This is a genomic window from Pseudomonas sp. NFACC08-1 (genome assembly GCF_900106735.1).
Classification (GTDB): Bacteria; Pseudomonadota; Gammaproteobacteria; order Pseudomonadales; family Pseudomonadaceae; genus Aquipseudomonas; species Aquipseudomonas fluorescens_Q.
In genome coordinates, this window is sequence record NZ_FNNL01000002.1 from 345,603 (window position 1) to 460,945 (window position 115,343).

The 115,343-nt window shown below is 60.9% G+C and carries 78 protein-coding genes and 2 pseudogenes (2 of these 80 cut by a window edge); 32 read left to right on the top strand and 48 right to left on the bottom strand.

Annotated features, from left to right (window positions below; all coding sequences use genetic code 11):
- The 4 genes from BLU76_RS05285 to BLU76_RS05300 form a co-directional block, all read right to left on the bottom strand.
- Positions 1–2,344, bottom strand: the 5' portion of a protein-coding gene (locus BLU76_RS05285; RefSeq protein ID WP_092221771.1) for a TonB-dependent receptor. It extends 68 nt beyond the left edge of the window; the window shows 2,344 of its 2,412 coding nt (coding positions 1–2,344); its start codon is at positions 2,342–2,344; its stop codon lies beyond the left edge, outside the window.
- A gap of 99 nt (positions 2,345–2,443) precedes the next feature.
- Positions 2,444–3,421 (bottom strand): FecR domain-containing protein, encoded by a 978-nt coding sequence (locus BLU76_RS05290; protein WP_092142131.1) that lies wholly within the window; start codon positions 3,419–3,421, stop codon positions 2,444–2,446.
- The gene (locus BLU76_RS05295) at positions 3,422–3,937 is read right to left on the bottom strand and encodes a sigma-70 family RNA polymerase sigma factor (RefSeq protein ID WP_092221772.1); all 516 of its coding nucleotides are present in this window, start codon (positions 3,935–3,937) and stop codon (positions 3,422–3,424) included.
- An 85-nt stretch (positions 3,938–4,022) separates the two neighbouring features.
- Positions 4,023–5,249 (bottom strand): MFS transporter, encoded by a 1,227-nt coding sequence (locus tag BLU76_RS05300; RefSeq protein ID WP_092221774.1) that lies wholly within the window; start codon positions 5,247–5,249, stop codon positions 4,023–4,025.
- A 245-nt stretch (positions 5,250–5,494) separates the two neighbouring features.
- Between BLU76_RS05300 and BLU76_RS05305 the strand changes: the two genes are divergently transcribed.
- Positions 5,495–7,717 carry a TonB-dependent receptor gene (locus BLU76_RS05305; protein ID WP_092221776.1) on the top strand — a complete coding sequence of 741 codons (2,223 nt, stop codon included), beginning with the start codon at positions 5,495–5,497 and terminating at the stop codon, positions 7,715–7,717.
- A 55-nt stretch (positions 7,718–7,772) separates the two neighbouring features.
- On the opposite strand, the gene BLU76_RS05310 is transcribed toward BLU76_RS05305, so the two are convergent.
- The 6 genes from BLU76_RS05310 to BLU76_RS05335 all read right to left on the bottom strand — a co-directional run bounded on the left by BLU76_RS05310 (position 7,773) and on the right by BLU76_RS05335 (position 14,061).
- Positions 7,773–8,696: a fumarylacetoacetate hydrolase gene (locus BLU76_RS05310; RefSeq protein ID WP_092142118.1), complete on the bottom strand. Its 924-nt coding sequence runs from the start codon at positions 8,694–8,696 to the stop codon at positions 7,773–7,775.
- Positions 8,696–9,961: an MFS transporter gene (locus BLU76_RS05315; protein WP_092142728.1), complete on the bottom strand. Its 1,266-nt coding sequence runs from the start codon at positions 9,959–9,961 to the stop codon at positions 8,696–8,698. The genes BLU76_RS05310 and BLU76_RS05315 overlap by 1 nt, the downstream gene beginning before the upstream one ends.
- Before the next feature lie 131 nt (positions 9,962–10,092).
- Positions 10,093–11,142, bottom strand: coding sequence for a type III polyketide synthase (locus BLU76_RS05320; RefSeq protein WP_092142115.1), 1,050 nt, complete (start codon positions 11,140–11,142; stop codon positions 10,093–10,095).
- Positions 11,143–11,300: 158 nt separating this feature from the next.
- A complete protein-coding gene (locus tag BLU76_RS05325) occupies positions 11,301–11,741 on the bottom strand; it encodes a Zn-ribbon domain-containing OB-fold protein (protein WP_013693033.1) in 441 nt (146 codons plus the stop codon).
- 10 nt (positions 11,742–11,751) lie between these two features.
- Positions 11,752–12,948 (bottom strand): thiolase family protein, encoded by a 1,197-nt coding sequence (locus tag BLU76_RS05330; RefSeq protein ID WP_057447984.1) that lies wholly within the window; start codon positions 12,946–12,948, stop codon positions 11,752–11,754.
- Positions 12,949–12,978: 30 nt separating this feature from the next.
- Positions 12,979–14,061, bottom strand: coding sequence for a hydroxymethylglutaryl-CoA synthase (locus tag BLU76_RS05335; protein WP_058542730.1), 1,083 nt, complete (start codon positions 14,059–14,061; stop codon positions 12,979–12,981).
- Between the two features lie 419 nt (positions 14,062–14,480).
- Here BLU76_RS05335 and BLU76_RS05340 point away from each other — a divergent pair, with 419 nt between their 5' ends.
- Positions 14,481–15,107, top strand: coding sequence for a TetR/AcrR family transcriptional regulator (locus tag BLU76_RS05340; RefSeq protein WP_063321691.1), 627 nt, complete (start codon positions 14,481–14,483; stop codon positions 15,105–15,107).
- 19 nt (positions 15,108–15,126) lie between these two features.
- Here the strand turns inward: BLU76_RS05340 and BLU76_RS05345 are convergent, their stop codons facing one another.
- Positions 15,127–16,008 (bottom strand): 2,4-diacetylphloroglucinol hydrolase, encoded by an 882-nt coding sequence (locus tag BLU76_RS05345; RefSeq protein ID WP_092142112.1) that lies wholly within the window; start codon positions 16,006–16,008, stop codon positions 15,127–15,129.
- Positions 16,009–16,156: 148 nt separating this feature from the next.
- On the opposite strand from BLU76_RS05345, the gene BLU76_RS05350 reads away from it, so the two are divergent.
- Positions 16,157–16,834: a TetR/AcrR family transcriptional regulator gene (locus BLU76_RS05350; RefSeq protein WP_063321689.1), complete on the top strand. Its 678-nt coding sequence runs from the start codon at positions 16,157–16,159 to the stop codon at positions 16,832–16,834.
- A 24-nt stretch (positions 16,835–16,858) separates the two neighbouring features.
- On the opposite strand, the gene BLU76_RS05355 is transcribed toward BLU76_RS05350, so the two are convergent.
- The 4 genes from BLU76_RS05355 to BLU76_RS05370 all read right to left on the bottom strand — a co-directional run bounded on the left by BLU76_RS05355 (position 16,859) and on the right by BLU76_RS05370 (position 20,799).
- On the bottom strand, positions 16,859–17,329 hold the full coding sequence (locus tag BLU76_RS05355; RefSeq protein ID WP_092142105.1) for a DoxX family protein: 471 nt from the start codon (positions 17,327–17,329) through the stop codon (positions 16,859–16,861).
- A 101-nt stretch (positions 17,330–17,430) separates the two neighbouring features.
- Positions 17,431–17,649 (bottom strand): tautomerase family protein, encoded by a 219-nt coding sequence (locus BLU76_RS05360; protein ID WP_092142102.1) that lies wholly within the window; start codon positions 17,647–17,649, stop codon positions 17,431–17,433.
- A gap of 134 nt (positions 17,650–17,783) precedes the next feature.
- Positions 17,784–19,568: an IlvD/Edd family dehydratase gene (locus BLU76_RS05365; RefSeq protein ID WP_092221778.1), complete on the bottom strand. Its 1,785-nt coding sequence runs from the start codon at positions 19,566–19,568 to the stop codon at positions 17,784–17,786.
- Between the two features lie 49 nt (positions 19,569–19,617).
- Positions 19,618–20,799, bottom strand: coding sequence for a fumarylacetoacetate hydrolase family protein (locus BLU76_RS05370; RefSeq protein WP_092221780.1), 1,182 nt, complete (start codon positions 20,797–20,799; stop codon positions 19,618–19,620).
- Between the two features lie 113 nt (positions 20,800–20,912).
- Here BLU76_RS05370 and BLU76_RS05375 point away from each other — a divergent pair, with 113 nt between their 5' ends.
- From BLU76_RS05375 to BLU76_RS05390, 4 genes are all read left to right on the top strand, one after another.
- Positions 20,913–21,851 carry a LysR family transcriptional regulator gene (locus tag BLU76_RS05375; RefSeq protein ID WP_063321685.1) on the top strand — a complete coding sequence of 313 codons (939 nt, stop codon included), beginning with the start codon at positions 20,913–20,915 and terminating at the stop codon, positions 21,849–21,851.
- Between the two features lie 354 nt (positions 21,852–22,205).
- On the top strand, positions 22,206–23,588 hold the full coding sequence (locus tag BLU76_RS05380) for an MFS transporter (RefSeq protein ID WP_092221783.1): 1,383 nt from the start codon (positions 22,206–22,208) through the stop codon (positions 23,586–23,588).
- The gene (locus BLU76_RS05385; RefSeq protein ID WP_092221785.1) at positions 23,585–24,325 is read left to right on the top strand and encodes an SDR family oxidoreductase; all 741 of its coding nucleotides are present in this window, start codon (positions 23,585–23,587) and stop codon (positions 24,323–24,325) included. Before BLU76_RS05380 ends, BLU76_RS05385 begins: the two co-directional genes overlap by 4 nt.
- A 31-nt stretch (positions 24,326–24,356) precedes the next feature.
- Entirely contained in the window at positions 24,357–25,205 is an 849-nt protein-coding gene (locus BLU76_RS05390; RefSeq protein ID WP_092221787.1) for an ureidoglycolate lyase, read from the top strand.
- Between the two features lie 132 nt (positions 25,206–25,337).
- Here BLU76_RS05390 and BLU76_RS05395 read toward each other — a convergent pair whose 3' ends face one another.
- From BLU76_RS05395 to BLU76_RS30455, 3 genes and pseudogenes are all read right to left on the bottom strand, one after another.
- The gene (locus tag BLU76_RS05395; protein ID WP_092221789.1) at positions 25,338–28,433 is read right to left on the bottom strand and encodes an efflux RND transporter permease subunit; all 3,096 of its coding nucleotides are present in this window, start codon (positions 28,431–28,433) and stop codon (positions 25,338–25,340) included.
- Between the two features lie 3 nt (positions 28,434–28,436).
- Positions 28,437–29,606, bottom strand: coding sequence for an efflux RND transporter periplasmic adaptor subunit (locus BLU76_RS05400; RefSeq protein WP_092221790.1), 1,170 nt, complete (start codon positions 29,604–29,606; stop codon positions 28,437–28,439).
- A gap of 116 nt (positions 29,607–29,722) precedes the next feature.
- Positions 29,723–29,833, bottom strand: a pseudogene (locus BLU76_RS30455) (rhizopine-binding protein); the annotation flags it as partial.
- An 18-nt stretch (positions 29,834–29,851) separates the two neighbouring features.
- Here BLU76_RS30455 and BLU76_RS05405 point away from each other — a divergent pair.
- On the top strand, positions 29,852–30,100 hold the full coding sequence (locus tag BLU76_RS05405) for a hypothetical protein (protein ID WP_063321679.1): 249 nt from the start codon (positions 29,852–29,854) through the stop codon (positions 30,098–30,100).
- A gap of 78 nt (positions 30,101–30,178) precedes the next feature.
- Here the strand turns inward: BLU76_RS05405 and BLU76_RS05410 are convergent, their stop codons facing one another.
- From BLU76_RS05410 to BLU76_RS05425, 5 genes are all read right to left on the bottom strand, one after another.
- Positions 30,179–31,414: a DUF2599 domain-containing protein gene (locus BLU76_RS05410; protein ID WP_092221791.1), complete on the bottom strand. Its 1,236-nt coding sequence runs from the start codon at positions 31,412–31,414 to the stop codon at positions 30,179–30,181.
- A gap of 141 nt (positions 31,415–31,555) precedes the next feature.
- The gene (locus BLU76_RS31450) at positions 31,556–31,726 is read right to left on the bottom strand and encodes a hypothetical protein (RefSeq protein ID WP_170867276.1); all 171 of its coding nucleotides are present in this window, start codon (positions 31,724–31,726) and stop codon (positions 31,556–31,558) included.
- Positions 31,727–31,881: 155 nt separating this feature from the next.
- Complete coding sequence (locus BLU76_RS05415; RefSeq protein WP_092221793.1) at positions 31,882–32,898, bottom strand: NADP-dependent oxidoreductase; 1,017 nt, start codon at positions 32,896–32,898, stop codon at positions 31,882–31,884.
- Positions 32,899–32,997: 99 nt separating this feature from the next.
- Positions 32,998–33,786: an SDR family NAD(P)-dependent oxidoreductase gene (locus tag BLU76_RS05420; protein ID WP_063321676.1), complete on the bottom strand. Its 789-nt coding sequence runs from the start codon at positions 33,784–33,786 to the stop codon at positions 32,998–33,000.
- Between the two features lie 76 nt (positions 33,787–33,862).
- The gene (locus BLU76_RS05425; RefSeq protein ID WP_092221795.1) at positions 33,863–34,957 is read right to left on the bottom strand and encodes an alkene reductase; all 1,095 of its coding nucleotides are present in this window, start codon (positions 34,955–34,957) and stop codon (positions 33,863–33,865) included.
- 170 nt (positions 34,958–35,127) lie between these two features.
- On the opposite strand from BLU76_RS05425, the gene BLU76_RS05430 reads away from it, so the two are divergent.
- Entirely contained in the window at positions 35,128–35,715 is a 588-nt protein-coding gene (locus BLU76_RS05430) for a TetR/AcrR family transcriptional regulator (protein WP_063321674.1), read from the top strand.
- Between the two features lie 144 nt (positions 35,716–35,859).
- Here BLU76_RS05430 and BLU76_RS05435 read toward each other — a convergent pair whose 3' ends face one another.
- From BLU76_RS05435 to BLU76_RS05460, 6 genes are all read right to left on the bottom strand, one after another.
- Positions 35,860–36,852: a LacI family DNA-binding transcriptional regulator gene (locus tag BLU76_RS05435; RefSeq protein ID WP_092221797.1), complete on the bottom strand. Its 993-nt coding sequence runs from the start codon at positions 36,850–36,852 to the stop codon at positions 35,860–35,862.
- Positions 36,853–36,927: 75 nt separating this feature from the next.
- Positions 36,928–38,430 (bottom strand): glycoside hydrolase family 32 protein, encoded by a 1,503-nt coding sequence (locus tag BLU76_RS05440; protein ID WP_092221798.1) that lies wholly within the window; start codon positions 38,428–38,430, stop codon positions 36,928–36,930.
- Positions 38,427–39,572 (bottom strand): ABC transporter ATP-binding protein, encoded by a 1,146-nt coding sequence (locus BLU76_RS05445; RefSeq protein ID WP_072339074.1) that lies wholly within the window; start codon positions 39,570–39,572, stop codon positions 38,427–38,429. Before BLU76_RS05445 ends, BLU76_RS05440 begins: the two co-directional genes overlap by 4 nt.
- A 31-nt stretch (positions 39,573–39,603) precedes the next feature.
- Positions 39,604–40,446, bottom strand: coding sequence for a carbohydrate ABC transporter permease (locus tag BLU76_RS05450; protein ID WP_063321670.1), 843 nt, complete (start codon positions 40,444–40,446; stop codon positions 39,604–39,606).
- Complete coding sequence (locus BLU76_RS05455; RefSeq protein ID WP_063321669.1) at positions 40,443–41,408, bottom strand: carbohydrate ABC transporter permease; 966 nt, start codon at positions 41,406–41,408, stop codon at positions 40,443–40,445. The genes BLU76_RS05450 and BLU76_RS05455 overlap by 4 nt, the downstream gene beginning before the upstream one ends.
- 21 nt (positions 41,409–41,429) lie before the next feature.
- Positions 41,430–42,704, bottom strand: coding sequence for an ABC transporter substrate-binding protein (locus BLU76_RS05460; protein ID WP_092221800.1), 1,275 nt, complete (start codon positions 42,702–42,704; stop codon positions 41,430–41,432).
- A gap of 170 nt (positions 42,705–42,874) precedes the next feature.
- On the opposite strand from BLU76_RS05460, the gene BLU76_RS05465 reads away from it, so the two are divergent.
- The 4 genes from BLU76_RS05465 (at position 42,875) to treA (ending at position 47,540) form a co-directional block, all read left to right on the top strand.
- Positions 42,875–44,431 (top strand): carbohydrate porin, encoded by a 1,557-nt coding sequence (locus tag BLU76_RS05465; RefSeq protein ID WP_063321667.1) that lies wholly within the window; start codon positions 42,875–42,877, stop codon positions 44,429–44,431.
- Between the two features lie 516 nt (positions 44,432–44,947).
- Positions 44,948–45,079, top strand: a complete 132-nt coding sequence (locus BLU76_RS31805) for a hypothetical protein (RefSeq protein WP_256572644.1) — start codon at positions 44,948–44,950, stop codon at positions 45,077–45,079.
- A 1-nt stretch (position 45,080) separates the two neighbouring features.
- Positions 45,081–45,827, top strand: coding sequence for a hypothetical protein (locus tag BLU76_RS05470; protein ID WP_092221802.1), 747 nt, complete (start codon positions 45,081–45,083; stop codon positions 45,825–45,827).
- Between the two features lie 84 nt (positions 45,828–45,911).
- Positions 45,912–47,540 (top strand): alpha,alpha-trehalase TreA, encoded by a 1,629-nt coding sequence (treA, locus tag BLU76_RS05475; RefSeq protein WP_092222153.1) that lies wholly within the window; start codon positions 45,912–45,914, stop codon positions 47,538–47,540.
- Between the two features lie 91 nt (positions 47,541–47,631).
- Here treA and BLU76_RS05480 read toward each other — a convergent pair whose 3' ends face one another.
- Together BLU76_RS05480 and BLU76_RS05485 are read right to left on the bottom strand one after the other, a co-directional pair.
- Complete coding sequence (locus tag BLU76_RS05480; protein WP_092221804.1) at positions 47,632–48,585, bottom strand: GGDEF domain-containing protein; 954 nt, start codon at positions 48,583–48,585, stop codon at positions 47,632–47,634.
- A 3-nt stretch (positions 48,586–48,588) separates the two neighbouring features.
- A complete protein-coding gene (locus BLU76_RS05485; protein WP_092142049.1) occupies positions 48,589–49,599 on the bottom strand; it encodes a response regulator in 1,011 nt (336 codons plus the stop codon).
- Between the two features lie 353 nt (positions 49,600–49,952).
- On the opposite strand from BLU76_RS05485, the gene BLU76_RS05490 reads away from it, so the two are divergent.
- Positions 49,953–52,325 (top strand): putative bifunctional diguanylate cyclase/phosphodiesterase, encoded by a 2,373-nt coding sequence (locus BLU76_RS05490; protein ID WP_092222155.1) that lies wholly within the window; start codon positions 49,953–49,955, stop codon positions 52,323–52,325.
- Between the two features lie 8 nt (positions 52,326–52,333).
- Here the strand turns inward: BLU76_RS05490 and BLU76_RS05495 are convergent, their stop codons facing one another.
- The 4 genes from BLU76_RS05495 to BLU76_RS05510 all read right to left on the bottom strand — a co-directional run bounded on the left by BLU76_RS05495 (position 52,334) and on the right by BLU76_RS05510 (position 58,563).
- The gene (locus BLU76_RS05495) at positions 52,334–52,771 is read right to left on the bottom strand and encodes a type 2 periplasmic-binding domain-containing protein (RefSeq protein WP_063321661.1); all 438 of its coding nucleotides are present in this window, start codon (positions 52,769–52,771) and stop codon (positions 52,334–52,336) included.
- A gap of 11 nt (positions 52,772–52,782) precedes the next feature.
- Positions 52,783–54,021, bottom strand: coding sequence for a porin (locus BLU76_RS05500; RefSeq protein ID WP_092221806.1), 1,239 nt, complete (start codon positions 54,019–54,021; stop codon positions 52,783–52,785).
- A gap of 88 nt (positions 54,022–54,109) precedes the next feature.
- A complete protein-coding gene (locus BLU76_RS05505) occupies positions 54,110–55,972 on the bottom strand; it encodes an ATP-binding protein (protein WP_092221808.1) in 1,863 nt (620 codons plus the stop codon).
- A 374-nt stretch (positions 55,973–56,346) separates the two neighbouring features.
- On the bottom strand, positions 56,347–58,563 hold the full coding sequence (locus BLU76_RS05510) for a TonB-dependent siderophore receptor (protein ID WP_092221810.1): 2,217 nt from the start codon (positions 58,561–58,563) through the stop codon (positions 56,347–56,349).
- 289 nt (positions 58,564–58,852) lie between these two features.
- On the opposite strand from BLU76_RS05510, the gene BLU76_RS05515 reads away from it, so the two are divergent.
- The 10 genes from BLU76_RS05515 to BLU76_RS05560 all read left to right on the top strand — a co-directional run bounded on the left by BLU76_RS05515 (position 58,853) and on the right by BLU76_RS05560 (position 92,637).
- Positions 58,853–59,656: an ABC transporter ATP-binding protein gene (locus BLU76_RS05515; protein ID WP_092221812.1), complete on the top strand. Its 804-nt coding sequence runs from the start codon at positions 58,853–58,855 to the stop codon at positions 59,654–59,656.
- Complete coding sequence (locus tag BLU76_RS05520; protein ID WP_063321657.1) at positions 59,653–60,636, top strand: FecCD family ABC transporter permease; 984 nt, start codon at positions 59,653–59,655, stop codon at positions 60,634–60,636. The genes BLU76_RS05515 and BLU76_RS05520 overlap by 4 nt, the downstream gene beginning before the upstream one ends.
- A complete protein-coding gene (locus BLU76_RS05525) occupies positions 60,633–61,682 on the top strand; it encodes a FecCD family ABC transporter permease (protein WP_063321656.1) in 1,050 nt (349 codons plus the stop codon). The genes BLU76_RS05520 and BLU76_RS05525 overlap by 4 nt, the downstream gene beginning before the upstream one ends.
- 83 nt (positions 61,683–61,765) lie before the next feature.
- Positions 61,766–62,674, top strand: a complete 909-nt coding sequence (locus BLU76_RS05530; protein ID WP_063321655.1) for an ABC transporter substrate-binding protein — start codon at positions 61,766–61,768, stop codon at positions 62,672–62,674.
- Between the two features lie 134 nt (positions 62,675–62,808).
- The gene (locus BLU76_RS05535) at positions 62,809–63,783 is read left to right on the top strand and encodes a TauD/TfdA family dioxygenase (RefSeq protein ID WP_256572645.1); all 975 of its coding nucleotides are present in this window, start codon (positions 62,809–62,811) and stop codon (positions 63,781–63,783) included.
- A gap of 70 nt (positions 63,784–63,853) precedes the next feature.
- Entirely contained in the window at positions 63,854–68,671 is a 4,818-nt protein-coding gene (locus BLU76_RS05540) for a non-ribosomal peptide synthetase (protein WP_092221816.1), read from the top strand.
- Between the two features lie 44 nt (positions 68,672–68,715).
- A complete protein-coding gene (locus BLU76_RS05545; protein WP_092221818.1) occupies positions 68,716–78,180 on the top strand; it encodes a non-ribosomal peptide synthetase in 9,465 nt (3,154 codons plus the stop codon).
- Between the two features lie 11 nt (positions 78,181–78,191).
- Complete coding sequence (locus BLU76_RS05550) at positions 78,192–87,212, top strand: non-ribosomal peptide synthetase (RefSeq protein WP_170867277.1); 9,021 nt, start codon at positions 78,192–78,194, stop codon at positions 87,210–87,212.
- On the top strand, positions 87,212–90,997 hold the full coding sequence (locus BLU76_RS05555; protein WP_256572646.1) for a non-ribosomal peptide synthetase: 3,786 nt from the start codon (positions 87,212–87,214) through the stop codon (positions 90,995–90,997). Before BLU76_RS05550 ends, BLU76_RS05555 begins: the two co-directional genes overlap by 1 nt.
- Positions 90,994–92,637: a cyclic peptide export ABC transporter gene (locus BLU76_RS05560; protein ID WP_092142017.1), complete on the top strand. Its 1,644-nt coding sequence runs from the start codon at positions 90,994–90,996 to the stop codon at positions 92,635–92,637. The genes BLU76_RS05555 and BLU76_RS05560 overlap by 4 nt, the downstream gene beginning before the upstream one ends.
- A gap of 7 nt (positions 92,638–92,644) precedes the next feature.
- Here BLU76_RS05560 and fhuF read toward each other — a convergent pair whose 3' ends face one another.
- On the bottom strand, positions 92,645–93,382 hold the full coding sequence (fhuF, locus tag BLU76_RS05565; RefSeq protein ID WP_092221822.1) for a siderophore-iron reductase FhuF: 738 nt from the start codon (positions 93,380–93,382) through the stop codon (positions 92,645–92,647).
- 203 nt (positions 93,383–93,585) lie between these two features.
- Between fhuF and BLU76_RS05570 the strand changes: the two genes are divergently transcribed.
- Together BLU76_RS05570 and BLU76_RS05575 are read left to right on the top strand one after the other, a co-directional pair.
- Positions 93,586–93,801 carry an MbtH family protein gene (locus BLU76_RS05570; RefSeq protein WP_063321649.1) on the top strand — a complete coding sequence of 72 codons (216 nt, stop codon included), beginning with the start codon at positions 93,586–93,588 and terminating at the stop codon, positions 93,799–93,801.
- A gap of 36 nt (positions 93,802–93,837) precedes the next feature.
- Positions 93,838–95,268, top strand: coding sequence for a diaminobutyrate--2-oxoglutarate transaminase (locus BLU76_RS05575; protein WP_092221825.1), 1,431 nt, complete (start codon positions 93,838–93,840; stop codon positions 95,266–95,268).
- Positions 95,269–95,425: 157 nt separating this feature from the next.
- On the opposite strand, the gene BLU76_RS32190 is transcribed toward BLU76_RS05575, so the two are convergent.
- Both BLU76_RS32190 and BLU76_RS32195 read right to left on the bottom strand, forming a co-directional pair.
- On the bottom strand, positions 95,426–96,103 hold the full coding sequence (locus BLU76_RS32190; RefSeq protein ID WP_371914685.1) for a methyl-accepting chemotaxis protein: 678 nt from the start codon (positions 96,101–96,103) through the stop codon (positions 95,426–95,428).
- A 195-nt stretch (positions 96,104–96,298) separates the two neighbouring features.
- Positions 96,299–97,771: pseudogene (locus BLU76_RS32195) on the bottom strand (FIST signal transduction protein); the annotation flags it as partial.
- A gap of 21 nt (positions 97,772–97,792) precedes the next feature.
- Here BLU76_RS32195 and BLU76_RS05585 point away from each other — a divergent pair.
- Both BLU76_RS05585 and BLU76_RS05590 read left to right on the top strand, forming a co-directional pair.
- Positions 97,793–98,899, top strand: coding sequence for a hypothetical protein (locus BLU76_RS05585; protein ID WP_092221830.1), 1,107 nt, complete (start codon positions 97,793–97,795; stop codon positions 98,897–98,899).
- Positions 98,900–99,114: 215 nt separating this feature from the next.
- Complete coding sequence (locus BLU76_RS05590) at positions 99,115–100,641, top strand: FAD-dependent monooxygenase (RefSeq protein WP_092221832.1); 1,527 nt, start codon at positions 99,115–99,117, stop codon at positions 100,639–100,641.
- A gap of 25 nt (positions 100,642–100,666) precedes the next feature.
- Here BLU76_RS05590 and yghU read toward each other — a convergent pair whose 3' ends face one another.
- From yghU to BLU76_RS05615, 5 genes are all read right to left on the bottom strand, one after another.
- Positions 100,667–101,506, bottom strand: coding sequence for a glutathione-dependent disulfide-bond oxidoreductase (gene yghU / locus BLU76_RS05595; RefSeq protein ID WP_072338961.1), 840 nt, complete (start codon positions 101,504–101,506; stop codon positions 100,667–100,669).
- 44 nt (positions 101,507–101,550) lie between these two features.
- Positions 101,551–102,285 carry a substrate-binding periplasmic protein gene (locus tag BLU76_RS05600; protein ID WP_092221833.1) on the bottom strand — a complete coding sequence of 245 codons (735 nt, stop codon included), beginning with the start codon at positions 102,283–102,285 and terminating at the stop codon, positions 101,551–101,553.
- Between the two features lie 26 nt (positions 102,286–102,311).
- Positions 102,312–103,652 (bottom strand): diguanylate cyclase, encoded by a 1,341-nt coding sequence (locus tag BLU76_RS05605; protein WP_063321642.1) that lies wholly within the window; start codon positions 103,650–103,652, stop codon positions 102,312–102,314.
- Between the two features lies 1 nt (position 103,653).
- A complete protein-coding gene (locus BLU76_RS05610) occupies positions 103,654–104,412 on the bottom strand; it encodes a substrate-binding periplasmic protein (protein ID WP_092141951.1) in 759 nt (252 codons plus the stop codon).
- Positions 104,413–104,534: 122 nt separating this feature from the next.
- The gene (locus tag BLU76_RS05615; RefSeq protein ID WP_092221835.1) at positions 104,535–105,530 is read right to left on the bottom strand and encodes an aldo/keto reductase; all 996 of its coding nucleotides are present in this window, start codon (positions 105,528–105,530) and stop codon (positions 104,535–104,537) included.
- A 113-nt stretch (positions 105,531–105,643) separates the two neighbouring features.
- Between BLU76_RS05615 and BLU76_RS05620 the strand changes: the two genes are divergently transcribed.
- Positions 105,644–106,567, top strand: a complete 924-nt coding sequence (locus tag BLU76_RS05620; protein ID WP_092221838.1) for a LysR family transcriptional regulator — start codon at positions 105,644–105,646, stop codon at positions 106,565–106,567.
- A gap of 114 nt (positions 106,568–106,681) precedes the next feature.
- Here the strand turns inward: BLU76_RS05620 and phnE (BLU76_RS05625) are convergent, their stop codons facing one another.
- From phnE (BLU76_RS05625) to BLU76_RS05645, 5 genes are all read right to left on the bottom strand, one after another.
- The gene (gene phnE, locus BLU76_RS05625; RefSeq protein ID WP_092221842.1) at positions 106,682–107,449 is read right to left on the bottom strand and encodes a phosphonate ABC transporter, permease protein PhnE; all 768 of its coding nucleotides are present in this window, start codon (positions 107,447–107,449) and stop codon (positions 106,682–106,684) included.
- Positions 107,446–108,273, bottom strand: a complete 828-nt coding sequence (phnE, locus tag BLU76_RS05630; RefSeq protein ID WP_092221844.1) for a phosphonate ABC transporter, permease protein PhnE — start codon at positions 108,271–108,273, stop codon at positions 107,446–107,448. Before phnE (BLU76_RS05630) ends, phnE (BLU76_RS05625) begins: the two co-directional genes overlap by 4 nt.
- Positions 108,267–109,067 (bottom strand): phosphonate ABC transporter ATP-binding protein, encoded by an 801-nt coding sequence (locus BLU76_RS05635; RefSeq protein WP_072338945.1) that lies wholly within the window; start codon positions 109,065–109,067, stop codon positions 108,267–108,269. The genes phnE (BLU76_RS05630) and BLU76_RS05635 overlap by 7 nt, the downstream gene beginning before the upstream one ends.
- Positions 109,064–109,915 (bottom strand): putative selenate ABC transporter substrate-binding protein, encoded by an 852-nt coding sequence (locus BLU76_RS05640; protein WP_014339226.1) that lies wholly within the window; start codon positions 109,913–109,915, stop codon positions 109,064–109,066. The genes BLU76_RS05635 and BLU76_RS05640 overlap by 4 nt, the downstream gene beginning before the upstream one ends.
- A gap of 364 nt (positions 109,916–110,279) precedes the next feature.
- Positions 110,280–111,899 carry an inorganic phosphate transporter gene (locus BLU76_RS05645; RefSeq protein ID WP_092221846.1) on the bottom strand — a complete coding sequence of 540 codons (1,620 nt, stop codon included), beginning with the start codon at positions 111,897–111,899 and terminating at the stop codon, positions 110,280–110,282.
- A 457-nt stretch (positions 111,900–112,356) separates the two neighbouring features.
- Here BLU76_RS05645 and BLU76_RS05650 point away from each other — a divergent pair, with 457 nt between their 5' ends.
- From BLU76_RS05650 to BLU76_RS05660, 3 genes are all read left to right on the top strand, one after another.
- Positions 112,357–113,292 carry a Ppx/GppA family phosphatase gene (locus tag BLU76_RS05650; RefSeq protein ID WP_092221848.1) on the top strand — a complete coding sequence of 312 codons (936 nt, stop codon included), beginning with the start codon at positions 112,357–112,359 and terminating at the stop codon, positions 113,290–113,292.
- A 254-nt stretch (positions 113,293–113,546) separates the two neighbouring features.
- Complete coding sequence (locus BLU76_RS05655; RefSeq protein WP_092221850.1) at positions 113,547–114,644, top strand: carboxynorspermidine decarboxylase; 1,098 nt, start codon at positions 113,547–113,549, stop codon at positions 114,642–114,644.
- Positions 114,645–114,669: 25 nt separating this feature from the next.
- On the top strand, positions 114,670–115,343 hold the 5' portion of the coding sequence (locus tag BLU76_RS05660) for a saccharopine dehydrogenase family protein (protein ID WP_092142723.1). Its footprint extends 571 nt past the window's final position; 674 of the gene's 1,245 nt are visible here — the first part of the coding sequence; it begins with the start codon at positions 114,670–114,672; the stop codon falls past the right edge of the window.

Consider the following 115,343-nt stretch of genomic DNA (forward strand, 5'->3'; position numbering starts at 1 on the left):
CGACCCCTGACCAGTAGGCACGGTCAAAGACGTTCTGCACCGTGGCGCGAAATGTCGTGGGCCGCTCGGCAATGCGTGTGGCATAGCGGGCACCGACATCGAAGCGGGTCCAGGCGTCCAGTTCCTGGGTGTTGGCCTGGTCGACGTACTGGCTGGCGGTGTAGATCGCGCCGCTGGTCAGGGTCAGCCCAGCGATGCCCGGGGTGTCCCACTCGGCCCAGAGGTTGGCCTGGACCTTGGGCACGCCCACCGGTGTATTGCCGCGGTTGGCGGCCACGCTGGTGCGGGTCAGTTCCCCGTCGAGTAGCGTCACGCCACCGAGCAGGCGCGTGCCCCGGGCAATCTCGCCGGACAGGTTCAGTTCCACGCCACGGTTGCGTTGCTGGGCCTGGACCGAAAACACCCTGGACGACAATTCGCCGCTGGGTTTCTTGATCTGGAACAGCGCCAGGGTGGCCATGAAGCGGTCGTAGTCGAGCTTGACCCCGATCTCCTGCTGGCGGGAGATGTAGGGAGAAAAAATTTCTTCGGCGTTCGTGGCGGCAGCCGGCGCGATGTCGCCCTTGCTCAGGCCTTCGATGTAGTTGTAGTACAGCGCGACATGGTCCCAGGGCTTGGCGACGATACCGAGCAGTGGGGTGGTCTTGCTTTTGTCGTAGGACGGGGTGGCAACGATGGTGTTGTAGTTGTCCGACTGGATGTTTTGTCGGCGCAACCCGAGGGTGACCTGGAGGCGCTCATTGAGTACCGACAAGGTGTCGGCCAGGGCGACGCCCGACAGCTCGCTTTCGGAGATTTTTGGCGTGTGAGGTTCGGCGATGTTGGGCCTGGGCCGGTCGACCGGGTGATAGATGTTCGAGAGGATGGTGGGGCCGGAAATAATGCCCCGGGACAACTCATCGCGATAACGGCTGACTTGCAGCACCGCGCGGTGGTTGACCGGCCCGGTGTCGAAGCCCAGGCGCGCGCCGGCGTCGACGGTGTAGCGCTGGACGTTGAATTTGTAATAACCGGGAACCGATGACGTGTCGCCGGCGGCGTTGATGATGGTCGGGGTCTGGTCGGACATGCGCTCGACCTCGGATTTTCCGCCGCCGGCGTGGGCAAACAGGGTCAGATGGTCGCTGAGGTCGTACGCGCCACTCAGTAACGCCGATTTGTCCCGGGCCCGGGAGCGCCCCCAGTCCTGGCTGACACTGGTGCGGCCGTTGGCGGCGGAGGGGATTTGCACGCCAGGGTCGATCAGGAAAGGGCGGGAGGCGGCGTCGAATTTTTCATCCTGGCTGATCAGGTCCAGGGTCATGCGCAGGCGATCCCCTTGGTAGTCCAGGGACATGGCGCCGGTACCGACGTCCCGGGACTGCTTGTCGATGGCCGTATCACCCTGCTGCAGGCTACCGTTGAGCCTCATCCCGAACCGGCGTTCTTCACCAAAGCGCCGACTGACGTCGAGGTGGCCGCCCAGTTGCGAGTCGGTGGCGTAGCGGCTGGTGAATCGGGTCAGGTCCTCGTCGAGGGCGCGCTTGGGGACCACGTTGATCACACCGCCCACGGCGCTGTTGGGCGACATGCCGTACAGCAGCGCGGCGGGGCCCTTGACCAGTTCGATGCGCTCGGCGTAATCGGTGAACACCCGGTAATTGGACGCCACGCCATACACGCCGTCGAAAGCCAACTCCCCGAGGTTGCCTTCCCCCAACGGAAAACCGCGGATGAAGAACGAATCGACGATGCCGCCCGCCTGGCCCGTGGAGCGCACCGAAGCATCGCGTTCCAGCAAGTCGCCCACCGTGGTCGCCTGTTGATCCCTGATCATCGTCGAGGTGTAGCTGCTGATGCTGAACGGCGCCTCCATCACATCGGTGTTGCCCAGCAGGCCGAGGCGTGCGCCGCGGGCGACCTGGCCGTTGGCGTCGGTAGGTGGCAGGTCGGTGCTGCTTCTGCCCGTGGCGTCGACGCTGATCTGCGGCAGGGACACCCGGCGCAGCACCAGTGTGTAGCTGCCATCGTCGCGGGCAACCATCTCCACGCCGCTGTCGGCCAGTAGCTGGGTGAGTGCTTGCGCTGCCGGATAAGTGCCGGAAAGTCCCGGGCTGACCAGGCCCTCAGTGATCGAAGGCTGGAACGACAAGGCAATGCCGGCGGTTATCGCAAAGCTCGACAGGGCAGGGCCGAGCGGCCCCGGGGCGATCTCATAGGCGCGGGGGGCGACGGCTTCCAGTTGCGCGGGCACGGTGGCGAAGGCGAACGACCCGGTGACCGTGCTCAACGCAAGGCCCAACAGCACACTGCGCATGACGGGTTTGGACGGACGATCCGGACGCAGGGGCCGTGCAACGAGCATGGATGGATGACCCTATGGACGAGATGAAATGGTTATTCCTTTCTTTGCCAGTTGAGATCAAAAAAAGTATCACCCGAGCAGCAAATATTTTTTGTGGGGTCAGGCCGGGGAGAGCGTCACCCAGTAACCGCTCAAATGACCGGTGACCAGGACCGGGTAGGTTTGCACCAGCATGTTGAGCGTGCGCTGGGTATCGCTGATGGGAAAAGCGCCGGACACCCGCAGCTCGGCAATGGCCGGGTCGCACCGCACGAAGCCCCGGCGATAGCGCGCCAGTTCGGCGACGAAATCCGCCAGGCGCATCCTGTCGGCCATCAGCATGCCTTGGGTCCAGGCGCTGGCGTTGCGATCGGTCGGGGTCAACGGGCCGAAGGCCTGGGACGAGAAGTCGGTGCGCTGTCCGGCGTTGACGATGAGCGGCGCGGCCTGGCGAGCCTCGGCCAATTCAATCCGCACCGCGCCTTCGAGTACCGCCAGATGGGTGCGCGATGGCAGTTGGCGCACGATGAACCGCGTACCCAGGGCCTGCATCCGGCCCTCGCGGGTGCTGACCAGGAACGGTCGGGCCTGTGGTGAGGCATCCGGCGCGGTCTGCACCAGGACTTCCCCTTCGCGCACATGGAGGAGCCGTTGGCGGGTGTCGAACAGCACGTCGATGGCCGTGCCGGTATTGAGGGTGAGGTGAGAGCCGTCGGCCAAGGTCAACTCGCGGCGCTCGCCGATGGCGGTGCGGTAATCGGCGGACCATTGCTGCGATTGCGCCAGTTTCCAACTGCCCCAACCGACAGGCACCGCTGCCAGCAGCAACGCCAGTTTGCCAAGGGCCGCGCGTCGTTCGGGGCTGCTTGGACGATCCAGCGCCGACATCGCTAACGCTCGTGGCAAGCCGCCGAGCTTGCTTTGCAGCAATTGCGCACGAGACCAGGCCCGACCGCGCTCGGGGCTGCTGGCCCTCCAGCATTCCCATTCGGCGCGCTCGGTGTCACTGAGGTCGCTTTCGCTCAAGCGCATCAGCCATTCGGCGGCTTCTTCGAGGACCTTGGGGTCGAGCGGCGGCTCACGGCGACGGGTGAGCATTCATTCCACCAGCATCAAGCACTGCACGAATGCCTGCTTCATGTAGCGCTTGACCGTGATCAGCGAGACGTTCAGCTGTTGGGCGATGTCGTCGTATTTCAGGCCGCCGATCTGCGACAGCAGGAATGCCCGTTTGACCGGCGCCGGGAGGGTGTCGAGCATGGCGTCGATTTCGTGCAGGGTTTCCAGCACCAGAAAGCGCAACTCAGGGGACGGCACTTCCTGGGCCGGCAGATGCGCGAGCGCCTCCAGGTAGGCACGTTCCAGGGCCTTGCGCTGATACCAGTTGATAAGAATGCCCTTGGCCACGCAGCTCAGGTACGCCCGGGGCTGGTCAATGGCCGTGACTTGGGAGGCGAGAATGCGCGTGAAGGTGTCTTGCGCCAGGTCCGCCGCATCCATGGCATTGCCCAGTTTCTTCTTCAGCGTGGCGTACAGCCAGCTGTGATGGCCGGCGTACAGATCTTCGATCACGCGCAGATGCTGGTCGTTGTTCGCGGGCAGGATTTCGCTCATGGCTGCGTTTTTTTGCAATTGAGAAGTATTCCCAATGCTAAAGGACAACTTGCCCGCGACGCAAGCGGCATTCAGCAACCCTGTTTCAGCCACGCGCAAGGCCCTCGGGCCTATAACGCAATGCAATGATGGGGATCAGCGCCAGCACATAGGCCAGGCAAACGAACAGGTAGGTGTATTGCAACCCGTAGACCTGGCTGAGCAATCCACCGATCGAAATGCCCGCGATCGAAGCGAATTGCGTGGTGCCCTGGGCAATGCCCAGCACGTGGCCTTGTCGTGAGCTTTCGGCGGATTTCGAGATGAGGGCCATCAGCACTGGCGTGGTGGCACCCAGCAGCACGCCCCAGATGAAGTAGGCAATGACAAATACGATGACGTTGCGCGTGATCCCCGCCAGGGCGGTCAAGGCGACACAACCGAGCACGATGTAGAGGATGCGCTGCAAGGTTTGCTGTTGGGTATGGTGCTCGAAATAGCGCGACCAGGCCGTGGCCGACAGAATGAAACCCAGCGCCAGCAAGCCGTAGCACAGGCCGACGAGCGAGTTGCTGACGACGAATACCGCGCTCACATACAAGGAGAATGATGTTTGCGGCAGCATCCGCGCCAACAGCAGAATGCCCATGACGCATAACAACGACAGCAACGACGATCCTTGCCAGATACTGTCGGTACGGCTCTTCGCTGCCGGGGCCTGGCTCGCCGAGGACCTCTTCACTGGCGGCACATCCGGCAAGGCCACGGCGGCCACCACCGTGCACACTGCGCACAACACCGAGGCGGTGAGGTTGATCCAGAAGAACGTGGCGTAGTCGAGGATCAGCCCCCCGACTATTGCGCCGAGCAATGAGCCGACATTGGTGGATATTTGCAGAATCGCGAACAGCCTCGCTCGCCGCGATGGGGCTTCGATACTGACGCCGTAGGCCTGCGCCGGGGCGATGTATCCGGCAAAGGCGCCCTGCAAGAAGCGCAGGACCAGAATGATCCAGATATCGCTGCACAGCGCCAGCCCGAGCTGGGTCAGCGACAAGCCTGCCAGGGCGCGGATCATCATCCACTTATGGCCGTAGCGATCACCGATACGGCCCCAAAAGGTGCTGGTCAGCATGATGCCCAGCATCGGCCCGACATACACGGCAATGCTGGCGAAGCTGAAAACCGACGCCGAGGACGTCAGCCCGCGCAGGTGAACCGGCCAAAATGGCCCGCTCATTTCCATCGCGCCCATCGAGATGAGCTGGATCGCGAACAGAAGATAAATCAGGACTCTGACGCTCGAACCCTGGACGACACCTGTGTGGGACATGATCAGCCTCGGTGCTTAAACGCCAGCAAGCGGGTAGGGTAGCGTGTGCTGCTGGCGATGACAGGGTCGGCAAGATGCCCGGCTGCACGAGAGGTTGCAAGGTGTCGATACCGCAGCAGCGTCGGTATGCGCGAGTGCTTTGGCGCAGTCTGAAAAAATAATCCCCGGGAGGTGATACTTTTCCGCAGGTCGACTGGCAATAGGAGTGATTACCATTTTCTCTCGTTGAAAAGGATCCTTAAGCCATGTCTGTTGCACGTCGACCTTGTGGTGAGTCTGCGTTATCCGTCGCGATTCGTAGCGCCACGCTGAGTTTCATTCTGGTCGCAGGAAGCGCCACCGCCTGGGCGGCAACCCCCGAACAGGCGCCTGCCGCCGATAAGACCCTGGACGCCTCCAAGGACAACGGCCAAGGCTTGACCCTTGACGCCACCACCATCAGCGGCACCCACAACGACCCAGGTGCACTGCCGCCCGTGTTGGCCGGTGGTCAAGTGGCGCGCGGCGCACGCTTGGGGATGATGGGCAACAAGGACGTGATGGACACGCCGTTCAGCGTGACCAGCTACACCGCCAAGACCCTGGCCGACCTGCAAACCGTGACCGTGGCCGACGCCCTGCAACGAGACCCTTCGGTGCGCTCGACGGGCCAGGTGGGCGGCATCGTCGATTCGTTTTTCATCCGTGGTTTTCCCATCGGCGAGGGTAACCTCGGCGAGTTGGCCTACGACGGCGTATACGGCGTGGCACCCAACTACCGGGTGTTCACCGACTACGCCGAACGGGTCGAAGTGCTCAAGGGGCCGGGGGCGCTGATGTACGGCATGTCTCCGAACAGCGGGGTGGGCGGGGTGATCAATATCGTTCCCAAGCGTCCGTTGGACGAAGACCTGACGCGCTTTACCGGCAGCTACGCGTCCGACTCCCAAGTGGGCGGGCACCTGGATGTCAGCCGTCGATTCGGCTCGGAAAACCAGTTTGGCGTGCGCTTCAACGGCACCCTCCAGGGTGGCGACACGGCCATCGACGACCAGGAACGCGAACTTGGTATCGGAGCTATCGCCCTGGATTATCGGGGCGAGCGTTTGCGCTTGAACCTCGACTTCATAAGCCAGAAAGAAAACTTTGACGGTGCCTCGCGGCCCTTCACCGTCGCGCGTGGCGTTGAAATTCCATCCGCCCCCAACGGTCGTACCAATGCATCACAGAAATGGGGTTGGTCCGACACCAAGGAGCAATCGGCGTTGCTGGGGGGCGAATACGACCTGACGGACGCGGTCACGGTGTTTGCCCACGCCGGTGGCGGTCGTTCGGACGTCAAGCGAATGTCCGACCAAGTGCCAGATATCATCAATAGTGCAGGCGATATCACCAACAGGCCGGGGTACTACAAATTCAATGTGGACCGTTCGACAGCCGACGTGGGGATCCGCGGGATATTCGATACCGGCCCTGTCAGCCACACGACCACGCTGATGGCGAGCACTTATCAGGATGAGCTGTCCCGGGGCATCAACCGGGGGGCCGATATCCCCTCGAACATTTATCACCCGGTGGACGTGCCCAAGCCAGCCATCAATGCACCCAAGGTGTCACGGGTTTCCGAGTCGCAATTGTCCGGTTTCGCCTTGACCGACACCTTGTCGGTACTGGATGACCGTCTGCAACTGTCCCTGGGGTTGCGCCGGCAGAAGGTCGAGTCACGCAATTACAGCGAGACGGGTTCGGTCAGTTCCCGTTATGACGACAGTGCCACGACCCCGATGGTCGGCGTGGTGGTCAAGCCCTGGGAGGACGTGTCGCTGTACTACAACTATGTCGAGGGGCTGAGTAAAGGTGACGTTGCGCCAGCCAACGCGAACAATCCTCTAGAAACATTCGCACCTTATGAATCCAAGCAGCACGAGATGGGCGTCAAGTACGAGCACGGCACGTTCATGACCACCTTGGCGCTGTTCCAGATCGAGAAGCCCAGTGGCGAACTCGGTGCGAACAATGTTTTCTCGGTGCAGGCCGAACAGCGCAACCGTGGCGTGGAACTGAGCGTGTTTGGCGAAGTGGCCCCCGGCACCCGTTTGATGGGTGGCGTGACATTGCTCGATGGTGAGCTGACGGATTCCGCCACAGCGGCCAACCGTGGCAATAAGCCGGTGGGCGTGCCAGACGTGCAAGCCAACCTGTGGGCCGAATGGGACACCCCGTGGGTGGAAGGCTTTACCCTCACCAGTGGCGCGATCTACACCAGCAGCCAATACGTGAACCAGGCCAACACCCAGGAGCTGGATGCCTGGACCCGTTTCGATGCGGGCGCTCGCTACGCCACCAAGATCGAAGGTCGACCGACGACTTTCCGAGCCACGGTCCAAAATGTCTTTGACCGCGAATACTGGTCGGGTGTCGCCTCGTATGGGGCGTTCTCTCCAGGCTCTCCGCGCACATTGCAACTCTCGGCCACGGTCGATTTCTAAGAAGCGGGCAAGGGTGGCTCAAACCAAGGGCCACCTCCTCGTTTATAGCGGTCGATCAGAACTTTTTCGGCACGGGCAGCGGTCGGTCGATACAGTCATGGTCAGGTGCGCGCCGCGCAGGCAAGGGCACCAGCGACACCAATTCCTCTTCGACGATTTGATTGCTCATGGCCAATTCCAGCTCGGGGCAGTCAATGCTGAGCCAGTCACCGTGCTGGAGCGGCACATTCGTGGTGCGATGGCTCAAGCTGTGAAACACGTAATGAACCAGCCCGGGCTCGAGAAACTGCTCGTGTTTCTCCAGGAACTCTTCCGAGTATCGGCGCAGACTCTGCCAGCGATGCAAACTCATCCGGTGGTGACTTGCCGTCAAGGGTTGGCCGTCGCGTTCTATCTGGACATTGATGGCCAAGTCAGCCTGCAATTCCCCCACGATCAATGCCGGGGCAATCGCACAGGTGCGCAAGTGCGCATGCGTTGAAGAAATGGCGTCGCGACTGTGCAATACATGATCGTGGATATCGTTACCCAGGGTAAAACCAATGAAGCGCAGCGCACCAAACGGGTCGACCCAATAGAGGCAGACAATGCACGGCTCGCTACTGATGCTTTGTGAATGATAGGGCACCTGCAAAGGGTCGCCGTCGGTCTTGAGCAGTCGGCCGTTACCTTTGTAATACCAGGCTTGTTCTGTCTTGGCGGTACAGAGCGTGATTTCGCTGATCTGGACCAACAAGTTGTTATCGGGCTTGAGCGGCGGTCGGTATTTCACCGCCGCAGGCGTAAGCGGGTAGGGCGTGGACGGCAGGTCCTTGAGATAGGACTCCCAGTCCATATTCCGATCCGCGCAATGGGCCAGGGCTTCATAAAGATTTCCCTGGGGTGGACGCACCTCCCGGCTTTGCCCGGACTTGAAGTCAAATACGCCAAGGCCTCCTCGCGGCACTGGAGAGTCCAGCAACATTACATAGTGGGTCATTACTTATCCTCCAGGGTCAAGCGTGCGGATAGGGGGGCGTAGTCCTTGAGTCCGTTGAACGCCGGGTTTGCCTCTTTGAGCCGTAAGGACAGCAAGCCCCCCGTGATACTTCCGGCCAGTGCCAGGAACAGAATCGCGGTAAGTCCCCACGTCATGGCGATGTAGCCGGCGACGACAGGGGCGACGCCCCCTCCAAGAATCTCTCCGCAGCCCACCACCAGGCCCGTCGCGGTGGCCAATAAACTGGGCGGCACTGATTCGCTGGTCAGTGGACCGACCGTCATGCAGATCAGGCTGAAGTTGATAAAGGACAAGAAAAATAATTGAAGGAACAGTAGCCAGGGCAACGGTGGGCTGACGATCAATAAACCCACCAACAGGGCGCTGATCATGAAGCAGATCGAGACCACGGGCTTGCGACCCAGTTGGTCGGACAAGCCGGGAATGACCAGTTGGCCAAAAAAACCACCCAGGCCAATTGCAGAAATGATCATGGCCATGGAGAAATTGCTCAGGTGCAGAATGTCTGTCAGGTAGCTAGGGAGCAGGGCGCACAGAACGAACTGGCACGTCAGTATGCAGAGCATCAAGGCAATATTGAGCCGCACATTCCCGCAGGACAGGGCCGCCCTCCACTGGCTTTTGGAGGTATGTGCAATCGACTCCGTGCTGGGCGCCTGGGTCGGTTGGTAGGTTCTATAGAGGTACCAGGCCACTAACAGGCCGGGTAACGAAATGATGGCGAATACGGCGCGCCAGGATCCGGACATTTCCAGCAATACGCCCGCCAGCAGCGGTCCGAGGCACAGGCCGATGATGGGGAACAAGGCCTGTTGAATCCCTAGATTGAGTCCGCGCCGGGAAGGCTGCGAGACTTCATCGGTGACAATGATACTGACCGGAGTGAAGGCCCCTTCGCAGACGCCCATCAAGGCGCGCAAGAGCACCAGGCCCACCAGGCCGGTGATCAATGCAGACGCACCGGCCAGAATCGATAGCAGGGTGATCGACAGCACCAGCAACTTCTTGGGGCCCAGTACCCTGATGGCGGCGCCCATGAACAGGGCAGAGCCTCCCCACGCAAATGCCAGGATGGCCGACAACATGCTCAAGTCCTGATAGTCCAGGGCCAAGTCACGCATGATCACCGGGAACAGCGGCATGATAATGAACCTGTCCAGTCCTACCAGCCCGAAGCTCAGCGACAGAAGCGTGATCATGCGTCTTTCATAGCCGCCCCAAGGTCGAGCGACCAGATACTTCATCTCCATGTTCTTTTCCTTCTTTCCCTAGCGCTTTCGAAGCCCTCTTGAGCGAGGTGAACGCCTGCGATTCATACTCCGGCAGCCAGGGGCAGGTGTGCCCCTGGCTGGGTGCCGGTGTTTTATCGGATCTGTCAGGCGACCCACTTGCCCACGGCCATTTCAGCGGTGAAACCGGGGCCGAAGGCCGCCAGCATGCCAGTCGCGCCATCGACAAGCCCGCTGTCAAACTGGCGCTTGAGCACATCGAAGACCACCACGCTGGCGATGTTCCCGGCTTCGCTCAAACTGTCGCGAGACTGCGCGACCCGGCCGGGTTCCAGGTCCAGTTGCAGGACCAGTTCATCAAGAATTTTCCGTCCGCCGGTATGGAAGATGAAAAAGTCGTTTTGTGCGCAATGTTGATTGAAGGTCTCGTAGTTCAATTCCTCCATCATTGGTGCGACATCTTTAATGGAGTTCATGACGGCCTTGTCCAGGGTAAAGTGAAAGCCACTGTCCTTAACGTCATATTTGATGTAGTGCTCGCTATCAGGCAGGAAGTAAGACCCGGTCTTGGCGATCTTGAAACCAGGCGCCTTGTCATCGGCGCGCATGACGCAGGCCGATACGGCATCGCCGAATAACGCCGCCGATATGAACGCGTGCAACTTGGTGTCCTGGGGTTGATAGCAGAGCGACGAGAACTCCAGGGAGACGATGAGGACATGGTTGTCCGGCGCCATGCTGGCAAAATCATTGGCTCGATTGATCGCCGCAGCGCCTGCCACGCAGCCCAATTGAGCGATGGGCAGTTGTACGGTCGACGTCCGCAGGCCCAGGTCATTGATCAAGTGGGCCGTGAGCGAGGGCATCATGAAACCGGTGCACGATGTCACCGCGACCATGCGAATGTCGTCGATGGTCAGTCCGGCATTTTCAATGGCTTGGCGCGCCGCGATGGATGACATGCGGCGGGCTTCGCGCTCATAAACGATGCTGCGGTGGGTGAAGCCAGTGTGCACCGCCAGTTCATCGATAGGCAGGACCAAGTGCCGTTCGTTCACCTGTGTGTTTTGAATCATTCGTTTGGCAAGTGCCATTCGTGGATGATCATCATGCAACTGCTCTAGATGCTCGATCATTTGTTGCTGGGTGATCTTGTATTGCGGAAACAACAGACTGGGTTTGCAAAGAGTAGACATGACAAGTCCTCGGCTAGAAGCCAATAAAGTTAGAAGCACATTTAAGGCAATGACTGCAAAGCAGGACTCTGAAAAACAGAATCAAAGCTGCGGGCTGGGGAGCCAAAAAACTTGACTGTTGTTATCGAAAAGAGCGGGTGTGGCGGACGCCTTGTTTGTTATTTCACCAATACAAACTTATAGGCATATTGCCAGGCCAAGTTGCTTTCCCGGACATGTTTGCGAATAACCATGCGCACGGGCGCACCGCTGACGACTTGCCGGGGATCGGTGACATCTACGATTTCCGAGGCAATCACCAAGCCATCATCCAGACGCACCATCGCCATGAAGCGGGGCACGGTTTCGCCATAGCCCATGGCTGCCAGTATCGGATTCTCGGCATGGGCGCTGACTTGGATCGTGCCGGTGCGTGCGCAGCGATACGGTTCCACATTCAACGAATTGCACGCGCCGCAAACGGTGCGCCGAGGGAAGAAAATTTCTTCGCAATCCTGGCAACGGCTGCCTTCGAGACGGTATTTGCCGCCATGCTCGCGCCATTCGCGCAACATGCTGGCGGTGGTCATGCGGTGAATCTGTTCAGGGTAAAGGGACATGGTCGGCTCCTTAATCGTTGGAAAGCACAATGACACTGTTGTGCGCGGCGTAACCGCCCAGGTTTTGCGAGACACCAATACGGGCGCCTTTGACTTGGTTGTTGGACTCGCCGCGAAGCTGTCGGAACAATTCAGTAATGTGCAAAATCCCATCGCAACCGGAGGCGTGGCCGCGTCCGATGTTGCCGCCGTCAGTGTTCAGGGGAAGTTGCCCGTCAAGAGCTATGCCGCCTTCCAATACGAAGTCGCCTGCCTGGCCTGGACCACATACGCCCATGGACTCCATTTGAATCAACCCGGCGCCCAGCAAGTCGTAGACTTGCGCCACATCGATATCCTTTGCAGTGATGCCGGCTTTTTTGTAGGCGATTTCTGCGCAGGCCATCGAGTTGGCGGAAACTGCCATGCCTACATCTTTTGGCAGCCCCGGAAATTGCAACGTCGGGTTGTGATAACGCGTGCCGAAATAGTGCGATACACCGGTGTAGGCACAGCCGCGGATAAATACCGGTTGGGTCGTGTAACGGTGCGCAAGGTGTTCGGCAACCAGGATGGCGCAACCACTGGCTTCGCCCCAGGCCAACATCGAGCCACACGCTTCGCTACTCTTGAGCGCTTCAAGGGACGGAATCGGCACGCCGTAGCGGGTGGCGGTGGGGGTGTTATGGGCATAGATACGCATCTGCCGCCCAAAGGTTGCCAATACATCCGCTTCACGTCCTGCATAGCCGAACTTTTCAAAATACTCGGCGGTCGCCAGGGCGAAGGCGTCAGTGTGTGAGATGCCTAGAAAATAATCGTATTCACATTCGGTGCTGGAGCCAATGTACTCGGCGTAGTTGATGTGGTCGGTCATTTTTTCGAAACCGCCACACAGGACGATGTCGTATTCACCTGAGGCGACCATTTGGTGAGCCATCTGGAAAGACACCGAACTACTCGTGCAGTTGGCAGTACTCATGAACGTGGGGGCAGGGCTGATACCCAAGGCATCGGAAATGGTCGGGCCCAGGCCTCCGTATTCAGAAATGCCTTCACCGTGGTAGCCATAGGCAACAGCCTGGAGTTCGCGGGGATGCATCTTGATGGCGTTGAGCGCTTGGTAAGCGGACTCGACGATCATCTCCTTGAACGTCTGGCGAACTCTGGAACTGCCGGGCTTAGGGGTATAGGCAGCCGAAACGATAGCAACGCGTCGTGCGCTCATAAAAAGTGCTCCTTGCTGGATGAATTGGAATCAGAGATAGGCCGTCAGGGCGTAGTCGGGCCGCAAGTATTTGAACTCGTACTTGATCGACGTCCCGTAATCCACGTAGTACTTATCCTCCAGCAGCGTGCGCAGCGGAACGTTGGTCTTTTGATAGGCTTCGATGGCATCGGTGACGGTCAAGGCAATGGCATCGCTGCCCGCACCAAACCCATAGGAAACCACCAGGATTCTTTCACCGGGACGCGCTTGATCGAGGACGTTGACCAAGCCCAGCAAAGGGCTTGCTGCCCCAGCATCGCCGACACTCTGGGCATAGATGCCAGGTTCGATTTGCGCCGTCGTGAATCCCAGGTGCTTGCCCAGAGAGTAGGGGGTTGAAACCAGGTTCTGTTGGAAGACGACATAATCGAAATCACCGGCCTGCGCATGGATCTTGGCCATCAATCCCGAGGCAGCACGGCGAGTCTGGTCTTCCAGGCCGATGCTGTTCTTGTCCGAGCCCAATCCCATTCCCGACCGGATATAGCGGTCCCCTTGAGGCCTGATGTTGTCAGCGACATCCGCCGCGCAAGAAAAACTTGCGTCAAAATGCGCGATCACATTTTCTGTACCCAGCAGCAGGGCAGCGGCGCCCGCTCCGGCGTAGGACTCTGTCAAATCACCGGGGGCGGTGTTGCGGTTGATCGTATCGGCGCCCACTGCCAACGCGTTGCCCACCATGCCCGATGCTACCAAGGCGTATGCAATCTGAAGGGCGCTGGTGCCGGATTTGCCGGCAAACTGCACGTCTGCGCAAAAGGCGTCATAGCCGCAGCCAAGCATTTCCAGGATGATCGCGGCCGAGGCCCGGGAGTCATATGGATTGGTGCAGGTGCCAAGATAAAGCGCTTCAAGGGGACAAGGCGGCGCTTTGTCCAGTGCGCGCTGGGCGGCGAGGACGCCCAAGGTAATGACGTCTTCATCAGGTTGCAGCACAGCCCTTTCAAGGACGCCCAATTGACCCTTTACCAAGCTCAAATCGGTGTTTTTCCACACCTGGATCACGTCGTCCACCTTGAGCCGGCAGACCGGGATGCCCGCGCCATAGCTCACAATTCCTACTTTATTCATGTGTACTTCCTCCAGATTCCGTTCTTTCACCTGCTGGCAGAAAGCCGTGACAGGCGCATGAAATATTTAGAAACTATCTATTGGTGCTCGCAAAGTGATAAATGGCGGTCCCATGCCCCATAAATCGGCGGGTCCAAGCAGCAGAACCTACCGGTCAACCTATGAACAATAGGTTTGTTTTCGTGCAATCATTATGTATGATACGAAACGTACCGTATCGTTAAGGTAGCGTTAAAAATTTATGACTTTCCTTCTCATGTCTCCCTATATAGAGGTAATAAGCGCTGAAGAGACCCCCTGCTAAACCGAAGCTGAGATCATATAAATATACAAAACGAAACGATCCGTTTCATTGCTTTTCGAGAGAATCCTATACCCTGAGTCTCTTTTGTCAAGCGCCATATTGGAGATTTTGATTTATGGCCCGTAAACCATCTCGGAGCTCCATTGGCTCATTGAGGAGCCCTCACACGCACAAAGCGATCATCATTTCTGCCATAGAAACACTTAAAGAGTGCGGTTACTCGGGGTTGAGCATCGAGGCGGTGGCCCGCCGCGCTGGCGCGAGCAAACCGACAATCTACCGGTGGTGGGGTAACAAGGCAGCCTTGATCGCCGAGGTCTACGAGAGTGAAAGCGAGCAGATTCGCAAAGAGCCTGATAAAGGCACTTTCAAGGAGAACCTCAATTTCTTGCTGCTCAATCTCTGGAAGGTCTGGCGAGAAACGATTTGCGGGGAGGCTTTTCGATGCGTCATTGCCGAGGCCCAGCTCGATCCCAGCACGCTGCCCAAGCTCAAAGACGAATTCATGGAGCGGCGTAGGGAGTTGCCTCGCAAGCTGGTGGAAAAAGCCATTCAGCAGGGCGAGTTGCCCAAGGATACATCGCGTGAATTGCTCTTGGACATGATCTTTGGGTTTTGCTGGTACCGGCTGTTGACCGAGCAGTTGGAGGTGGAGGCAGATATCAATGAGTTCACGACACTGTTGATGAACGGGGTACTGCGCCCGACTTCGGCGGCGGTTCAAGACGCCGCCGAAGCCTGATTATCGGGAGGGGTTGGGCTTATTTCGCGCCGCTGAATCGTGCATGAAGGCTCGGCAGGATGCTGGCCAGGTGGTTGAACTCACACAAGTCATGCACTGCAAATTCATAAGCCAGGGTTTCCAGCTCCACTTCTCCCAGGCCGTTTTCTTCCAGTAGCTGGGCGGCGCGCTCGGCGCCTGGAAAACGCTGCATGGCCGGGTGGCTGCCGACCCAGTAACGGCTCGTCAGGTACAAACCCTCCGGGCATTCCTTGAACAAGTGCGCCATCAGCGACACCGGTACTTGCGGTTCGTGGGCCAGGCTCATCAAGGCGCTGACACTGCCGTCTATTTTGGATTCGCGGTAAAGATCCGGACAGAAGCCCAGTTCGCAGGGGTCCCTGAAATCAATGTGCAGGTGCATGAGGCGGTCACCGACGTACTCTGAGGCGCAAAAGGTATTGCCATACAAGCGCTCCTCGAAGGTCAGGGTATCGTCCAGGAGGCGCTCGTGATGAACGCAGGGGTTTTCCACGTGGGCATAAGGAAACCACAGGGTGTAGCGTTCAGCCTCTAGTGGATGCCACATGAACCACCACTTGAGCATCTGCGCGGTGCAGTTGGGAAAAAACTTGCGACTTTGCACATAGGCCATCGGCCCTGGCAGCAGGGCGTATCCGGCCTCTTCGCTGATGAAATCAGCGGCGAGCATGCGGTTAAGGTCTTCAACGCTGGGCGTCAAGGCGTCAGCCAAGGGCATGGGGCCTTGCTGTATTTTTTCGACGGCACTGAGCGGCACGCTGATCTTCGAGCGGAAAAAGTCGGCGTAGGGTTTGCCTTGGATGGCCTGCTGATTGGCCAGGAACTGCTTCTGCATTGGCAATGAGAAGTAGGTGAAAGGTGTCATTACGCGCGCTTCCATGACGGTATTTCCTTGATAGTGCGCGAAAAGCCCGGAGCATCGGCTGCGAAGTCCTCGCGCGGTGTTGTAAAGGGACAATGACGGGACCAAAATAGGTAGTCTGAAATAAAAAGTCAAATTTGAATTAGAACTATAAAGAGATGAGCTCATGGACAATGCCATTGGCAAGCCTTCCCTGCCTCGTGCTTCGCGGCTCGATGGGCAGGCAACGCGGCTGCAGATTCTGGAAAAAGCGGGTGAATTGTTTGCCGAACAGGGATTGGCCAACACCACCAGCAAGCAGATTTGCGAACGTTCGCAAGCCAACAGTGCGGCGGTGAATTATCACTTCGTAAACAAAGAGGGCCTGTACCGCGCGGTATTGCTCGAAGCCCACGCTCGGTTGGTGCGGATGGAAACTCTGGTTTCGCTTAACGAGCGGCCCGGTTCGCCGCAAGACAAATTACGTGCCCTCATCACCGTGCTGGTCGAGCGCCTGCACGACCATCCGGATGGCTGGGCGCTGAAAGTGCTCACGCGCGAAGTGCTTTCGCCTTCTCCCGAGTTTGAGGTGGTACTCAAGGAGCAGTCGTTTCCCAAGGCGCACATTCTGCGTGGCTTGCTTGGGCAAATCATGAACTTGCCAGCGGATCACCCGACAACGTTGCGCAGCGCCATCAGTGTCTTCGCCCCCTGTCTTTTCTTGCTTATAGCCCATCAGCCGTTAAAGCAGCATGTGCTGCAAGGGTTGAGTCTCGAGCCGCAGGGTTTGATCGACCACATGATGAGCTATGCCCTTGGTGGGCTCCAGGCAGTGGCCGCGACTGCGCACGACGCTGCAAACTGACGCGGGGTCCATGGTTATGGGGGGCTACCGTTGGCGCGAGTCCAATGAGTAGGCACCGCCGCCGCGCGCGACGATGTAGAGGGCAAGAAACCCCATCAGCACAGGAAACTCGATGCCTCGATCTATCCAGGGCCATGTCGGCCCCAGTGCATAGCTGATCGCAACCATCTCAATGGCGATCAGCAAGGCGACGAGTCGTGTGCCGAGCCCTATCGCCAGCATGAGCGCACCTACCGTCTCCAGCAGCATGACCAGGAAGGCAAGCTGTGCAGCGAAAGGCAGCCCCATCACGTTCTGGATGAGGTTGATCGAGGCGGCCATTGGATCCGCCATCGAACCGTGGGAAATGCGCAGAACCTTTGGCAAACCGTGGGTCAGCAGGACCCCGGCGAAGATGATCCGCAGCAAGGCGTACAGGGGCGCTTCAACGCGGGCGACTCGTTCAGTCGCAGCGGCTAACACGCAGCGCAGCGACGATAAGACTTGAATGGTCATGGGGAATCCCTGGCAGGGTTGCTTGAAACGCTGACGCATGAATTCGATAACGACCCCTGCATTGTGCAAGGGGCGATACCTCTGCGAATACTCCCTGGGCGCTATTGCCCTTTGGCGGGCAGGCCCATCTTCGCCAGCGTCAGCGTTTCATCGGCGCGCCCCCATCCGCCGTCTGCAACCTCCTCGACAAGGACCATGGTGAACGGACGAACGCCCTCGCCGAAGTACTCGACGAACATCTCTGTGGTGCGATGGATGATCTCTTCTTTGCGGACGTGGTCCAGGATTCCTTCGGGGAATTTGTAGTTGGCAAATGGCATGGATCGACTCCGTGGTGTAGGAAAGATTCGGTAGGGTCAACAACCCAAGCGCATCTTTCCCCTTCAGGTCCATGGAATAAATCCCTCTGGATTGTCATCAGCATTCAACGTGCGTGAACAATCGGCCGCTCGGCTCAGTGCGAGTGACGCGGTTCACCACTGCGGGCAATCACGCGCAGATGCAACGTCGCCGGCTCCAGGCAGCCCCCTGTGGAAAGCTGTCCCACCAGTTGCCGGTACAGCTCCTGCCAAGGTGTTTGCGAGGGTGGGATATTCGGTATCCATTCGCGGCGGCGCTGGGCCATCTCGGCGTCGTCGATCAGCAGGTTCACGGTGCGTGTGTTCAGGTCCACTTTCAGCCGGTCGTTGGTTTTCAGCAACGCCAGGCCGCCGCCCACGGCCGCTTCCGGGGACATGTTGAGGATCGACGGGCTCGCCGAAGTGCCGCTCTGACGTCCATCGCCGAGGCAGGGCAGGGAGTCGATGCCTTGCTTGATCAGCGCCGCCGGCGGGGCCATGTTCACCACTTCGGCGCTGCCGGGGTAGCCTACGGTGCCAACGCCACGGACCACCAGGATGCAGCGCTCGTCGATGTCCAGCGCCGGGTCGTCGATCCGCGCGTGATAGTCCTCCGGTCCTTCGAATACGATGGCCCGGGCTTCAAAGCTATTCTCGGCGCCGGGCTCGGACAGGTAGGTCTTGCGAAACGCCTCGCCCACCACCGACATCTTCATGATCGCGCTGTCGAAGAAGTTGCCGCTGAGCACGATGAAGCCGGCCCGGTGCTTGAGCGGGGTGTCGAAGGGATGGATCACATCGGTGTTGCTGGTCAGGCTGTTGCTGACGATTTCGCCGATGGTCTTGCCGCTGACCGTGGCGCAGTCTTCATGCAGGCGCCCGGCTTTTTGCAGTTCATGCATGACCGAGGGCACGCCTCCGGCCCGATGGAAACCCTCGCCCAGGTACTTGCCCGCCGGCATGCAATTGACCAGCAGCGGCACGTCCTCGCCAATCCGTTGCCAGTCCTCCAGGCTCAGCTCGACGCCCATGTGCCGGGCGATGGCGATCAAGTGCGGCGGGCAGTTGCTCGAAGCGCCGAGTGCCGAGGCGACGGCGATGGCGTTCTCGAAGGCCTGGCGGGTCATGATCTGTGAGGGGCGTATGTCTTGCCGCACCAGGTCGCAGATGCGCTTGCCGGTGGCATAAGCCATTTGCCCGCGCTCGCGATAGGGCGCCGGAATGCTCGCGCAACCGGGCAGCGACATGCCCAGGGCTTCGGCCAGGGCGTTCATCGACAAGGCGGTGCCCATGGTATTGCAGTGACCCACCGACGGCGATGCCGCAGTGGTCATTTCCATGAAGCCTTCGTAGTCGATCTCGCCGGCGGCCATCAGGTTGCGTGCATGCCAGAGTACGGTGCCGGAGCCGATCAGTTCGCCCTTGTGGTGGCCGTCGAGCATCGGCCCGCCGGACAGGACAATGGCCGGCAGATCGGTGGTCGCCGCGGCCATCAGGCAGGCCGGGGTGGTCTTGTCGCAGCCGGTGGTGAGCACCACGCCGTCCAATGGGTAACCGTGAAGAATCTCAACCAGCCCCAGGTACGCCAGGTTGCGGTCCAGTGCGGCGGTGGGGCGACGCGACTGTTCGGCGATCGGGTGCACCGGGAATTCCATGGGAATGCCGCCGGCATCACGGATACCGGCCTTGACCCGTTGGGCCAGTTCCAAGTGATGACGGTTGCAAGGGGTCAGGTCGCTGCCGGTCTGGGCGATGCCGATGATCGGGCGTCCCGACTGCAGTTCTTCGCGGGTCATCCCGTAGTTCATATAGCGTTCGACATACAGGGCGGTCATGTCCGCGTGAGCCGGGTCATTGAACCATTGCTCGCTGCGCAGGCGGTGTTTTGACGTGTCACTCATGATTCATTTCTCTCTTGTAATTGGATGAATCGGTCACGGTCCTGGCGTTTTAGCGGTCCAGCAGTCCTCGGGCGGCAAGGTTACGCAGCAAGGCGCTGACACCAAAGGTCCAGGGGGCGGCATCGCAGCTGTAGGTCACCTGGTTATGCAGGCTTCCGAGCAACGGACTGCTGATGCTGACCACATCACCGCGTTTGTGGGTGAAACCGCTGCCGGCATGATCGCGGTCTTCGGTGGGGGCGAACAGGGTACCGAGAAACAGCACAAAACCATCCGGGTATTGGTGATTGGCGTTGAGTGTCTGGCCTGCCAGGTCCTGCGGGTCGCGGCTGATCTGGTTCATGGAGCTGGAGCCGTGCAGGCGGTAGCCATCCTCGCCGTGTACCTGAAGATCGACCACGCACTCCCTGACATCATCCAGGCTGAAGTGTTCGTCAAACAGGCGAATGAACGGCCCGATGGCGCAGGAGGCGTTGTTGTCCTTGGCCTTACTCAGCAACAGTGCGCTGCGGCCTTCGAAATCCCGCAGGTTGACGTCGTTGCCCAGGCTGGCGCCGAGGATCTGGCCCCGGCTGTTCACGGCCAGCACCACTTCGGGCTCCGGGTTGTTCCATTGCGAGCCGGGGTGAATGCCGATGCGGCTGCCGCTGCCCACGGCGGCCAGGACCGGTGCCTTGGTGAAGATCTCTGCATCCGGGCCGATGCCGACCTCCAGGTACTGCGACCACATGCCCTGTTCGATAAGCAAGGCTTTGAGGCGCATGGCTTGCTCGGAGCCCGGCACGATCGTGCGCAGGTTATCGCCGATCACGCTGTGGACGGTGGCGCGTACGGCTTCGGCCTTCGCGGCATCGCCGCCGGCCTGTTCCTCGATCACACGCTCGATCATGCTGGCGGCGAAGGTCACGCCGGCGGCCTTGATCACTTGCAAGTCCAGGGGCGGCAACAGCGACGGTTTGCTCGGGTCGGCATTTGGGCCGGTGTTGGCCAGCAGGGCTTCGACACTGGCGATGAAGGTGCCGGGCGTCTGTCGCACGGCGGCCAGCGGCGATTCTGTTTCCAGCAGATCACTCAATGTCGCAAAACGATCCGAGAGATCGAATACACCGTCGCTGCGCAACGCAATGGGCGAAGGCCCGGCGATTCGGCCTGGCACCCAGGCACGACCAATCAGGGTTCCGGCCACACCATCGACCGGCAGGGTATTCTCGGGAGTAAGCAGTAGCGACATGGCAAGTCTTCCTGTTCGTAAAGCCTTCACGCTAGGGTGGCCGCTCGATAAACTCCAATGAGATATATTCAGTATTTGATAACGTCGGGTTATCGCCGGCCTGAGGAATAGCCATGTCAGATCTGTCCTTCTCCAGCTTCTGTGGCTGGCTCAAATTCCGCCACTTGCTGCTGATCGACACCTTGGGGCGCACCCGCAACATGCACCTGGCGGCGCAGCAGATGAACCTCAGCCAGCCGGCCATCAGCAAGATGCTCAAGGAAATCGAAAGCCTGCTCGGCTTTGCGCTGTTCGAACGGCTGCCACGGAGCATGCCGCCTACAGCTTTGGGCGAACACGTACTGCGGTATGCGCAGATTGCCTTGAATGATGCGCGCTCGTTCGTCGAGCAAATCAGCAGCTTGCGCGAGGGTGGTCACGGCTTTCTCAAGGTCGGCGGAATCTTTGCCGCCACTGCGGTGGCTTTGCCCGAGGCGATCTTGCAGATCAAGCAGCGCTGGCCGTTGCTGTCGATTGAAGTGGTGGAGCAGACCAGTAACCACCTGATGGAGATGCTTGAAGAGAAGACGCTCGACCTGGCGGTGGCCCGTTTTACCGATCAAAGCCAGCAGCAGCGCTATGACTTCCAGCCGTTGGCCCCGGAGCCGTTCTGCATCGTGGTCAACTATCGCCATCCGTTGGCCGGCGCGGGCCCGGTCTCCTTGCAGCAGTTGGTGGACTTGCCATGGATTCTCTACCCCGTCGGCACGCCGATTCGCGCACGCATGGAGCTGGCGTTCGCCGAGGCCGGGGTGGGAATGCCACGCAACACCATCGACACCATTTCCATGCAGACCTTCCTCCAGGTGCTGCAACGCGGGCCCATGATCGGCATGCTGCCCCATGCGATGGTCGATCCGCTGCTCGAAAGCGGCCAGCTCAAGACCCTCGACACCCCGCTGCACCTGGTGCCGCAGGACTACGGCATTCTCACGCGCAAGGATGAGCCGTTGGTAGGCGCAGCGCTGGAGTTCGCCGAGATTCTCAAGGACAACGCCCGCCAGATGATTTGAAGACGCAATCGAAACTGTTTGGTCCGGGGACATGGTTAGCCTGTGGCGAGGGGATTTATCCCCGTTGGACTGCGCAGCAGTCCTAAACTCGGCCCCGCCTTCTGTCAGGTTGATTTCACGTTGAGCTTTTTGGGGCTGCTGCGCAGCCCAGCGGGGATAAATCCCCTCGCCACAAGTCATGCGCCTTGACTTAAATCCTCGTCCGGATTTCTAGAACCTTGATAACGGGCGGTTATCGACTAATCCAAAAATGCCATTGGGAAAGAATCGATCCCCGACAGTAGAGTCCTCGTTCAATCGCCGGATGATTCGCTCATTCGACGTGACCCAATAAAAACAATCAGGGGTTACCTCATGCAAACCATCTCCGAGCAGTTGCCCGCGCAGGCTCCCGCCTGCGAATTGGATTTCGAAGACCGGACCTACCGCAAGGTGGTCTGGCGGATCCTGCCCGTGTTGCTGTTGTGCTACATGGCGGCGTACCTCGATCGGGTGAACATCGGGTTCGCCAAGCTCGACATGCTCAACGAGCTGCAGTTCAGCAACACGGTGTATGCCTTGGGCGCCAGTATGTTTTTCTGGGGCTATTTCCTCTTCGAAGTCCCCAGCAACCTGTTGCTGCATCGCTTTGGCGCGCGGTTCTGGATTGCCCGGATCATGCTGTCCTGGGCGGTGATCTCCATGGCCGTGGCCTACACCGTGCCGCTGGCAGGTTTGTTCCACATCGAATCGAGCAGCATGTTCTATGTGTTGCGCTTCTTGTTGGGCATCTGTGAAGCGGGCTTTTTCCCCGGCGTGATCCTGTACCTCAACTACTGGTTCCCGACCCACCGGCAGAGCCGGGTGATGTCCGGGTTCCTGCTGGCATTGCCGGTCAGCCTGACCCTGGGCGGCATACTCTCCGGCTGGCTGATGAACAGCATGCAAGGGGTGCATGGCTTGTCTGGCTGGCAATGGATGTTGCTGATCGAAGGCATTCCTTCGATCATCATGGCGTTCGTGGTGATCGTCTGCCTGGCCGACAACATCGACAAAGCCAAATGGCTGTCTGTCGCGGAAAAAGCCCTGCTCAAGGCCAACCTGCAAACCGACAACCAGGGCAAGGCCACGCGCTTGAGTGAAGTGTTCTTCAACCCTCGGGTGTGGTTGCTGGTGTTGATCCTGCTGACCTTCAACACCGGCTTCTATGGCCTGGCGTTCTGGATGCCGTCGATCATCAAGAGCACCGGTATCACCAACAGCTTGTACATCGGTTTGCTGACCGCCATTCCTTACTCGGTGGCAGTGGTGGCGATGCTGCTCAACGCCCGGCACTCCAACCGCACCGGTGAGCGGCGCCTGCACGCGGCAATCCCGGCGTTCATTGGCGGAGCCGGCCTGATCCTCAGTGCGTTCTTCGCCGACAACCTGGTGTTGTCCGTGCTCTTTCTCAGTGTTTCCGCTTCCGGGATCCTCAGCCTGATGCCGATTTTCTGGACCCTGCCGGGCACCGTGCTGTCGGGGGTCGCCGCCGCAGCCGGCATCGGCATGATCAACGCCATCGGCAACCTGTCGGGCTTCACCGGTTCGATGATCACCGCTGTGGCGGAAACCCTCACGGGCAACATCAACAACGGCACCTATGTACTGGCCTTGTGTCTTTTGGTCAGTGGTGGACTGATCCTGGCCATTCCCGCCTCGATGCTCGGCAGGACACCCAAGCACGCCACCACGGCAGCGCAACTGGAGACCGCATGAACCTACAAAACAAGCGCGCACTGGTCACGGCAGCGGGGCAGGGCATTGGCTTGGCCAGCGCCGTTGCCTTCGCCCGGGCCGGTGCCGAGGTGTTCGCCACTGACATCGATATCCAGGCGCTGGCGGGGATCGAAGGGATCACCGCCATGCCCCTGGACGTCACGTCGCCCTCTGCCATCAGCGCCGCCTGTGAACGCATCGGTGGGCTCGACGTGTTGTTCAACTGCGCAGGCTACGTGCACAGCGGCAACATACTGCAATGCGATGAAGCGGCCTGGGCACGTTCGATGGACCTCAATGTCACGGCCATGTACCGGATGATCCATGCGTTCCTGCCGGGCATGCTGGCCCGTGGCGGCGGTTCGATCATCAACATGTCGTCGGTGGCCTCCAGCGTCAAGGGCGTGCCCAATCGCTTCGCCTATGCCACCAGCAAGGCCGCAGTCGTGGGCCTGACCAAGGCTGTCGCCATCGACTTCGTCAACCAGGGCATCCGCTGCAACGCGATCTGCCCAGGCACCGTGGATTCACCCTCGTTGCGTCAGCGCATCGCTGACCAGGCCGCGCAGCAGGGCGTGGATGAGGCGCAGGTCTACCGGCAATTTCTCGACCGCCAGCCCATGGGCCGCATCGGCCACACTGAAGAGATCGCGCAGTTGGCGTTGTACCTGGGCAGCGATGCGTCCGCCTACACCACGGGTGCCATCCACATCATCGACGGTGGCATGAGCATCTGAACCCCGGTCTTCACTTGAGCAGGAGCACGACATGAAACTATTGCGCTACGGCGAAAAAGGTTCGGAAAAACCCGGGCTGTTGGATGCCGACAATCAGATCCGTGACCTCTCGGCCCATGTGCCGGATATCGCCGGGCAGGCCCTCGGCCCGGACAGCCTGGCAGCGCTCGCCACCCTCGACCCGCGCAGCCTGCCGCTCGTGGCCGGCCAGCCGCGCATCGGTGCCTGTGTCGGGCAGGTCGGCAAATTCATCTGCGTCGGCCTGAACTACGCCGACCATGCGGCCGAGTCGAACATGGAGGTGCCGAAAGAGCCGATCATCTTCAACAAATGGACCAGTGCCATCTGCGGGCCGAACGACGACATCCAGATCCCGCGCGGCTCGCTCAAGACCGATTGGGAAGTCGAGCTGGGCGTGGTCATCGGTAAAGGCGGACGCTACATCGACGAAGCCAATGCCATGGAGCATGTCGCCGGCTACTGTGTCATCAACGATGTGTCCGAGCGCGAGTGGCAACTGGAGCGTGGCGGCACCTGGGACAAGGGCAAAGGCTTTGACACCTTCGGCCCCCTTGGGCCGTGGCTGGTGACGCGGGACGAAATCGCCGACCCGCATACGCTGGACCTGTGGCTGGAGGTCGACGGACACCGCTATCAGAACGGCAATACCCGTACGCTGATCTTCAGCGTGCCGCAACTGATTGCCTACCTGAGCCGGTGCATGAGCCTGCAACCCGGGGATGTGATCTCCACCGGCACGCCGCCCGGCGTCGGCTTGGGCATCAAGCCCAACCCGGTGTTCCTGCGGCCGGGCCAGACCATGCGCCTGGGGATCCAGGGCTTGGGCGAACAGCGTCAGGTCACGGTGCAGGCGGACTGAGGGCTGGGCCCGCTGTCATCTTCGCGAGCAGGGTCGCTCCCACAGTGGATCTTCGACAGGCACACAACTCATGTGCCCCACAGGCTCCTGTGGGGGCGGGCTTGCTCGCGATAGCGGTGCTCCGGCCTGGCCTCACTTGGGTTCAACACGCCTGACACGCTTCATCACCACCACAAAAAACACCGGCACGAACACCACCGCCAGCGTGGCGGTGATCATCCCGCCGATCACTCCGGTACCGATGGCCTGCTGGCTCGCCGAGCTGGCGCCCGTGGCAATCGCCAGCGGGACCACCCCAAGGATGAAGGCCAGCGAGGTCATGATGATCGGCCGCAGGCGCAGGCGTGCAGCCTGTAGCGTGGCGTCGATCAGGTCGTGACCTTCGTCGTACAGGCTCTTGGCGAACTCGATGATCAGGATCGCGTTTTTCGCCGACAGGCCGATGATGGTGATCAGCCCGATCTTGAAAAACACATCGTTAGGCATGCCGCGCAACGACACGGCCAATACCGCGCCGAGCACACCCAGCGGCACCACCAGCAACACCGAGGTCGGGATCGACCAGCTCTCGTACAGCGCCGCCAGGCACAGGAACACTACCAGCAGCGACAGGCCCAACAGAATGGGTGCCTGGCTGCCGGACAGGCGTTCCTGCAAGGACAACCCGGTCCATTCCTGGCCCAGGCCCGTCGGCCCCAGGGCCACCAGCCGTTCGATTTCGGCCATGGCTTGTCCGGTGCTGTAGCCCGGTGCCGGTTCGCCGGAAATGCTCACCGCCGGATAACCGTTATAGCGGGTCAATTGCGCCGGCCCCTGGGTCCAGCGGGCCTGGACGAATGCCGACAACGGGACCATTTTTCCGCTGTTGTTGCGCACGTGGATTTTCAGCAGATCCTCGACCTGGCTGCGTTGGTCGCCCTCGGCCTGGACCACCACCCGCTGCATTCGCCCCTGGTTGGGAAAGTCGTTGATGTAGGCCGAACCCACTGCCGTGGACAACACGCTGCCGACGTCGGCAAAGGAAATGCCCAGGGCATTGGCCTGCTTGCGGTCGACTTCCAATTGCACCTGCGGCGCCTCCGCCAGGGCGCTTTCACGCACATTCATCAGCATCGGGCTTTTGTCGGCGGCGGCGAGCAATTCGCTGCGGGACTGCATCAAGGTGGCATGGCCGAGGCCACCACGGTCCTGTAAACGGAACTCGAAACCGCTGGAAGTGCCCAGGCCGTCCACCGGCGGCGGCAGCACCGAGAACGCCATGGCATCCTTGATTTGACCCAGGGCCAGGTTGGCGCGGTCGGCGATGGACGCCGCCGAATCCTCGGCGCCGCGTTGCGACCAGTCCTTGAGGGTGGTGAAGGCCAGGGCCGCATTCTGGCCGCTGCCGGAAAAGCTGAAACCGAGAATGATCGTGCTGTCACCGACCCCCGGTTCGCCGGCATTGTGGGCTTCGATCTGCTCCACCACCTGCACCGTACGATTCTTGCTGGCACCCGGTGGCAGCTGGATGTCGGTGATGGTGTAGCCCTGGTCTTCCACCGGCAGGAACGAGGAGGGCAGGCGGCTGAACAGCACGCCCATGCCCACCAGCAACACGCCGTAGATCAGCAGATAACGGCCGCTGCGTTTTACCGCATAGGCCACCCAACCTTGATAGCGCTCGCCGAATCGGTCGAAACCACGGTTGAACATGCCGAAGAATCCAGTCTTGGCGTGGTGATCACCTTTGGCGACCGGTTTGAGCAAGGTTGCACAAAGCGCCGGGGTCAAGGTCAGGGCGAGAAAGGCCGAGAACAGGATCGATGTCGCCATCGACAACGAGAACTGCTGGTAGATCACCCCCACCGAGCCCTGCATGAACGCCATCGGAATGAACACCGCCACCAGCACCAGGGTGATGCCGATGATCGCCCCGGTGATTTGCCCCATGGCCTTGCGTGTGGCCTCCTTGGGCGACAAGCCTTCCCGGGCCATGATCCGCTCGACGTTCTCCACCACCACGATGGCATCGTCCACCAGGATGCCGATGGCCAGCACCATGCCGAACATCGTCAGCACGTTGATCGAGAACCCCAGCGCGAGCATCGTCGCGAAGGTGCCCATCAGCGCCACCGGCACCACCAATGTCGGGATCAGGGTGTAGCGGATGTTCTGCAGGAACAGGAACATCACCGCGAACACCAGCAACATCGCCTCGCCGAGGGTGTAGATCACCTTGGTGATCGAGACCTTGACGAACGGCGACGTGTCGTAGGGAATCTTGTATTCCACGCCGGCCGGGAAGTAGCGCGACAGCTCGTCCATCTTGTTGCGCACCAGGGTCGCGGTGTTCAAGGCGTTGGCGCCCGGAGACAGTTGCACGGCCACGGCAGTGGACGGCTTGCCGTTCAGGCGCGTGGAAAACTGGTATTCCTGGCTGCCGATTTCTACCCGTGCCACGTCGGCGATGCGCACCGTCGAGCCATCGGGGTTGGCCTTGAGCACTATGTCGGCGAACTCTTGCGGTGTGTTGAGCTGGCCTTTGACGACGATGGTCGCGGTGATTTCCTGGGTGTTGCGGCTCGGCAAATCGCCCAGGCTACCGGCCGATACCTGGGCGTTCTGCGCCACGATGGCTGCGTTTACGTCGGCCGGAGTCAGGTTGAAGCCCACCAGTTTCTGCGGGTCGATCCAGATCCGCATGGCCCGTTCGGCCCCGTACAACTGGGCCTTGCCGACACCGTCCAGGCGCTTGATCTCGTTCATCACGTTGCGCGCCAGGTAGTCGCTCAGAGCCACGTCGTCGAGCTTGCCATCGCTGGAGGTGAGGGTGATCAGCAGCAGGAAGCCAGCGGAGACTTTGTCCACTTGCAAGCCTTGCTGGGTCACCGCTTGCGGCAGGCGCGACTCCACGGCCTTGAGGCGGTTCTGCACATCGACCTGGGCCAGTTCCGGGTTGGTGCCGGGTTGGAAGGTCGCGGTGATGGTGGCGCTACCCAGGCTGCTCTGGGACTCGAAATACAGCAGGTTGTCGGCGCCGTTGAGTTCTTCCTCGATCAGGCTGACCACGCTTTCGTCCACGGTTTGCGCCGAAGCACCCGGGTAGACGGTGTAGATCTCGATTTGGGGCGGGGCCACGACCGGGTATTGCGCCACCGGCAGTTGCGGGATGGCCAGGATACCGGCCAACAGGATGAACAGCGCGACCACCCAGGCGAACACCGGACGGTCGATGAAGAACTGCGGCATGGCTTAGTGTCCTGCCTGTGGCCCGGGAACCTGGGCGAGGGGAAGTGGGGTGTCATCGACCTGGACCTGCTCACCGGGACGGGCGTGTTGCAGGCCTTCGATGACGATGCGGTCGCCGGGTTTCAAACCTTGCGTGACGACCCAGCGATCGTTTTGCGCGGCGCCCAGTTGCACAGGTTGCTGGCTGACCTTCTGTTCGGCGTCCAGCATCAGCACCTGGGCAACCCCGGCGCTGTCTCGCAGGACGGCCCGTTGCGGCACAGTGATGCCCTGGCTGTTGACCGCCTGTTCCAGGCGCACGCGAATGAAGCTGCCGGGCAGCAGGTCCAGGTCGGGGTTGGGAAATTCGCTGCGCAGGGTGATCTGGCCGGTGCTCGGGTCGACGCTGAGGTCGGTGAACAGCAATTTGCCGGGCAGCGGATAGGGGCTGCCATCGTCCTGAATCAACGTGGCCTTGGCCTGGTCCTGGCCGACCGCTTGCAAGAGCCCTGCGCGAAAGGCGCGGCGCAGGTCGTTGAGTTCGCGGGTCGATTGCGTGAGGTCGGCGTGGATCGGGTCCAGTTGCTGGATCAGCGCCAACGGCGTGCTTTCGTTCTGCCCGACCAAGGCACCTTCCGTCACCAGGGCGCGACCGATACGTCCGGAAATCGGCGCGGTCACCGTGGCGTACCCCAGGTTCAGTTTCGCCCGTTCCACCGCGGCCTTGCTGGCAGCGACATCGGCGGCGGTCTGGCGCACGCTGGCCCGGGCGTTGTCGTAATCCTGGCCACTGATCGCTTTGTCATCGATCAACTGGGCGTAACGTTGTGCCTGCAAACGGGCCTGGAACGCATTGGCTTCGGCCTTGCGCAACGCCGCCTCGGCACTGTCCAGGTCGGCCTTGAATGGCGCTGGATCGATGCGAAACAGCAGCTCGCCCTGTTTGACGTCGCGGCCTTCACGAAACACCTGTTGCAAGACTACCCCGGCCACCCGCGCCCGCACTTCGGCTACCCGCGGCGCGGCGATCCGGCCACTCAGCTCGTTGCTGATCGACAGTGGCCGGGCCTGAACGGTTTCGATACGCACGCTTGCCAGCGGGGAGGAGGCGTCTGGGGTCGAGGCGCTATCACAGCCACTGAGCAGCAGCGCGCCGACCAGCAGGCCCAGTGTGATGAAAGGATTCTTGGACATGGTGCTTCCCCAATAATGAACCCGTCAATGCTACGGACCGGGGTCAATGGCAGGGGTGAAGCTTTGTAGGGGGTGTGTGAAATTGTGTAAGGGGGACTGTCGAGGCGCGCGGCTCACCCGTCCAAACCCACCACCGGAATTTCGCCCTTGGCCTTGCCTGATTGCAGCAGGGCCATGGCAGCACCGATGGCCATTTCGTCATTATTGGCGACGATGGCATCCATCAATGGCGCCTGGCGTTCGTCTTGCTGCAGGTATCAACGTTCTATCAAGAAATGGCCAAGGCCATCCGTCTCGCGGCGACGGATTCAAGCTGTTTGAAAGGCGAGCCGGAGATTCTGTTCCTGGAGCACGAATCTCCTCATCAAGTCGCCCAATTGCTGCTTGAACTGGCCATGATCGAGGCGATGGTCGAACATCTTCAGGGCGGGTCGGGCGGTGGCACTCAGGTGCACTTGTTGCCCTTTGAAATAGTGACGGTCGAAAGTCTCTAAGCGAGACCTGGCCAACGCCCTGGCACGATGATCCGCCGCTACCTGGGGTATCGGCAGATCTCGTTTGCCGCCTAAGCCTCAGTAAGGATTGCAGTACTGTGCGACAGCCCTGGCCTGGTCGACGTAAGGACGTGCCGGCTCAAGGTTCCACTCGGGCTTGTTCCTGACGGGTTTGCCATCGAAGGTGGCCGCCAGATGACACACTAGTTGCCGGCGGATGGATCCGCCATAGACGCTGTACTGCCGCCATTGCCCGTCGTCTTTGTGCTTGTTGTACAGCTCGGCAAACATCCTGTCGGTCTGGTCATCCTTGATCGCACGGCCGCAGGCCGTGGGCACGACCTGGAGCGACCAGGTATCGGGCCCAAGCTTGGGATCAGGGCGGCGGACCCAAGTGCTGGATTCGATGTAGCGTTCACAGAATTGTTGCGTGGGCGGCGTGGTTCGGGTGCAGGAGAACGTGGCCTTGCTGCCCGGTGTCCTGGGGAAGTCGATCTTGATGATGTTGCGATCCTTGCCGGTCTTGTCTTTGTAGTCCCGTTGGTTGGCCAGGGCATCGTTCAAGCCCCGTTGATCGCTGTAGAAAAACGCCAGGATCGGCAATGCATCGTCTTTCGGGTTCCCCAGGCGCAGTTCGGTCTGGGTTTGAAATTCGCGGGTATTGATGACTTTCCGGGCACCCATGAAGTTTCGAAACGCGTCGACCCGTTCCCGGCTGCTCATGGGGTTGCGCATATTGAATCCACATTGCAACTGGTCTTGCTTCCTGTCGTTGTTGAACCGGGTGAAATGCGCGACCCAGGCATTGGCGTTTAGGATAGGCGGCGCCATGGCCTGGCAGACAGCCTCTGTCTGGGCGGTGTTTTTGTTGTTGCCGCAGCCTCGGTCATCGCGAAAGTCGGTCCAGGCATCGTTCGGAAATGCGCAGTAGATGTGCACCGGGGTTTCCGGTTCGCGTACCTGGTCGATCGGTGTGATGATGTAGCCGTTCTGGGTGCTCATGCCAGGATCTTCATAGCTGATGCCATCGACCCGCATCCAGGAGGCGGCAAAGGTACCCAGTTCTTTCGCTTTCGGGCTCGGGTTCCAGACATCCCATTTCTCGCCCTTCGCCGGGTTGGCGCGGTGGGTGCCCCTGATCAGCAACCCCGAACAATCCGAGGCCGGGTCCTGCCGGCAACTGTCGACGGTGTTGTTATACAAACCTTCCACCCGTTTCAGCGTCTCTTCGCACGACTCGGCACTGGCCGCTGTCGTTTGCCAGAACAACGGGAGGACGAGCAATGGCGTGATCCTTTTCAAACGTGTCTTCATGACATGACTTCCTTGTGTTGGAGCCGGTAGCCGGCGCGGCATTCCATGCCGGGAAAGAGAAAACAGCAGGGTTCGTGATGCCGGCCGGCGGCTTTCATTGAGCCTGTCGCGGGCATTGGCAGTGTTATGGGCGAGGGCGACTCAACGCGAGAGCGAATGGCAACCAGCCGCCGCATCGAGTCCCTGGTGCGCGTCCTTGAGGATGTTGTAGTTGGGGTTGATGCGGGGCTTCAGCGGATCATGCGGCGACTGGGCAGCTACCGTATGGAATGCCAGGGGCAGGTTAAAAAACGCACGAGCAGTTGCGCGCATGTCGACACTCCTTGTCGAACGAGATGGGTGAGTTTCAAGGTAGTCAACCGATTCCCACAGGTCAAATCAGCGCTTTTTCTTCAGGTGGTACCGGCCTGACGCTCCTCATTGCTCAAGCATCAATGTGCGCCAGACTCTGCGGCGCCGATACGCTTTCACTCATCGGCCATTCCCGAGTGGATCTTGATGACGACCTTACCCTTCGATCGTCCTTGTTCGACATAGCTCAGGGCATCGGCTGTCGCGTCGAAGGGGAAGGATCGGTCAAGCACCGGCTTGATGCTGCCGGACTCGACGAGGGTGGTGATCTCCCGCAGCTGAGGACCATTGGCACGCATGTACACGAAGGCGTAGCTCACTCCCTTTCGGTGGGCCTTGCGGCGTATACCGCTGCTCAACAGGCCCATGATCAGTCTCAGCACCCAGGAAAGTCCCTGGGCCTGGGCGAACTGTGGGGTGGGGGGGCCGGAGATGGAAATGAGTTGGCCGCCTGGTTTCAGGATCTTCAGCGATTTCTCCAGCTCATCGGCGCCCAGGCTGTTCAACACGATGTCATAGTCCTGCAGGACGCTGGCGAAATCCTGCTGCTTGTAATCGATGACAACGTCTGCGCCCAGGGCTTTGACCCACGGCACATTGGGGGTGCTGGTGCTGGTCGCAACGAAGGCGCCGAGGTGCTTGGCAAGCTGGATGGCGACGGTGCCGACGCCACCTGAACCGGCCTGGATGAAGACCTTTTGGCCTTTCTTCAGCCGGGCGGTTTCAACCAGTACCTGCCAGGCGGTCAGGGCGACCAAGGGCAGGGCGGCGGCTTCTTCCATGCTGATGTTTGCCGGTTTCACGGCCAGGGCATTTTCGTTCACTGAAATCTGCTCGGCGAAGGTGCCGATGTGCCCGTCCGGGGCGCGGGCATAGACTTCATCGCCCGGCTTGAATTGCTCGACACGGGATCCCACGCGGACCACGACCCCGGCCAAGTCATGACCCAATGCCAAGGGAAAGGAGTAGGGCAGGATCAGCTTGAATTCGCCTTTGCTGATCTTTGAATCCAGCAAGTTGACGCTGGCAGCCTGCACGCGGACCAGAACGTCGTGGTCACCCACGTCAGGGGCCGGTAGCTCGCCGATACGACCACTGTGCTTGCCGTAGCGGTCGATTAAAAATGCTTTCATGGTGCTTTGCTCTTATAAGGGATGCAGTGCAGTGATCACTTGGCCCGGCATCCGGAAATACCGGCGCTGTCCTTTGCGCCGGCACCTGCTAAACGATGATCACGCCGGGTCTTGATAGCGTTCGGCGACATGGGACTGCCGGATTTGCCCGAGCAGGCCTTGACGTGCGGCCTGCAAGGCATCCCAGCGTGCTTCTTCATGCAAGGGCGGGATGGTCACCGGCTCGCGACGATCAAAACCAACCAGTGCGGCATCGACCAGGTCACCGACTTCCATGATTTCATTCAGGGTGTTGATATCGATACCCGCGCGTTCCCAGATCTCAGTGCGGGTGGCCGCTGGCAGGACGGCTTGTACGTAGACGCCTTTCGGAGAGAGTTCCAGGCTGAGTCCCTGGGAGAGAAACAGCACGAACGCCTTGGTCGCGCCGTAGACCGACATACCGAACTCCGGTGCCAGGCCAACGACGGAGCCGATGTTGATGATCGCGCCGTCACCCGCTTCCACCAGGCGTGGGGCGATGGCGCTGGCCAGCCGGACCAGCGCGGTGGTATTGAGCGACACGAGGTGCGCGACACTGTCGGTCGACTGTTCGATGAAGGTCCCGGATTGGGCGGCGCCGGCGTTATTGACCAGGATGCCGATGTTGGCGTCGTCGCGCAGCCGGGCTTCGACGGTTGTCAGGTCGCCGAGCTGGGTCAGGTCGGCCTGGAGAATATCGACGGCAACGTTGTGTTCGCTGCGCAGCTTGGCGGCCAGCGCTTCCAGGCGCGCGCTGTCGCGGGCCACCAGGACGAGATCGTGTCCACGTTGCGCAAAGCGTTGGGCATAGACAGCGCCAATACCGGTGGAGGCGCCTGTGATGAGAACAGTTGTGCGAGTGTCCATGGAGATTCTCTTCTTCAAGGTATCAATGAGCGAGTTGCGCGCTGTTGTTCAGGCGCGCAGTCGGGTCTGGCCAGTGTTACTGCGCGCTGGATTCAGCGAGCGTTGGATAGTCGATGTAGCCCTTCGCACCACCACCGTAGAGGGTAGCGGGATTGAACGCCGACAAAGGCGAACCGGTCCTGAGCCGCTCCACCAGGTCCGGATTGCCGATGAACGGCCGGCCGAAGGCGATCAGGTCAGCCTTGTCTTCGATGAGTCCTGAGGTCGCCAGGTCCAGGTCGTAGCCGTTGTTGGCGATGTAGGTGTTTTTGAAGCGCTGGCGCAAGGCACCGAAGTCGAAGGGCGCAACGTCGCGCGGCCCACCGGTCGCGCCTTCGACCACATGCAGGTACACGATGTCGAGGGTGTTGAGCTGGTCGATCAGGTAGTCGAACTGGGCCTGTGGCGCGCTGCTGGACACACCATTGGCCGGCGAGACCGGCGAGATGCGCAGGCCGGTGCGGCTGGCGCCGACTTCGCCCACCACTGCCGCCGTCACTTCCAGCAGCAGGCGAGCACGATTTTCAATCGAGCTGCCGTAGGCATCGGTGCGCATGTTGGCGCCGTCCTTGATGAACTGGTCCAACAGGTAGCCGTTCGCACCGTGGATCTCTACGCCGTCAAATCCCGCGGCGATGGCGTTCGCCGCCGCCTGGCGAAAATCGTTGACGATCCCGGGCAACTCGCTGATGTCCAGCGCTCGCGGTTCGGAAACGTCTTCGAAACGATTGTTGACGAATACCTTCGTCGCCGGACGCAGAGCAGAGGGGGCCACTGGCGCTGCACCATTCGCTTGCAGGTCGACGTGGGAAACGCGGCCGACATGCCACAGTTGCAGGAAAATCCGCCCGCCTTTGGCATGCACGGCATCGGTGACCGTGCGCCAGCCGTCGATCTGGGCCTGGGTGTAGATCCCGGGGGTGTCCTGATAGCCCTGGCCTTGCTGGGAGATCTGCGACGCCTCGGAGATCAACAGGCCTGCCGACGCTCTCTGGCTGTAGTAAGTGGCAGCGAACTCGCTGGGCACAAAACCTTGCCCCGCACGGTTACGTGTCAGCGGCGCCAGGACCACTCGGTTGGAAAGCGTGAGATCACCCAACGTGTAGGGTGTGAACAGGATCTGGTCGGTCATGACGTCTTGTTTCCGTAGGTTTGGATAAAGGGGAGCGCGTGCAACCTGGCGAGGTGAGCGCGCTTTTCATTAGGATGATGATCGAAATCTAAGCTGTCAACGAATTTGATTATGCTCGACATCTATGTATGATGTGGGCATGAATTTCGAGCTGCACGAGGGAGTGAAAAATGAGGGTGACCAAGGCCCAGGCCCAGGCAAATCGGGAGCACATCGTCGAGACGGCCTCTGTCTTGTTTCGCGAGCGAGGCTTTGACGGCGTGGGTGTGGCGGACCTGATGGCGGCCGCCGGCTTCACCCATGGCGGGTTCTACAAGCATTTCGGCTCCAAGGCCGACCTGATGGCCGAAGCGGCGGCGAATAGCCTTGCGCAGTCGCTGACCGACAATGCAGGCATCGACGTAGCTGGTTTCGTCGATCTTTACGTGTCCAGGGACCACCGTGACGGCCGGGGTAGCGGTTGCACCATGGCGGCACTGTGTGGCGACGCTGCCCGTCAATCGCCCGAGCTGAAGGCTACCTTTGCCAACGGCATCGAAGACATGCTGGCCGCGCTCGAAAGCCGGTACGAGGCCGGGCAAGACGCGCCGCAGGAAGCGATCAGGGCAAAAATGCTCGACATGTTGGCGCATGCCGTCGGTGCGATCGTGTTGTCACGGGCCTGCCCGGACGATTCCGCGCTGGCCGATGAAATCCTCGAGGTGTGCCGCGCCCGGATCATCGCGGCGCTGCCGTCGTCGCCCGCGAAGCAGCCTTAGTGATCAAAATGCTGTTCACTTAAGAAAAACGGTGCGCCCGTGGTGAGGGAGCTTGCTCCCGCTGGGCTGCGAAGCGGCCCTTTTTTGTGAGTGCTTTGCACTCAAGCGGGAGCGAGCTCCCTCGCCACGGGTTTGTCGGCGGTCTTATAGCGACGCCCTGACCACCAGGGGGCAATCCACCGGCTGGGCGCCTGATACCTCGAGGTTCTCGATCAGGTGCCGGGCCGCCTGGCGCCCGATCTCGTAGTACGGCAGTTGTACCGTGGTCAGTGGCGGCATGAACAGTTCGGCGATGCCGATCATGTTGTCATAGCCGAGCACTGCGACATCGTCGGGAATTTTCAGGCCGCGCCCCAGCAACAACTGATAGGCGCAAAAGGCAATGCGGTCGTTGCCGCAGACCAGGATGTCGAATTGCGGACGGCCGTCAACGATATGCCGGTCGAGAATGGCGGCGGTTTCATCATAGGCGTCGTGATCGGAAAGGTCGTACTGCAGGAGTGCTTCAGGTGCCAGCCCGACGGCCTGACAGGCGCGTTTCAGGCCTTGTTGACGCAGGCCCCAGGCAAGACTCTTCCTCGGCAAATTGATACACAGCGGGCGCCGATAGCCTTGGCTCAACGCATGCTGCATGGCTCGATGCTGCCCGGCTTCATCATCCGGCACATAACTGACCAAGTGGCTGTCATCGGCCAGGCAATTGGCGAGCACCAGCGGTTTGCTCTTGAGCCGTTCGGGAATGCTCACCTGGCGCAATCCCATGGCACTGAAGATCAACCCGTCAGGGCGGTGCGACAGCATCAGGTCGATGTTCTGATCGGTGGGCGGGTTGCTCAACAGGTTAAGGATGAAGACGTTCCAGCCTGCCTGCTGCGCGGTCTGTTCGATGGACAGCAGCAACTCAACGGCAAACGGCGTGGTCGCGGTGTCCAGTGCGAACACACCGATGGTGCGCGCCTGCAGGTTGTCGCCGCGCATCCTGCGCGCCGACAGGCTCGGTACGAATTGCAGTTCATCAATGGCGCGACGTACCCGCTGAAGGGTTTCGGGGCTCAGTTTTTCCGGCGTGTTGAGCGCGCGCGAAACCGTCATCAGGGATACGCCGGCCAGCTGTGCAACGTCTTTCACGGAAGTCATGCGAAGTGCGGCCAGTCAGGTTGACGCAGAATCATGACACAGGCCCTGGGCTTCTCGCGACTCGAATGACGGTACTCACAGCCAACCCGAGTCCAGCGGCCACGCCTTGGGAATGGCGACGCGCCCGCCAGTCCCGTTCGCCAATAGTTTCACTCCGAGGCTGTCGGGTCGCGGATAGAGGCGGCTGCTGAAGCTGAAGCGGCCGTTTTCCTCGAACACCTCGATGGACGAGCGATCGAGAAATACCCGCAGGTGCAGTTGTGTTTGCGAAGGCTCGATCGACACGCTGCGCTGACCGCTCACTTGCGCACCCGAGCGGCTGCGATCTAGCACCAGGCGTTGCAGTGACGCGTCGTAATAAAGCAGGGTTTGTTCCTGCTCATTGGCGCTGCAGCGCAAGGCGATGCCCAGGTGGCCTTCGGTGCAGTCGAGCAGATCCAGATGCACATGGATTTCGAGCCTGTCGCCCTTCACTTGCGGCACCCAGCGGCTGCCCGACTCGCCCCACGGCGCGACGCTCGGCAGCGGCGCCTGGCGCAGCGCGGTCAGTTCCCGTGCCGGAAACACGCCAAGGCGATCGCCCTGCAGTTCAAGCTCGCGAGGCAAACCGAGCATGCCGCACCAGTGATGGGCCTGGCTCGGCATCGGGCTTTCCCACATGTCCAGCCAAGCCCACACCAGGCGCCGACCATCGGCGGTCTCCAAGGTTTGCGCAGCATAGAAATCGTGACCGTTATCCAGTTCGATGAACGGCCCGCCGGTGAAGTGCCATTCGCTGTCGAGCCGGCCAATGCGATAACCGGTCTGGTACTTGTTGAGGCGTTCGTAACCTTCGGGTTTCATCCCCTGGGGGGAGTAAAGCAGCACGTCACAGCCGTTGAGGCGAAACAGGTCCGGGCATTCCCACATGTAGCCATCGCCCTCATTGCCACTGGACACGTAGTCGAGGAAGTCCCAGGTGTGCAGGTCGGTGGAGCGGTACAGCGGCAGCAGCGGCTTGTCGCCCAGGCGCGCGCCGGCAATCAGGTACCAATAGCCATCCTCCCGCCAGACCTTGGGGTCGCGAAAGTGCATGATCGTTTCTTGCGGCGCGTTCTCGATGACGGCGCCATGCTTGACGAACCGGATGCCGTCGTCACTGGTGGCCAGGCACTGGACCTGGCGGATAAAGCGTTCGTCGCCCACTTCTCCCAGCCAGGTGTGTCCGGTGTAGATCAGCGCCAAGGTGTCGCCACACACCACCGCGCTACCGGAAAAACAGCCGTGGCGGTCGAAGTCATCGCCTGGCGCCAGGGCGAGGGGCAGATGCTGCCAATGGACCAGGTCGGTGCTCTTGGCGTGCCCCCAATACATCGGACCCCATTTGGCATCGAAAGGGTGGTGTTGGTAGAACACGTGATACTCGCCACGGAAAAACACCACCCCGTTAGGGTCGTTCATCCAGCCTGCGACAGGCGCCAGATGATAGGCCGGTCGATAATCGCCGATGAGACGAGACTGACCTTCACTCAGCGCCTGCTGCGCATGTTCAAGGGGGGAGGGCATGGGGGCGTTCATGGCATTCACAGACACAGTCATAGGGCGCCTGCTTTTGGCGAGCGCTGCGGGACGTCCTCCGGGAGGACTTCAATAACAGCAGGATGGCGTCTCAAGGCCGTGCCATCCGCGTCGAACAGATGCACGCTGCCGAACGCCAGTTGCAGTTCAACCCGATCGCCCACTCGCCATCCGGCGTTGACTTCGCAGCGACAGATCAACGGTTCATCCTCGCCTGACTCCAGGTGCACGTAGGTTTCGCTGCCCAGGTATTCGACCCCGACCACGCCGACCCCGGCGCTGCCTTGCGCCGCTTTGAGCGACATGTGTTCCGGGCGAATCCCCAGGGTCAGCGGACTGCCCGCCGCCAGGTGGGCGCTGTCGAAGGGAAGGGGCGTCATGCCCAATAAAGGGCTGTCGATCTGGCTGGTTTCACCTGGGGAGTGCAGGCGCGCCGGCAGAAAGTTCATCTTGGGCGAACCGAGGAAACCGGCGACAAAGCGGCTGGCCGGGTGCTCATAGAGTTCGCGTGGCGAGCCGACCTGCTCGATGCGGCCGCCATTGAGCACGACAATCTTGTCGGCCAGGGTCATCGCTTCAACCTGGTCGTGGGTCACGTAGATCATGGTCGAGCCCAGTCGCCCATGCAGCCGAGCGATTTCGTTGCGCATCTGCACGCGCAGGGAGGCGTCGAGGTTGGACAGTGGCTCGTCGAACAACAGGATGTCCGGTTCCCGCGCCATGGCCCGGCCCATGGCCACTCGCTGGCGCTGTCCACCCGACAGTTCCCGTGGCTTGCGCTGCAGCAGTTTATCCAACTGCAGGATTTGCGCGGTTTTCAGCACTCGCTCGCGCAGGCTGGCCTTTTCGGTCTTGGCCAGTTTGAGGCCAAAGCTGATGTTGTCGTAGACGCTCATGTGCGGGTACAGCGCATAGGACTGGAACACCATGCCGACGCCACGCTCGCGCGGTTCCAGGTCATTGACCCGGCGTCCGTCGATCAGCAGGTCGCCGTCACAGATCGAATCCAGCCCGGCGATCAGCCGCAGCAAGGTCGACTTTCCGCAGCCCGAAGGGCCGACGAAAACCACGAATTCACCCGCCGAGATTTCCAGGCTGACGTCGCGAAGAATGCGTGCGCCGCCCAATTGTTTGTTCACGTTGTCCAGCTTCAACTTGATCACGATGCTGTTCCTTTCTTGTCTGTGTTGGGCCTCAACCCTTTAACGCACCGGCAGTGAGGCCGGAAACGATGCGGCGCTGGAAGATCAGCACCAGAATCACCAATGGGACCGTGACCAGCACCGACGCCGCCATCAACAAGCCCCAAGGCAATTCATGAGGGCTGCCGCCGGAAATCAGCGCGATGGCGACCGGGACCGTGCGTTGCGAGTCGGTCAGGGTGAAGGTCAGGGCAAACAGGAACTCGTTCCAGGCGGCGATGAAGGCCAGAAGCCCCGTAGTGACCAGTGCCGGCCAGAGCAGCGGCAACAGCACGCGGGTCAGCGTGACCCAGGGTGACGCACCGTCCATGATCGCGGCCTCTTCCAGCTCATGAGGCAGTTGTCCCATAAAGGTGGTCAGCACCCAGACGGTGAAGGGCAAAGTGAAGATCGTGTAGCTCAGGATCAACGCCCAGGACGTGTTGTACAGGCCCAGGGCACGTATCACTTCGAACAATCCCGACAGCACCGCGACTTGTGGAAACATCGAGACGCCCAGGACCATCATCAACACCACGCCGCGTCCGCGAAACTTCACCCGGCCCAGGGCATAGGCGGCGGTCAGGCTGAGGAGCAACGCCAGCGCGACCACGCACAGCGCAACCACCAGCGAGTTGCCGATGGCCCGCAGGAACGAGGCCTGGCCCAGCACGGCGGCATAGTTGGAAAAGTCGGGGTTATCGATCCAGTAGCTCACCTGGAACAAGGCGCTGGACGGCTTCAGCGACGTCACGATGGCGTAGTAGAACGGAAAGACCGCGTACAGCAGCAAGATCCCGATCAGGCACCAGAACCCGGCGCGCAGCAGGGCTTTTTTCAGCAGGCGCGGGCTCATGAACGAACCTCCAGCTGACGGCGTCCGAGGTACAGGTACGCCATGGCGATTACCGCCACGACCAGAAACAGCAAGGTCGAAGCGGCGCTGCCGTAACCGACGTCCTGGAATTCCACCAGGTGCTGACGGGCATAGACCGACATGCTCATGGTGCTCGATGAGTTCGAGGTCAGCACATAGATGACATCGAACACCCGCAAGGAATCGAGGATGCGAAAGATCGCCGCCACCAGCAATGCCGGCATCAGCAGTGGCAGGGTGACCCACCAGAACACTTTCACCGGGTGAATGCCATCGACCCTGGCGGCTTCGTAGCAGTCGCTGGGCAACATCTGCAAGGCTGCCAACATCAGCAGCGTGACGAAAGGCACGGTCTTCCAGACGTCGACGATGATCACTGCCCACATCGACAGGTCCGCGTCGGCTGTCCAGGCCAGTGGCGCATCGATCAGGCCGAGGCCGAGCATCAGGTGATTGATGATGCCGAACTGGTCGTTGAGCATCCATGACCAGATTTTCGCCGAGACGATGGTCGGGATTGCCCAGGGGATCAGGATCAACGCCCGCACCAGCGCGCGTCCAGTGAACTTGACGTTCAGCAGCAACGCCACCATCAGCCCCAGTACGATTTCCAATCCCACTGACACCACGGTGAAATGCAGGGTGTTGCGCACCGCGTTCCACCACTGCGGATCGACCAGGATGCCGGACCAGCCCGCGCTGCTGTGAAACAGATAATTGCTCAAGCCGACAAAGGTTGCATCGCCCGTGTCGGCCAGGCTGGCGTCGGTCAGGCTGAACCAGAATGTGCGCAGCAGCGGCCAGGCCGCCACCAGGGCCAGGCATAGCAACATCGGGCTCAGGAACAGCCAGGCGGCGCGAACGCGACGGCGTTGTACCGGCGTTTCCCGATTGAGCAGGTACTCGTCGTCGCCGGGGGCGAGTGTAGTGGAGACAGACATGGTGATTTCCTTCCTTGTGGCTTACCAGTTCCGGCGTTTGATGCGCGTGAGTTCGCTTTCCAGTTCGGCCAACGCCTGATCGACCGGCCGTTCGTCTGCCAGCACGCCGTGCACTTGATCGAAGAAAGCATTGGAGACCCGTGGATAGCGGTCGGCGGTGATTGAAGCAGGGCGCATGACCCCATCATTGAGGATGCTGCGCAGTTGGCTGTAGTACGGCATGGCCGCGAGCAAATCGGGATCCTGGTATAGCGACTCGATCACCGGGTTGTAGGCACCCACCAGGGCGCGGTGTTTCTGTTGTTGGGCGCTGCTCAGGTAGCTCACCAGTTCTGCGGCGAGCTTGGGGTTGGCGCTGTAGCGCGACACCGCCAGGCCCCAGCCGCCGAGGGTGGACGCATGGGTGCCCGTCTCGCCGCCGCGGGGCAGGGGAGCGACGCCGACCTTGTCCTTCACGACGCTGTCCTGGCTTTGCACCAGGGCCCAGACATAAGGCCAGTTACGCATGAACAACGCATTGCCCGACTGGAAGACGCCGCGTCCTTCTTCCTCGGTGTAATTGAGTACGCCACGCGGGGAGATGTCTCCCACCCAGCTTTTGGCCAGGGTCAATGCGACCCTTGAGGCCTGGCTGTTGACCACGATGTCGCCTTGCTGATTGACCAGCCCGCCTTGCGGCTGGCTGCTGATCCATTCCAGTGCGTTACACGTCAGGCCTTCGTAGGCGCGCCCTTGGAATACATAACCCCAGGCATTGGCGTTCCCGGCATCGCGTTCGGCCTGCTGGACAGCCCTGGCAGTCGTGGTCATTTCTTCCCAGGTCTGGGGCACGGGCTTGTTGTACTTCTCGAGCAGGTCCTTGCGGTAATACAGCAGCCCCGAGTCCGTGAACCACGGCATGGTCACCAGGCGCCCGTTCACCGTAGCGTTGTCCACCTGGGCCTGGAAGTAACCCTGGGTCGCGTTGGCAGGAAGCACTTCGCGCAGGTCCATCAAGTGCTTGGCCAACATTCCCGGCCATACCATGTCGATCTGGATGATGTCGATGTCGCTGGATTGCGCACTGAGGATCTGTTGGTAGAACGACAACCGCTCGGTCGCCGAGTTAGGCGTGGAAACCACTTCGACGCTGTTGCCGGTCTGCTTCGACCACGCCTCGACGGCCTCCTTGCACAGTTGCAATTCAGCACCCACGGCACCGCAGGAAATCGTCAGGCTGGCGGCTGTGGAGAGGGATGGAAATCCGACGCACAGGCCGAGCAGCGCCGCTGGAAGGATCGATTTGAGCTGTTTCATAAAGCCCTCTTTATTTTTGTTTTTAGAAAAGTTAACGTTAACATCGCCAAATGTAGCAGTGTATTTGCGATGAGGCATCCTTTTTTTCCTTTGGTTTGACAATTCAGAACCTGGGTGAAAAAGGCCGGTCGCGGCAACAGAACAATAAAAACAAAACAGGGAAAATCCACATGCAGAAAGCATCAAGCTGGCTACTCGCAGGCGTGCTCGGCGCCGCGGCGACCACGTCTCAGGCCGCGACTCTGGAAGAGCGCATGGCCGCTTTCGAGGCCCGTGCCAGCGCAGCGGAAAAACGCGCAGCCGCCGCCGAACAGCAAACCCAGGCACTCGCCAGGGAGTTGCAGCAACTCAAACTCGCCACGCCCGCTGTGCAACCGGTGGCGTCCGCCGCTACGGTCCCCACGCTCGACGCTCGCCTGGCAAAGCTCGAAGCCAGCCAGCAAAGCACGCAGAAACAGGGCAGTGGCGCACACCTTACCGACGGCTTCAGCTTCAAGGGCTACGCCCGCTCCGGGCTGCTGATCAATGATGGATTGGGCGGTGGTCGTGGCGGTCCTTACACCACTCCGGCCGGTTCTGTGGGTGGCGCGGTCGGGCGACTCGGCAACGAAGACGACACCTACATGCGCATCGACCTGTCGAAAGAGCAGTACGCGCAGAACGGCACCCACTCCAAGTTCACGGTTTCCATCGCCGATGGTGTGGAGAGCTCCAACGACTGGACCGCCGACGAAAGCAACCTGAACGTGCGCCAGGTGTTTACCGAACTCGATCACCTCGCGGCATTCAAGGGCAACTCGATGTTCGAAAACTCCACCCTGTGGGCCGGCAAGCGCTTCGACAGGGACAATTTCGACATCCACTGGCTGGACTCCGACGTTATCTATCTGGCCGGCACCGGTGGCGGTATCTACGATATACAGATGAACAAGAACTGGCGCTCGAACTACTCATTGATCGGTCGCAACTACGGCGATTTCAGCGAGGGCGGCGTCAATGCCGATGTGGAAAGCTACATCCTGACGTCCAACCAGTTTTTCGACGGCGGGCAATGGCAGTGGATGTTCAACGCCATCGGCTCGAAGAAAAACGACTTTGCTACCCGCACCAACGAAGCGGGGCTGACGCCGGCCGATTCCGGCTTGCACAGCATGATCGCCAATCACCAGAAAAACTTTTTCGGCCGCGAAGGCTTCTTCAAGACGGCGCTGCTCTATGGGCAGGGGTTGGGGGCCGAGGTCAAGAACGTTGGCTCGGACGGCGAACTGATCGACGACGCCCGCGCGGTGCGCCTGGCGCTGTACGGCGAAACGCCCTTGGCGTCCGACTGGCGCATTGGCCCGAGCCTGCTGGCTGAGCAAAGCAAGGACCGCTACGTCAAGGGCGACGATTACCGTTGGATGACCCTGAACGTGCGGTTGGCCAATGAAATCAACAGCAATTTCGAGATGGCCTACGAGATGAGCTGGCAAACCATGAAGCTGGACCCCAAGGGCTACCTGCAACGCAATGCGGTTGACGGCAACTTCTGGAAATTCACGGTCGCCCCGACCTTCAAGCCCGACCTGGGCGATCTGCTCACGCGTCCTGAGCTGCGCCTGTTCGCCAGCGTCATGAACTGGTCGTCGGACCTGGACAGGTACAGCACCACGGACTCCTTCGGCAAGACTGACTTCAACGCCGGCGGTGTCTGGCAGTACGGCATCCAGATGGAAACCTGGTTCTGATGCCAGTCAGTTGAAACGTGTGGAGCAAGCCCGCTCCCACAGGTCATGCGGTTCACTCAGGAAAAACGATGGACCTGTGGCGAGGGAGCTTGCTCCCGCTCGGCTGCGAAGCAGTCGTGAACCGGCGGGTGCGGTGTGTCTGATGCTCCGCATTCGGCAGGTTCTGGGGCCGCTTCGCGACCCAGCGGGAGCAAGCTCCCTCGCCACACAAGCCAAACCGCTGGTTTTGATCATTCCCACCACTGCGTGGGAATGACCGATTTCCCACAGATGCACTGAGTGCATTTCAGTGACCGACAGGGTGGACGGCTGCTTGGGCCTGTCATGACCGAATGCGGGTCGCCTTTGCTGGATCTACAACCGACGGGTTGCTTTTGGAAGGACTGGGGCTACTGTACTTAGGATCAACCTGCCGGACCCGGGGCCGGTTGATTCGCCCAGCCAGCGCTCGGGTGCTGGGCCTGGTTCGTAGAGGCAACGTGATTTTCGTGTCCACCGCACCGCCAAGGAGGCGCCATGTCATTTCTTTACCATGTGACGAACAAGGCTAACCTGGCGAATATCAGCGCTGCCGGCCTGGCCCCCGCCGCCAAACGAAAGGCTTCCACGGCCCAGGCATTTGGTGCCAACTCAAAAGAACCGGATTGAGATGCGCGAACACAATCGCCTTGCACGCTTCAAGATGCTCCTCAAGGACCTGGCGGTGGCAGGTTATTCACCGCGCACGATCCTTTTCAATGAGCGAGCGGCAACGGCGAGGGTGCAGATCGCTTTTTCCAACAAGGATTTTGCCGTCGTAGACGATATTCCCTATGTCGAGCAGGTCGGTGTCTATCCGCCCATTCCCGCAAAAAAAGGCGTTGTTGCGGCCGACGCGGACCTCAAAGAGATTCTGGCAAGGTACGTCGAGAAGCTGCGCAGCGCCTCGGCACCGTTGGACGAGGACTTGTTCGACGAGCGACAGGCCAAGGCCCATAGGGCGAAGAATTCCTTTTACGGCAAAGCAGTCCAAGAGATCGATAGGCTGGATCTGTCGTTGCACCACCAGCATTTTCTCAGCGAACTGGCCTATGCCTATGAAGAGCTGGTGGCCGACGACGAACAGGAAGTCACCCGTCACCGCGTATACCTGTTCCCTGAGAAGCATCTCAAGAGTCAGTACAGCACTTACGCCAAGCATATCGTCAGTGGTCAGTACGAGAACCTGGCGATATTGCGGGTGGATTCGGCGAATGTTTCCAATCCGATGTTCGATGCGGCGCAGGGCAACGGCGCGACAACGAAAGAAATCATCCAGGCCATCCACATCAACTATGTGGTCGGTGTTCCCTTGGCCTCGGTGCAGGATGGCAGTGTCTTCAACGGACAATGGAATGAGTTGAGTCAATACGAGTGAGGCTATCGAAGATTTTTTACTGAACCCGGGTCTATCCGGTCATGTCACTCGTTTGTCAGGAACGACAACATGATGGAGCAGCCGATGCGACCTCTGTACTTCACCAGCCTTTCCTTTGCCGCGCTGCTGTGCGTAGCGTGTTCAAGCCAGCCGCCCGCGACATGGAGCTATGCAGACGCTCAAGGACGGGCCAATCTCCCTCCCGACCAAACCTACCCCGAACTCTTTGAAGCGGTGCAACGCGAGCAGGTGTTCACCGACCAGAAGCATTTCGTGGACGCACTGCCCAACCGTGACCCGGCGCAGATCCGCGCCGATTACCTGGACCGACGCAACCGGGATGGTTTCGATATCAAGGCTTTTGTGAAAGACAACTTCATCGAATCCGGCGAAGTCGAAAGCCCGGCTCCCAAGCCCGGCGCTCCGATCAAGGAACATATCGACAGCCTTTGGCCGGTACTGAGTCGATCCTACCGCCAGGTGCCGGCCTACAGCAGTTTGTTGCCCCTGCCGCAGCCCTATGTGGTGCCCGGCGGACGCTTTCGCGAGATGTATTACTGGGATTCGTATTTCACTATGTTGGGACTTGAGCAGAGCGGTGATGAGGCCCAGGTCCGGCAGATGACCGACAACTTTGCCTACATGATCGACACCTACGGCCACATTCCCAACGGCAATCGCAGCTACTACTTGAGCCGTTCGCAGCCTCCATTCTTCGCTTACATGGTGGAGTTGCAGGCGCGTATCGAAGGTGACCAGGCCTATGGACGATACCTGCCGCAGTTGCAGAAGGAGTATGCCTATTGGATGGAGGGCGCCCAGTCACTCAAGCCCGGTTCGGCCGCGCGACACGTGGTCAAACTCGCCGATGGCAGTGTGCTCAACCGCTATTGGGATGCCAGCCCGACGCCTCGACAGGAGTCCTGGTTACAAGATGTCAGCACCGCCGAGCGAGCGCCGGACCGGCCCAAGGAAGAGGTCTGGCGTGACCTGCGCGCCGGCGCTGAAAGCGGTTGGGACTTCAGCTCGCGCTGGTTGGACGACGGCCAGAACCTGGCGAGCATACGCACCACGGCCATCGTGCCCGTGGACCTCAATAGCCTGATTTATCATCTCGAAAACACCATCGCCAAAGCTTGCGAGACGGTGCAGAACATCCCCTGTGTCCAGGCTTACGGCCGGCGCGCCGAGCTGCGCCAGCGTGCCATCGAGAAGCATTTGTGGAATGCCGACAAAGGTTTCTACGTGGACTACGACTGGCAACGCAACCAGCCACGCCAGCAGCTCACGGCCGCGACGCTTTTCCCGCTGTATACGGGGCTGGCGTCTGTCGAGCATGCCAATCGCACCGCCGATGCGGTACGTGACGGCCTGTTGCGCCCCGGCGGCATCGCCACCACCCAGGTCCGTAATGGCCAGCAGTGGGACGAACCCAATGGCTGGGCACCGTTGCAATGGGTCGCGGTGGAGGGGCTGGACCGATACCAGCAAACCGCCCTGGCGCAGCAAATTGGCAGCCGCTTCTTGCAGCAGGTCGAGAACCTTTACCGCAAGGAAAACAAGCTGGTGGAGAAATACGATCTGTCCGGGCGCGGTGACGGCGGGGGAGGCGGTGAATATGAACTGCAGGACGGCTTCGGCTGGACAAATGGGGTGACGCTCAAACTGCTGGGTAAATATGGCGCGACTTCCCCAACCCTAGTGGGTAAGTGAACGCCGTACACCTCCCTGTGGGAGCGAGCTCCCACAGGGGATGTGTGGTTGGCATCAAGTGTCACGATCACTCGGAAAAAATGTGGGATGTCTATTCATGCACCGTCACCCGATTGCGTCCGGTCTTCTTCGACGTATACAGCGCCTGGTCCGCCCTGGCGATCAGGTCGGCGTGGTCGTTCGAGGGCTGGCTCAGGTCGGCCACGCCCAGGCTGATGGTGAAACGGATGGTCTGGTCGTTGTACACCACCTCCAGCGCCTCCACTGAGTGCCGCATGCGTTCGGCGAACGCGTGTGCGCCGCTGCTGTCGGTATCCGAAAGCACCACGCCAAACTCTTCACCGCCATATCGCCCGACCACATCGGAGTCGCGCGCATGTTCGCGCAACAGCCTGGCGACTTGCTCGATGACCTTGTCGCCGGCCTGGTGACCATAGGTGTCGTTGACCCGCTTGAAGTGATCGATATCGAGCATCACCAGGCTCAACGCATGGCCGTAGCGCTGGTGCCGGGCGTAGGCGGCTTTCAGGTTGCTTTCCCAATGACCGCGGTTGTAGAGCCCCGTCAGCCGATCGGTGCTGGAGAGTAGCTGCAGCTGCGCGTTGGCGGCCTGGAGCTGATGCCGGTTGGTGGCGACGTCGGTGACGTCATAGATCACCAGGCAGATGTGCTTGATGGTGTTGTCAGGCGAGCGCAGCGGCAGCAGCGTGGTGTTCTGGTACATGAACGCTTCCTGGCCGGTGATCGGCTGGTAGCTCTTGAACCGAATCAGGTACGGGCGCTGCTCCCAGACCGTGAACGCTGGCGTGCCCAGGGTCGCGACACTTTCCACCTTGCGGCTGAACCATTGGCGATCGATTTCAGGGAACAGGCTGAAAAAATGCTGATTGTGGGCATCCTTGGGCTGCACCCCCGAGCGGTTCTCCATGAAGGTGTTCCAGACCTGCACACGGTACTCTCGGTCGAGCACCACGACACCGACGTCGATGCTCTGAACGATGGCCAGCAACCAGTGAAACTCGTTCAGATCGATGGAATCGTTCATGGCTCAGCTCATCAGATAGGCGAGTTTGTGGGTCAACCGTTCGATGGAGTCTTCCGTGAACAGCAGCAACAGATCGAAGCGAATATCGTGCCCTTCCAGGCTGTAGCTGATTTCCACTGCCAGGGTCTTTTTCCAGTGCATGCGGTTGCCCTGGATCAGTTCCTCGATGGCCGCGTGCTGGCCGAGAATCTGCGGATGGCCCTGGGAAAACACCACATCGATCTGCTCGGCAATGCTGCTGAGACACGCGCCGATCAAGACGCTGGAAAGGTCCAGCAACATTTCCAGGTCCGAATAATCGGCGCTCTCGCGCTGCATCAATTGCGCGATGTCGGCGATTTCCGAGTCATGGAATATCAGCAGGGCCTCGCCGGCGATGCCGCTGCCGATGAAACCTTGGCAGATGGCCGTGAGTTGCTGGGAGCTGCCGACGTCGTTGAGCGCCATATGCAGTTCCCCGACCTCGAGGATGTTCACGTTCGGCACCGGCAACTGCACAAAGACCCCCAATACCTTGGCGATCAGGGCCGCCGCCCGGCCTATGGCCACGTTGACCGTCTCGCGGAACACATCGTGAAAACCGATGGCCGTGTTCGTGGCCGAACGATTCTGCAACGGCACCTGGTCGGATCGGGTCAGTAGCCCCACCCGGGTGAGGGTCTGGCGCAGTTCGTTTTCGTCGAAAGGTTTTTTCAGGAACGCCAGCGCGCCCAGCTCAAGCACGCGGCGCACCGCCTCGTCCTGGACGTCACCGGAAATCACGATGACTTGCGCCTTCAAGCCCTCTGCGCGCAATGCGCTCAACACCTGGTAGCCATCCATCTCCGGCATGGTCAGGTCGAGCAGCACCACTTGCCCCAGGCCTTGGCGTATGGCGTCCATCGCCTGGCACCCGTTGACCGCCTCGGTGACCGAAACCGGCCAGTCTGCAGGCAGCGCGCGCAACACCTGTTTGCGCGCCATGTTGGAGTCGTCACACACAACCAGGGGAATCAACGGCACAGGGGCATCCATTGGCGTTCAATGACAGGGTAGGTCCTACGTACATCATTCATAGGCTGGCAGGGGCCCTTGATTAACGAACAGGATTTATCGGGCATTGCGTCCTGCATGAAAGACTTGCAGGGCACTGTTGCATTAAAAACTGGACCAATAAGTCAGGGGAGTCAACTGCACTTCGTCATTACAACCAGTGCAAAGCCACGGTCGGCGTGCCGATTGGCATTGGCAGGCACAGTTTGTGGTCTATAGTTTTGTGCAGGTCCGGAATCCTTCAGTGCCGGCGGCCAGGAACCATGGACGCCTCGCAGCATTGCCGCGTCGGATATCCGCAGGCCGTCAGCAGTGAACAATGCAGGGAGCACACCATGGCGATCCAACGGGCGAGTGTACTGACGTCGGCCCAGGATGTTGCCCCTCGTGAAAACCCCTTGTCCGATGCGACGGGCGATCTGTTTCGGCGCCGCTTCGATCAGGTCAAGGAAGCCTACATTCTGTTCCCGCTGTTGGCGGCTCTCCTGCTGTCGGTCATCTGGGCGGGCACCCTGTACCTGATCAAGGTCGAACAGACCCGCGCGCAGCGGGGCATCGCCGAGGCGAGCCTGGAAATCGGCGCCACCTACGAAGCGCAGATCCTACGGGCGGTGCGTGAAATCGACCAGACCCTCAAACTCGTCAAGTACACCTACGAGTCCGAGCGCGAGACAAACCCGCTGCCCAAGCTCAAGGCACGCGCCTTGCTGCCTTCACCTTATTTGTTTGATGTCAGCGTGGTGGATGCCAGGGGGCTGGTCGTGGCCAGTACCCAATCGAGTGAGGTCGGAAACCAGATTGCCAAGGATGAGCTGCAAACGGTGGGGCGTGACACTGCACTGTCGATCAGCCGCCCGTGGAAAAGCCCGGCGACGGGGGAGTGGAAGCTACGTTTCAGCCGGCGGCTCGACACGGGGGATGGCGCATTCGCCGGGATTGCCATGGTTGAAGTCGATGCGGCCTATTTCGTCAGCAGTTATGACACCTCGAAGCTTGGCAATCAGGGCTTGCTCGGCCTGCTGGGCATCGACGGCGTCTTTCGGGCACGGCGTAGCGGGGAAGCGATATCGGCCGGCAATGAGGTCGATTACGCCGCCGTGGTACCGGACACCGAAAACACTGACGCCGTACGCTTGATCAACGGGACGGACGGCGTGCGGCGCTACACCAGCGCCCGTCAGCTCTACGATTTTCCGCTGGCGGTGATCGTCGGGTTGTCCGAAGAAGAACAACTGGCCACAGTGACGCGGCAAGCGCACACCTACCTCTGGCGCACGGCCGGCGGCAGCCTGTTGCTGGTGTTGTTGGCGGGGCTGCTCGCCCGGATGAGCTGGCAGCTGGTGCAAAGCCGTCTGCGCGCAGGCGAGGCGAAAATTGCCTACGCCGAAAATGTCGAGTATCTGGCTTATCACGACGGGCTTACGGCGTTGCCCAATCGCAGTTTGTTCAGCAAGCTGTTGAGCCAGAGCATCGGTGAGGCAAGTCGTTATCATCGGCAACTGGCAGTGCTGTTCCTTGACCTCGATCGCTTCAAACAAGTCAACGATACGCTTGGGCACGATGCCGGCGATCAATTGCTCAAGGAGGTGGCGCTGCGACTCAAGGCGTGTCTGCGCACCAGCGATACGGTGGCTCGATTGGGCGGCGACGAATTCGTGATCCTGCTGCCAGAGCTGTCCGATGACAAGGACGTGGCAACCACTGCCCAGAAAATCCTTGGGGCCATTGCCCGGCCTTTCAACCTCCAGGGCCAGGAGTTCCGGGTGACCGCCAGCGTCGGCATCAGCGTTTTCCCACAGGATGGCCTGGACGAGCAGACCCTCAAGAAAAACGCCGATATCGCGATGTACCAGGCCAAGCAGTGCGGCAAGAACAATTTCCAGTTCTACTCCGCGAAGCTGAACGCGGACTCACTGGAGCGGATGACGCTGGAGCTGAGCTTGCGCCACGCCCTGGAGCGCCACGAGTTCCAGCTTCACTACCAGGCCAAGCGAGATATTGGCAGTGGCCGCATTACCGGCATGGAAGCGCTGCTGCGCTGGAATCACCCGGACCTGGGTATCGTGGCACCGATGCAATTCATCCCGGTAGCGGAAGAGACCGGTTTGATCGTGCCGATCGGCAAGTGGGTGCTCAAGACCGCCTGCCAGCAAAACGTGGCCTGGCAGCAACAGGGATTACCATGCCTGGGGGTCGCCGTGAATCTCACGGCACGGCAGTTTGCCGATGAGAACCTGCTCACGGACCTGGCTGGGATATTGGCCGAAACCGGTATGGATGCACGTCTGCTGGAGCTGGAGATCGCCGAGAGCCTGCTCATGCAGGACGTCAAGAGAGCGTTGAACGTGTTGACCGGGCTCAAGCGCCTGCAGGTCCGCATCGCCATCGATGATTTCGGCATTGGCTATTCTTCGCTCTCTGCCCTCGAACAGTTTCCGCTGGATGTCATCAAGATTGACCGCTCGTGTATCTGCGATACCAGCAGCGTGTCGGAAGACAAAGCCCTGACCGAGGCCATTATTGCCATGGGCCGGACCCTCAGCCTGACCGTGGTGGCCCAGGGCGTGGAAACCAAGGAGCAGGCCGATTTCCTGCGCGACAATGCCTGCGACGAATTCCAGGGGTTCTACTTCAACAAACCGGTGCCCGCCGATCAGTTCAAGGTGTTGCTGCAAGCCCAGGCGGCTGGCACGGATCTCGATACCTGAGGCCGCGCTTATTGCGGGTCAAGCGGCAGTGCCCTGACGCTGCCGTCTACCTCCTGAGCATCGATATAGCCAATGGTGCCGGGGTTCTCTGCAACACGCTTCTTGACCTCCGCACTGCTTGAAACAGCCTGGGGCGGTTGGCCTCTGCCGGTAAAGATGATTTTCGACCAGTGCGCCTTGAGCTGGGAGGCGGATTTGCTCGTGAACGTTGTGTAGAACTCGTCGCGGGTCGGCGAATCTTCCGTCAGGTCAATGGGCGTTGCCTGTCCTCCGTCGGGGAAACGACTGGTCTTGCCCAGGAATATATCCGCCACCTGATTGCGCGCGAGCGTCTTCACCGGGCTGGACGCGGCGACCACCACCACCACCTCGGCCTTGACGGCAGCGCTGGCGGCGCACAGGGCGAGCCCCGCCATGGCGAATCCGATGAGTCTCACAACCCACATGGCCTGCTCCATCAGAAGACAAAATCAACAGCCAGGCTGATGACGTTGAGCGAACCCCCCGACGTGAAGTCCGGTTGGGGGTTGATCAACGGACCGACCGAGTTGCCCTTGAAACGTGTGTGATCGAATTGCACTTTGGCGTCCATGTTCTTGGTGAAGTCCCAGCGCACGCCCAAGGAAAGGGTCTGCTGGCCTTCGTTTGAGCCCAGGATGCTGTTGAGCGCACCGTTGAGTTCGGCGGCCGTGCCCGCCAGGGCCGGCGGCAAGGCCGATAGCGTCAGGCCCGGGCTGGAGACTTCTGTTTCGGTTCTGGAGCGCGCGTAGGTGACATAGGGGGTGAACGCTGCGATGCGGTACCCGCCGCTGATGTACCAGGCGCTGGTCCTGCCCAGGCCGGAACGGCTGTCCAGACGCCCCCATTCACTCATGACGAACCAGTCGCCCGGATCATAGCTGGCACCCAAGCCGATAAAGTCGACGGGGGTGTCATCGGAATCGTAGCGATCGGCGATGGCGACGCCTTCCGGACCGAACGCCCTGAAGGTATCGAAGAGTGAATTGAACGGCTCCAGGGTCAGGTCGGCCTTCATGTAGGTGATGCGTGTGGTGAGGACGCCAAGCTCGGTGGTGTTGGTGACCCCCCAGAGATTTCTCGTCAGCGCCTTGCCGGTCCCGTCGGAGTCGCGGCTGTCGGTCTGGCCGTAGTGGGCGTGCACCGTGTTGGTGATTTCATCGACTCGAAACCGGTAGCTGCCATCGATGCCGTCGCTGCTGGAAATCGGCATCAGGCTGTAGACCTCCATGGGCGCTCGCACCCAATGCAGGGTATAGCCCACTTTTCGAGTGTCGGAGACCAGGAGCGACGGCAACACGGTACGGCCAATGCGTGCGTTGAAGTCCGGCGTGAACTGGTACTTGATGTTGGCCCACTCGACAAAGGGTCGGTAACTGTTGTCGTAGCGCTGCTCGGAAATGACCTGCACCACAGCTGACAGCTGCGGGGTGAACGTGGCGGTCAGCTGGGCACCGATCAGGCTGTCGACGTCGGCGCTCCAGTTGCGCGAATGCCCCGCGCCGTTGGGCTTGAAGATACTGGACGTGAAGTCGGCTTTTTTCTCGCTGGAGTGAACGATCCCCACCGTGCCGAAGCTGCTCAACGAGAACATCGACGTATCGGCTGTATCGGCGCTGGAGCCGCCGGCATACAGCGTCATGACGGCCAGGGCCAGTGTATTGGGTCTTGTCGCCATAGGGTCAACGTGACCTCGTTGCATGGAGCGCCATTCGTCTGTTCCTTGTAACGTTGGCTGAAACTGCGTGAAACCACCGAAGCGTAGCCTAGATCGCCAATTTGAGCGTAAAGGTCGCCCCTGTTCCCGGGCCATCGCTGTGGGCTTCCAGTGAACCGCCCATCTCCATGGCCGCCAGGACGCAGCTGTGCAGACCAAAACCATGACCGTCCTTGCGCGTGGTAAAGCCATGGGCAAATATTCGCGTCAGGTTCTCGGGCGCGATGCCTTCGCCATTGTCGATGACCTTGATCACCAGGGTGTCTCCTTGGTGCATCTCACTCTGAAGGATGATTTGATGAGCAAGCTCAGGCTTGTCATCCATCGCCCTGCTGGCGTTTTTTATCAAGTTGACCAGGATCAGCAGCACCCGGTGCTTGTCCAACAGCAACAAGGGCGTTTCGGCAAATTTTCGTACCACGGTTATCTGGCGCGCCGCGATGATGCCGGCGTTCATGCGCAAGGCATCCTCGATCAGTTCCTTTATCTGCACGGTTTCGGCAATGGTAGAGGTGCCCGCATACGATTGCTGGGCGGAAACGATTTCCTTGATGTGGTCAACGCTTTTAGTCAGCTGGCCAAGTTCCTCGGCCATGCTCTGTTGCTCGATCGCAAGCGCGTCTACCAGTTGGTTCAGGTAGCCGGGCAGCAGCTTGCCTTTTTCGTCGTGGGAGATGAAGTCGCCGAGGTCCTCGGCATGCTCGTTCATCATTTGCACCGCTTTGCCGAGCCCCAAGGCCTTGCTGGTACGCAGCTTGCGGGTGACCAGGTCGGCGGAGATATTCACGCTGTTGAGCACATTGCCCACGTTGTGCAAGACGTTGGTGGCGATTTCGGCCATGCCGGCTTGACGGGCGGCCGCGGCCAGTTGCGTCTGGGCTTCGGCGGCGCGCAAACGGCTCTGCGCCAGTTGCCAGCTCATCCGGGCGAGCAGGCTCACCAACAACACCAGCACCAGGCTGCCGCCTGCGGCGCGCCAGAGATAGGTGCGCGCTTGCTGGTTCACTGCGGCCAGTTGCTCTTGCTCGGACAAGCCCACAATCACCGCCAACGGAAAGTCGTAGAGCTGGCGGGCACTGGTGTAGCGCCGCACCCCGTCCCATCCGTTGACCGAGAGCACGGTCTCGGTGTTTTCGGCGTCCGGCACCACGGCGCTGTAATTGACCGTATCGCCGGCCAGTACCGTTTCCCCGGTGCGCCGTACGCGGAAGATGCCGTCGGTGCCAAGCAGCCCGAGCGCACCCTGGTCGCCGAGTTTCGAGGCGTCGTAGCTGCTGACAAAATAGGCCGCATCGACCTCGACCCTGGCGATCCCGGAAAGCCCGCCATCCTTCGCGTCGAGTCGCCGGCTGAAACGCAGGCGCCATTCTCCGGTGACAGGGCTTTTCCACGGGTGGCTGATGGACAGTGAGTCGCTATGGCGCAGCGTTTGCTGCTCATCAGGGTCGGCGATATTTTCCCGCTCGTTGACCCGCGTGCTTGCCACGAGCCTGCCGTCCGGGCTGACCACACTGACGTCGAACACCAAGGCCGGCGGCAACAAGGCCCGCTCCTGGAGACGGCGCAAGGGATTAGGCTCACCTTCAGCTTCGTAGGTGTATTTGACCAGTTTGAGGGTTTGATCGATTTCGTGAATGGCGCGCAACATTTGCGCTTCGTAGGTGGCGCCCATCTCCAGGCTTGCCGTCGCGGCGCTCTGCTGCGCGCGGGCATGTTCAACCTTGATCAGGTACAGGGTCGCGGTCCAGATGGCCAGCAACAGCAACGCGGCCAGCATCGGAAACAGAATGTAGGCTTCCTTGGCCTGGTCGATGCCAAACCGAAATACGCCGGCCTCGGTATCGCCATCAATCTCTGCATGATGGGCAGGGCCAGGGGCCAACCTCAGTGTCTCGGGCCGCTGGTTCGGCATAGTGTGCTCCCTGCATTTCACTATTGAAGGCGGGTGGTTATCCGACGCGGTTTATGGCTCGAGAGGATGTTGCTCCAGGTTGCACGAGCGAAAATATTTCGGATTTGCTAGGAACTATAGACCACAAACCGTACCTGCCAGTGCGCGGTGATACGGTCCGATAGCCTTGATTCCCCAGGCCTATGCCGAAATCCTGGTTAGCAATACCTGATTGGTCGATTGTCCTTGGGACGTGATCGGTTTTTTGTATGAACAGGCGCTTGATCGCCCTTGAGGGAGGTAGAAGCCAGTGTCACCCAGCTTCTATCTGGTGCTTGAATTTCTGCTGCGTTACATGGCTCGGTCCACCCCTGCCAGCGCCGACCGAGCCGATCTTACCACCTGAAATTAACGGAGGTTACCAACTCGCGCTCGTCGCCGTAGCGGCAGATGGCAAATTCACAGTAAGTGTATTTCTTGTTCGTCACGTTGTTTGCGTTGAGGGCGATGTCCCAGTTCTTGTCGATCTGGTAGCTGGCCATGGCATCGAACAGGGTATAGGCCGGCATCTGCGAGTCGATACCCGAGGCCTGGGTGGTTCCCTTGTAGCGAGCACCGCCACCGACCTTCAACTGCGGCAAGCCGAACAAGGCGAAGTTGTAGTCTGCCCATATGGCGGCCTGATGGTAGGGCGTGTCTTCGCTGCGCTGGCCTACTTCGCTCTGAGTCAGGCTTTCGGTAATGCGGGCATCGGTGTAGGCGTAGGTCGCGATGACACTCAGTTGAGGCGTCACGTCGGCCTTGGCTTCCAACTCTAGGCCGCGGGAGCGCTGTTCGCCAATTTGAGAGGCATTACCACCGAGGTCAAACTTCAGCACGTTTTCTTGGGTCAGTTCATAAACCGCTGCACTCAGCAGAATGTTGCTGCCAGGGGGCTGGTAGCGAATGCCGATTTCGTACTGCTTGCCTTCGGTAGGGTCAAAAGTTTGCCCATCGGTCACTTCGGACACCGCGACCGGGAAGAACGATTCGCTGTAGCTGATGTACGGGGCCAGGCCGTTATCCGCCTGATACACAAGGCCGGCACGCCAAGTGGTGGCTTCGTTGCTTTGATGAACCGGAGACCGACCAGGGGCAAAGGCTTTTTGATCCTGGCTGGCCCAGTCGTGTCGGCCACCGAGCAACAGCAACCAGTGGTCGTCGAACTTGATCTGGTCTTGCAGGTAGATGCCTGTCTGCAGGGTATCGATCTGTGAGCCACGATCACGGCTCGGATCCTTGTCCACCACTACCGGTTGCCCGTAGTTGTAGTCACCGATATTGATAGAAGGTGCGTTGCCCCGGAAGTTATGCGAATCGTACGACGCATCGTAGGTATCAGCGCCCACCAGGAAGGTGTTTTCCACGCCGCCGATGTTCCAGCGTGTCTCGACGTTAGTGTCGCTGGCCAGGGCTCTGGAGCGCTCATGGCGATCACTGTACTGACGAGCCAGGAGGCCCGTGGTGGCTGCGGTATTGACTGGGGCCCCTGTCCGAACCTGCAGGTATTTCCATTTCACATCCGCTTCGTAGTAACGCAATTTGTTGCTGATGCGGGTGTGCTCGTCGAAACGGTGTTCAAACTCGTAGCCGATGGCGGACATTTCGCCATTCATATCGTCGTAGTCAGGCTCACCGATGAAATCGTGGCGGCCGATGGTGAAGGGGCCGTTGCCGACACCTTTGACGAGTTGATAGGGCAGGGGGGCGGAGAAGCGTGTGTCACTTTTTTGATAGAAGGACAGCAATGTCAGCGACGTGTCTTCGTTGGGACGCCAGGTCAGGGCCGGGGCGATGTAGGTCTTGTCGTCGTTGATGTAGTCCTGCTGGGTGTCACTGTCGCGCTTGAGCATGGTCAAGCGATAGCTAAGCGTCTCGCTGTCGCCCAGGGGGCCGCTGAAGTCCGCTGTCAGTTGCTTGCGATCGTGATTGCCATATTGCAGGCCCAACTCGTGCAGCGGCGCCTCCGTCGGGCGCTTGCTGACGCCGTTGACGAATCCACCCGGTGACAGCTGCCCGTACAAGACCGAGGCCGCGCCGCGGATCACTTCCACGCGCTCCAGGCCGAAGGGTTCTTGGACGCCGTCGTAGGAGTTGTTTTGCAGGCGCAGGCCGTCGCGCAGCGAGCCGCCGGTGGCGGACTCTACGTCGAAACCACGAATGCGGAACCGATCGGAGGTCCGGTTGAAGCTGCTGGGCTGGCTGGTGAAGCCCGGGGTGTAGCTCAGGGCGTCGGCCAGGGTGTCTGATTTGCGATCGCGCATTTCATCGGCGGTCACCACGGACAACGACTGCGGCGTCTCAGTGATGGCCGCGTTGGTTTTGGTGGCGCTGGTGTTGCGCAAGGCGACTTTGCCGTTGACCGGGCCTGTCGGGTTCTCCGGGGCGGCGGCGTTGATGTTGATTTCACCGAGTTGAACGGTTGTACCCTTATCGGATGTTTCATCCTGCGCGGCGATCGCCTGCGCTGAAAAAATGCTCCCCAAAGCCAGTGCAAGGGTGCTCAGGTGAAATGCTGGATGACGCATGACGTAACGTTTTTCGGTGCCAACTGTTGTTTTTTTTCCGAGCATCGAGGGAGTCCTTGAGTTTACATTTTGGCTTTGGGGGCCTTATGCCCTGATTCAGTTCGATCAATAGACCATCAGGGTTGGTGTCTACTGGCCATATGTTAGCTGTAAATGATAAGGGTTTGCATTAGTGTTGTCAGTCTTGTAGGCAATTATTTTATTTTCGACATATCCTGTCGCCCACTTATGCCCCCCGGCTGACTCCCTACGGTGTTACCGGACGAAAGAAATATCGCGGGGGCGTTGCTCGACGAATAATTCGATCAGGCCTTTTGGGCGTGGAGGGACGGTCATGCTGAAAGCCACCGATGTGCGGCTGAGCTATGGCGAACAGCAGATTCTCAACGGTGTCAGCCTGGATATTCCTGAAGGGCGTTTCACGGCGTTGATCGGGGCGAACGGGTGCGGCAAGACCACGTTGTTAAATGTGCTTGCGCATATGCTGCGGCCGAGCGCGGGCGACGTGCAGCTGTCGGGGAAGCGGCTGGGGCAGTATTCGCGTCGAACGCTGGCACAACACCTGGCGTTATTGCCGCAGCGCACGACATCGCCAGCGGGTATGAGTGTGCGCGAGCTGGTGATGCAGGGGCGTTTTCCCTGGCAGACCTGGTGGCGCCAATGGTCCGAACAGGATCAACAGGCAATTGACCGCGCCATTGACTTGGCGGGCATCAGTCCTTTGCTTGATCGTTCCTTGGCCACCCTGTCGGGTGGACAACTGCAACGCTGCTGGATTGCAATGACCCTGGCCCAGGATACGCCGGTGATCCTTCTGGATGAGCCCACGACATTTCTGGATATTGCGCATCAGATCACGCTGCTTGAGTTGCTGGTGGATCTTCGTGAGCAAGGCAAAACCATCGTGGCGGTCCTTCACGACCTGAACCAGGCCGCGCGTTATGCCGACCATTTGGTGATGATGCGCGAAGGGCGTGTGCTCGCCCAGGGCGTCCCTGCCAAGGTGTTCACTCGGGACAATCTCAAAGCGGTGTTTGATCTGGATGCGCACATCATCACCGACCCTTATTCCGGTGATCCGTTATGCGTGCCGCAGACGAGCCGAAGCCAGCCATTGGCTGTGCGGGAGGCGATGTGAGTCAGGGTTTACGGTTGCCGGTCTGGTTGGGCTTGTTGATGGCAATTGCCTTGACCTCGCTGCTTCATCTGGCCGTCGGCGCAAAGGACATACCTTGGCAGGAAGCTTGGCAGGCCTTGGTCGCCTATGCGCCGGGCAACCCCGACCAGAGCGTCATCCGTGGCAGCCGCTTACCGCGTCTGCTGGTCGCGATGCTGGTGGGGGCCAGCCTCGGGCTTGCCGGTGCAATCATGCAGGCGGTGGGTGATAACCCGTTGGCCGATCCGGGCATTCTCGGCATCAACAGCGGTGCTGCGTTATTCGTCGTGTTCGGTTTGCTGGTGCTGCCGGGCAACGATATGTCGATGATTCCATTGTTTGCATTTGCGGGGGCATTGGTGGCCTCTGTCGGCGTCCTGCTGTTGGCGGGCCGGGGGCACAATCCGATTCGACTGACACTGTCTGGAGCGATGATCGCGGCACTGTTCAGCGCCATTACCTCGATTTTGCTGCTGCTCGATCAACAGGGGCTCGACAGTCTGCGGCGCTGGCTTACCGGCTCCATCGGAGTGACCGGGGGCTCGATGCAGGCTTGGGTCTGGCCTTATGTCTTGCTCGGCATGTGCCTGTGCCTGGTGAACGTCCGTGCATTGAATGCCCATCGTCTTGGCCCGCAGGCTGCGGCCGGCATGGGTGTCAATCTGTTGAAAATGCGCGTGCTGGGCTTGGCGTCGGTGGTGCTGTTGTCTGGGGGGGCAGTGGCCTTGGCGGGGCCCATTGGCTTTGTCGGTCTGGTGGTGCCTCATGCGGCGCGACTGTTGTTCGGCGATGATTATCGTCGACTGTTGCTGGCCGCCCCGTTGCTGGGAGCGTTGCTGCTGATTCTGGCGGATATCGCGGCAAGAACCGTGGTGCGTCCGTTCGAACTCAATACCGGTATCGTGACGGCGCTTATCGGCGGCCCTATTTTTGTCGTGCTGGTATTGAGGAAGGTCAGATGATGCGAGCGGGATTGACCTTGCCCCGGGCGTATCCGTTGTTGCCTTGGATTGCGCGACCGATCGACTTGATTTCAGTGTTGTTGCTGATGGTTGCCGTTGTTGCATTGGCGCTGTACGCATTGACCGTCGGCAGCTACTCACTGAGTGTCGCCCAGGTCTGGCAAGCCTTGCTGGCACCTGAGCAAGTCAATTCGACAATGCGCAACCTGCTCTGGGAGCTGCGGCTGCCGCGTGTCTTGCTGGCGGTCCTGGCCGGTGCGGCCATGTCCCTTGCGGGTCTGTTGATGCAGTCGTTGACGCGTAACCCGCTGGCGGCGCCGGGCCTGGTGGGCGTGGAATCAGGCGCCAGCGTCACCATGTTGTTGATTATCGTGCTCTGGCCGGCGCTTTTACCTCTGGAGTTCTATCCATTGGCGGCACTGGCCGGCGGGTTGGCGGTGGCTTTCTTCGTTGCGCTGCTGTCCTGGCGCCAAGGCATCTCGCCGTTGCGCTTGATCCTCGTCGGCGTCGGTCTCACCGCGATGCTTAGCGCGGTGGCCGACCTGCTCATCACTTACGGCAATATCGATCAGGTGGAGTCGGCCCTGATGTGGCTTGGCGGCAGTTTGCACCGAGCCAGTTGGCCGCAGGTTCATAGCCTCGGCCTCTGGCTATTGGTGGCTGGGGTGCCGTTGCTGTTCTGTCATCGCCAGTTGAATCTGTTGCAGTTGGGTGAAAAAGTCGCACTCAGTCGAGGGCTGAATGTCACGTGGATCATGGTTTCGTTGTTGCTGTGCAGCGTCATGTTAACGGCGGCTGCAGTGGCGAACGTGGGCACCATGACGTTTGTCGGGCTGGTGGCGCCTCATCTGGCGCGACAAATGGCGGGTGACCGTCATGGCGCCTTGATCCCCTTGTCGGCCTTGGTCGGTGCGTTGTTGGTGCTGGCCGGTGACACGCTGGGCAGGGGGCTTTTGCCGCCCCTGCAGTTGCCCGCAGGGCTGGTTGTCGCAATCATCGGCGCGCCGTATCTGATTGTTTTGCTGGCGCGTCAACGCAGTCGCTGAAAACACAGCGACGCTCATTGGAAATGTGTGGAGGTAAACGCGTGCGGGACCGGGTTAAAGGTTTTTTCCGAGGTGTGCTTGGCATGCTATGTGTGCCGTTGGCATTGGTAGCTGTACAGGCTGGCGCCGCTGAAACCAAAGTGTTCGAGAACAGTTTTGGCCGAGTCGAGGTTCCCGTGGCGCCGCATTGCATTGTGTCTTTGCATGACTTCAGCCTGACGGCCCAGTTGCTGGAGTTGGGGGTCAAACCCTGTGGTTCGACGGGGCGCAAAAAGCTGTTCTCGGACGTGTTGTTCCGCGGGACGCAGGAGCGGTTCGATGTGACGGGCATTCAGTATATCGGCTCGCACCAGGCGCCCGATCTGGAAGCCATTGCAGCCTTGAAGCCTGACTTGATCGTGGGTTTGTCCTATCACGCCGACCTCAAGGACAAGCTCAGCAAAATCGCCCCGGTCGTGCTGCTCCCCGCTCGGGAAAGCGATATCAAGACTTACGCTAAACAACTCGCCGACCTGGTCGGCAAGCAGCAGCGCTATGCGGAAATGCTCAACGAATATCAATGGGTCGTCAGCGAGTTCAAGAAGCGCGTGAAAGATCCTTCGCGCATTACCGTCACGACGCTGGAAGTCTACAGCGACGGCTTTCAACTGATCGGTCGCGGCGGCATGGACGACGTCATTGCCGACTTTGGCCTGGGGCGTGTCGCCGCGTACCGCGAGGCGCGGCAGAACGTGCCTTACAGCCTGGAACGCATCGGCGACTTCGACAGCGATTTCATTATTGACACGTATGAAGAGTTGCTCGACTCAGAAGCCAGCACAGCGGCGTTTCGTCAGTCCCCACAGTGGCAGAATCTGTTTGCAGTGAAGAATCGCCAATTCCTGTACCTCAATCGCAGCCGCTATGCCGATACGATGCAGGGCCTGGTGGGTTCTGCCTATCTGCTGATGTCGCATATCGCCGAGCGCGAGAGCGTGCTGCAGACCAAGTAAAACGTATCATCTGCAATACAATCGTCATTAATGACAATGATTCTCTATTGCAGGTGTTACTCGTTTGTATTAGTTTATGCTCTCGAAAAATACGCTGATCGCGATGGCGGGGGGCTTAGATGGAAAGCGGTTTGATGCGTGCACAGGTTCAATTCAAGGATGTTGTACCGGGTAACGAGCAGACCCTGCCGTTCATATTCCAGGCTCCGCTTGCCGGCGATGCCTGGCAAGCCAGTCGAGCGCAGATCCAGCAGGTCGTAGAAACTGAGTTGCCGCGTGCGGGTGGCATTTTGTTTCGCGGTTTTGCGTTCAAGGGAGAGGCCGACTTCGAGGAATTTGCTCGTAGCTTTGGCCATGAACTGCTGACCTACGACTACGCTTCCACCCCGCGCACCAAGCTCAACAACCGGGTATACACCTCCACCGAGTACCCGGCCCATCAGGTTATCCCGCTGCACAATGAACAGTCCTATTCGCTGAATTGGCCGATGAAAATCTGGTTTCATTGTATGCAGGCCTCGCCGGTCGGCGGTGAAACCCCCATAGCCGACAGCCGCCTCGTTTACCAGCAACTCGATCCTGCTATCCGTCAGCGTTTTGCCGAGAAACGCCTGATGTACGTGCGCAATTACGGCAATGGCCTGGACTTGCCCTGGCAACAGGCTTTCAGCACCGAAGACCGTGCCCAGGTCGAGCGTTTCTGTCGCGCCAGCAACATCGAGTTCCAGTGGACGGACGATGGCGAGCTTTCCACTCGCCAGGTCTGCCAGGCCGTTGCCCAGCATCCGGTGACCCGGGAGTGGGTGTGGTTCAACCAGGCTCATCTGTTCCATATCTCCAACCTGGCAGCGTCGGTGCGCGAGACATTGATCTCCATCGTCGGGGAGCAGGGCGTGCCGCGTAACGTGTTTTATGGCGACGGCTCGCCAATTGAATTGGAAGCGTTGGAGCACATCCGCGAAGTGCTGCAGCGCTGTCAGGTGAGTTTTCCCTGGCAGGCGGGTGACGTCTTGATGCTCGACAACATGCTGGTCGCTCACGGTCGTTCGACCTTCCAGGGATCGCGCAAGGTCGTGGTCGCCATGGCAGAACCAGCCTCGGCAAGCTGATCGCCTCCCACTTTCAGAAAGCCGTCGTAATGGGCGGCCTATTTCGAACAAGTACAATCAAGGACATCAAATGCTCGATCGCCTGATGCATCGCTGCTGGCTGCGTGGAATTCGCCTATCGATAGCCCAAGGTCAATTGATCGTTACGCACGGATCGCCAGGTGCGCTGGATGATGAGCTCAATGCCGAGCTCCATGCACGCGACGCCGAAATTCTGCAGTGGCTGCAACAGCACCCCGATTATTTTGCTGCCCGGCCCCTGACGGATAACGAGCAGGCGCTCTGGTTCCTTCAGCGCCTGGAGCCTGACAGCTGCGCCTATAACATTGCCTATGCCGGACGGATCAAGCCGCAGTTCGTTACCCAAGACTTGCCTCAACGCCTGCAGGACGCCTGGGTGACGGTCCAGCGGCGCTATCCGATGTTGTGCACGGCCTATGCCGAGCGCAACGGCGAGTTGTTGCAGTGGAGCCACCGCGAGCGGGTCCAGCCGTTGCAGTGTGTGGCCCTGCAAGACGCGGGCGCAGAGACGTTGCAGCAACGTATCACTGAGTCGGCCGATCTTCCCTTCAAGCTGGAAGAGGGGGACGTCAGTCGGGTCGTCCTTTTGAGCAATGCACGCGACGGCCATGTCGAGCACACCGTGCTATTGGTGATTCATCACATCGCGGCGGATCTGGCCACGTTCTACATTGTGCTCAATGAGCTGTTCGCATTGATCAACGATCAGCCGCTGCCCGCCGTGAATCCCGACGCCTATCGCAACTACTGCAGTGATCTGCACATCCGCAGCGAAGCGGCCGAGCCCGTGGAACTGGCCTGGTGGCAGGCACAACTGGCCGAAGCGCCGACGCTGGAGTTGCCGACGGATTTTCCCTACGGCAGCAATCAGGCATTCAAAGGTGGGGAGTTGTCGGTCCGCTTCGATCCGGCCACCACGGCACGGTTTCGCGCCGTAGCCCGAGAGGTGGGAGTGACGCCGTATGTGCTGTGGTTCTCACTGTTCCAGCAATTTCTCGGCGTGCTGTCAGGCCAAGACGATTTCGTCCTGGGGACGCCCAGCGGTTGGCGCTTGCGACGCGAGCACGTCAATCTGCCGGGCTACCTGGTCAATCCGCTGCCGATTCGCTGCCGTCTGCGTCGGGATCTGTCCAGCGGCGACTGGGCCAGGCAGGTAGATGCCACCGTCAAGCAAGCCCTGCAGCACCGCCACTACCCATTCTCGCGCCTGGTCAAGCAACTGGATTTACCGCGCCAGGTGGGCAGGGCGCCGCTGTTCCAACATATGTTCACGCTGAACAAGGAACGCATCGCGCCTTTCGAGCAGTACGTCGACCGCTTGCTGTCGGAGCAGCGCGGCGCGGCCCACGAACTGAACATGGTGATCATCGACGAGGAAGAGGGGTTCCTCTGCCGCTGGCGTTACAGCAAGGCGTTGTACCGCCATGAAACGATTGAGCGCTATCGGGATCAGTTCGTCGCCTTGGCACTCGCGGCGATCGAACAGCCCAAAAGGCCGTTTGCCGAGCTCGAGTGGTTGGTGCCCGAGCAGCAGTCATTCCTGCGCGGGGAGGATGCGTCGGTCGCCGTCAGCAACGCCTGGCAGGCGTTCACTGAGCAGTGTGAGCGCAAGCCGCAGTCGATTGCTCTTCAGGATGAGCAGGGTACGCTCAGCTATGCCGAGCTGGGACGTGCTGTGGTCGCCCGCGGCGAACGCTTGCAGGAGGCTTCGAGCCTGGCCGGTGAGCGCATTGCCTTGTGCCTGCCGCGCAGTCGTGAGTTGGTGATGCATATGCTCGCAACCTGGCAGTGTGGCGCGACCTACCTGGCCCTCGATCCGCAGTGGCCGTCGTCGCGTTTGCAGGCTATCTGTCAGGATGCAATGCCCAAGGTGTGGATCAGTGAGGGCGCGCGCCCCGAGTGGTTGCCTGGGCAGGTTCGGTGGTTGGCGTTGCCGTCTGTGCAATTGTCCAGTGAGTCACCTTTGCGAGCGGCCCTGGCGGCCGATCTTGCGGCTTACGTGGTGTACACCTCGGGTTCCAGCGGCCGGCCAAAGGGCGTAAAGGTCAGCCAGGGCAATCTGATTCATTACGTCACCGGCTGCCTTGAACGCCTGAAGCTGCCGGCCGGTGCGAGTCTGGCGAGTCTGGCCAGCTGTGCGACCGACCTGGGCCACACGGCCTTGTTCGGCGCACTGCTGAGCGGCCGCTGTCTGCGCCTGCTGGCCGAGGAACTGGCCTTCGACGCCGAGGAACTGGCTGCCGTGCTTGAACACCAGCCCGTCGACCTGTTGAAAATCGTGCCGTCGCACCTCAACGCCTTGTTGATCGCCAAAGACCCGCAGCGGCTGTTGCCGCGTCGATGCCTGGTGGTGGGCGGCGAGGCCCTGAGTCACGAGTTGGTGACACGCTTGCGTGCCTTGAGCGCGGATTTGCGCATCGTCAACCACTATGGACCCAGCGAAACCACCGTCGGGGTGCTGACCCATGAGGTCGATGCCAGCGGTGCCGCACCGTTGGGGCGGCCACTGGCCAATGTCCAGGTCAGCGTGCGCTCGTTTGATGGCGCTCTGTTGCCGATCGGCGTCAGCGGTGAACTGTACGTTCAAGGGGCGACCGTCGCTCAGGGGTATCTCAGTGCCACCGATGCCGATCACGCACGCTTTGGTGAGCACGGTTATCGCACTGGGGACCGCGTGCGACTCAATCACCAGGGGCAGGTGGAGTTTCTCGGTCGCCTCGATGAGCAGGTCAAGATCAGGGGCTACCGGGTGGAGCCGGCGGAGGTCGCGGCACAGTTACGCGCCATGCCTCATGTCAGCGATGTCAGGGTGCTCAACAGCCCCACGCCGTTGTCGGGCAATCGACTGGTAGCCTTCCTGGTCGCGCCGTCGGCCGCACTGGCCGAAATCCAGACGGCGCTGCAACGGCAATTGCCGGACTACATGCAACCGACTCAGTGGCATTGTCTCGACGGCTTCGCCTTGCTGCCCAACGGCAAGGTCGATCGTCAGGCATTGTTGCGCCTGGCTGAGCAAGCGACGGCGCCGCTGCAGGGGGCAGGGCCGTTGGGCGATCAGCCCTTGAGCACCGTGGAAGCCGCGTTGCTGGACATCTGGCGGGCGATGCTCGGCAATCCCGAGGTGGGGCCTGATGACAACTTCTTTGCCTTGGGGGGCGACTCCATTCTTGGCCTGCAAATCATTGCCTTGGCACGCCAGCAACAGATTCTGATGACACCCAAGCAGTTGTTTGCCGAACAAAGCGTGCGAGCCTTGGCCCGGGTGGTGCAGACACCACGGCGGACCCTCGAGCAGCGCCTTCTCGAAATCGCCCGGGAGATTCTCAATAACCCGGATCTGCGGGTAGACGACAATTTTTTCTCGGTCGGCGGCGACTCGATTCTGAGTTTGCAGATCATCGCCCGGGCCAAGCAACAGGGTCTGCAGCTCAAACCCAAGCAGATTTTCGAATACCCCACCGTGCGCGGCTGGGCCGAGCAGGTGGTGGACCTTGGCGCGATGAATGCGCAGCCTGCCAGCGACGGGCCTGAGCCCACCACGGCTTTCGCCTTGACGCCGATCCAGGATTGGTTCTTTGCCCAGCAGCAAAACCTGGCCGAACACTGGAACCAGTCGCTGTTGCTGGCTTTGGACGAGCCACTGGATCAGGAGCGGTTTACCCAGGCCCTGGGCTCGTTGCTTGAGCGCCACGCCAGCTTGCGCCTGACCTTTGAAACATCGGCGCAGGGCTGGCAACAACGCTATCAGCGCTTTTCCCAGGAACAGGTCAAAGCGCTGTTCCAGGTTGTGGAAGAACCCTTGACCGAAGCGCTGCTGCAACGCTCGCAGCAGGGCTGGAACCTGGCCCAGGCACCGCTGATCCGCTGGGTGTATTTCCCCCACAGCCGGGAATTGCTTTGCACGGCCCATCACCTGTTGGTCGATGCGGTGTCGTGGCAGGTTCTGCTGCAAGAGTTGGAAGGCCTGTACCTGCAACCGGACATGGTTTTGCCCGCCGTCACGGCAGGTTTCCATGTGTGGAGCCAAGCGTTGCAGCGCCACCGCGGTGAGCCTGATGTGGTGGCGCAGGTGGATTTCTGGCACGAGCAGTTGGCCGCCGAGGGCGTCGTACCTGAACAGGTCAGCTTGTACGGTGAGAGCCGGACGCTGGACACGCAATTGTCGGTTGAGCAGACGCAGTTGTTACTGGGCGATTGTCATGGGGCGTACGGCACCCAGGTCCAGGATCTGTTGGTGGCCGCGCTGGCCGGAACCATCGGCCAGTGGCAGGGGCGGGAGCGCGTCACCCTCGAATTGGAAAGCCACGGTCGCAGCGGTTGGGAGCAGAGCCCCGATCTGTCCCGCTCGATTGGTTGGCATACCAGCCGCTATCCGCTGGCCGTCGACACCTCATGGGATTGCGAACACTCGATCATCGCCGCCAAGGAAGCCCTGCGCCGCGTACCTGAGCAAGGCATGGGTTACGGATTGCTGCGCCTCGACCCGGCCCATGGCCTGGGGGCGGCCTCGCTGCTGACCTTCAACTACCTGGGGCGGGTCGACCAATGGCTCGATGCGTCCAGCCTTTGGCGATTGGCTCGGCCGATCTGTCCGGGCATGCGCGCCGACAGCACCCGCCGTACGCACTTGCTGGATGTCACCGCGCTGGTGAACGAAGGTCGGCTGCATATCGAATGGCGTTATGCCCCGCAGGTCCACGAGCCAGCGTTGGTCCGCGAGTTGGCGCAGCAGTTCCAGCAGCGTATTGCGGCCTTGCTGGAGCACTGCCTGGCCCCCACGGCCGGTCGCGCCACGGCTTCGGACTTCGCCGACTCCGGCTTGTCCGACGATGAGTTCCTGGGGCTGCTCGAACAACTCGAGCAGTGACATCTATTGCGCCCCCCTACATTACAGGTTCGGATACCGTCAGCATGAACGACAAGGTCAAAGCACTTTCGCGCAATATCGAAGCGATTTACCCGCTGGCTCCCATGCAGCAGGGGCTGCTGTTTCATAGCCTGCTGCACCCTGGCAAGGGTATGTACCTGCTGCAATACCGTCATGTCATGGTCATGCCCAATCTCGATCTGGCCGCTTTTCGTCAGGCCTGGGCGCAGGTGGTGGAGCGCCATGAGTTGCTGCGCACCTCTTTTGTCTGGAAGCAGCAGAAGCGACCGATGCAGGTCGTGCACAAGCAGGTCGAATTGCCGATCACCTATGAGGACTGGTCGCATCTAAGCGAAGGTGAGCAGCAGGATCGCCTGGAGCAATTGCTCAGCGAAGAACGCGCCCAGGGACTGGATTTTACCAAGGCCCCCCTGATGCGAGTCAGGCTGTACAAGCTGGCGCCCGACACCTACCAGTTCGTGCGCAGCTATCACCACATTCTGATGGATGCCTGGTGCTTCTCGATCATCATGATGGACTTCCTCAACGGCTACCGCGCCGCCCAGGAAGGTCGCCGCCTGAATTTGCCGGCGCCGCGTCCATACCGTGATTTCATTCGCTGGCTGGAAACCCAGAAGCCGGAAGATCATCAGGCGTTCTGGCAACAGCGCCTGGCGGGTTTCGACACGCCCAATGAATTTGGCTTCGGTCATGTCGGGCGCATTCAGGGCGCCGCCGAGCCCGTTGAGGACTGTGTCGAACATCTGGAGCTTGAGCAAACCCAGGCACTGCAAAGCGCGGCGGCCCAGCACGGCATTACCCTGAACACCCTGGTGCAGGGGGCCTGGGCTTTGCTGTTGGCGCGTTACAGCGGTGATCGCGACCTGGTGTTCGGTATCACGGTCGCCGGTCGCCCGGTGCACCTGCAAGGCATGGAAAGCATCGTCGGTCTGTTCATCAACAGCTTGCCGCTGCGCTGGCGTTGGCGCCCGGATGACGCGCTGGGTCCATGGCTGAAGGCCTTGCAGACCGAGAACCTGAGCCTGCGCGAACACGAGAGTGTGTCCCTGGCCGAGATCCAGCGCTGGAGCGAAGTACAGCGTCAGGATTTGTTCCAGAGCCTGTTCGTCTTTGAGAACGCCCCCATTGCCGCCGACTTGCGCCAGGGGCAACTGGACTACCTGATCAGCGACATGGCCAACCGCACCCATACGAACTATCCCATCACGGTGGTGATCGTCCCGGGTGAGCGCCTGCATTTGCAACTGACCTACCAGGCCGATTGGTTCCTGCGCGAAGAAGTCGAGCAGATGCTGCGCCACTTCCGCACCTTGTTGCTGAACATCGGTGATGCCCTGCACACGAACGCCGAGACCCCTTTGCACCACTTGGCGATGCTCGATGAGCGTGAGATTGCCCACCAGCATCAAGTTTGGGCCGGGGGTGGTCTGGCGGCCAATGAACAACTGCTGCAACCGCTGTACATCGAGCGGTTTGAGCAACAGGTTCGCCAGACACCCGAGCGCATTGCCATGGTTCACGGCGAGCAAAGCCTGACCTTCGACCAGTTGAACCGCGCCGCCAACCGTCTGGCCCGGCACTTGCGGGCGCAGGGGGTCAAGTCCGACGATTTGGTCGCGGTGTTCGACGAGCGAGGCCTGGACCTGGTGGTGATGATTGTCGCCACCCTCAAGGCCGGTGCCGGTTGGCTGCCGCTCGACCCACGCAACCCGCCTCAGCGGCTGGCGCAGGTCCTGCGCCAGAGTCGAACGCCACTGCTGATTCACAGTGCAGGGCAGGGCGAGCTGGCGATGGAGGCTTTGGACTACCTTGAGCAGCGTCCCCAACCGGTGCTCTACGATCCGGCGGTGTTGAGCAGCTACAGCGATGACGCGTTGAACATCCCGGTTCACGACCGCTCGTTGGCCTATTGCATCTTCACTTCCGGTTCCACCGGCACGCCCAAAGGAGCCATGGTGGCGCATGCGGGCATGCTCAATAACATTCTCGGCAAACTGCCGGGGCTGGGGCTCGATGCGACCGACGTGATTGCCCAGACCGCGCCGCAGTGCTTCGACATTTCCGTCTGGCAAACCCTCGCTGGCCTAGTGCTGGGGGCGCGCACGGTGATCCTCGGCGATTGCGTCGTGCAGGATCCTGAGGCGCTGGCTTCAGCCATTGAACGACACGGCATCAGTATTCTTGAGGCCGTGCCGTCGTTGATGCAGAGCCTGCTCGACGCGGGGCTCGAGCGTTCGTCCCTGCGCTGGGTGCTGGCCACCGGCGAGGCGTTGCCGCCGGCGTTGGCGCGTCGCTGGTTCGAGCGTTATCCCGCCATCCCGTTGATGAACGCCTATGGGCCGGCCGAATGCTCCGATGACGTGGCTTTTCATCCGTTGCTCGAGCGTTTGCCTGAGCAGCGCACCAATGTGCCGATCGGTCGCGCCACATTGAACAATCGCTTGTACCTGCTCAATGCCGACCTGCAGCCGATACCGGCCGGCGCGGTCGGGGAAATCTTCGTGGCCGGGGTGGGCGTCGGGCGCGGTTATATGGCCGACCCGGCGCGCACGGCGGCGGTGTTCCTGCCGGACCCGATTGCCAACGACGGTTCCCGTCTCTATCGCACTGGCGACCTGGCGCGCTTCCTGCCCAATGGTGATCTTGAATACGTCGGCCGTACCGACCACCAAGTCAAGATCCGCGGGCACCGTATTGAACTGGACGAAATCGAAGCCTGCCTGACCCGTTACCCCGGCGTACGGGAAGCCGTGGTGGTGGCTCGTGATGACCAGCAACGTTCCAAGGTCCTGGTGGCTTATGTGGTGGCGGATGCACAGGCAAGCATCGAGGCCCTGCGCGAGCATGTTCTGGGTAACCTGCCGCCGTACATGACCCCGGGCGCTTTTGTGTTTCTGGAGCGCTTTCCACTCAATGGCAATGGCAAGATCGACCGCAAGTCCTTGCCCGCGCCGGATTTCGCCGCGCAAAGTCAGGCCCGCTACGTTGCGCCCAGCAGCGAGTTGCAGGGGCAGATGGTCGAGGCTTGGCAAAGCGTGCTGGGGCTCGGTCAGGTCGGGGTCGAGGACAATTTCTTCGAGCTAGGCGGTCACTCGCTGCTGGCCACTCAACTGATTGGCCTGATCGGCAAACTCAGTGGCAAGGATTTGCCTCTGCGCGTGGTGTTCGAGCGCCCGACCATCGCCGCCATGGCCGATTGGCTGGAAAGTCGAGCCAGCACGGTCAAGTTGTCGCCAACGCTGTTGCCGCGCCCTGAAAAGTTGCCACTTTCGTTTGCCCAGCAGCGCCTGTGGTTTCTGCAGCAACTGGATCCGCAAAGTCCCGCCTACAACCTGGCCGGTGCCGTGCGCTTGACCGGCGAGTTGCATATCGCCGACCTGCAGGCTGCCCTGCAGGCCGTGGTCGATCAGCACGAAGTGTTGCGCACCGGGTTCATCGGCGAAGCTCAAGGGCCGAGCCAGGTGATCCTGGCCCGCACCGAGCTTGAGATGCCTTTGATCGAGGTGCAGAGCGAAGAGGCGCTGCACGACTTGCTGCGTCAGGATGCAATGACGCCTTTCTCTCTGGAAACGGCTCCATTACTGCGTGCAAGACTCTATCGCCTGGCGCCGGATGCATTTGTCCTGTCGTTGAACTGCCATCACATCGTTGCCGATGGCTGGTCCCTGCAATTGATCATCGACGGTGTGTGCAAGCAGTACCGCAACTTGCGGCAAGGCCTGGTGACGGAGCAGTCAGCCTCGTCGATGCAATACGCCGACTATGCACTCTGGCAACGCCAATGGATGACCAGCAAGGCCTGTGAGCAGGAACTGGCCTATTGGCGCGAGCAGTTGGCCGGCGAGTTGCCGGTGCTGGAGCTGGCGGCCGATTTTCCTCGTCCTGCCCAGGCCACCCAGGCTGGCGGTCGTGTTGAACGGCGCTTGCCCGAGGCCCTGGCGGCACGCTTGCGCGCGTTCAGTGCTCACCATGGCTGGAGCAATTTCATCCCGATGCTGACCGCGTTTCAGCTGCTGTTGCGCAGCCGCAGCGGCGCGGACGACATTCTGGTCGGGGTTCCCGTTGCCAATCGGCACCATGGGGTCCTGCAGCCCCTGGTCGGTTGCTTCGTCAATACGCTGGTGTATCGCAAAAAACTGTCGGGCGAGCGCAGTCTGCTGCAACTGATGATCGAGTTGCAGGCGTTGTCGGTGTCGGCTCAGTCCCATCAGGACTTGCCCTTCGATTACCTGATCGAACAGCTTGGTGTGGTCCGGCAGGTAAGTTACAACCCCCTGTTCCAGGCCATGTTCAACTACTTTCCGGGCAACGCCCTGGAGCGTTTTGAGCTGACCGATGTGATCGCCGAGCCGTTGGACAATCGTCCGGACAGCGTAATGTGTGACCTGCACCTGGACGTGCGGGACAGCGAGCATGGCATCAGCCTGAGCCTTCAATACAGCAGCGATCTGTTCCGCGAACAGACCGTGCAAGCGATGGCCGAACAATATCTGGCATTGCTTGATGCGTTGCTAGAGCAGCCAGGGCAGGCCTTGGGTGAGCTGGCATGGCAACCCGCCGAACGGGGTCTTGCCCGAATCGAGGGGCACCGCGTGGCCGGTCATCAGGACATCCTCCAGGCCTTTGCTCATCAGGTTGCCCGCCAACCCGACGCGGTCGCCGTACTGGCCGGCAATGAGCGCCTGAGCTATGGCGAACTGGATCAGGCCGCCGAACGACTGGCGACGGCTTTGCAGGCCCATGGCGTTGGCATCGAAGATCGAGTGGCCTTGAGCCTGCCTCGTGATGCCCGCCTGCCCATGGCGATGCTGGCGATCCTCAAGGCCGGCGCTGCCTACGTGCCGTTGGCCGAGGACACGCCACCGGAGCGTGGCCGTTACATTCTTGAGGCGGCGCAACCCAAACTGTGTCTGGGCACTGCCGCGAGCCTGGCGGTGTTGGCGCAGTGGAACAGTGGCGTGCCGTTGCTTGACATCGATGCCATGAGCGCAACCGACAGCTACAAGGCGCCGGCATCGACTGCGCAACAGCTCGCTTACGTGTTGTACACCTCCGGCTCCACTGGCCAGCCCAAAGGCGTGGCTATCAGCCGCGGCAACCTGATGAACCTGATGCTGGCCGTGGACCAGGTCTTGCCAATGACGGCCCGGGATCGGGTGCTGGCATTGACCACCGCGACCTTTGATATTGCCATTGTCGAATTGCTGCTGCCTCTGGCGCATGGCGCCAGCATCCTGTTGGCTGATCGCGAGCAGGCGCGTGATCCCCAAGCGATCGATCAGCTATTGATGACAGGACAACCAACGGTCATGCAGGCCACTCCGGCGACCTGGCGGATGCTGGTGGCGCACACCTCGCGCAGTTGGCAAGGCGTGCGTGCCGTTTCCGGTGGGGAGGCCTTGCCCTGTGCATTGGCCGAAGCCATCGAGGGCAGGGGCGCCAGGGTCATCAACGGTTACGGGCCGACAGAAGCGACGGTCTACAGCACTTTTGAAGTACGCAGCGGTGGTGAGGCGGGTGTGGAAGTGCCTATCGGGCAACCGGTGGCCAATACCGCGGCGTATGTCCTCGATGCTGATCTGCAGCCAGTGGCCGCAGGTGTACCGGGTGAACTGTATCTGGCCGGGGCCAACCTCGGTCGTGGTTACTTCGCGGCGGCGCGACTGACCGCGGCGGCTTTCCTGCCCGATCCTTTCGTGCCTGGCGCCCGTATGTACCGCACCGGTGACCGGGTTCGTCGTAACAGCCAGGGCGGCCTGGATTACCTGGGGCGTCTGGATTTCCAGGTCAAACTGCGCGGCTTCCGAATCGAGTTGGGTGAAATCGAAGCGCTGCTGGCGCGTATTCCCGGGGTTCGCGAAGCGGCTGTCGTGCTGCTGGGTGGCGGCGAAACAGCGAGTCTGGTGGCTTACTACGCAGGCGACCCGCTGGATGAAGCGCTCTTGCGTGAGACGCTCGGCGCGCAATTACCGGACTACATGTTGCCGAGCCAGTTCGTTCGCCTGGACACCCTGCCTTTGAGCCCCAGCGGCAAGGTTGACCGCAAGGCATTGCCGGCGCCGGTACAGCGTAACCGCCACAGTGGCGCGCTTTCGGGCGAATGGGAGCAGGCGTTGGCCACGCTCTGGGAGGAGCTGTTGGGCTGCACCGATGTGGGTGCCGACGATAACTTCTTCGCCTTGGGCGGCCATTCTCTGCTGGCAGCGCGTCTGGTGGCGCGAATGGCCGAACAGCATGGCCGGCGCCTGCCTTTGCGCACGGTGTTCGAGCGGCCGGTCCTGCGGGATCTGGCGGCGCAGTTGGCGGCGACGGGCATTGAGGCAGAGGGCGTCTTGCGTCATTTTGCAGAACCCTTGGCACCGCTGCATTTCACCCAGCAGCGGCTGTGGTTCCTCGATCGTTTGCAGGGCGATACCCAGGCCTACCATTTGTCCCTCGCCTTGCGTCTGGAGGGGGCGCTGCAACCGTCGTTGCTGGAGCAGGCACTGACGCAACTGATCAGTCGCCAGCACAGTTTGCGCACGGTATTCAGCGAAACGTCCGAGGGCGCACGTCAGCAGGTCGAGGCGCTCACGGCGGTGCCGTTGAGCTTCGAGCCTCTGGAGATTGACGCGCATTCGCCAGTTTTTGCGCAGAAACTGAGTCAAGAGGCACAGCGTCCCTTCGACCTTTCGGCGCCCCCGCTGTGGCGAGTGCGTGTGTACCAGGGCCAAAGCCTGAGTGTGCTGCAGGTTACCTTGCACCACATCATCGCCGATGCCCGTTCGCTGGAAATCTTCTTCAATGAACTGCAACTGATCTACCAGGCGTTGCTGGAAGGGCGCGGCGCTTGCTTGCCGCCACTACCGCTGCAGTTTTCTGACATCGCCGCCAGTTGGCAGAGTCCTGCGGGGCAAGCGTGTATCGAATCGCAGCTTGAGTACTGGCGTCGGAGCCTGGCAGGGGAGCCGCCGGTGCTGAACCTGCCGACCGACATGCCACGCCCCGCGGAGCAAGGTTACAAAGGCCAGCGCCTGCGCTTCAGCCTGCCGGCAACCCTGGTCAAGGCGCTGCGCGAGACCGCGCAACGCCATGGGTTGACCGCGTTCGCGCCGTTGCTTGCAGCCTGGAAAGTTCTCCTGGCCCGACACTCGGGCCAGCGTGAAATCTGGATTGGCCTGCCGGTCGCCCATCGCCATCAGGCCCACACCGACAACCTGATTGGCTACTTCGCGACCACCCAGGTGCTGCGCAGTCACATTGATGCCCAGCAACCGGTCGAACAGTTCTGGCAGCAACTGCAAGCCACTCACCTGGCTGCACAGCAGCATGGGGACGTCCCTTTCGAGCGACTGGTGGAGGCGTTGCAAGTGCGCCGCGACCTTAGCCACACACCGCTGTTCCAGGCGTTGTTCAACCTGATCCAGCGCGATGTCGCCGCAAAGGATGAGCACCGTTTCGCCGGCTTGCCGGCGCAGCGACTGGCTGTGGAAAGTGACAGCGCCCTGGTGGATATCGGCTTGCACATCGAGCAGCACGGTGACGATTGGCAATGTGTGCTGGAGTACAACACCGACCTGTTCCTGGCCCGGACGGCGCAACGTTATGCCGACGAATATCTGTATCTGCTCGAGGGCATGCTGAAAAACTCACAGGCGCGCCTATGGGACATCGACCTGGCCAACGCCGATCATGCCCTGGCCCAGCGGCCATGGAACCAGGCAGCCGAGGTCTTGCACGGCGAAGTGGACTTGATTGCCCGCTTCGAGCGCCAGGTGGCGTTGACGCCCCAGGCATTGGCGGTCGATTGCCAGGATCAGCAATTGAGTTATGCCCAGCTCAATGCCCTCAGCAATCGCCTGGCCCATTGGCTGCGTGCACAGGGTGTCGGCACCGATGAGCTGATTGCCGTTTGCTTGAGTCGTGGCCCCTGGTTGCTGCCAACCCTGCTGGCTATTCACAAAGCTGGCGCGGCGTACTTGCCGCTGGATCCGCAACACCCGGCAGATCGCCTGCGCTTCATCATCGAGCACGCGCGGCCGGCCCTGGTGCTCAGCGAAAGTCAGTGTGGCGATGCCTTGAGCGGTGTCGACAACGTCTGGCTCGATCAGTTGTCGCTGGAGGCATGCAGCGCCGACAACCTGATGCTGGCGGTCAACCCACAGCAACGCGCTTATGTGATCTACACCTCGGGCTCGACCGGTACACCAAAAGGTGTGCAGGTCACACGCGAGAACCTGAGCAACCTATTGGCCGGTCTCGATCGGCAGTTGCCACTCAGCGCTGCGGATGTCTGGCTGGCCAGTACCACTTACGCGTTCGATATGTGCAAGCCGGAACTGTTCTTGCCGCTGGTCAACGGCGCAGCCATCTTGCTGGCCCGTCGCGAGCAGGTCGTCGATGGTCATCAACTGTTTGCCTTGCTGCGCCGGGCCACGGTGTTCCAGGCGACACCCGCCGGCTGGCAGATCCTGCTGGAAACCGGACAGGCCGACTGGCCGCCAGTGCGCGGGCTGATTGGTGGTGAGGCGGTTCCGGGCGAACTGGTGACCGAGCTGCGTAGCCGGGGCGTGGTACTGATCAACGCCTACGGCCCGACCGAAACCACCGTCTGGTCGACCACGCAGGCGTTGCAGGAGGTGCCGTCCGGCGTGGCTGATATTGGCTCGCCGCTGCTCAATACCCGCTGCTATGTGCTCGATGAAATGCTGCGTCCGGTGCCGCTGGGCACTACCGGGGAGCTGTATATCGCGGGCGCCGGGGTTACCCGTGGCTATCAGCATGCCGCCGCCGCAACGGCCGCGGTCTATCTGCCTGACCCCTATGCCGGCGAACCTGGCAGCCGCATGTACCGCACTGGCGACCTGGTACGCCGGCGCGGTGACGGTCGGTTGGCGTATGTCGGTCGCAGCGACTTCCAGGTCAAGGTGCGCGGATTCCGCATCGAGCCCGGTGAGATCGAATCGCTGGTGCGTCGTTACCCGGGCGTGGAAGAGGCCGTGGTGATGATCGATCCACGCAGTCAAAGCCTGTTCGCTTGGCTGCAGGCGCCGAGCCCCATTGATCAAGTGGCCCTGCGGCGGTATCTCGAAGGCCTGTTGCCGGGCTACATGGTCCCGGCCGGTTTTATCGAGCAGCAGCGTTTTGCCCTCAATGCCAACGGCAAGATCGACCGCAAGGCCTTGCCGGCACCGCAGCCCATCGCTGTACAGGGCGTGGCGCCGCGTAACCAACTGGAGCAGCAACTGGCCGAGATCTGGCAGGGCCTGCTTGAGGTGCCGCAAGTCGGGGTGTTCAACAGTTTCTTCGAGCTGGGCGGGCATTCGTTGTTGGCGATGCGCCTGATGACCCAGGTCGAGAGCCGTTTCGGCATCAGGATCGAGCTGCGCAGCCTGTTCCATAACCCGACGATTGCCGGTCTTGCCGAGCAGATCGAGAAACCCCAAGGGCCTTCGACCGACGAAGCCCTGGACGAAATGCAGCGCCTGTTATCAGAGATGGAAGAGTAAGGATGAGTGCGATGACGCAACAAGCTTTCCTGGAGATTGCGCAGCGGCTGGCTTCCTTGCCCGCGGACAAGAAAAAAGTCTTTCGCCAGCGCCTGGCCGAGAAGGGCATCGATAGCTGGCGCCTGCCAATCGTTCCCGCCGTGCTTGGCGAAGGTGAGCATATGCCGTTGGCGCAGGCGCAGCGGCGCTTTCTGTCGGCGGAAGCCCTGAGCGGTCGTGCCCTTTACAATCTGTGTTCGGTACTGCGTTTCGACGGCCGCCTCGATGGCGAGCGTTTGCAGCAGGCCATGCAGCAGTTGACTGACCGTCATCAGATCCTGCGCACCCGTTACACCACCGATTCCCAAGGCCAGATGCAGCCCCATTGTGAGTCGCAACAAGTGCCGCTGCCATCCGTCGAACCGTTGACCCTGGCGGCTTCTGAATATGAGCAGTGGTGCGCCGATGAATATGCTCGCCAGCTCGCCGAGCCCTTCGATCTCGCTCAGTCGGTGCCTTGGCGCTGGCAAGCCTTCAGCGACGCGCAAGAGCAATCGACTTGGTTGTTTTTCACCATTCACCATGTGGCCTACGATGCCTGGTCGGCTCAGCAACTGACCCTGGAACTGGCCGAGGCTTACCGGGCGCTGGCAATGAATGAGCCGGCCCGCCAACCCGAATTGAGTATCCAATACGCCGATTACGCGGCTTGGGAACGCGAGTGGCTGGACAGCGAAAGCTGCCGGCAGCACATCGACTTCTGGCGCGGCCAACTGGCAGATGCGCCGGCGCCCTTGGCATTGCCCCTGGATCGGCCACGCCCTGCGCCCGCGCAACGCCGCCATAGCGGCGCGGTGCTTGCCCGGGAGCTTTCGCCGCAGCTGACGACGGCGGTAGAAGCCGCCATTCGTAGTCATGGGGTGACGCTGTACATCTACGGCCTGACGGCCTTCAGTTGCTTGCTGTCGCGCTACAGTGGCGAGAACGACCTGTGCCTGGGCACCTCGGCGGCACAACGTGATCGCCCAGAGTTGATGCCCTTGATAGGCCCGTTGCTCAATACCCTGGTGATCCGTCAGCGCCTGCACGACAACCCGGACTTCGCCACCGCGCTGCTGCGCACCCGTGACACCGTCGCGGCCGCCTTCGATCATCAGTTGCTGCCTTTCGAAAATGTCCTCGAAAGCCTTGACCGTCCACGTTCGAACCCGCTGTTCCAGGTAATGTTCGTCCAGGTCGATTTACCCGAAAGCCGCACCCTGACATTGCCCGGTGTCGCGGTTGAAGTGCTCGACCCGCCGCAGCGTCATGCACGTTTCGACCTCACGCTGCGCCTGGTACGTACCGCTGACGCGCGCCTGCGCTGCGAGTTGGAATACAGCGACGAATTGTTCGACGCGGCCACGGTTGAGCAGATGCTGGATGACTTGCTGGCGATTTTCCAAGAGGCATCAAGCCATCCCCAGCGACGTCTGGCCGAACTGCAGCTGGTTTCGCCACCGAGTGAGCTGAGTGGCCCCGCGTTGGGCGCCATACCCTTGCCGCTGGATCAGCAAGTACTTCACTGGGCAACGCACACGCCGAACGCGGCAGCGTTGTGCAGCGCTGGGCAAACCGTCGACTATGCCACGCTCGGTGCCGCAACCGGCGCGCTGGCCGCGCGACTGGCCGGGCAGGGCATAGGTCCGGGCCAGGTGGTTGCACTGTGCATGCCCCGTTGCGCGGAACAACTGCTGGCGATGCTGGCCTGCTGGCAACGCGGTGCGGTGTGTCTGTTTCTTGACCCGGCACAGCCGCCACAGCGACTTGCGCAGTTGCTGCAGGACAGTGGCGCGAGGCTGTGGGTGACACTGGCCGAGGCCCCTGAAACGGACGTCGACATGGCGCGCCTGGTACTCAGTACCGCCGATTTGTCCGCGGTGGCTACCGAGGGGCTGGGCGAGAGCCTCAGTCAGCCGCACCTGCCTGCCTACCTCATTTATACCTCGGGTTCGACCGGTCAGCCCAAAGGTGTCCTGGTCACTCATGGCAACGTGGGACATTACGCGAGCGCGATCGGTCAACGCGTGCAAGCCAAACCGGGTAGCCGCTGGGCGACGTTGGCGACCGTGGCCGCGGACCTGGGGCTGACCTGCGTGTTCGCCGGGCTGAATGCCGGCGATCCGCTGATTCTGCCGCCAGCGTCGTTGACCTTCGATCCGCCAGGCTGGGCTGACTTTCTCGACGAGCAGCCCGTGGATTGCCTGAAAATCGCGCCGTCGCATTTACGCGGGCTATTGGCGCTGGACGATGCCCGACGCGTCTTGCCCAGGGATGTGTTGATCCTGGGCGGTGAGGGTTTCGATCAGGCCTTGTTTGCACGGGTGCGTGAATTGGCACCGCAACTGCGCATCTTCAACCATTACGGTCCTTCGGAGACCACGGTCGGCGTGATCTGCGGGGAAATCCAGGCCCTCGACGCCCCTGACTCGGGTCTGTATCTGCCCTTGGGGCAGCCGTTATCGGATTGCCATTTGCGCATCGTAGACGGCAATGACGTATCGGTGCCGCTGGGTGTCGCCGGCGAGCTGCTGATCGCAGGCCCTCAGGTCGCCCAGGGCTACCTCGGTCAACCTGAGTTGACCGCCCAAGTATTTGGTTCCACTGCCCAGGGGCAACGCTTTTATCGCAGCGGCGACCGGGTTCGCCTGGATCGCAATGGGCAACTGGTGTTCCTGGGGCGTCAGGACGATCAGGTCAAGATCCGCGGTTTTCGCGTGGAACCGGGCGAAGTCAGCGCCTGGCTCACTGCTCAGCCCCAGGTTCGCGAAGGGGCGGTGCTGGCCTGCGAGGTGAAAGGGCGCACGCAACTGGTGGCGTATCTCAGCCCCGCCCTGGCAACCGAAGCGTTGGCGGCTCTGCAAGCCGAGGCCAAGCGTCAATTGCCGGAACACATGGTGCCCAGTCATTGGTGGGGGCTGGATACGTTGCCTCTGACGGCCAATGGCAAGCTGGATCGGCGGGCATTGCCTGAGCCGGCCGAGACCGAGTCGGTCGATGCATCCGCCCGGCCACCGATCGGCGTCACGGAACAGCGCCTGGCGCAGCTGTGGTGTCAGATTCTCGATTGTGCGCACGTCGGACGCGACGATGATTTTTTCGCCCTCGGTGGCGATTCTATTCTCAGTCTGCAATTGATCGGCCTGGCCTCGCGCGAAGGACTCAAGTTGCAACCACGCGATGTCCTGCAGCATTCCACCTTGGCGACCATGGCCCTGTGCATCGATGGCCGGTTGAACCCCGTGTTGCTGACCGTCCTCACGGCTTTTCGCGAGTTGCTTGAACAGCCTGGCCTGGGACCGGACGCCGACTTCTTTGCCGAAGGGGGGGATTCGATCCTCAGCCTGCAATTGATCGCGCGTCTGCGTCAGGCTGAACTGCGCCTGATGCCCCGGCAATTGCTGGAGAACCCCAGCGCCCGGCAACTGGCTGGGGTTCTGACCTCCTCAGCGTCGCCGGCGGTTGCACCGCAGCCGGCAACCGAAGCCTTGGCGCCGCCACGTGCACTGTCCCATGCCCAGCAACGGGTGTGGTTCATGCAACAACTCGATCCGGCTGCAACGGCTTACAACGTTACGCAATTGTTGGCCTTGCGCGGCGATCTGGACGTGCCACGATTGCAGCGCGCTTGCCAGGTCCTTGTCTCGCGCCATGATGCATTGCGCTGCAGGTTTTTCGAAGAGCAAGGGCAAGTCTGGCAGCGCCTGGATGAGACGGCTGCTGCAATCTTCAATGTGCATGACCTCCAGGACCTGGATGAATCACAACAGGCAGTGGCCATTGCCGGGGCCGCCAAGCGGGTTTTTGACCTTGCGCAGGGGCCGTTGCTGGCAATCGATGTATTTTGTGTGGCACCGGGTGATTATCGCTTGCTGTTCAATGTCCACCACATTGCCGTGGACGGCTGGTCCATGGGCTTGTTGGTCGAGGACTTTGCGCAGATCTACCAGGACCGGGCCACGCCTGCGACTACCGGATTGTTGCCATTGATCGAAGCACAACGGCGAGGCATGGAAGGGGAGCAGGGCAGCCAGTTGCTGGCCTACTGGCAACAACGCTTGCAAGGTCTGAGCAACGAACCGCTGGAGCTTCCCGACCACTGCACGCGACCGGCGCTGCAGGCCTACGCCGGCGCCCGCAGTGAGCTGGCCTTGCCCGTTTCGTTGAGCGCGGCGGTCGAGGCCCGGGCCAGGGCACTGGGTGTCACGCCCTTCGTGCTGTATTTCGCCGCCTACCAGCTCCTGCTCTGGCGTCATGGTGGACGCAATGATTTCGCCATTGGCTTGCCAGTGGCAGGGCGCGAATCGGCCGAGAGCCAGGCATTGGTCGGTTTGTTCGTCAACACACTGGCGCATCGGGTGCAGATTGATCCCCGGCAAAGCCTGCAAGCCTTTATCCAGACCCTGAACGGACAGTTGGCCGATGATTTGTCCCATCAGGCGCTGCCGTTCGAGCAACTGCTGGACATGCTGGATGTCGAGCGCAGCCTGGATCGCACGCCGGTGTTCCAGGCGATGTTCAACTACCAGGCCGACCATCGGGATTCGCGCCGCCTCAACTTGCCGGGCATCAGCGTGGAAACGCTGGCGTTGCCGGACGGCGTGGTGAGTGCCAAGTTCGACCTGACGTTCAATCTGTTCACCCAAGGCCGCGGGACTGATGCGCGTACCGGGTTGATTGTCGAATACGCGACTGCGCTGTTGCGCCCCGGTACCACCCAACGGCTGATGGAGGATTACCAGGGATTGCTCGCCAGCCTGGTCAGCCTCGATCTTCAGCAGCGCTTGCTGGAAATTCCCCTGGGTTCAGTCGCAACTTTGGCCGTGGCGGGCAAGTCCATGCATCTGCACAGCGAGGCCGATTTTGTCACGCGCTTTGAAGTACAGGCCGCCGTTCATCCTGAGCGTATCGCGGTGTGCTGCGCTGATCGCCGCTTGAGCTACGCGGCGCTGGATGCCCAGGCCAATCGCCTGGCCCATTGGCTGCTGGCGCAGGGTATAGGGCAGGAGTCGACGATTGCCTTCTGCCTGCCTCGGGACGAAAGACTGCTGGTGTGCCTGTTGGGGATCCAGAAGGCAGGTGCTTGCTACCTGCCGCTCGACCCAGCTCATCCACCGGCACGCCAGGCGCAGATTCTCACCCGCGCTCGACCGCAATTGCTGCTCTGCGACAAGCTGTTCGCGGACCTGCCCGAACACCTGCGCAGTTGCCTGTGGGCGGACCTGCCATTGGCTCGGTTCCCTGCACAAGCCCCGGCATTGGCGACGACGCTTGAACAGTTGGCCTACACGCTCTACACCTCCGGATCGACCGGGCAACCCAAGGGCGTGCAGATCAGTCGAGGGAATTTCGCCAACTTCCTGCTGGCCATGGAAGAGGCGCTGCCACTGGAAAACGTGCAACGTTATCTGGCCTTGACCACGGTGACCTTCGATATTTGCGGCCTGGAGCTGTGCCTGCCGCTGGTGCGCGGCGGCACCGTGGTATTGGCCGATGATGAAGAGCGACAGGACCCCATGTTGCTTGCGCGATTGATTCAGGACCAGGCCGTGGATCTCATCCAGGCTACACCGGCCACTTGGGCGATGTTGCTGCAAGGCGATCGCCAGGTGCTGGCCGGGCTTGTGGCCCTGGCCGGTGGTGAGGCGCTGGCGGCGGAAATGGCGACCGAGATCAGGCAATGCGTGGCTCACCTCGTCAACGTCTACGGCCCGACAGAAACCACGGTGTGGTCCACCCAGGCGCCGATCGGTGCCTTGCAGTTGCCCGTCGCACCCATTGGCCGGCCATTGCTCAATACCCGCTGCCACATCCTTGATGAGCACTTGTGCGAAGTACCTCCCGGTTGTGTGGGCGAGCTTTATATTGCCGGTGACGGTCTGGCCCGCGGTTATGCCGGGCAGCCTGGGTTGACCGCCGAACGGTTTATTGCCGATTCGTTCAGCCGTGACGGTGGGCGTTTGTACCGCACCGGCGACCTGGCGCGCTGGCAGCCGGATGGGCAGCTGTATTACCTCGGTCGCACCGATGACCAGATCAAATTGCGTGGTTATCGTATCGAACTGGGGGAGATCGAGGCCGTGCTGCTCAGCCACCCCGAACTGCTGCAGGCGGTCGTGGCCGTGCAAGGCGAGCATCTGGCCGCCTTCTGGGTCGCCAATCCCGACAACCCACCCGACGCCGCCTCCATCCGCACTTACCTACAGGGGCGCTTGCCGGCCTATATGTTGCCGACGCATTTGCAGGCGCTGGAACAACTGCCCCTCAATACCAATGGCAAGGTGGATCGTAAACAGCTGCCACGCTTGCAGTTGGAAAACCGCGGCGAGGGGGACGTCCAGCGCCCGCTGACGGCCAGCGAGGCGTTGCTGGCCGAAGTCTGGGCAGCGGTGTTGAACCTGCAACAGATTCCTGCTGACGGTCATTTCTTCCAACTGGGCGGGCATTCTCTGATGGCGGCCCAGGTGCGTGCGCGCTTGCGGGAACAGGGCTTTGAAGTGCCTTTGCGCTGGCTGTTCGAAACGCCGGTACTGACGGACCTTGCGCAGCGCATCGAGGGTCTTGCGCAGCACCTGGATCTGGCTTCGTTGCAGATCCCTCAGGTCGATCGGCAGCTTGAGCAACCCTTGTCCTCGGCGCAGCAACGCGTCTGGTTGATGCAGCAGCTGGACCTGGCCGACAGCAGCTTCAACATGAGCAGCAATGTGCGCTTGCGCGGACAACTGGACCGTCATGCCCTGGAGCGTTCAGTGCACCGGCTGGTAGACCGCCATGCCATCTTGCGTACCACCTATCACCAGCGTAACGGCGAGTTGTACCAGCGGATTCACGGACAGATGTCGGTAGCGTTGCAAGTGATCGCCTCGAACGCCGCGCAGTGGCCGGTCGATGCCCGCGACATTGCGCTGCGACCGTTCGACCTCGCCAGCGAGGCACCGCTGCGGGCCGTCCTGTACCGCCTCGGTGAGCAGGAACATGTGCTGCAGTTGGTCATGCACCACATCGCCTCCGATGGCTGGTCCGGCGCTGTGCTGGTGGATGAACTGATCCAGGGTTATGAAGCGTACAGCACGGGCGCGCTGCCGCCCCAGAGCGAACTGGCGATCCAGTACGTCGACTATGCCGTATGGCAAGGTTCGGCGGCGGTACAGCTGCGTCAGCGTGAAGGCCTGGCGTTCTGGCGACAGACCCTGGCCGGCATTCCCGCGCAGGTGCCACTGCCGTTCGATTTTCCCCGTCCGGAGCGCGACAGCGGCACCGGGGCGGCCCTGGACTTCCAGTTGTCAGCGGCCACGGTTGGCCGGCTGAAGGCTTTCGCGCAGGACAGCGCAACGTCGCCGTTCATGGTGCTGCTGACGTGCTATGCCGCCGTGCTGCAGCGCGAAACGCAAGGCCGTGATCTGGTGATCGGAACGGACGTCGCCAACCGCGAGCATCCGGCCACTGAATCGCTGATCGGCTTTTTCGTCAATCTGCTGGCCTTGCGTATCCGCGTGCAACCGGAACTGAGTTTGCGTGAGCAAGCGCAGCAGGTCCGGGAGATTTGTCTGCAAGCATTCGCCTGGCAGGACACGCCGTTCGAGCGTGTCGTCGAGTGCCTGGAGCTGCCACGGGTGGCGAATGTCCACCCGTTGTTGCAGACGTTGTTTGTCCTCGACAACACGCCGCGCCAGCAACGCCAACTCGGCAATCTGCAGGTTGAACCACTGACGGGCGAGCAGCACCATTCCAAGTTCGACATGGCCCTGTTCGCCAGCGAAGACGGCGATGTGTTCAACCTGCGCTGGGTGTATCGCACCAGCCTGTTCCGCCCGGCCACGGTCGAACGCTTGCGTGATGCCTTCGAGTCCCTGCTGGACATGGCCCTCGGCGCACCGGACAACCCAATCGACACCCTGATTCCGACTCCAAAAGGAGCTGCTGCAATGTCCACGGACAATCCGCTGCAACGCAAAATGAGCAAATTGGGCAAGATGCGCCAGAGCGGATCGCCCGTTACCCGCGAGCCCTTTGAAGCCCGACCGTTGCGCGAAGGTTCGAAGTTCCCCCTGTTGATTCAACTGCGTGACCGCGAACTGGCACCGGCCATTTGGGCTGAGGCCAACCGTGAGAAGGTCGAAAGCTGGTTGCGCGAGCACGGTGGGATTCTCTTGCGTGGCTTTGATTTGCCGACGCCGGCGGCTTTCGAGGCTTTTTGCCAAGCCTTGTGCCCTCAGTTATATGGTCAGTACGGTGACCTGCCGAAGGAAGAGGGCGGCAAGAACATCTACAAGTCCACGCCCTATCCCAAGGATCGGATGATCCTGTTCCACAACGAGAGTGCTCATCAGCATCGCTGGCCGCGTCGCCAATGGTTCTACTGCCAGACGCCCGCCACTTCCGGTGGCGCGACCCCGATTGTCGACAGCCGCCAGGTTTACCGTGAACTGCCGGCCTGGCTGCAAGCGAACCTGCGTCGCAAGCAACTGATGTACGTGCGCAATTTCAGCACCAGCCTGGACGTCAGCTGGCAGCACTTTTTCCAGACCGAGGAGCGCGAGCAAGTCGAGCGGATCTGCCGTGAGAGCAACATCGATTTTGAGTGGCGCGGCGCCAACGATCTGCACACCCGTCAGGTTTGTCCTGCGGTGATCCTGCACCCGCTGACGGGAGAGGAGAGCTTCTTCAATCAGATCCAGCTCTATCACCCGGCCTTTCTCGATGCCGATGTGCGTGAGCAGTTCCTGCGCGACGGGACAACTGCGATGCCCAGACAAGTGTTCTACGGTGACGGTTCCGAGCTTGAGCCAAGTGCCATCGAGGCCATCAACGCTGCCTACGACCGTTGTGCCGTGCGCTTCGACTGGCAGCAGGGCGATGTGGTCATGCTCGATAACATGCTGGCTGCGCACGCCCGGGATCCGTTCGAAGGCGAGCGTAAAATTGTGGTGGCCATGGGTGAAATCTATGGTCGTGATCAGGTCATGGCTGCGCCGGCGCAGACCGAAGAGACACCCGCAGAGTTGAAACCATGATGGACCTTGGACTAACGCTTTCACCTCAACAAAAACAACTGGCCCAGGCCAATCCGCAGGCCTGGCGCTGGGTTCGGATGCAACTGTCGGGCGTGCCCGAGGCCACTGTCCAACAGCGACTGCGTGACGGCTTGCAGCAGCATCAAGCGTTGCGCTTGCGCTACCAGCGCCCGGTTGGCGCCACGGGACTGCGCCAGCGTGTGGTCGAGCCCCTCGACTTGCGCCTGAGCTGGCGTGAGGGACGTTCAGGTGACGGGCATGATGAGCAACAGTGGCTGCTTGAGGCCAAGGCGCATTGCCTTGCCGAACAACCCGATGTGTTGGCCTGGCTACTCGACGATTATCTGTTGTTGGCGGTCCCGGTTTATTCGCTGGATCAACGCAGCCTGATCCAGTTGCAGGAGCAATTGTTGGGACGTGCCGCGTCGTTTGACACTGAACCCATGCAGTACGGCGAATACGTCGAGTGGATCAATGGCCTGCAGTTGGACGAGGATGCCGAGCAAGGCACGCAGTTCTGGCGCAACCTGGCCTTGCAGGACGTACCGGGCATGCGCCTGATCGAGCGCTATGGCATCGCCAGCGGCAACCATGCCGTTGTTCGGCTAAGGCTTGCGCAGACATTGCCAGCGGCGTTGACGGCGCTGGCCGTGCGCGAAGGCGTGGCTGTCGAAGCGCTGGCCCTGGCCGCCTGGGGCTCATTGCTGGGCAGGCTCAATGGCCAGCAGCACGGCCAGTTGGGTCTGCAGCACGATCCTCGCGATGACTATGAAGAACTCTCGGGAGCCTATGGGCTGTTCGAGCAGACGCTGCCGATGGTGGTGCGGGTGTCCGAACACAGCACCTGGATCAACCTGGCCCGGCCATTGGCTCGGCAACTGGAAAACGCGGTGGCTTGGCAGGAATATGTCGGTCAGGCTCAGCTATTGCCCGAGTGGCGTGCCAGCTTTCAGACCGGGCTGCGTGTCGTGCATGCACCGCTGCTGGAGGGGCTGCAAGTCCTGTCCTTCGACACCCCGGTCGAACTGCAATTGCAACTGACGCTCGATGCCCAGGACAGTGGGGAACTGACACTGGCCTATGACCGTGGTCTGTACCGTGAAGAGCAGATGCAGGTCTTGCTCAAGCGCTTCGCCCATTGGCTCGAGCAATTGCTGCAGTCGCCCAATGGCCTCATCAACGGTGTCGATCCGCACTTGCCCGAGGAGTTGCTGGCGTTGCCGACGCGTCCCGCCCTGGCGCCGGATCTCGATATCGTCGCCACCGTGCGCGAGCACGCTCGGACACAACCGGATCGACCGGCGCTGCGCTATGCGGGGCAAATGTTCTCTTACGCCGAACTCGATGCCTTGAGCGATCGTGTTGCCGGCAGCCTGCGTCAGGCCGGTGTTGGCCATGAACACGTGGTCGGCCTGTATTTGCCCCGTGGGGCGCAGATGTTGATCGCGATGCTAGCCTGCTTCAAGATCGGTGCTGCGTACCTACCACTGGATCCCCAACAACCACCGCTGCGGCTGGCCGACATTATCGAGGATGCCCGACCGACCTTGTTGCTGTACGTAGAGGGGCTGCTGCCCGATACCTCGGTCGACACCCTGTGCTGGTCACAGGCATGCACGGGGCCGGTGTTCGATTCGCCGGTGCAGGGTTCGGCGCAAGACCTGGCCTACGTGCTCTATACCTCAGGCACCAGCGGCAAGCCCAAAGGTGTGCAAATCGAGCAAGGCCAATTGCGCCATTACGTCACGCAAGTGACCCGCGCGCTCCAGTTACCCGAGGCCGGGCATTATGGCCTGGTGTCTTCACTGCTCGCGGATCTGGGAAATACTGTGTTGTTTCCGGCCTGGTTGCAGGGCGGTTGTGTGCATGTGCTGGAGCAGTCCACCGTGACCGATGCCCGGGCGTTCGCCGAAGAGCTTCAGCGCTACCCGTTGGACGTGCTCAAAATCGTTCCTTCACACCTTGAAGCGCTGATGGGCGAGCACGCTCCCAACGGCATTCTTCCACGCCAGGTCCTGGTACTGGGCGGAGAGCCGCTCAGTGAGCATTTGCTGAGCCGTTTGGCCCAAGCGAAACCGGCCTGTCGCCTCTACAACCATTACGGACCGACAGAGACTACGGTTGGCGTGCTATGGCGTGCGATCGATGTCAGCCAGGGCGTGGGTGATAGCGCCTTGAACCAGGTATTGGGTGATAACCGCATCCACCTGCTCGACGACCAGCAACGCGCAGTGCCGTCAGGCCAGGCCGGGGAATTGTGCATCAGTGGCGCCAGTGTCGGGCGCGGTTATGTGGGTGGTGTCGGTGGCGGTGCCTTTGGTGTCGATCCACTCAGTGGCCACCGCCTGTATCGCACCGGTGATCTTGCTTTGCGCCAAGCCGATGGTGCCGTACGCATTCTGGGGCGCAATGATCAACAGGTGAAAATCCGTGGGTTTCGCCTGGAGTTGGCGGAAGTCGAACAGGCTTTGTTGGCCCAGCCGGGCGTGTTGCAGGCTGCGGTCTTGCTGGACGGCGAAGGCGACCATGGGCGCTTGCTGGCTTTCGTGGTCAAGGACGACGCCCTGTCGCAAACGACCGAGCAACTGTACGCCGCCCTGGCTCGCCAGCTACCGGACTACATGCTGCCCAGCGGTATCCTTGCACTCAAGACGCTGCCACTGAACAGCAATGGCAAGCTTGATCGCAAAAACCTGCTCGAACGCGCCAGGCAGCGTTTGCAGAACACTCGCGTGGCGCCCGTGGGCGAGCTCGAAACGGCCATTCTGGCGATTTGGTGCGAGGTGTTGGGTGTCGACGAGCTGGGGGTGACCGACAATTTCTTCAACGTCGGTGGGCACTCGCTGGCGGCGATCAAAGTGGTGTCGCTGATTCGCGAGCGCCTGTCTCTCGAATTGCCGACCAATCTGCTGTTCGAGCGGCATACCGTCCGTGACCTGGTTCATGGCCTGGGTAACGATCACAGCGGCGGCCCATGGCACGTCTTGAATGACGCGCATGAACATGCGCCGGCCCTGTTGCTGGTGCATGGCGCGCAAGGGCATCTGCAGGCGTATCAGCCGTTGGTAGAGAATCTAAACGGTAAAGCCGCTGTCTTTGGTCTGGCCGCCCTGGAAAAGGGCTGGGATGAGGACGACATGGACGTGCTGTTGCAGCAATATGTGGCGAGCATCCCTGTCCAGCTGAAACAGCGCCCGCTGGTGCTGCTGGGCTGGAGCCTGGCGTCGCGGCTGGCATTGATGCTGGTGCCCCATCTGCAAGCCCACGGCTTTAGCGTCGAAGGGCTTGTGGTGCTCGATCACGATGCGCAGCGCAGCCTGGCCGGCGAGGGCGACGAAGCCGGCCAGTTGATTGCCGATTTTGCTTTCTACTGCCGCACTCACGCCCAGCCAATCGGTGAGTCGCTGCGCGAACGTGTGACGGGCCTGTTGGCAGGTCTGGACTATGCCGAGGGCGTTGCCCGCTTGCTCAACGATGCCCAGGTGCGTGCGCATCTGCAATGGGGAGCCGCCGATGCTGATTTGCTCACGCTATTGGCGCAATATCGCTCGATCAAGATGCGCTTGTATGAGCAAGCCTTGCCCACCGTTGATGTGCCGCTGTGGCTCTGGCGCGGCAATGCCCATGCCGACTTGCGTGCTCAGTGGCAAGCGCATACCCACCAAGCTGTTCGCCAGTGGACGCTGGACGTGGGGCATCACGAGATGCTCGCAGAGCCTCGATTGGTCGAAAGCCTGTTGCCTTTACTGTTGCAAACCTCTGCCAAGGTGGTGTCTGTCTCATGATGTTATTGAAAGAACTGCTGCACGATGCTCGATGGCGCATTCTGCTGGCGATTCTGAGCAGCGCCTTGAGCGCGGCAACCAGTATCGGCCTGATCGGGTATATCAACCGCAGCCTGGAGCATGGGCTCGATGATATCGGCCGGGGCTTGTTGCTGTTCGGTGGTCTGCTGATCCTATTGTTCATCAGCGGTGTCACGTCGCAATGGCTGCTGGTGCAGATCGGGCATCGCCTGGTTTACCAATTGCGCCTGCGGCTGGTGGGCAAGGTGTTGGGCACAGCACTCGAGCGCATCGAGCGGCTGGGCAGCCCGCGTATCTACAACGCGCTGACCAAGGACGTGACCACCGTCGCCACGGCGTTCAAGCAACTGCCGATTTCCTTGTACAACGGCTTGCTGTTGTTGGCGGGGCTCGCCTACATGGCCTGGTTGAGCATGCCGTTCTTTTTCCTGACCCTGGGGGTGATTGCCCTTGGGGTCGGTCTTGACGTGCTGCTGGGGCGCAAGGTCAAGACCCTGATGCAGGCCGTGCGGCAGCAGGATGACCAGTTGACCGAGCAGTTCGAGGCCGCCATCCAGGGGCGTTGCGAGTTGGGCCTGAGCCGGGAACGCCGGCACCTGCTCTACGAACACAAGCTCGAACCCATCGCGCGGGCCTCGCTGGAGGCGTCGGTACGTGCCGACACCTTGTGGGCGGTGAACCTGAACTGGACGACACTGCTGGTGTTCGTACTGATCGGTACGCTGTTCTTTCTCGGCCAGGGGCTGGGGTTGCTCAGTCAGCAGGTTGTGGTGGGTTACGTGCTGGCAATCATGTTTCTGCGCACGCCGATCTCGATGATCCTGGATGCCATTCCTGCGGTCATTCGCGGCCATGTTGCCTTGCAGGCCATCGATGCCCTGGCGTTGGGTGAGACGGTGCAGTTCAAGACCCCTGCACAAGCGGCGCAACCCTTCGGTGAGTTGCGCCTGTCAAACGTGCATTACCGCTATCCCGGGCAAAGTGACGAATTTGCGTTTGAGTTGGGGCCGATCGACCTGTCGATTCGTCGCGGCGAGTTGATTTTCATTGTCGGTGGCAATGGCAGTGGCAAGTCGACCCTGGCCAAGCTCCTGACGGGGCTCTACGTTCCCACCTCTGGGCAGGTTTCGCTGAACGGCGTGGTGCTCGATACCCGCACCAGCGAGTGGCACCGGGAGCATTTCGCCGCCATTTTTGCCGACTTCTATCTGTTCGCCGATGTGCTGGGCGAAGCCGGCAATCATGAGGGGCTTGAGGCCCGGGTGGATCATTACTTGGACCGCCTTGGGTTGGCCCATAAAGTCGAGTTCGCTGCCGGGCGCCTGTCGACCACGGCCCTGTCCCAGGGCCAGCGCAAGCGCCTGGCACTGTTACTGCTGATGATGGAGGGCAGGGAGGTGTTCCTGCTGGACGAATGGGCGGCGGATCAGGACCCGGTGTTCCGCCACGTGTTCTACAACGAACTGCTGCCCGAGCTGAAGGCGGCCGGCAAGACGGTGATTGCAATCACCCATGACGACCGCTATTTCGATGTTGCCGACCGGGTCTATCGTCTCGACTACGGCCATCTCGTGGACTACGACCGAGCGACAGAGAACCCTTTTCAACTGGCGAAATAGGTTGCAGTTAAACGGGCAGTTCCTGCCGTTTGCATTCATCGAGTGGGCAACTGCTGCAATAGCCGACGCCGGGCAGGCGGTAGCGAATGCAGCAGATGCGCCTCAGGCGCTGCGGCTCGTCCTCGCCGATATCGCGGTACTGCACGGGGGCGAACAAAGGATTACGCCGGCCGTTCGGGCGCAGGCGGGTATTCAGGATTTCTTTGGCCGGTGCGGTGCTGTACGCGTTGGCCAATGGGTGCAGGTCGATACGGCTGGTGACGAATTCGAACGTATTGCCGGCATTGCTCCAGAACAACCGGGGCGATGCCTGGGAGACACTGACCAAGGTTTCGATGACGGGCTCCAGATGATCCTCGACCAGGGTATGAAATCGCTCGAAGGCGGTGCAGGCTGGCAAAGGCTGGCCGGCATGGGGCAAGTGCAACGCCTGTGGCCTGGCGTCATTGCCCAGTTGTATCCCGGTGTCGGCAAGGGCAAGTGGCAGATCGCATTGCTGGAGCAGATTGGCGGCCATCACGGGTGCCAGGAAGGTGCTGAAGTACCATTTGGACCACAGTGACACCAGGGCCAGGCGCTCATCGGTTTTGTACCGTGCCTGCAGGTCGTCGACGAATGCGCCGAAATATTCATGCTGGAAGAACCTGTCCCCCGGTACGTCTGTACGGGGATGGCTGCGCAGTTGCAGCTTTTCACCATGGTCGGCAAGCGGACCGGTGAACAGCGGGGCAAGGCTGGGAATCATCGACTCATCCGTGGACCGCGAATTGAGAGCGGTTATCGTTCAGAGGGGCCCGAAGTATAAACAGGGCGTTGCCGTCTTGCGACTGTTCATCGTCGATAGGGAAATTTGAGAACAGTGTATGAATTTTTAAAAATTAATGAGAATCGCTACCATTAGTATTGTATCGTAGGCGTCTTTCCGCCATGTCAGTCAAGGAGCAAGCAATGAGTTTGGACAGTCCGGATACGCGCTTTCTGGTTGTAGTCAATGATGAGGAGCAGTACTCGATCTGGCCGGATTATCGAAGCGTGCCCAATGGCTGGCGCACGCTCGACATGAAAGGCAGCAAGCAAGAGTGTCTGGACTATATCGAAAAGGTCTGGACCGATATGCGCCCGCTGAGCCTGCGCCAGGCCATGCACGTACAAGGACAGGGCTGATCGCCCGCGACAGAGTTTTTACCTCAGGGATTCAATATGGAAAGCGTCCAGCCCCGTCTATCATCCAGCGCAACCTTCACACTGGAACAGTTTCGCCAGCAAGCACCGCGTGAACTGAACACCAACCCGTATCTTCAGCGCCAGGCGGCCCGTGAATCGAATGCCCGGTCTTATCCACGGCGTATTCCGTTGGCGCTGCAAGAGGCCCATGGCCTCTATGTTCGTGATACCCAAGGTCAGCTGTTCATGGATTGCCTGGCGGGGGCGGGAACTCTGGCGCTGGGGCACAACCACCCGGTAGCCATCGCGGCCATGCGCCAAACGCTCGACTCCGGCTTGCCCTTGCACACCCTGGATCTGACGACACCGGTCAAGGATCGCTTCGTCGAAGACCTGTTCAACGCGCTGCCGGAAAACTTTGCCCGTCATGCTCGCATCCAGTTTTGCGGGCCGACCGGTGCCGATGGCATTGAGGCGGCCTTGAAGCTGGCCAGGACGGCCACCGGGCGCAAACCGATTCTGTCGTTCTCTGGCGGCTACCACGGGATGACACTGGGCACGTTGAGCCTGATGGGCAACCTGGGGCCGAAACAGGCACTGGGCTCGCTGATGGCCGATGTGCAATTTCTGCCATATCCCTATGACTACCGTTGTCCGTTCGGCATCGGCGGCGAAGCCGGTGTCGATGCCGGGTTGCATTTTATCGAACAACTGCTCAGCGACCCGGAGTCGGGTGTGCTGCCACCCGCGGCGGTGGTGGTCGAAGTCGTGCAGGGCGAGGGCGGCGTGATCCCTGCGCCAATACGCTGGCTCCAAGGCTTGCGCCAATTGACCCGTAAGTTCGGCGTGGCGCTGATCATCGATGAAGTCCAGACCGGCCTGGGTCGGACCGGCAAACTGTTTGCGTTCGAACACGCGGATATCGAGCCCGATATCCTCGTACTCTCAAAAGCCATCGGTGGTGGCCTGCCGTTAGCCGTGATGGTGTACCGCGAAGAATTGGATACCTGGAAACCAGGTGCCCATGCCGGCACATTCCGCGGCAATCAAATGGCGATGGCTGCGGGGGCTGCGACGCTGCGCCATATCATCAGCGAAGACTTGCCGGGACATGCCGATGTCATGGGGCAACGACTCATGGCGGCTCTGCGCCAGCTGCAGGACCGCTATGCTTGCCTGGGCCAAGTACGCGGCCGAGGACTGATGGTGGGTGTGGAAATCGTCAGTGACACGGCGAGCGACAGTCGTGTCCCAGCAGCCGATACGGCATTGGCCCAGGCAATCCAGCGTCAATGCCTGCGCTTGGGCGTCATTCTGGAGCTCGGGGGGCGCCATGGTGCCGTTGTGCGGTTCCTGCCGCCATTGATCATCCGGGCCGAGGAGGTCGACGTGTTGGTCGAACTGTTCCAGGTTGCCCTGGCCAATGCTCTCGTGGAGGTCAAGGGCCGGACGTTGCATATCGCATGAAATGCTGCAATGTGGGAGCCAGGTTTGCTCGCGAAGACGGCGGCACATTCAACATCGATGCAAGCTGATCCACCGCTATCGCGAGCAAGCTTGCTCCCACAAAGGATTGCGGGAGCCCACGGCATCCAGATTCAACACCAAACCCTGCAACAGTTGCTCAGGCACTGGCGTGGGTCAGCCCGGTCAAGGTGTCCGCGATGGCCTTCGTGCGTTGTGCCGTGCCTTCGGTGGTGCGGCTCGAGTCTTCCAGGGCATCGAGCATCTCGCGCAGGGCGCTGACGGCGACGGACTGGTCTTCGATCTGTTGGGCGACGCCTTGGATCTCCGTCGAGAGCAGGTCAATGTCCACGCCAATTTCCGCAGCATTCTTGCGGGTGATTTCCGCGAGCTTGCGGACCTCATCCGCCACCACCGCAAACCCTCTGCCCATTTCACCTGCCCGCGCTGCTTCGATGGCGGCGTTAAGGGCCAGCAGGTTGGTCTGTCCGGCGATTTGCTGGATGACCTGTACGATCGACTGAATACGCAAGCTCGAACTGGCGAGCGCACGGGCGCCGACCACCGCTTCACCCGCTTGCGTGGCAAGCTGTTCGACGGTCGTGCCGGCCTGCTCGGCGACGCTGTTTTGCCGGTCAATCGTGCCCGTCAGGTCATCCATCGACAGGTGTAGCTCACCTGAGTAGTGCTTGATTTGCGTCGCCATCTGCGCTTGCTGCTGGCTGGCCTGGGCCAATACCTGGCCCAGATCGGTCAGGCCGTCGAACACCGGCAGGATGGTGTTGTCCAGGCCGCGAGTGTCCAAGGCGCTGCTGAAGTCGTTCATCTTGAACGCCATGATCTGCTTGACCACGACGTGGTTCAGGCCGGCCAGTTTCTTGACCTGGCGGCGCAGGAAAAACGCCTTGAACTCACCATAGTGGGCGATGAAGTTGTCGACGTACTCATCGACAAAGCTGGCGCCCTTGGTGACCCTGAAGAAGAAAATCGCCGTGAGTGTCTGGTTAAGGTTCAAACCGAGAATTTCACCAAACGTCGAGAAACCGGCCAAAGGCACATCCCCGAAAATACCGGCCATGCTGCCCAGGTCGCTGCTGTTGTTGAGCCGGCGCAGGATGCAGTCATTGAGAATAGCGGCCACCGGACGGCCGCCCTTGCCCTTGAGGAATTTCTCGTAGTCCAGTCGGGTCGCCTCGCGAAGGGGCGTGCGCTTGACCATCACCAGCTCTTCGCCGGGCGCCACGTCGCAGAACAGCTGGATGATCTGCTGCTGATATTCGATACGGGCAATGGAGCGCACGAACAGCTCATCGCCCACACGGATGGCGAATGAATAATCGGCGAGCTTCTTTTCCAGCGCCTGGGCACTGCACTCGAATGCATCGCACAGCGCCTGGACCATGCTCTTGATGTTCCCCCGGCTGTCGATGACCTGGTCGATGGTGCGGTCTTCGACCGACGCGGTCAGCACGCTGAACGTCAGCCCGGCAGGTTGGAAGTTCTGGCTCTTGAACACCCCGAAGCGCACATCCGCCGCGGTTTTCAGGAAGACAATCTGCGCGTGGTTCTGATAACTGCGTTGCCCATCACTGATCAGGGTCTTTTTGAAATCCGTCTTGCCACCGGCCGAGCCGCCGACGAACAGGCAAGGGAAACGCCCCGACTCATAGAGCGCCTCCATAAAGAACGACTCGGAAGCTGAAAGACCATCGAACACCACGTAGGCCAGCGTATCGCGATGGTCAATGGGCGTGCGCACTTGCACCTGCTTGATGTTATTCACCAGCCTGGCGATGCGCTCACGCATGGCCAAGCGCTTGCCGCCTCCGCGAATGTCCTCGCACTCCAGCGGCACCATCACCACCTCAGCCGACACAATCACACTGGCGTCAAAGAGCTGCAACACCACCCGATCCCAGCTCTCGCCGGTCTGGCAGTACAGCGTGTTCGCACCGTTGCACAGCTCACCCGACGTCGTGCACAAGCTGATGGCGCTTCGGGGAAAACGTTGCTTGACCTTGGCGGCGACCCGGTCGATGTCCAGGTGAGGGGAGACGAACCCGGTGACCAACACAGGGGTGATACGTACGTTGGCCAGCGCCTGGTCCAATTCAGCAGAGGTGCAGGCCACACTTACAGCCCCTTGAGTGCGGGCTCGGGCAGTGTTGAAGAGGTTCAGTAGGTTCATGGCTGGACTCGGTTGAGCGCGACGTGACGCGTACGAGGTATGCGTGCGGAGTCCTTTCCCTGTAGCGGTCACGGCTGGGGACTTGTATGGGCGTGAGCTTGTGCTATTTGCGGGGGCGGTCCATAGGGGCTTTTGGTTGGGGTTTGCTCCGTCTGTTGGATAGCGACTTTCGTATCGGTCCCGGGGGCGGTCTCTGAACAAATCAGCCCTATGACGCCTGGACGGCAAAGCGACACCCGCTATGCTATCGACGATGGCGTCTTGCCATTTACCACGCCCACCACAACCCCAGGTGTGAGACGAGAACCTGCTCGTCATCGCCCTTTGCAGAGACAATCCATGAATACATACAAAGCCGTGTCCGGAGTGGCCTGGGGTGTTTTGTTGGGTTGCATCGGCCAGGTCAACGCTTTTCAGCTTTCGCCGGATGGCACCTTGGCTGAGCGGGAGATGGCCAAGAAATACGGGGTTTCCTATAAGGCGACGGTGCCTTTCGCCAGTTTTGCGCTGCATAATTTTTCCGATCCTGCCCATGAGGCGCTGACGCAGAAGATCTATGGGTGCGACGGGGATTGGCAGGAGTGCAGCAACCCCAATCTGGAGAATGCCGGTGCCTACATCATTGCCGGGGTTCGCTGGAACGATGATCCGGTGTTCATGCCGGGCGCGGAAGATGCCAAGACCAAGGGTTGCGATGGACGTTACTCGGTGGGTTTTATCTCGCAGACGCGGTGCTGGGTAAATCTTTTCGAGAAAGCCGAAAGCAAAAGCGCTTCTGATCCAATGGCGTTCATGGGCGCAGGGAATTACATCTCTCGTTCGCATTTTGGCGACCTGCAGTTCTTGCATTCCATGGCTTCCCAGGAGGGCGTCGCGCCAGAGCAGACCAAGCGAGAAATCATGATGTGGGCCGAGTTCGCTTGGGGCGTTGCCGATGGAACCTATCCCATCAATACCTATTTGAAAGATATCAAGATCGAAGGCTGGGACCAGCATTTCAATAACGGACAGACCGTGCAGGATCTTTTTGCCGTCGGGCGTCCATGGCTGCGGGCGAATGTGAACCAGGTGGCGCTTGGCAGCTTGCTTCACCTTGTCCAGGACAGCTTTGCTGGTGGGCATGCGCAGCGGCGTGAAGAGGTGTTGGGTGACAAGTGCATGGGCGGTGCCGAGGCTGTGCAGGGGCGAATCGAGGAGTTTCACTCTTACGCCCGGCAGGATCATGCCAAGCACAAGGCCGATGACGCCAGTTCAGTCGCCAGGATCATGCTGATGGCCCATGAACCGGACGTCGTGGATGCGGGCAAGAAGTTGAGAGGGTTTATCGCCGATCGCAGGAAATGGGCGGATGTCAGGCCTTATCTGGATGAGTGTGTTTTTGCGCTGGCCAATGAAACGACTCCGGCGTCGGCGGGTGATGGATATAAGCTGGAGGCCAACCGCTGAACACCTGATGACAAGCTGGTGGGAGCTTGCTCGCGATGACGTCGGCATATTCAGCATCGGTGCAGGCTGATCCACCGCTTTCGCGAGCAAGCCCGCTCCCACAGTAGCCACAGAACCCCAGCAGTCAGCTCGCACGCCGCTCGTTCGTTGACATTCGGCCTTCCTCGACCATCATTAAGTGCCTCCAGAGTCATCACTTCTCCAGAGGCACGAACATGGCACAAACGGACATTCTCATTGTGGGAGCCGGCCCTACGGGATTGGTCCTGGCTTTGTGGCTCACCCGGCAGGGGCTTGTGGTCAGGATTGTCGACAAGAGCAGCGGGCCGGGGGAAACCTCGCGTGCCATGGCCGTCCAGGCCCGCACACTTGAGCTGTATCGCCAGCTCGGCATGGCCGATGCGGTTATCGAAGCGGGGTACAAGACCCCGGCCATGAACATGTGGGCCTGGGGCAAACGCAAGGCGCGGATTCCTCTGGTGGAGGCTGGCGGGGATGTATCGCCTTATCCTTTTGTCCTCATATACCCCCAGGATCGTCATGAGCGGTTGTTGGTCGAACAGCTTCAGTCCCTGGGCGTCGAAGTCGAGCGGCAGACCGAACTGCTGTCCTTCGAGGACCGTGGCGACTACGTTGTCGCACGCTTGAAACACGCCGATGGTCGCGAAGAAACGCTGACGACTGCTTTCCTCGCAGGCTGCGATGGCGCGCGCTCGCTCGTGCGTCATCAGGTGGGAAGCGGCTTCGAGGGCGGCACCTATAAGCAGCTGTTCTACGTGGCGGACGTGTCTGCCAGCGGTTTCGAGCCTGCGGATGAGGCCCATATCGCTTTTGATAAGTCCGAATTCGTATTGGCATTTTTCTATGGCGAAACTGGTCAATATCGCCTGATCGGTACGGTTCGCGACGAGCGCGCGGAACATCCAGAGACGCTGACGTTCAAGGATGTTGGCCATGACGCGATCAACGGTCTGAACATCAGGATCAATGGCGTGAATTGGTTTTCCACCTACCGGGTCCATCATCGCGTCACGGATCAGTTCCGCTGGGGCAGGGCGTTTTTGCTGGGAGACGCTGCGCACGTCCACAGCCCGGCCGGTGGACAAGGCATGAACACAGGCATCCTCGACGCGATCAATCTGGCTTGGAAACTGGCGGCGGTCGTGAAGGGACAGGCGCCAGATGCATTACTCGACAGCTATCAGGCCGAACGCCAGGCGTTTGCGCAAAAGCTTGTGGAAACGACGGACCGGCTGTTCACCTTTGCAACCGCCCAAGGCAATTTTGCCGACTTCGTGCGCACGCGCATCGCACCGCTTTTTGCGAGTGTTGCCTACAAAAGCGAGAACGTGCGTGAGTACCTGTTCCGGATGGTGTCCCAAACCACCTTGAATTATCACGAGAGCCCGTTGAGTGCCGGCAAGGCCGGTGACGTACTGGGCGGTGACCGTTTGCCCTGGGTACCGGTGCCGGGCGCCGATAACTACGAACCGCTCGCCTCCATCGGCTGGCAGGTGCACGTCTACGGCGAGGCCCGGGCGGACCTGAGAGCCTGGAGCAGCCAGCAGCGGATCCCTCTGCACACGTTCACCTGGCAGGATGAGCATCATAAAGCCGGGCTGTGTCGGGACGCCGCCTATCTGCTGCGTCCCGACACCTACGTCGCCCTGGCGGATCCCCAAGCGTCTGCGGCAACGTTGAGCCGGTACTTCAGCGACCGGGGCTTGACGCTGCCGGCTTGAGCGCGTCAGGTGTGGCGATTGGCCCTTAGCCCAGATCCGCAGCCTCATGCCGCTCCGGCACCTGGCTCGCTTCGTCACCCCACGTGCGGTTGACCCGCTGCCCGCGCAGGACGGCCGGTCGTTTGGCAATCGCCTCTGCCCAGCGTTGCACATGGGTGTATTCGTGAGCACTCAGGAATTCGGCGGCGCCGTACACGTTGTTGCGCACCAGTTGGCCATACCAGGGCCAGACCGCGATGTCGGCAATGGTGTAGTCATCGCCTCCCAGGTATTGGCTTTCGCCGAGGCGGCGATCCAGTACGTCGAGTTGACGCTTGGCCTCCATGGTGAAGCGATTGATCGGGTATTCGAGTTTCTCCGGCGCATAGGCGTAGAAATGCCCGAAGCCGCCACCCAGGTACGGGGCAGAGCCCATCTGCCAGAACAGCCAGTTCAGTGTTTCGGTGCGGCCGGCCGGATCGGTGGGCAGGAAGGCGCCGAATTTTTCCGCCAGGTACAGCAGGATCGAGCCGGATTCGAAGACCCGAATGGCGGGTTCCACGCTGCGGTCCAGCAGGGCCGGGATCTTGGAGTTGGGGTTGACCTCGACAAAACCGCTGGAGAACTGGTCACCTTCGTTGATGCGGATCAGCCAGGCGTCGTATTCCGCACCCGTATGACCCAACGCCAGCAGTTCCTCCAGCAGGATGGTCACCTTCACGCCATTGGGCGTGGCCAGGGAATACAGCTGCAACGGGTGTTTGCCAATCGGCAAGGTTTTTTCGTGAGTCGGCCCGGCGATAGGGCGGTTGATGCTGGCGAACTGGCCGCCAGACGGGGCGTCGTTTTTCCAGACCTTGGGCGGAACGTAGGACGCTTGGCTCATCGGGACATACCTCATCGTTTGCTTGTGATGTGATCCCCCAGAGTCTACCGCTGTTCGTTCATGATCCGCGCTACTTCACCGGAAGCCTTGAGCTGCTCGAAAGCGCGCTGGGCCCTGGCGACGACTTCGTCAGGTGTGCTCAGGCTGAACGCCAGGTGGACCCTGTGGGGTTGCTCGTCGAGGGTATAGACCTCTTGCAGGGAAGTGAAATCCACTTGGGCATCCTTGCTCATCAGGCGCGCGGTGTTCTCCGGCATCGGCAGCAGTTGAATCTGGTGATTCAGCAGCTTTTGAAAGTTGTCGTGGTTGTTGGCCGAGATGACCAGCCGGGTAAACCCACGCTGTTGCAGGTAAATCTGCTTGGCGTCATTTCGCACCACACCAATGCTGTACTGCTTGGCATCCTCGAGGTTGTTGACGGCGATGCCTTCACTGTCGCGCATCTTGTAGAGCCGGCTCGCCACCCGATGTATTTCACCGACCCATTTGAACAATTGCTCGCGGGCCGGGGTGCGGTCCAGCGGGAAAATCAATACGTTAGGCTCGTGCAGCGCCTTTTCGTAGGCCCGGGCCCACGGGTACAGCGACAGGCTGTAGTCGGTGAACTGCGCGTTTTTCAGCGTTTGTTCGGCGATGCGAATGCCCGGCCCGACGACCTTGTCGTCACGCTGGTAGGCATAGAGGGAATCTTCGGTCACGACTTCGATCGCCTCGGCGTGGCTTTGCAGGCTGATCGAGGTGAGTAGCAGGCACGAGCAGAGCATTAGGCGATAGTGCATATACAGACCTCATGGCACGTGATGGTTCACAGGGCGATGCAATCGCGCCCTTTATGTTTGGCCCGGTACAGCGCCTGGTCGGCGCGTTGCAGCAGTTGATCGAAATGGTCCATGGTCTCCGGGTCCAGCTCGGCGACGCCGATGCTTACGGTGACAAACGGCGATACCTTGGAGCCGCTGTGGGGCAGTTCACGTTCCGCCAGGCTTGCACGCAAACGTTGGGCGGCCTCGCAGGCCTGGGCGGCGTCGATGTTGGGCAGGACCACGACGAACTCTTCGCCGCCCACGCGCGCAGTCAGTTCGCCAGAACGGCCGAACACGCTGCGCAGGGTCTCGGCGATCTCTTTCAAGCACAAGTCGCCCTGCATGTGGCCGTAGGTGTCGTTGTAGATCTTGAAGAAATCGACATCGCACATGAGCACCGCCAGCGGGGTCTTGTGGCGGATCGCCCGGCGAAACTCGATCTCCTTCAACTCGTCGAAATAGCGACGGTTGGCCAGCCCCGTCAAATCATCGTGACGTGACAGTGCTTCGAGGGCCTGGTTGGCCGCCTTCAATTCTGCGGTGCGCGCCTCGACCAGTTCGGCCATTTGGTCGCGGCTGGCGGCAAGCGCCAGTTCGTCTGAATGCTGGCGCTCCAAATGGGCGCGCAGGTTGTCCTGGAGGGTATTCACCTGGCGTTCGAGCAGGCTCAGCTCGTCTTGGCGCCGCACCGCCCGTTGCAGCTTGAGGTGACGCTTGAGGGTTTGCGGCGCCAGTTCGCCCAGGTGCCGGGCGATGTGCACCACATGCACGGTCACCAGGCGGTTGAACACGGTCATGATCAACCCGGCCAGCAGCAGGGACTGGATGAGTTGAGTGATGACGATGCTGCGTGCTTCGCCCCAGAGGCGCTCCCACAGCAGGTTATTGTCGCCTTCGATGGTCAGCTCGCCGACCTTTTCATGGGCCCCGGCGTAGGGCTGCGCGATGAGTTGGCGATGCAGCACCGGCACCACGCCCGATTGAGCGACGGGGTATCGATTGAGTTCGATGACTTCAGGCGCTTGCCCGGGGCGCAGGATGTTCAGCACCAGGCGTCCCACGGGTGCTGCCATGGCGACGCTGGCGATTTGCTGGTCGAGGGATTCACGGTCCAGTTCCCAAATGGCATGGGCCAGGGTGTTCTGGAACACTTGGTCGATCAGGGCCAGCTCCGAATTCATTTCCGCCAGGTTGTTTTCCCAGGCCATCCAGGTACGCCAGGTGACCATCACCAGGGTAAAAAGCAGGCAGAACAACAGCGTTGCCAGTACCAGGCGGCGTCCCAGGGAGCTGAACGCCTTGGTCTGTGGTTGTGAGGAGGCCGTACGAAAATTGGCATCCATGTCATAACCATTTGCGCAGGATGGCATCGTAGACGCCATTGCGTCGGATGGTCTCCAGGCCCGCACGGAATTTCGCCACCGTATCGGCAGGCGTATTGCGGCTGAACGCCATGCTCAAGCCGTCGGCGCTGCTTAGCTCGGGCAGCGCCAGCGAACGGATCAGCAACTTGTCCGGGTCTTCGCCATTCTGGCGCGTCAGGTACAGCGCGTTGAGCTCATTGGAAATCCACAGCTCCACGTGATCGACCTTGAGCTTGCGGTAGTTGTGTTCGTACTTGGTGCTCGACTGTAGTTCTTCGCCGATGCGAAAACCCTTCGATACCAGGTATTGCTCACCCACGTCCTGATTGACCGTGGCGATCTGGTGCCCATGGGCATCGGCCAGCGAGTCGAGTTTCACCGGCCGGTCCGCCAGCGAGTAGATGTACCACTGCGTCGGGCCGATGCTGCCGACCCACTGGAAAAGCGATTCGCGTGCAGGCGTGCGGACGATCGAGTAGATCAACACGTTGCTTTCATTGAGCGCCAGTTCGTAGGCCCGGGCCCACGGCATGGAATGGATAGGCGCGTCCATGCCGACCTCCTTGAGCACGGCTTGGACCACCTCGGTGCTCATGCCGGTCATTCGGCCGTTCTGCGTCATGTTGTAGGGCGGTAGTTCCTCGGTCACGATGCGCAGCGGCGCCTCTGCCGCACAAACACTTGCAGTGAGGAACATCAGGACGCCCCACACTAGCAGGCGATTCAGCGGCAAACCCATTGATCATTACCCTATGCAACTGGCAGAGCCCGGAGGTCTGGGAGCTATTATTGATAGGGTTATCGGCTGGGCTGGCGCCTGCTTGAATCCGGTCTGTCGAAACCGCCAGCCCAGCCGAAGGATCAACCGTTCAACAACGTCATTGTGTGCGCCTGGTATCGGTCGCCCGCCACGGCACCTTCGCCTGCGAAAATCCCATCCAGCCGGGCCAATTCACCAGCGCTCAACACCACCGAAGCCGCTGCCACGTTGCTTTCCAGGTACTTGCGTTGCTTGGTGCCCGGGATCGGGATGACATGGTCACCCTGGGCCAATACCCAGGCCAAGGCCAATTGCGCAGCGCTGATGCCCTTGTCCAAGGCCAATGCCTTGACCTGCTCTACCAGCACCAGGTTGCGATTGAAGTTGTCGGCCAGGAAACGTGGGTTGAAGCGGCGATAGTCATCGGCGGCGAAATCCTCCGGTGATTTCAGCTCGCCGGTCAAAAAGCCCCGGCCCAAGGGGCTGTAGGCGACGAATGCAATGCCCAGGCGCCGGCACGTATCGAGCACGCCATTGTGTTCGGGCTCACGGGACCACAGCGAGTATTCGCTTTGTACCGCTGCCAGGGGATGCACGGCGTGGGCGCGCTGGATGGTCTCGGCACTGGCTTCGGAGATCCCGATGTGGCGGACCTTGCCGGCCTTGACCAGCTCGGCCATGGCGCCGATGGTTTCTTCGACGGGCACTTCAGGATCGATGCGGTGCTGGTAGTAGAGGTCGAGGTAATCGGTATCGAGACGCTTGAGGCTGCCATCGACAGATTGCCGGACGTAGTCGGGGCGACCATTGACGCCGCGGGCATGGGGATCGCTGCTGCGCACCAGGCCGAACTTGCTCGCCAGGTACAGGTTTTCACGCTTGCCACGCAGGGCCCGTCCGAGCAGTTCTTCGTTGGTATGCGGCCCGTACATGTCGGCGGTGTCGAACAGCGTCACGCCCAACTCCACGGCGCGGTGCAGCGTGGCAATCGCTTCGCGCTCGTCCACGCCCGTGGTGTAGAAATCCGACATGCCCATGCAGCCCAGGCCGATGGAGGAAACCTGAGGGCCGTGATGGCCGAGTTGGCGAGTCTTCATGTTGATAGCTCCTGGAAATGAACGACCTGTGCAGTCTCTATCAAGGGGTTTCCTGGATAAATCCACGATTATTGGTTTAACTATTCGTGATATCTAAATAGTGAGGCGTGAGATTGGACCGATTACAGGCCATGCAGGTGTTCCGGCGCATCGTTGAACTGGGCGGTTTCGGCAAGGCGGCCGATGACCTTGGGCTGCCCCGGGCCACCGTCAGCCTGCTGATCCAGCAGTTGGAAGCCCATCTGGGCGTGCAACTGTTGCAACGCACCACCCGGCAGGTGCGCGCAACGCTCGATGGGCAAGCGTATTACCAGCGCAGCGGCCAGTTGCTGGACGACCTTGATGACCTGGAAAGTTCGCTGTCGGTGCAACGGAGCCAGCCGCGCGGCACCTTGAAGGTGGACATGCCCATTGCCTTTGGTTGCACCTGGATCCTGCCACGCCTGCCGGATTTCTACCGGCGCTACCCGGCGTTGCAGTTGGACATCGGTTTCCACGATCGCCAGGTTCATCTGCAGCGCGAAGGCGTGGATTGTGCAATCCGCGCCGGCAATGTCGTCGACCAGGCGCTGGTGGCGCGCCCCATCGTGCGCCTGCATCAACTGACGTGTGCCAGCCCTGGCTATCTGGCCCGCGCCGGCACGCCCGGGCGGTTGGACGATTTGACGGCGCACCGGGCCATTGGTTTTGCGTCCGGCAATGGGCGGTTTTTCCCGTTTGAATTCGAGGTGGCGGGGCGGCTGCGCGAAATGCAATTGCCCAGTGACTTGAACGTCAACAATGCCGACGCCTATGTGACCGCCTGTGAAGCGGGATTCGGCTTGATTCAGGTGCCGCGTTATCACGTGCAACGGCAATTGGCCGAAGGCCGGCTGGTGCAAGTGCTCGACCGCTACAGCGTGCCGTCGTGGCCGATCTCAGCGGTGTACCCGCCCCATCGACAGTTGTCGCCCAGGGTGCGGGTCTTTATCGACTGGGTGATCGAGCTGTTGCAGGGAGACGCGGCTGCCCAGATGGCACTGATGGAGAGGGTGTAGAGCAGTGCCGAATCGCTGTGGGAGCGAGCCGCTATCAGAGATTCGATCGTTCCCGCGTGGGAACGATCGACAGGTTGTGTGGTTTCACGGAAAGTGTTGGTTTTGCCCAGGGCTTCAAGCCTTGACCCAGCGTTGACGGCTCCAGCTGCTCAATGTGTCGACCGCGAAAACCAGCAGCAACATCGCCAGGATCACCGTGCTGCCCTGGGCCTCCTGGAACAGGCTGAGGCTGACGTAGAGCATTTGCCCCAGGCCCCCGGCACCGACGAAGCCGAGCACGCTGGCCATGCGGATATTGTTTTCCCAGCGGTACAGGACATACGCCAGTAGCTGGGGCAGGAGGTTGGGCAGTGTGCCGTAGCAGAACGCCAATACCGCATTGCCACCTTGCAGGCGGATGGCGTCGGCAGGTTCCGAAGGGGTATTTTCCAGGGCTTCGGCGAACAGCCGGCCGAGCACGCCGGTGGTGTGCAGGGCCAAGGCCAGGGTGCCGGCATTGGGGCCGAGCCCGGCGGCCAGGACCATCAGCGCCGCCCACACCAGTTCCGGAACCGCGCGCAAGGCATTGAGCACCAGCCGCGAAGCACTCTGCAGGGGCCAGCCGAAGCGCCCGGCCGCAGGCAGGGCCAATAGCAGGCCGAACACCGCCGCGAGCAGGGTGCCGAGGGCGGACATGGCCAGGGTTTCCAAGGCACCGTGACCGATGGCTTTCAGGTGGCCCAGGCTCAGGTCCGGGCTGAGAAAGCGCTGCGCATAAGCGCCCATCTGGTGCAGGTTGCCGCTGTCGCCGAGTTCGCCCAAGTCGATGCCCAGGTAGACGAACGAGGCAATGACTGCCGCACCGATGCCCAGGACAATGACCGCGTTGATCAGGCGATTCATGCCAGCCTCCAGCGCAGCAGGCGGCTGAGTTGATCGGCGAGCAGCACCAGCACCAGGAACGTCAGCAGCAGGCTGGCCACTTCACCGCCGGCGAACATTCGCAGCGACAGGTCCATCTGCTGACCCAGGCCTCCGGCACCGACGAAGCCCATCACTACCGAGGCGCGGATGGCGCATTCCCAGCGATACACCGTGTACGACAACAGTTCGGCCGCGACATTGGGCAGGATCCCGTAGCAGAAAGCGGCGAGCCGGCTGCTGCCAGATTGCAAGAGCGCATGGGCCGGACGCTGGTCGACCGACTCGTAGATTTCCGCGTAGACCTTGCCCAGCATGCCGCTGTAGGTAATGGCGATCGCCAGTACGCCGGCCGTGGGACCGAGGCCGACAGCACGGACGAAGAGCAAGGCCCAGACGATTTCCGGGACGCTGCGCAGGAAGATCAGCAGGCCGCGCACAGGCCAGCGCAGCAGTTGGCCCCAATACCCCGGGTGCCCGGCACGGGAGGCCGCCGACAGCGACAAGGCGCGGCTGGCCAGCAGGCTCGCGGGCACCGCCAACAGCAGCGCCAAGGCCATGCCGGCCGTGGCGATCGCCAGCGTCTGCAAGGTGGCTTGCCACAGCAGTTCGACAAATTCGTCGCCATGGGCTGGAGGCCAGAAGGCCGCTAAAAACCGGCCCATTTCGCTCTGGCTGTCCCCCGCCACCAGCACGCGAAGGTCCAGTTCGCTGAACTGGATGCCTGGCCACAGCAAGACGAGGGCCAGCAGGGTGAGCAGCAGGCGCGGGCGGGTGGCGGGGTCTCGGGTATCGCGTGTCAGCATCGGGGGATCTGCACGCTCAAGGAAGAGGGGGGTGGTGTTGGTGAAGACTGCAGTTGTTCGTTGGCGTAGAGCGTGTCGAGCAACGAACGGTCGACCGCCTCGGTTGGCAGGTCGAACAGGATCTGCCCGTCCCGCAGGCCGATGACCCGGGAAAAGTGCGCCAAGGCCAGATCCACCGCATGCAGGCTGGCGACCAAGGTGACGTTGTGTTCCCGGGCGTGGCGGCAAAGCACCGAAAGCGTGTGCTCGGCCAATACCGGGTCCATGGCCGAAACCGGTTCGTCGGCCAGCAACACCTCCGGTGCCTGGTACAACACCCGGGCAATGCCCACGCGTTGCAGTTGGCCGCCGGACAGCTGCTGGCATTGGGCGAACAGTTTGTCGCCCAGGTCCAACTGGGCCAATGCCGCCCTGGCACCTGGAATATCCAGCGGGTGCAACAGGTTCAACAGGCTTTTGCCGACGCCCCACTGGCCGAGCTTTCCGGCCAGGACCGCCGTCACCACACGTTGGCGCGGCGGCAGAGGGGGCGATTGGTGGATCAGGCCGATGCGTGCGCGCAGGCGTTGACGCTGGCGGGCAGACAGCTGCCAGGCGCGTTCGCCGAGCAACTGCAGCTCGCCGTTACCCGGGCGCAGGGCGGTGGCCAGCAGGTTGAGCAGGCTCGACTTGCCCGCGCCGGACGGGCCGATGATGGCGACCTGCTCACCGGCGCCAATGTGCAGGTCAATGCCCCGCAGCGCCTGGACGCCGTTGGCATGGGTAACGCTGACCTGGGTCAGTTGCAGGGTCATTTGAGCAGTTCGGCGGCGCGTGCGGCTTCCTCGATGCCCTTGTAGTTCTCAGGCTTGGTTTCGATGAAGCGACTGGCGGCCTGCAGATCGAGGATTTCCTTGTCCTTCGGGTTGGCCGGATCGAGTGCCAGGAAGGCTGCCTTTATCTTGGCCGCCAACGCTGGGTCGAGGGTACCGCGCACCGTCCAGTTGTAGTCGAAGTAGGCAGGGGTGGTGGCGAAGACCTTGACCTTGGTCGTGTCGACCTTGCCGGCAGCGACCAGCTTTTCCCAGACACTGGCGTTCAGTACGCCAGCGTCCACCTTGCCGGCCTGGACCCAGGCGACGGTGGCGTCATGGGCGCCCGAGTAGCCCACGCGACTGAAGTAGCTTTCAGGCTTGATGCCGTCCTTGAGCATGAAATAGCGCGGCATGAGGCTACCGGACGTCGACGACACCGAACCGAAGGCAAAGGTCTTGCCCTTGAGGTCGGCGAGGGATTTGACGGCCGGATCGGCGGTGATGAATTTACTGGTGAACTGGGCGTCCTGTTCGCGCTGTACCAGGGGAATGGCATTGCCGGTTTTCAGGCGTGCCTGCACGAAGGTGAAGCCGCCCAGCCAGGCCATGTCGATGCGGTCGGTGGCCAGTGCTTCGACCACGGCGGGGTAGTCGCTGACAGGTACGAACTCGACTTTCATGCCGGTTTGCTGTTCCAGATAGGCACCCAGCGGCTTGAACTTGCGCAGCAGCTCGGTCGGGGCCTCATCGGGAATCGCACTGACTTTCAAGGTGTCAGCGGCCTGGGTCAGCAGGCTGCTAAAAGACAGGGCAACGCCGACGGCCAATGCCAGGGAACGCTTGAGCATGGAGGATCTCCGGTACATGAAGGCAAGGAATGGTGAAGCATCACGCCCACGGGGATGGCGGTACGCCGCTCTGTGAGGGTAGACGAAGGAGAGCGATATTAACCGTTTCTGGCCTTGAACTCACTCATTCCCCCGTGGCGAGGGAGCTTGCTCCCGCTGGCCTGCGCAGCAGGCCCCAGCATGCTGACAGGCAGACCGCATTGTCTGGTTTTGCGACTGCTGCGCAGCCGAGCGGGAGCAAGCTCCCTCGCCACAGGTTCTGGGTTGTCTGGGTTGACGCTATCGCGAGCAAGCTCGCTCCCACAGGGGGGAGGCGGGCGGGAGAACCGGGGCCTCGTCGGGTGAGGCCTCGGCGAATGAGAGGTCAGAACAGCTTGGTGAACAACCAGTAGAGGCTGCCGGAAAGGAGGATGGCAGCAGGCAGCGTCAGTACCCAGGCCATCACCAGGTTGCGAATGGTGCGCATCTGCAAGCCCGAGCCGTTGGCGACCATGGTGCCGGCCACGCCGGAGGACAACACATGGGTCGTGGACACCGGCAAACCGAACATGTCGGCGGCGCCGATGGTCAGCATGGCGACGGTTTCGGCCGAGGCACCTTGGGCGTAGGTCAGGTGGGACTTGCCGATTTTCTCACCCACCGTCATCACGATGCGCTTCCAGCCGACCATGGTGCCCAGGCCGAGGGCGATGGCCACGGCGATTTTCACCCACAGTGGAATGAACCGCGTGGAATTGTCGATCTGCTGTTTGAACAATTGCAGCTGGGCGCTGGTGTCGGCGTCGAAGTTGCCGACCTTGTTCTTGTCCATCAGGCGAATGGTTTCGCTGGTCAGGTACATGTCGTTGCGCACGTTGCCCACGGCTTCGGCGGGGACCCTGGCCAGCGAGCCGTAACCCTTGACCTCGGCGCCAATGCTGCCGGTCATCGCAGCCAGGGCCGGAACCAATTGCGGCGTCGCCTCCTTGCTGCCCACGTAGGTGGAAAGGATCGCTCGCGGATTTTCCGGGGCCGGCAGCGGCGAGTGCTTGACCAGGGCTTGCTGGGTGACTTGCGCCACGGCGGCGAATTGCAGTGCCTGGTCGGCCGGCATGGTGCGGTTCAGCGCATACGCCATCGGCAGGGTGCCGACCAGAATCAGCATGATCAGGCCCATGCCTTTCTGACCGTCGTTGGAGCCGTGGGCGAATGACACGCCGGTGCAGGTCAGGATCAGCATGCCGCGTATCCACCAGGGCGGCGGAGTATTGCCTTCCGGGGCCTTGTACAGCGAGCGGTTCTTGACGAAGGCCCGCAGGGCCAGCAGCAGCAAGGCAGCGCAACCGAAACCCACTAGCGGCGACAGCAGCAACGCATAGCCAATCTTGGTCGCTTGGGCCCAGTCCACACCGCTGGTGCCGTCACGCCCGTGCATCAGGGCATTGGCGACGCCCACGCCGATGATCGAGCCGATCAGCGTGTGGGACGACGACGCCGGCAAGCCCAGCCACCAGGTGCCCAGGTTCCACAGGATGGCGGCGATCAGCAGGGCGAAGATCATGGCGAAGCCGGCAGAGGAACCGACTTGCAGGATCAGTTCCACCGGCAGCAGGGCGATGATGCCGAAGGCCACGGCGCCGCTGGAGAGCAGCACCCCGAGGAAGTTGAAGAAGCCCGACCAGGCCACGGCGAAGTTCGGCGCCATGGAGTTGGTATAAATGACGGTGGCCACGGCGTTGGCGGTGTCGTGGAAACCGTTGACGAATTCGAAGCCAAGGGCAATCAGCAGCGCCACGCCCAACAGCAGGAACGGTGTCCAGGTGGTCACCACGGTGCCCAGTTCGTTCATGTCGTGCATCAGGCTGTAGGCGGTAAACAGCAAACCGCAGCCCAGCACGGCGAAAAACACCACCAGGGTGATTACACTCGGCTTGTGGTTGAGCTGCGGTCTTGAACTGGGGGCGATGGAACTCGATGAGTCCATGACCAGGGTCTGGTTTGTCATGATGAAATCCGATTCGGTGAGCAGTGGGGTTGTAAGGCTCGGTGCCGGGCATCCCTGGCGGGCTGTGAAAGTCCCGGGGCACGATACGCGTCGGTGGCTTCGGACTGCGCAAGCATCTTCTTGTCGTCCCGCTGTGGCAGTTCGATGGCCGGCAATCGCACCGCTTCATCCACGCTAGTTGCAATTTGTTACATGGCGGTGACTGACATCTGTGCTTCACGCGTTTTCCCCTGGCTAAAACGTTTTTCCCAAGGGGAGGTCGGCAAGATTGGGTTTATCGATTGCGCTCGACCGCGCAAGGGGCGCCCGGAGTTTCCCCAACAAGCGTCTGCTTGCATGGCAACGTGCAAGGTGTGTCATCCAGGTGTCATCGAAGCTATGGCAGGATCTTCGCAAACCATCGTGGGAAGTCCGGCAGCGCCTGTGCCTGCTGGCTGATGAAGCAAGGAACACCGCTATGAAAGGCGACGCCCCCCTGTTCGCGGCCATTGACTTGGGCTCTAACGCCTTCCGCTTGATGATCGGCCAGTCGGTCAAGCGCAATCGACGCCTGGTGATCCAGGAAGTGAAAACCCTGCGTGAGCCGGTCCGATTGGCCGAGGGCCTGCAGGCCGGGGCGTTGGACGAGCTGGCGCTGGATCGGGGCTGGCAGGCGCTCGCCCGATTTGGCAAGAAACTGCGTGGCTTTGAGGCCGCAAGGGTGCGGGCGGTGGCGACCAGTGCCGTGCGCGAAGCGGCGAATGCCCAGTTGTTCCTGGCCAGTGCCGAGCGGCACCTGGGGTTTCGGATCGACGTGCTGTCCGGGCATGAAGAGGCCCGGCTGGTATATGCCGGTGTTGCCCATACCGTGCCCGGTGTCGAGCGCACGCGGCTGGTGGTGGACATCGGCGGTGGCTCGACCGAACTGATTCTGGGGCAGGGCGCTCAACCGCTGCTGACGGAAAGCATCGCCATCGGAAGTGGCACCTTTGGTGCGCGTTACTTTCGGGGCGGAAGCATCACCGCCCAGGCGCTGTTGGAGGCTGAGCGGGTGGCGGTCCTGCAGTTTGAACAAGTCGCGGCGGGTTATCGCGCCCAGGGCTGGCAGCAGGCAATCGGTTCTTCCGGTACGGCGCGGATGTTGGCCAAAGTGCTCAAGGCCAATGGTTTCAACGATGTTGGGCAAGGCGGCATTACCTACGGTGGATTGTTGCGTCTGTCGCTGCGGTTGCTGGAAGTCGGCCATGTCGACCAGCTCAGCCTGGCCGGCTTGCAAAGCCATCGCCTGGGCATCCTGCCCGGTGGCCTGGCGATCATGCTGGCGGCATTCAAGGTCTTCGGTATCTCGCAAATGATTGCTTCCGAGCCGGGCCTGAGGTTCGGCGTGCTGCATGGCCTGATGCATCAGCACTGAACACCGACGGTTGTTACCCATTGCCGTCTATCAGCGATGGCTCAATTTCGAGCATCGACGCCTCTTCGGCGACCCCTTCTTTACCAGATCATCCAGCATTTCATCGCCTGGGCAGTCGGTACGTCCGGTGATCGCAAAGCGTGGGCCTGGATCAGGATGATTGCGTGAACGGGGCTTTTCGCTCTTTCGATATGCAGTCAGTGAAGGCACAATGCGCATCCTTTTTTGGCTCGCCTTGCCCGGAGGCCTCGAAAATGATCAAAACGCCGTACTACCTCATCGACAAACAAAAGCTGCTGGCGAACATGCAGAAGATCGCCTATGTGCGTGAGCAGTCCGGGGCCAAGGCCTTGCTGGCGCTCAAGTGCTTCGCCACCTGGTCGGTGTTCGACCTGATGCAGCAGTACATGGACGGCACCACGTCGTCGTCGCTCTATGAGCTCAAGCTCGGCCGGCAGAAGTTCGCTGGCGAGACCCACGCCTACAGCGTCGCCTGGGCCGACGATGAGATCGAGGAGATGCTCGCCAACTGCGACAAGATCATCTTCAACTCCATCGGCCAGTTGCAGCGCTACACCGAGGCGTCGGCCGGCAAGGTCCGCGGCCTGCGGGTCAATCCGCAAGTGAGCAGCTCCGATTACCTGCTGGCCGACCCGGCGCGCCCCTTCAGCCGTTTGGGCGAATGGGATCCGGTGAAAATCGAGCAAGTCATCGAGCATATCTCCGGCTTCATGTTCCACAACAACTGCGAGAACGACGATTTCGGTTTGTTCGACCAGATGCTGGGCACTATCGAAGAGCGCTTTGGTCACTTGCTGCATAAGGTCGAGTGGGTCAGCCTCGGTGGCGGCATTCACTTCACTGGCGAGGGCTACGCTCTGGACGCCTTCTGCGCACGGCTCAAGGCTTTCTCGCAGAAATATGGCGTGCAGGTCTACCTGGAGCCGGGCGAGGCCGCGATCACTCAGAGCGCGTCGCTGGAAGTTACCGTGCTCGACACGCTCTACAACGGCAAGCACCTGGCCGTGGTGGACAGCTCCATCGAGGCGCACATGCTCGATCTGCTGATCTATCGCCTGGACGCCAAGCTGGCACCGAGCGAGGGCGAACACACCTACATGGTGTGCGGCAAGTCCTGCCTGGCCGGAGACATTTTCGGCGAGTACCAATTCGATCGTCCGCTGTCCATCGGCGATCGGCTGTCGTTCATCGACGCAGCGGGCTACACCATGGTCAAGAAAAACTGGTTCAACGGCCTGAAAATGCCGTCCATCGTAGTGAAGCAGCTCGACGGCAGCGTCGAGGTGGTTCGTGAGTTTGTTTACGACGACTATCTGTCCAGCCTGTCTTGAGCTGGCGGAAGGAGAAATGAAGAAATTGAAGAAGAACGTACTTATCATTGGTGCAGGAGGTGTCGCCAAGGTGGTGGCCCACAAGTGCGCGCAGCACAACGACGAACTCGGTCGTATTGCTATCGCGTCGCGCAACATCTCCAAATGCCAGGCCATCATCGACAGCGTCAAGGCCAAGGGTAGCCTCAAGCAACCCGCCGACATCAAGGCCTTTGCACTGAACGCTCTGGATGTCGAAGCGACCAAGGCGCTGATTCGCGAAACCGAGTCGCAGATCGTCATCAACGTCGGCTCTGCCTTTCTCAACATGTCGGTGCTGCGTGCCTGCATCGATACCGGCGTGGCCTACTTGGACACCGCCATCCACGAAGAACCGGGCAAGGTCTGCGAGACGCCGCCCTGGTACGGCAACTACGAGTGGAACCACCTCCAGGAGTGCCAGGAAAAGAACATCACCGCCATTCTCGGCGTGGGCTTCGACCCGGGCGTGGTCAATGCCTATGCGGCACTGGCGCAGCAACAGCATTTCGACCGCATTGATTCGATCGATATTCTCGACGTCAATGCCGGCTCCCATGGCAAATATTTCGCCACCAATTTCGACCCGGAAATCAATTTCCGCGAATTTACCGGACAGGTGTGGAGCTGGCAGGACAGCCAGTGGACCAGCAACACCATGTTCGAGGTCAAGCGCACCGA

Bases quoted from the DNA above. Each gene is read 5' to 3' on its own strand.
- BLU76_RS05290 (WP_092142131.1), bottom strand. From the start codon at position 3,421: ATGCTCACCCGTCGCCGTGAGCCGCCGCTCGACCCCAAGGTCCTCGAA.
- BLU76_RS05295 (WP_092221772.1), bottom strand. From the start codon at position 3,937: ATGAGCGAAATCCTGCCCGCGAACAACGACCAGCATCTGCGCGTGATC.
- BLU76_RS05300 (WP_092221774.1), bottom strand. From the start codon at position 5,249: ATGTCCCACACAGGTGTCGTCCAGGGTTCGAGCGTCAGAGTCCTGATT.
- BLU76_RS05305 (WP_092221776.1), top strand. From the start codon at position 5,495: ATGTCTGTTGCACGTCGACCTTGTGGTGAGTCTGCGTTATCCGTCGCG.
- BLU76_RS05310 (WP_092142118.1), bottom strand. From the start codon at position 8,696: ATGACCCACTATGTAATGTTGCTGGACTCTCCAGTGCCGCGAGGAGGC.
- BLU76_RS05315 (WP_092142728.1), bottom strand. From the start codon at position 9,961: ATGAAGTATCTGGTCGCTCGACCTTGGGGCGGCTATGAAAGACGCATG.
- BLU76_RS05320 (WP_092142115.1), bottom strand. From the start codon at position 11,142: ATGTCTACTCTTTGCAAACCCAGTCTGTTGTTTCCGCAATACAAGATC.
- BLU76_RS05325 (WP_013693033.1), bottom strand. From the start codon at position 11,741: ATGTCCCTTTACCCTGAACAGATTCACCGCATGACCACCGCCAGCATG.
- BLU76_RS05330 (WP_057447984.1), bottom strand. From the start codon at position 12,948: ATGAGCGCACGACGCGTTGCTATCGTTTCGGCTGCCTATACCCCTAAG.
- BLU76_RS05335 (WP_058542730.1), bottom strand. From the start codon at position 14,061: ATGAATAAAGTAGGAATTGTGAGCTATGGCGCGGGCATCCCGGTCTGC.
- BLU76_RS05340 (WP_063321691.1), top strand. From the start codon at position 14,481: ATGGCCCGTAAACCATCTCGGAGCTCCATTGGCTCATTGAGGAGCCCT.
- BLU76_RS05345 (WP_092142112.1), bottom strand. From the start codon at position 16,008: ATGGAAGCGCGCGTAATGACACCTTTCACCTACTTCTCATTGCCAATG.
- BLU76_RS05350 (WP_063321689.1), top strand. From the start codon at position 16,157: ATGGACAATGCCATTGGCAAGCCTTCCCTGCCTCGTGCTTCGCGGCTC.
- BLU76_RS05355 (WP_092142105.1), bottom strand. From the start codon at position 17,329: ATGACCATTCAAGTCTTATCGTCGCTGCGCTGCGTGTTAGCCGCTGCG.
- BLU76_RS05360 (WP_092142102.1), bottom strand. From the start codon at position 17,649: ATGCCATTTGCCAACTACAAATTCCCCGAAGGAATCCTGGACCACGTC.
- BLU76_RS05365 (WP_092221778.1), bottom strand. From the start codon at position 19,568: ATGAGTGACACGTCAAAACACCGCCTGCGCAGCGAGCAATGGTTCAAT.
- BLU76_RS05370 (WP_092221780.1), bottom strand. From the start codon at position 20,799: ATGTCGCTACTGCTTACTCCCGAGAATACCCTGCCGGTCGATGGTGTG.
- BLU76_RS05375 (WP_063321685.1), top strand. From the start codon at position 20,913: ATGTCAGATCTGTCCTTCTCCAGCTTCTGTGGCTGGCTCAAATTCCGC.
- BLU76_RS05380 (WP_092221783.1), top strand. From the start codon at position 22,206: ATGCAAACCATCTCCGAGCAGTTGCCCGCGCAGGCTCCCGCCTGCGAA.
- BLU76_RS05385 (WP_092221785.1), top strand. From the start codon at position 23,585: ATGAACCTACAAAACAAGCGCGCACTGGTCACGGCAGCGGGGCAGGGC.
- BLU76_RS05390 (WP_092221787.1), top strand. From the start codon at position 24,357: ATGAAACTATTGCGCTACGGCGAAAAAGGTTCGGAAAAACCCGGGCTG.
- BLU76_RS05395 (WP_092221789.1), bottom strand. From the start codon at position 28,433: ATGCCGCAGTTCTTCATCGACCGTCCGGTGTTCGCCTGGGTGGTCGCG.
- BLU76_RS05400 (WP_092221790.1), bottom strand. From the start codon at position 29,606: ATGTCCAAGAATCCTTTCATCACACTGGGCCTGCTGGTCGGCGCGCTG.
- BLU76_RS05410 (WP_092221791.1), bottom strand. From the start codon at position 31,414: ATGAAGACACGTTTGAAAAGGATCACGCCATTGCTCGTCCTCCCGTTG.
- BLU76_RS31450 (WP_170867276.1), bottom strand. From the start codon at position 31,726: ATGCGCGCAACTGCTCGTGCGTTTTTTAACCTGCCCCTGGCATTCCAT.
- BLU76_RS05415 (WP_092221793.1), bottom strand. From the start codon at position 32,898: ATGAAAGCATTTTTAATCGACCGCTACGGCAAGCACAGTGGTCGTATC.
- BLU76_RS05420 (WP_063321676.1), bottom strand. From the start codon at position 33,786: ATGGACACTCGCACAACTGTTCTCATCACAGGCGCCTCCACCGGTATT.
- BLU76_RS05425 (WP_092221795.1), bottom strand. From the start codon at position 34,957: ATGACCGACCAGATCCTGTTCACACCCTACACGTTGGGTGATCTCACG.
- BLU76_RS05430 (WP_063321674.1), top strand. From the start codon at position 35,128: ATGAGGGTGACCAAGGCCCAGGCCCAGGCAAATCGGGAGCACATCGTC.
- BLU76_RS05435 (WP_092221797.1), bottom strand. From the start codon at position 36,852: ATGACTTCCGTGAAAGACGTTGCACAGCTGGCCGGCGTATCCCTGATG.
- BLU76_RS05440 (WP_092221798.1), bottom strand. From the start codon at position 38,430: ATGACTGTGTCTGTGAATGCCATGAACGCCCCCATGCCCTCCCCCCTT.
- BLU76_RS05450 (WP_063321670.1), bottom strand. From the start codon at position 40,446: ATGAGCCCGCGCCTGCTGAAAAAAGCCCTGCTGCGCGCCGGGTTCTGG.
- BLU76_RS05455 (WP_063321669.1), bottom strand. From the start codon at position 41,408: ATGTCTGTCTCCACTACACTCGCCCCCGGCGACGACGAGTACCTGCTC.
- BLU76_RS05460 (WP_092221800.1), bottom strand. From the start codon at position 42,704: ATGAAACAGCTCAAATCGATCCTTCCAGCGGCGCTGCTCGGCCTGTGC.
- BLU76_RS05465 (WP_063321667.1), top strand. From the start codon at position 42,875: ATGCAGAAAGCATCAAGCTGGCTACTCGCAGGCGTGCTCGGCGCCGCG.
- BLU76_RS31805 (WP_256572644.1), top strand. From the start codon at position 44,948: ATGTCATTTCTTTACCATGTGACGAACAAGGCTAACCTGGCGAATATC.
- BLU76_RS05470 (WP_092221802.1), top strand. From the start codon at position 45,081: ATGCGCGAACACAATCGCCTTGCACGCTTCAAGATGCTCCTCAAGGAC.
- treA (WP_092222153.1), top strand. From the start codon at position 45,912: ATGCGACCTCTGTACTTCACCAGCCTTTCCTTTGCCGCGCTGCTGTGC.
- BLU76_RS05480 (WP_092221804.1), bottom strand. From the start codon at position 48,585: ATGAACGATTCCATCGATCTGAACGAGTTTCACTGGTTGCTGGCCATC.
- BLU76_RS05485 (WP_092142049.1), bottom strand. From the start codon at position 49,599: ATGGATGCCCCTGTGCCGTTGATTCCCCTGGTTGTGTGTGACGACTCC.
- BLU76_RS05490 (WP_092222155.1), top strand. From the start codon at position 49,953: ATGGCGATCCAACGGGCGAGTGTACTGACGTCGGCCCAGGATGTTGCC.
- BLU76_RS05495 (WP_063321661.1), bottom strand. From the start codon at position 52,771: ATGTGGGTTGTGAGACTCATCGGATTCGCCATGGCGGGGCTCGCCCTG.
- BLU76_RS05500 (WP_092221806.1), bottom strand. From the start codon at position 54,021: ATGGCGACAAGACCCAATACACTGGCCCTGGCCGTCATGACGCTGTAT.
- BLU76_RS05505 (WP_092221808.1), bottom strand. From the start codon at position 55,972: ATGCCGAACCAGCGGCCCGAGACACTGAGGTTGGCCCCTGGCCCTGCC.
- BLU76_RS05510 (WP_092221810.1), bottom strand. From the start codon at position 58,563: ATGCTCGGAAAAAAAACAACAGTTGGCACCGAAAAACGTTACGTCATG.
- BLU76_RS05515 (WP_092221812.1), top strand. From the start codon at position 58,853: ATGCTGAAAGCCACCGATGTGCGGCTGAGCTATGGCGAACAGCAGATT.
- BLU76_RS05525 (WP_063321656.1), top strand. From the start codon at position 60,633: ATGATGCGAGCGGGATTGACCTTGCCCCGGGCGTATCCGTTGTTGCCT.
- BLU76_RS05530 (WP_063321655.1), top strand. From the start codon at position 61,766: ATGCTATGTGTGCCGTTGGCATTGGTAGCTGTACAGGCTGGCGCCGCT.
- BLU76_RS05535 (WP_256572645.1), top strand. From the start codon at position 62,809: ATGCGTGCACAGGTTCAATTCAAGGATGTTGTACCGGGTAACGAGCAG.
- BLU76_RS05540 (WP_092221816.1), top strand. From the start codon at position 63,854: ATGCTCGATCGCCTGATGCATCGCTGCTGGCTGCGTGGAATTCGCCTA.
- BLU76_RS05545 (WP_092221818.1), top strand. From the start codon at position 68,716: ATGAACGACAAGGTCAAAGCACTTTCGCGCAATATCGAAGCGATTTAC.
- BLU76_RS05550 (WP_170867277.1), top strand. From the start codon at position 78,192: ATGACGCAACAAGCTTTCCTGGAGATTGCGCAGCGGCTGGCTTCCTTG.
- BLU76_RS05555 (WP_256572646.1), top strand. From the start codon at position 87,212: ATGGACCTTGGACTAACGCTTTCACCTCAACAAAAACAACTGGCCCAG.
- BLU76_RS05560 (WP_092142017.1), top strand. From the start codon at position 90,994: ATGATGTTATTGAAAGAACTGCTGCACGATGCTCGATGGCGCATTCTG.
- fhuF (WP_092221822.1), bottom strand. From the start codon at position 93,382: ATGATTCCCAGCCTTGCCCCGCTGTTCACCGGTCCGCTTGCCGACCAT.
- BLU76_RS05570 (WP_063321649.1), top strand. From the start codon at position 93,586: ATGAGTTTGGACAGTCCGGATACGCGCTTTCTGGTTGTAGTCAATGAT.
- BLU76_RS05575 (WP_092221825.1), top strand. From the start codon at position 93,838: ATGGAAAGCGTCCAGCCCCGTCTATCATCCAGCGCAACCTTCACACTG.
- BLU76_RS32190 (WP_371914685.1), bottom strand. From the start codon at position 96,103: ATGGCGTTCAAGATGAACGACTTCAGCAGCGCCTTGGACACTCGCGGC.
- BLU76_RS05585 (WP_092221830.1), top strand. From the start codon at position 97,793: ATGAATACATACAAAGCCGTGTCCGGAGTGGCCTGGGGTGTTTTGTTG.
- BLU76_RS05590 (WP_092221832.1), top strand. From the start codon at position 99,115: ATGGCACAAACGGACATTCTCATTGTGGGAGCCGGCCCTACGGGATTG.
- yghU (WP_072338961.1), bottom strand. From the start codon at position 101,506: ATGAGCCAAGCGTCCTACGTTCCGCCCAAGGTCTGGAAAAACGACGCC.
- BLU76_RS05600 (WP_092221833.1), bottom strand. From the start codon at position 102,285: ATGCACTATCGCCTAATGCTCTGCTCGTGCCTGCTACTCACCTCGATC.
- BLU76_RS05605 (WP_063321642.1), bottom strand. From the start codon at position 103,652: ATGGATGCCAATTTTCGTACGGCCTCCTCACAACCACAGACCAAGGCG.
- BLU76_RS05610 (WP_092141951.1), bottom strand. From the start codon at position 104,412: ATGGGTTTGCCGCTGAATCGCCTGCTAGTGTGGGGCGTCCTGATGTTC.
- BLU76_RS05615 (WP_092221835.1), bottom strand. From the start codon at position 105,530: ATGAAGACTCGCCAACTCGGCCATCACGGCCCTCAGGTTTCCTCCATC.
- phnE (WP_092221842.1), bottom strand. From the start codon at position 107,449: ATGAATCGCCTGATCAACGCGGTCATTGTCCTGGGCATCGGTGCGGCA.
- phnE (WP_092221844.1), bottom strand. From the start codon at position 108,273: ATGCTGACACGCGATACCCGAGACCCCGCCACCCGCCCGCGCCTGCTG.
- BLU76_RS05635 (WP_072338945.1), bottom strand. From the start codon at position 109,067: ATGACCCTGCAACTGACCCAGGTCAGCGTTACCCATGCCAACGGCGTC.
- BLU76_RS05640 (WP_014339226.1), bottom strand. From the start codon at position 109,915: ATGCTCAAGCGTTCCCTGGCATTGGCCGTCGGCGTTGCCCTGTCTTTT.
- BLU76_RS05645 (WP_092221846.1), bottom strand. From the start codon at position 111,899: ATGACAAACCAGACCCTGGTCATGGACTCATCGAGTTCCATCGCCCCC.
- BLU76_RS05650 (WP_092221848.1), top strand. From the start codon at position 112,357: ATGAAAGGCGACGCCCCCCTGTTCGCGGCCATTGACTTGGGCTCTAAC.
- BLU76_RS05655 (WP_092221850.1), top strand. From the start codon at position 113,547: ATGATCAAAACGCCGTACTACCTCATCGACAAACAAAAGCTGCTGGCG.